The organism is Arsenicibacter sp. R0_47 (assembly GCF_057652235.1).
This window is the reverse complement of the sequence record NZ_JBYFCJ010000005.1, coordinates 302,764-409,858: the sequence shown is the minus strand read 5'-3', so window position 1 is coordinate 409,858 and position 107,095 is coordinate 302,764. Positions and strand designations below refer to the sequence as shown.

The window sequence follows — 107,095 nt, the reverse complement described above, 5'->3', positions numbered from 1 at the left end:
AAAAGCCCTGAACAGTTTGAGCAGGAGTATTATACTAAACTTGCAAGTTCAGTGTGCCGCTAAACCGGACCACCTCAATAAAAGAGTCATATAATTAAGCTAATGAACGATGGATACTTTTTCCTACCTCCCCACCGTCTCGACGCGTTCACAGCTCATCTATACAACAATTCTCTTTACGGTACTGGCAACGGCAGCGGCCTTGCCGTTTGTATATGTCGATGTGTCGGTACGGGCCGGTGGCCTGATACGGCCGGTCGCTGAGCGCTCTGAGGTAAAGGCTCAGGTAAACGGTATCGTTGCCAGTCTGTATGTCCGGGAAGGGCAACCCGTCAGGGCCGGACAACCGCTGCTGCGCCTGCAAACTGAAATGCTTGACACTAAACTATACCTGCTCGCCCTGCAACAAGCAGAAAAACAAACCTACATTCACGATTTACACCTTTTAACATCACTTTCTAATGAGTCTTTTACAGCAACTCCTGATTTGGTTCCTGCGTTACGGCTGCATTCCCCTCTTTATCGGCAACAGTTTGAGCAGTTCCGGTTTCTGAACCGCGAAAACCTGCAGACGCAGGCCAAACGCAGACGGGAGCTGGAAACAAGTCAGAAATTACTGACCGACAAAGTGATTGCCCGCACCGAACACGAAGACAAGGAATTTGCCCTGCAATCGGCGGTAGCGCAGCACCAAACTCTGGTCGAACGGCAGCGGGCTGAATGGCAGCAGGCACTTGCCCAACATCAGCTCGAACTCACCCGGTTACAGGGCGAAACGCGGCAACTCCGGCAGGAACAGGCTCTTTATACCATCAAAGCTCCCGTTGGCGGTACCATCAGCCAATTAAGCGGCCGGTATGCCGGCAGTGTTATTCAGGCCGGCGAAGTGGTCGGCCTCGTGTCTCCGGATTCTACACTGGTGGTCGAATGCTATGTTCCTCCGAAAGATATTGGTCTGGTCAGAACCGGCCAAACGGCTCGTTTTCAGGTGGAGGCTTTCGACTATAATCAATGGGGCATGGTCGTGGGTCATGTCAGTGAGGTTGCCAACGATTTCACTCTGGTCAATAAAGATCAACCGGCGTTTAAAGTGCGCTGCCGGATCGATCAACCCTATTTACAGTTAAAAAACGGCTACCATGGGTATCTCAAAAAAGGCATGACTGTTCAGGCACGTTTCACCGTAACCCGCCGGTCGCTGTTTCAATTGCTCTACGACAAAGCCGATAACTGGCTAAACCCGGCACGTTCATGAAACGCATTCAGGTTAAACAACGCGATATTACCGACTGTGGTGCAGCCTGTTTGGCGTCTGTTGCTGCGCATTACCGGTTGCTCATGCCCGTCGCTCGCATCCGGCAGCTTGCCAGTACCGATCAGAAAGGCACCAATGTGCTGGGCCTGATTGAGGCAGCCAAACAGATGGGTTTTCAGGCCAAAGGCGTAAAAGCAAACGGCAGTGCTGATCTGCTGGAGAGCCTGACCAAAATTCCCCTACCAGCCATTGCCCATGTAGTCGTTCGGGGAACCTTGCATCATTACGTGGTTATTTATAAGGTCACCCGAAAAGACATCACCTACATGGACCCCGGCGATGGCCGGATGCACCGAAAAGCAGTTAGCGAGTTTAAAAAAGAATGGACGGGTGTCCTGGTATTACTGCTACCGGACGACGGATTTCAGCAAATAAATCAGACCACGTCTGTTGCCAGACGGTTCTGGCTTCTCATTAAACCGCATAAGATCGTGTTGATACAAGCCATGGTCGGTGCCGTCGTGTATACCCTGCTTGGCTTAACGACATCGGTTTATGTCCAGAAAATCGTTGATAACGTACTTCCTGATGCGAATCAGAACCTACTGAATCTGCTCAGTATGGTGATGATTGCCGCTTTGTTGCTTCAATTGTTCATCGGAGCCGTTAAAAGCCTGTTTAACCTGAAAACCGGCCAACGGATGGATGCTGCCCTGATCCTGGGCTATTACAAACATTTGCTCCGGCTGCCGCAATCGTTTTTTGATACTATGCGGACCGGCGAAATTATTTCACGCATTAATGATGCGGTCAAAATCCGTGCTTTCATCAATGACACAGCCCTTAGTCTGATTGTCAATCTGCTGATTGTTCTGTTTTCGTTTGGCCTGATGTTTACCTATTATTGGAAACTCGCCGTCGTAATGCTGCTGGTTGTTCCCTTCTATGTTGGTCTTTATTGGCTCGCCAACCGGATCAACCGGCGTTTTCAGCGTCAGTTAATGGAGAATGCCGCCGATCTGGAAACCCAACTTGTTGAATCGCTCAACGCAATCAGCACCATCAAGCGTTTCGGATTAGAGACCCATGCCGGCGAAAAAACAGAGGATCGGTTTGTACAGTTACTAATGACGGTTTTTGCTTCGGGCAAGCGCAGTATCTATCTGGGTTCAACATCCGAACTGGTCACCCGTTTGTTTACCATCATCCTGCTATGGGTTGGTGGATATTATGTACTGGAACGGGAAATTACACCCGGCGAACTGCTATCTTTTTATGCGCTGATCGGTTACTTTACGGGCCCAGCTTCGGGCCTCATCGGAGCTAATCGCAATATCCAGGAAGCATTGATTGCCGCTGACCGGCTTTTTGAGATCATGGATCTGGCCCAGGAATCGTCTGACAACAACATTGAGCTGAAACCAGATATGACCGGCGACATCACATTTACGAATGTCGCCTTTCGTTACGGCACCCGAACCACTGTTTTTGAAAACCTGTCGTTAACCATTCCGGCCAGACAAATCACTGCGGTTGTGGGCGAAAGCGGTTCGGGCAAGTCGACGCTCCTCTCTCTGATTCAAGGGTTATACCCTTTACAGAAAGGCAGCATACACATTGGCACCTATGACACAAAATACATTAATGCAGACAGTCTGCGCAGAATAACAGGCGTTGTTCCACAAAAAATTGATTTGTTTGCCGGTAATGTCGTTGACAACATTGCCGTTGGGGATCCTCTTCCGGACATGCAGCGGATTATTGATTTATGCCGTCAGTTAGGCATACTTTCCTTTATTGAAAAGCTGCCAAACGGTTTTCATACCTACCTGGGCGAAAACGGTGCCATGCTGTCAGGTGGTCAGAAACAACGCCTTGCCATTGCCCGCGCCTTGTATCGCGAGCCCGAAATCCTGATTCTTGACGAGGCTACGTCAGCGCTGGACTCCGGATCAGAACAGTTTGTTCAGCAAACCATACAACAACTGCGGGAAGCCGGTAAGACCATCATTATCATTGCCCATCGGCTTAGCACCGTCCGTAATGCCGATAAAATCCTGGTCCTTGACAACGGGCAGCTTGTGGAAGAAGGTGTTCACAACGAGTTGATGGCTCACGGACAGGTTTACCGCCATTTCTGGCAACAGCAAACCGAAACCATTCAGGCATAAAAAATCCCCGCTTCTTCGCAGGAAGAAGCGGGGATGCGCACTGGCCGGAAACCGGCTTATTTTTCGCGGCGTAATACCTCATCGATCAGGCCATAGACTTTGGCTTCTTCGGCGCGGAACCACTTGTCGCGGTCTGAATCAATTTCGATCTGCTCTTTGGTCTGTCCGCTGTGCAGCGCCAGAATACTATACAGTTCATCGCGCAGTTTCACGATTTCACGGGCGGTGATTTCGATATCAACCGACTGGCCCTGTGCACCACCCGACGGCTGGTGAATCATCACGCGGGCGTGTGGCAGGGCAGAACGCTTACCGGCAGCCCCCCCGGCCAGCAATACGGCACCCATCGACGCGGCCAGACTTGTACAGACCGTTGCCACGTCCGGACGAACATACTGCATTGTATCATAAATCCCCAGACCGGCATACACCGAGCCGCCAGGACTGTTGATGTACATCAGGATATCTTTGCGCGGATCGGCCGACTCCAGGAACAACAGCTGCGCCACAATGATGTTGGCAATGTTGTCGTCGACACCCATGCCCATAAAGATAATCCGGTCGGCCATCAGGCGTGAGAACACGTCAACCTCACGGAAGTTCATCGGCCGCTCTTCGATTACAGAGCGTGTCATATTTTCGACGGTATGATTCATGTATCCGTCTACTGTCAACCCATTCATGCCCATGTGGTGAACGGCGTACTTGCGAAATTCTTGTCCGAAATTCATGCTTTGCTTTACTTAGTTTGTGGTTTTAGGGTATATCAGTAAAAGATTACGAACAGATTCTTGTTAATAACACAAGGGTAAACCCCGATTCCATAATCCTAAACCCCGTTTTGAATTCTTCTGTTGCAAAAATGCGTTATGCAATTGAAAAGTACTGCCAGTTTAGGTTGAGAATTTATCGTTGATACTTAAGATGAAGACAAAAATTAACGAAAATATCCGTTTACTACGCCTGCAACGGGGGTACTCGCAGGAAAATATGGCCGATTTGCTCCATTTATCGACAACGGCCTATGGCGATATCGAACGCGGCAAAACCGACATTACCCTCAGCCGGCTTGAGCAAATTGCTCAGGTATTGGGGGTAGACAGTGCCTCGCTCCTGTTGCCGCCTTCGCTCCCGGCGGTCAGTCAGCAGGCTTTTGAAGCGGTACCGGTTACGCACCAGGCTACGCCAACGCCTGATATGAGCGCTATTCAGCTGCTGCTCGAGAAACAACAGCTGGAAATTGAAAAGCTTACGCTGGAGGTTGAAAACTGGAAGCGCCGCTACGAACGTGCCGTTACCCAGGAACAGTTAACCCGTGAACTGATCAACGCACTGACGCCGCAACCGGCTCCTGCCCGCGAACGGATTGGGTTTTAGTCATAAAAAAAGGCTAGTGGGTTTTCCACTAGCCTCTCCCTGAGCGGGCTATATCTACCGGTTTTGCGCGATTTCCTTGAACTCGTCGAACGAAACCTCTTTCGGGTCTACGTTAACCTGCGTTTTCGCATAGTCAAGTACTTTATCGTCGTAGATCCGGTTGTAAAGCGTTGTGTAGTTCTGACCGTTGTTTTTGTCGTCGGCCAGGTAATTACGGGCGATGCGCTCAACCGTTTTGTTGATTTCATCATCGTCCGAGTTAGCAAAGCCAAACTGCTCACGTACCATCTGCTCGGTAGCAGCCAGTACTTCGGCAAATTCAACCTTGATATCCGTTTGCTCGGCAATTTTGTTTTTGATCAGCTGCAGTTTCACCGATTTGGCGAAATCTTCGAACTGCTCGTCAACCTGCTCCCGTGATACCTTGCCTTCGTTGTTTTCAACGAGCCAGTCTTTCAGGAATTCTTCCGGCAACAGAATCGGGATGTTTTCTAACAGAATGCGCTCGATGTCGTAACGCAGCATGCTCTTGGCTTCACGGCTGAAGTTGCCGCTGATGATCTCCGTTACTTTTTCGCGGAACGCTTCCTCCGAGTCAACCTGACCCGCTCCCAGTGACTTGTCGAACAGATCCTGATCGATGTCGGCCGGTGCATGGCGGGTTACGTCTTCAATAGTGAATTCAAAATCACCGCTCAGCTGTGCTGCTTCTTCCGGTTTCAGGCCCGTAGCATGTGCCCGTGACTTGTCATCAGGGAAAGCTGCTGCGATATCAAACGTAAAGGTTTCACCTTTTTTCTTGCCGATAAATGTCGGCAGGTAATCCGCGTCAACCTGCTTCAGCGGCAGGGCTGTTTTAGCCGAGAATGGCTCAGCGTCGCCTTCTGTTGCACCGGTCAGCTGCTTCAGTTCACCGAAAATTGTATCGCCTTCGGCAGCCTCTTCAGCGTGCTCGTGCTTATGGAACTGCTGACGGAGGTTGTCGATTGTCTCGTTAACATCCTTGTCAGAAGCCGTGATGGTATACTCTGTTACAGAAGGGAGCTGATCGAAGTGAATGTCGAATTCAGACGCCATACCCAGTGTGTAGCTGAAAACAAATTCAGTCTGGTTATCCCAATCAATTGATTCGGCTTCAGTCCGGTCAGGAATCGGGTCACCAACTACCTGTAATTTATTTTCGCGGATATAATTGCTGACCGTACGGCCCAGCAGGTTGTTGATTTCATCAACAAGAATGCTTTTGCCATACATTTTCTGAATCAAAGAAGCAGGTACGTGACCCGGGCGGAACCCTTTCATGGCCACTGTTTTACCATACTGCTTTAATTTTTTATCAACTTCCGGCTTATAGTCTTCCGGCTTCAGAGTGATTTTCAGAGAGGCTTGCGTTTCGCTTGCTTTGTCTAAGGCTATATCCACGTTTATGCTCGTTATAAATTGCGAATGAGCGATTGAGTGAATGAGCGAACAGAAAATGAATTTAAAAATTCACTCATTCACTAATTCACAAATCGCTCATTCAAAGAGTTGGTACGGGCGGAGGGACTCGAACCCCCATGCCTCGCGGCGCTTGATCCTAAGTCAAGTACGTCTACCAATTTCGCCACGCCCGCAGTTCGGTATGTTGATCCGATAAATTCGGCTGAAAGCACTGTTATTTTGTTTTCAGTCGTCGTTCATCTGAATCGGCCTGCAAAAGTAGGTATGTTTTTTCTGATTGCAAATTTTTGTCCAAACTTTTTTTTTTTGATTTCTTCACATTGACTTCATACTGATTAGTCCGTAACTTGGAACTAAGAGTACAACCAAACAGAAGGGATAGGTTACCAAAATCTACATCTTCCAGAGCCGAACTTACCGATATGAACGTAACTGCAGAGCCCTACATTGATCTGGAGCAGGAACGACGCGAAATCCTGAAACGATACCGTCGACTGCTGAGGGCGGCAAAGCCACTGTTGAAAGACAATGACGCCAAACTGATAAAAAAAGCGTTTAATACGTCTGCTGAAGCGCACAAAAACATGCGCCGCCGGTCTGGTGAGCCTTATATCTATCACCCGCTTGCCGTTGCCCAGATTGCCGTCGAAGAAGTTGGCCTCGGTACTACCTCTATTGTTGCTGCACTGCTGCATGATGTGGTCGAGGATACCGACATGACTATTCCGGATATCGACCGGCTCTTCGGCCCCAAAGTGGCTAAAATCATTGACGGACTGACCAAAATCTCCGGCTACTTCGAATACGGCACCTCACAGCAGGCCGAAAATTTCCGGAAAATGCTGCTGACGCTCTCCGATGATGTGCGGGTAATTCTGATCAAGCTTGCCGACCGCCTGCATAATATGCGGACCCTCGACTCGATGCCGCGGGATAAGCAGCTGAAAATCGCTTCCGAGACCATATATATATATGCACCGCTGGCACATCGCCTTGGTCTGTATGCTATTAAGTCGGAACTGGAAGACCTGTATCTGAAATACGTTGAGCCGGAAGCCTATAAGGACATTGCCCGCAAACTACGTGAAACCAAGGCTGCCCGCGACCGGTTTATTGCCCGGTTCATCGAACCGCTGGAGGAAGATCTCCGTGCCACAAACATCAAGTTTGTGATTAAGGGCCGGCCCAAGTCAATCTATTCGATCTGGAATAAACTGAGCAAACAGAAAAAACCATTTGAGGAAATTTATGACTTGTTTGCCGTCCGGGTTGTACTGGATGTCCCGCACGAAGAAGAAAAATCGGCCTGCTGGCGGGCTTATTCTATCGTAACGGATCATTACAAACCGAACCCCGACCGGCTGAAAGACTGGATCAGTACACCGCGTACCAACGGCTACGAATCCCTGCACACGACCGTCATGAGTAAAACCGGTCAGTGGGTGGAAGTGCAGATCCGGACTGAGCGGATGAACGAAATCGCCGAGAAAGGGTATGCCGCCCACTGGAAATATAAAGGCAGCGAAACCGGTACTGCTGCCGGGATTGACGTCTGGATCAGTCAGGTCCGGGACATGCTCGAAACCACGACCCAGGGCGAAAAAACCGGCGCAATTGAATTCCTCGATGATTTCCGGAGCAACCTCTACAGCGAAGAAGTATTTGTCTTTACGCCAAAGGGCGATCTGAAAGTCCTGCAACGCGGGGCAACGGCCCTCGACTTTGCGTTTGACATTCACACGCAGGTCGGTGCCCGCTGTATGGCCGCCAAGGTCAATAATATTCTGGTACCGCTGAGCCACGTACTCCATAACGGCGATCAGGTCGAAGTGATCACCTCCAACAAGCAGAAACCCAGTGAAGACTGGCTGCGGTTTGTAGTGACCTCAAAGGCTAAGACCAAAATCAAGGACCTGCTGAAGGAGGAAAAGAAGCGCTACATTACCGACGGCCGTGACATTGTGGCCAAAAAGCTCAAAACGCTCCGGGTTGAGGTCAACAACGAAACCCTGAACCAGCTGCGGGCCTTTTTCGGCTCAAAAACGGTCAATGACTTTTACTACCGCGTCGGCAAAGGGCACATTGAACCAAATGAACTGAAGCGGTTCAAGATTGACCGGGACGCCAAGGAAAACCGGCAGAATAAACTCAATACCGATAAGATTCAGGACGGAAAAACGTTCGAGAAGGAGCTCAAAAAAATCCATGGCGACCGTGCCGATGCAGACATGCTGCTGATCGGCGAAGACATGGATAAAATCGACTACACACTGGCGAAGTGCTGTAATCCGATTTCGGGCGACGACGTGTTTGGCTTCGTAACCATCAATGAAGGCATCAAGATTCACCGCGTTTCCTGCCCGAATGCCGTTGAGCTCATGTCGAACCATGGCAACCGGATTATTAAGGCCAAATGGACCTCGCAGCGCGATCTTGCCTTTCTGGCCGGCCTCCGCATTACGGGTACCGACCGCGTTGGTCTGGTCAACGACGTCACGCGGATTATCAGTAACGAACTGCATATTAATATGCGCTCGGTTACGATCGACTCGAAAGACGGAATTTTTGAAGGAATCATTAAGTTGTATGTACACGACACCGGACACCTGGAAACCCTCGTGCAGAAGCTCGAACGGGTGAGTGGTGTTTTTGAAGTCGTCCGCTTTGACTAACCGTGCCGGTAACCGGATTCCTGTAAAAAGTTTGCTGCAGGTGGCCGGTTACTCACGACGTCCATTAACTTTGCATCATTATGCCTGCGCCGAAACAAACAAACCTCGAAGCCGCAAAAACGATATTTACCGCGTATCTGGAGAACAAAGGGCTCCGGAAAACGCCGGAACGTTTCGCCATACTGGAAGAAATTTACAACCGCGAAGATCACTTTGATGTCGATGAGTTGTATATCTCCATGAAAAACAAGAAGTACCGTGTCAGCCGGGCAACCGTCTACAACACACTCGATGTTTTAGTGGACTGTGACCTTGTGACCAAACACCAGTTCGGCCGCAACCTGGCGCAGTACGAAAAATCCTATGGCTACAAGCAACACGATCACCTGATCTGTACTGATTGCCATAAGGTGATGGAGTTCTGCGATCCGCGCGTTCAGACGATCCAGAATATGGTAGGTGATATGCTGAAATTTAACGTTATGCACCACTCGCTGATTTTTTACGGAAGCTGTACCCGCGAAAACTGCGAAAACCGTAACGAAACCGAAACAGCGAAAAACCTACAGGTACAGCTGCACGGAGAAGACTAATATACTGTCTTACATATCATTACTCAACAAAGGTCATCGGGCTAACGATGACCTTTGTTGTTGTTTAAAACCTTGTTCTGAAAATTTGCAAGTTTTTTTTTGCAGGTCCAGAACCTTTTGCGATATTTACATGTATATACATTGAATGTAATAACATTAAGATCAAAAACACATAAAATCATGGCAACTGAAACTCCTTCAACCGCAATCTGGACTGTCGATCAATCACACTCAGAAGTTCATTTCAAAGTAAAACACCTGATGGTGTCAACTGTTACCGGCTCATTCGGTAGCTACGACGCCAACATGGAAACAACCGGCGATTCGCTGGAAGGCGCTAAAATTTCGTTCTCGGCAGACATCGACAGCATCTCTACAGGCAACGAGCAGCGTGATGGTCACCTGAAATCAGGCGATTTCTTCGATGCCGCCAGCCACCCGCAACTGACATTTGTATCAACCGGCTTTACGAAAAAAAGCGGTGATGAGTATACATTAACCGGCGACCTGACCATCCGTGGTACGACTAAACCAATTACACTCGACGTTGAATACGGCGGACAGATGGTTGACTTCTACGGCAATACGAAAGCTGGTTTTGAGATCAGCGGTAAGATCAAACGGAAAGAATTCGGCTTATCATGGGATGCGGTAACAGAAGCAGGCGGCGTTGTTGTATCAGACGACGTTAAACTGGTGCTGAACATCCAGATGGCTAAGCAGGCATAAGCTTTAGGTGTAAAATAAATATATTGCTTAACGGCATGGTTCGGTTATGAGCCATGCCGTTTTTTCTTTGTGTAAAAACGACCAGGCCCTGGTTTTCACCAACGTACACCCCTACGCCCATTACGGCGACTTTGTCCGCAAATTCCGGTCAACGGTGTATCAGGCTTTGGAATAATCCCCTGCCGCATAACAGATAGCCCTATCCTGTGGCCCGCCAGATAGGATGATTTTAAAGCCTGGCAGAAACCACCTACCTTGCCGTTCATACTCAACAACTTTTCTTTATCATGAGCGAACAGAATAAGAAATTGACGACGGCTTCAGGGCGGCCTTATGCAGAGAACGAAAATACGCAGAGTGTCGGACCACGGGGTCCCCTCTTGCTGCAGGACTATATTCTGCATGAGAAAATGGCTCACTTTAACCGCGAACGGATTCCGGAACGGGTAGTGCATGCCAAGGGCTCAGGCGCTTTCGGTACGTTTACGGTAACCCACGATATTTCGCAGTATACCAAGGCTAAGCTGTTCAGCAAAATCGGCAACCAGTGCCGGATGCTGGCCCGTTTCTCAACGGTAGGCGGCGAAAAAGGGTCTGCCGATACCGAACGCGACCCGCGCGGATTCGCGGTCAAATTCTATACTGAAGACGGTAACTGGGACCTGGTCGGCAATAATACTCCGGTATTTTTTGTGAAAGACCCGAAGAAGTTCGGTGACTTTATCCATACACAGAAGCGGGATCCCCGCACCAACTGTAAGTCGCCGACGATGATGTGGGATTTCTGGTCGCTGAATCCGGAATCGCTCCATCAGGTACTGATTCTGATGAGCGACCGGGGAACACCTTTTTCTTACCGCCACATGAATGGTTACAGCAGCCATACGTTCAGTATGATTAATGCTCATAATGAACGGGTCTGGATAAAATTCCATTTCAAAACGGCCCAGGGTATTAAAAACTTCACGAACGACGAAGCGGCCGATATGAAAGCACAGGACATGGATCACGCTCAGCGGGATCTGGTCCAGTCGATCGACCGCGGCGACTTCCCCCGCTGGAACCTCAAAATTCAGGTCATGACAGAGGAGCAGGCAACGTCTTTTGCTTTCAATCCGTTTGATTTGTCGAAGGTATGGCCGCATGCCGATTTCCCGCTGATCGATGTCGGCGTCATGGAGCTGAACGAAGTACCGGCCAATTACTTTGCCCAGGTGGAGCAGGCAGCCTTCGCTCCCGCGCACATCGTTGACGGCATCGGCTATTCGCCGGATAAAATGCTTCAGGGCCGGTTATTATCTTACCCCGACGCACACCGCTACCGCCTTGGCGTAAATTATGAGCAGATTCCGGTAAACCGCTGCCCGTATATGGGCCGTAACTACCAGCGCGACGGCCACATGCGCGTCGACGACAACGGCGGCAGCGCACCCAACTACTTCCCCAACAGTTTCGACGATATTGCGGTGGATCAGTCTTATAAAGAACCGGCCTGGTCGCTGGATTCGACCCTGGCCGATTGGTATGACCGGAATGCCCCCGGTGAGAATGATCACTATACCCAGCCAGGCTTATTCTATAAAAAGGCGCTGAACGAACAGGACCGCAAGAATCTGGTAAGCAACATTGTTGGTGCAATGAAAGGCATCGAAGGCCCTAAAAAAGACATGATTATCAACCGGCAGCTGTGCCATTTTTTCCGGGCAGATATCCAGCTCGGTATGGGTGTAGCAGCAGGTCTGGGCGTGAATGTAGCTGAGTTTATGCCAGCCATGCAGTCCTGATTCGTTCAGACAGCTGGTTTCTTATCGAATAAAGTCAGGCAGCCGGCCGGATTATCTCCGGCCGGCTGTTTTGCCTTGACAGGTAACAGACCGGAACCCTTGTTTTGTATCTGAAAAGGCACGTTTATCAAATTATTAAACTTTCTTAAATCAGTTGTGATCAGGCGGGTTTTCTGACTGCCTTGTTCGTCGTTTGGGTTGCACCTCTGAAAAAATAGGCCGTATTTTGTAGTTTAATTATGCAGAGAACGCCGCTTCACATACGACAATGGGTTAAACTGATCAGTCCGCTGGCAGTTGCGCTATGTTGTATGCTGCTGCCGGTCCGCTCTGCCGGCTCAAAGCCGCTGATTCAGAAACAGGTACATATCACCTACCTGAAGCAGGAGTCTGTCAACGCAGAATCAGACAATTACCCGACTCTACATAAACATCCGGCAGATGCGCTGGCAACTGTCAATAGTAATGTACCGCCCCATTCATCACCGGATCTGACGCCTCACCTGTTCGTTCCGTTTATTGGTACTACCGGTTTCGGCCGCCTTCAGCAACCGCACCGGTCCTATTTTTTATTCTCTTTTCTACGTTCTGTTTTCGAACACCAGATTGCGATTAATGCCCCTTAACCGGGTCATATGCTATCGTTCTCTTCATCTGCCACTCGCAGCAGGGTAGCCTTTCTATCTTATCTGTTACGCAGGCTACTGTTCATTAATTACTCACCTCATGTGGTCTAAAATAACCCGTACACTGCTTGCCTACCGGCTTTTCTGGGTAGGCGCTATGGTTCTGTTAACGGCCGTTATGGCTTTTTTGGGTACACGGATTCAGTTATCGTATCAGATCGCCCGTGTGTTGCCTTTATCAGATTCAACTCAGTATCAGTACGAACGCTTCAAACAACGGTTTGGGGCCGATGGTACCCTGATGGTCGTTGGCTGGCAGGATAACCGCTGGTTCGATCTGCCGGTTTACCAGAGCTGGTACGACATGAATGAAAAGGTTCGTAAGCTGGGCGGTGTTAAGGAAGCCATGTCGATTACGCACCTGTACACAATCGACAAACCGGACAGCGGCTGGTCGATCCGTCCGCTGATTTCGAAACGACCGCAAACGCAGGCCGAAGTGGACAGTCTGAAAAGTCAGGTGTTGTCGCTGCCGTTTTACGAAGGATTACTTTACAATCCGAAGAGCCACGCGACCCTGATGGCCATTTCGTTTGATGAAAAAAAGCTGAATTCCCGCGACCGGATTGCCATTGTCGAAACGATCCGGCAGTATGGCAAGGAATTTTCGGAGAAACATAACATTCAGATTCACTACTCAGGGCTACCTTCCATCCGGACGGAGGTCATGAAAAAGGTCTCGGGCGAAATGAAACTGTTCATGGCGCTGGCGGCCCTGGTAACCGGCCTGATGGTCTGGCTGATGTTCCGGTCATTCCGCGTCGTCTGGATTTCGCTGACCGTGGTGATTATGGGGGTTTCGGTCTGTATCGGCACCCTGGCGGCGTTCGGGTACGAAATCACCCTGCTGACCGGTATGCTGCCACCGCTGCTGATTGTGATCGGGGTACCGAACTGTATTTTCCTGGTCAACAAATACCACGAAGAACTGGCCGCGCACGGAGACAAACAACAGGCCCTGGAGGTCATGATCCGGCAAATCGGATTATCGGCCTTACTGGCTAATGTGACAACCGCCATCGGCTTCGGCGTGTTTTACTTCACTAACAGCCGGTTATTGATGGAGTTCGGTGTTGTAGCAGCCATCTGTGTATTAGCCGTTTATGTCATCTGTATGATCATGGTGCCGATCATTCTGAGTTATCTGCCGGTACCATCGGATTCGGGCGGACATACCCTCAGTGAAGGCCGCTGGCGCGGGCTCCTGAACCGGGTTGATTTTCTGGTGCATAACCGCCGGAAGCTCATTTACAGCATCATCACGGTCATTACCATCATCAGTGCCCTGGGCCTGTTTATGGTCCGGGTAGAAGGATACGTGGTCGATGACCTGCCGAAAAATGATCCGGTATACGAAGACCTCCGGTTTGTTGAACAGCAGTTCAAGGGTGCGCTGCCGCTGGAGATCATGATCGACACCGGCAAGCCGAAAGGGGCGTTTGCCGACGCTGGCCGGGCGCTGTATAAGGTTCGGGCACTGGAGCGGTTAATGGACGATTATCCGGAGTTTTCGAAGCCCAGCTCGCTGGTCGACGTAATCCGGTTCGGGTACCAGGCCTATCGTGGCGGCGATCCGAAATATTTCGTGCTGCCACCGGCTATGGAGCTCAAAAAGCTGGCCGAAGACAGTCCGCTCGGGACAGGCAACAACCAGTCATCGCTGGCGAAATCACTGATGGACAGCACACAGCAAACTATACGGGTGAGCTACCAGATGGCCGACATCGGCTCAATCCGGTTGCAGAAAACAATGAATAGTCTGCGACCGCGTATCGATTCTCTGTTTGCCGGCACGCCTTATAAAGTGAGTCTGACCGGCCACAGCCTGGTCTTTTTGAAGAGCAACGATTATTTACTGGGTAACCTGTACGAAAGTCTGGTTATCGCGATTTTATTAATTGCCTTAGTGGGCATGGTACTGTTCCGGTCGGTTCCGATCATTATTCTGTCGAAACTACCATGTCTGATTCCGCTCGTTGTAACGGCCGGCATCATGGGTTATACGGATATTGCGTTCAAGCCATCTACCATCCTGATTTTCAGCATTGCGTTCGGATTGGCGTCAGACGGTACCGTCTATTTCCTGACCAGCTATCGCCGCCAGCTTAGTCTGGGGCTCGAACCACCGGCAGCCATTACGGGTGCCATTCACGAAACCGGTATCAGTCTGATTTACACAGCGCTGGTACTGGCGGGCGGGTTTGTGGTTTTTGCTGCCTCCAGTTTCGGAGGTACGGCTGCACTTGGCATATTAGTAGCAACAACCGTTCTGATGGCCTGTTTAACGAATCTGGTGCTGTTACCGGCGCTTCTGCTCTCGCTGAAGCGCTATCGGGTGTAACACCAATTCATCAAATGAGTGCCACAACAACAACTTTTTCACAGACAAACAGGGCAGGAATCATCAAGGATTTTGCGCTCCTGCTTACGGGTGTACTAAGCGCAGGCATGGGCCTGAAAGGTTTTTTACTCCCGAATAATTTTCTCGACGGCGGGGCCATGGGTATTTCGCTGCTGCTGGAGATGGTCACCGGTGTCGAACTGGCGATTCTGGTCATTCTGGTAAACCTCCCGTTTATCTGGATCGGCTACCGGCAGGTATCGCCTGGCTTTGCCGTCCGCACCATTGTCGCCATCAGTATGCTGGCCCTTTGTTTAGTGGTTGTCCCGTATCCGATTGTGACAACCGATAAACTGCTGATTTCGGTGTTCGGCGGCTTTTTTCTGGGCACCGGCATCGGACTGGCCATCCGGGGCGGCGGGGTGCTCGACGGCACCGAAGTACTGGCCATTTATGTCAGCCGCCGGTCGGCGCTTTCCGTCGGTGACGTGATTATGGTCATCAATGTGCTGGTTTTCGGTTCGGCAGCCTTACTGACGAACATGGAAACGGCCTTGTACGCGATGCTGACCTACCTGGCCGCTTCAAAAACCGTCGATTTTCTGATTCACGGTATCGAGGAATACACTGGGGTTATCATTATTTCTGACCACCACGAACGGATCCGTCAGATGATTACCGAGAAACTGGGCAGAGGCGTAACGGTTTTTAAAGGCGAAAAAGGGTACGGTAAACGGGGTTTCCGCGAAAACGATATTAACATCATTTACGCGGTCGTTACCCGTCTGGAGCTACACCGGCTCCGGGAGCGTATCAGCGAAATCGACGCCAAGGCCTTTATCGTCAACCACAGCATTGACGATGCAAAAGGCGGTATGGTCAAAAGCAGGCCGCTGCATTAATAGCTTATCCTGTACGGGCAACCCCACGTGGTTGCCCTTTTTTTGATTTGTTGAGCATGCTGATCAGTAAAAAAAACTGTGTCACGTTTTTGACTACCATACCCTAACCAGGCACTAACCCCTTTACCACCATGCAACATACACCTCTGCTTATCATTGGGGCCGGGCCGTTCGGCGTGGCCCTGGCCGCTTACCTGCAACACCGGCAGGCAGACTACCTCATTGCCGGAAAACCCATGGAGTTCTGGCAGAAACACATGCCGGCCGGTATGTATCTGCGCTCAGGAACTGACTGGCACCTTGATCCGGACAACATCTTTACCATCGAACAATACGCAGGGAGCCGCGGCGAGTCCCCGGATTCGGTCATGCCGATCTCGCTGGACTGGTATCTGGGCTACACCAGCTGGTTTATGGATCAGGTTAAGCCCAACATGCTGGAAACGTACGTACAGCAGTTGTCGAAAGAAGGCGATCAGTTTACGGCTTTACTAACCGACGGAACAGCCATCCTGGCGGATCAGGTTGTGCTGGCAACCGGTTTCGGCTATTTCCCGCATGAACCGGAACCGGTGAAAGCCCTGCTTCCCTCCGGTCGGTACCGGCATGCCGTCGATGCGGTCGATATGGCATCTTACCGGGGCAAACGGGTGTTGCTGGTGGGTGGCCGGCAAAGTGCCTTTGAATGGGCGGCCCTGCTGGCCGAAGCCGGTGCCGGCGCGGTTCACCTGACCTACCGGCATGACACCCCGGCCTTTATTGAAGCCGACTGGTCGTGGGTGTCGCCGCTTGTTGACCGGATCGTGGATGAACCGGCCTGGTTCCGCAATGCGGCTACCGATGAACAGGAAACTCACCGCTACCGGCTTTGGGCCGAAGGACGGCTGAAGGTTGAACCCTGGCTTGCCGGCCGGTTACCCGCTGACAAAGTTTTTCTGCACCCGCAAACGCAGTTGCAGTCCGTGACGGAACAGCCGGATGGAAGTCTGGCGGTCACCCTATCATCGGGAGATACGTGTACGGTCGACACCGTCATTCTGGCGACCGGTTATCAGGTTAACATCAGCCGCCTGCCTTACCTGGCACCCGGTTTGCTGGCTCAGATTGACCAAACGAATGGCTTTCCGCAACTGAATACAGCCTTTGAGAGTAGTGTACCGGGCTTGTATTTCAGCAGCTTTCCGGCCGGAAATGACTTTGGCCCGTTTTTTGGCTTTACCATCGCCGTCCGCGCCGCCGCACAGGTCATTGGCAGAGCCACGATTGACCGGCAGCCGGCAACCACCTGATCTGTTCAGGTATTAGAAAAAAGGCTGCTCTGACCCGTTCGCCCGGACGAAAACTGTCAGAGCAGCCTTTTTTTTACCGCTTACAACTTCTTCGGGCCGTAGCGGGTCTTTGTGTTACCAGACCCTTATACTGTTATGAAAAATCATTTATCTTCTCTGATTCGGTTGCTTGTTCTTCTGACAAGCGTTATTGGATGCCAATCACGGTCAGCCATTATGCCTCAGGATCGTATTGTATGTGGCATTAAAGACCCGGTCAATAATATCAAATGGCTCAACGACCAGTTTAAACAGTTTATGGGTGGCCCCACGCTGAACGGCATCGTCGTGTACGAGTATGACGGCAAAACGGTTATTGAAGTCCAGAATTCATTAGCCAGTTCGCTCAATCAGCATCAGTATTATTGCGACGGTACAAAACTGAATCTCAACGCCCCTAACGCCTATGATGAATATACCCAAAAGCGGAAGGAAGTCATGGTACTTTATGGCACCAACATGTGGAAATAAGTTTTCCGGTACAGCGTTCCCGCTTTTTAAGGATTGTTAACACGCGAGAGAACATCTGTTGTAAACAGATGCTATAAATTGCCATCGCTTCGTGATCAGGTTGTTTATAGCATACCAATGAAACTATTTTTCCTGTTTGTACTCTGTTTATTGTTTACCGGAATTAACGCGCAGGACAAAACACCTGCTGATTTCGGCTTCCGGCACCTGACCACCACTTTCAACGGCGATCCGGTCGATCTACTCATCAAGAGCCGGAAAGGCGACGAGCAGAAACCAAAGCCGTTGTTTTTCTACGTCCAGGGCAGTCTGCCGCAGCCACTGATTAAATACGATGAGAAAGGCATGTATGGTGTGTTTACGTTTCCGACCGACAGCCTGACCCAAATCTATCACCTCGTCATTGTCAGCAAACCGTATATTCCGGTTCTGGCCGATGTTAAAACACTGGGCCGGAACTACACCTACCGCGATGCCGGTGGTATGGTTCCGATGGCCTACAACGAACGGAACAATCTGGATTATTACGTCAGCCGTAACCTGCATATTATCCGTTTTCTGCAAAAACAGCCGTGGGTCAGCCGGAAAGAGCTGGTACTGGCCGGTCATTCTGAAGGTAGTACAATCTGTGCGAAAATGGCGTCGGTCAGCCCTGAGGTGACGCAGCTTATTTACTCAGGCGGCAATCCGCTGGGTCGGATTAACTCGATTATCCAGCAGACCCGCCGGCACGAAACTGACTCAACCAGCCACCTCACCGACGAACAGTTCGATTACTGGGAACAGGTTGTTCTACACCCCGAAACGATCCACCCCGAAGGTGATTCCCATAAAGCCACGTTCAGTTTTTCCATTCCGCCAATTGATTATCTGCTCAAACTATCCATTCCGGTACTGGTCACGTTCGGTACCAAAGACGAGAGCGCTCCCTTCAACGACTACCTGCATACCGAAGTTATCCGCCGGAAGCGGCGCAATTTCACCTTTCTTGCCTATGCCGGTACCGAACACAATTTCTTTCCCGTTCGGGCCGACGGCACCATTGATTACAGTGTATACAATTGGGATAAAGTAGGCGGCGACTGGCGTAAATGGCTCCGGTCAGTCCGGAAAAAGTAACCTTTTTTTGCAGGCAGTGCCACACTTTTCAGCTTGTTGTCGTAATGTCAGAAGTACCCCTTGTAAAAACGACGACCAATATGTTTAAAAGAAGCACCCTACTACTTAGTTTGTTCATCCTCTTTGTCCTGCTTGTTCAATCCTGTAAGACCGATGACATTGCGGCCAAAACGGCCTCGGTTACGGCCCTTACCTGTGCTTCTGCTACGTTTTCGGCTTCGGCCACAAGCGGCACATCGTTTGCCGCAACGGCTGCCGTTCCTTATACCGGCGGTAACGGAGCAACCTACGCAGACGGAACCGGCGTGACCTCAACCGGCGTAACCGGTTTGACCGCCACATTAGCGGCGGGCGCCTTAACCGATGGCAGTGGTACAGCCAGCTATAAAATTACGGGGACACCTGCAACAGCCGGTACTGCCAGCTTTGTCATTGCATTAGGTGGCCAGACCTGTACGCTCGCGTTGCCCGTCGCCGCCTCAAAAGCGGCCATCTCTTCCCTGACCTGTCTGGCGGCACCGTCGTCCGGCACCAGCGGAATGGCTTATTCTGGTTCAGTGACGATGGCCTATACCGGCGGGAACGGCGGGGCCTATGCTATTTCCATGGCGGCCTCAACGGGTGTTGAAGGCCTGACCGCAACGCTCGTAGCCGGCACGCTGGCCAATGGCTCCGGCACGCTTGTTTATACCATATCCGGTACGCCTTTATCTGCCGGAACGGCCTCCTTTGTGCTGAGTATCGGTGGTCAGAGCTGTACCATCACCCTGACCGTTGCCGGCAGTGCTGTGGTTACTACGGCAAAAGATACGGTTGTGATCGCCTATGCAGGCACCACGGCCTCGGTCAGTAACCCCTACCAGAACGATGGTGTTAAAGTAGCTGTAAACGGCGCTGATGTGACGGTTACCTCAACCAACACGGCGAAGGAAATCGTTTATCTGCTGTCAGGGACGGCCTCAAAAGGCAGCTTCAAGATTTACAGTGAGTATAAATACAACATCGCCCTGAAAGGGGTTACGATCACCAACAGCAACGGACCGGCCATCAACAGCCAGTCGGGTAAAAAAGGGACCATCAACGTGGTAGCCGGCACCACCAACACGCTCACCGACGGGGCGACCTATGCCACCAGCAGTGAAGATCAGAAAGGTACGTTCTTCAGCGAAGGGCAGCTGGCCTTCACCGGTACCGGAACGCTGAACGTAACCGGCAACAATAAACACGGGATTGTAGCCGACGACTACATAACCGTCAGTCAGGCGACGATTGTGGTAAAATCGGCGGTAAAGGACGGTATCCATGCCAACGATTACTTCACGATGGATAACGGTTCGGTTACCGTAACGGCGTCCGGCGACGGCATTGTAGCGGAAGAAGGCTACGTTATCATCAGCGGCGGTGCTGTTACGGTAAACAGCGTCGACGACGGCATTACGGCTCCGTATGACGGAACCGATACGGCCATTACGCCCTACATCTCGATCAAAGGCGGAACCATTAAAGTGACCACAACCGGCGATAAGGGAAATGCCCTGAAAAGTGAAGGCTACACTACCATCAACACCGCCGATCCCGTCACACTGTCTGTTAGCGGTAAGGGGTCAAAAGGCATCAAAACGTCAGGCGATTTTACGCTGACAGCCGGTACGGTAACCATAACGACTTCGGGGGCAGCCTACTACGTTACGGCTGACACAGACATTGCGTCGCCGGCCGGCATTAACTGTGATAAAAATCTGGCGATTAAAGGCGGTACCTTAACGATTGTCAGTACGGGAGCGGGCGGTAAAGGCATCAACGTCGATGGTACGGCCACCATCAGCGGCGGCAAAATTAACATTACGGCATCGGGCGCAAAATACACCTACAGCAGCGCGCTGACCAGCGAAGCGAAAGGGTTTAAAAGTGACGGTGCCTTTGTCATGACTACCGGCGAGCTGACGATAGCGGCCACTGATGACGGCATTAAATCGGAAACGTCGATTACCATCAACGACGGTACAGTCAACATCACCAAAGCAACGGAAGGCATTGAATCAAAGATCATTACGTTTAACGGCGGCACCATTAACGTCACAGCGTCCAATGATGGCATTAATGCGTCGATGGGTACCGTTGTCGGGGGTACGGAATCGAACGATGGCAGTAGCATCAACATCAACGGCGGGATACTGATCGTTGCCGGCAGCGACGCCATCGACAGCAACGGGAACATCACCATGAAAGGCGGCACTGCCATCATCTGCGGACCGACCAGTCAGCCGGAAGAAGGCATTGATTACAATGGCAATTTCCTCATAAACGGCGGACTGCTCATTTCTGCCGGCTCAAATGCGCGCATGACAAAAGCCATGAGCACAGGGTCGTCGCAGGTGGGGTTATACATTACATCGAGTGCACAGCTGGCTGCCACATCAGTGCTGCATATCGAAGATGCAGGTGGTAAAGATCTGGTTACGTTTAAACCTAAAAATGCGGTTTACTACTTCCATTTTTCAACCCCTGATCTGGCCAAAAACGCCCAGTACAAAATTTATTTCGGCGGCACCTATTCCGGGGGCAGCTTTACCGGAAACTCGTCGGGCTGGGGGGTATACACCGGCGGCACCTACTCTAATACGGGAGCCACGCTGAAAGCCAGCCCGACAACCTCGTCGTCAGCTACGGTCAATACCATTACTTTTTAAAATTGTCTGTTGCCAGCCCGCAAACGTGGCGGAAGTTCGGAAACTTCCGCCACGTTTTTTTATTCCCTTACCAATCCCATGACACAAAAAACTGCCATCGTAACCGGCGCCGCCCGTGGTATCGGGCTGGCCACGGCAAAACTCTTTCTGGACAATCAATGGCAGGTTGCCATGATCGACCGCGACGAAGCCGAACTACATAAAGCAGCCGGTGAACTGCCCGGCACACTGCCTGTCGTCTGCGATGTCTCTGACCCTGCCAGCGTTGATGCCATGATTACCGGCGTTCTGGAACGATTCAGACGTATTGACGCGCTGGTCAACAATGCCGGTGTCGCCTACTTTAAACCGCTCGAAGAAACTGACTTTGCCTGTTGGCGGGAAACGATGAGTACTAACCTTGACGGCATTTTTCTGTGTTCAAAAGCAGTCCTTCCCGCCCTGAAAGTAAGCCAGGGGGCTATCGTGAACATTGCCTCTATTTCAGGTCTCCGCGCCAGTACATTGCGGGTTGCCTATGGCACGTCAAAAGCAGCGGTTATTCACCTGACCAAACAGTTTGCCATCGAACTCGGCGACTACGGCATCCGCGTAAACTGTGTGTCGCCCGGCCCAGTGAAGACCAAACTGGCTGCGGCCGTCCATACACCGGAGATTATCAAGGCTTATTACGACGGTATTCCGCTGAACCGCTCAGCGACTGAACAGGAAATTGCCGAAGCCATTTATTTTTTATGTTCGGAGAAAGCCGCCTTTATTACCGGCCAGATGATTGCCGTCGACGGTGGTTTTGATGCTTCTGGTATCGGTTTACCAGCACTTCGGGCTTACCGGCAGTAGATATATACTGTCTAAAAGACACCTGTTTGGAGATGAAATTGTACAGAAATAAGGTAGTTTCTGTACAATTTCATCTCCAAACAGGTGATTAAACAGACTGTTCAAACCATTACCCATCCAGTGTTTCTTTTGTGACAAACGCCCAGAAAATCCACATCAGAAAGGTGATACCCAGCGCATAAAAGGGTTCATAAAAGGCAATGCATGACGCCACAGCATATACCAGAATTGCCAGAATCTGCTGTTTTATCTGCCCTGCAAACCAGTCCAGGTCTTTTTCAGGATTAATAATCAGACCCTTACTCTTTACAATACCAACGTTAAGCAGCAACATGGATACTACAATAATACCGGTGAACCCGGTATAGAACGCAACTGCTGTATGGATGGCCGGTGTATCGATAAAGCTACCGACTACTTTGGTTGGGTAGGGAAACAAAACGACAAACAATAGCACGAGCCCGTTTAACAAAATAACCAGGTGATTTGCCCGCCAGATTCTGTTCAGCATATTGTGGTGTCCCATCCAGATAAGCAGTACGGTCGCAAATGAATTGAAATAGGTAAAATACTCCGGCCATTTGTCCAGAATTTTAGTCCATAACGAGCGGTCTGTGGGATCAGGGTAAGCGCTGACCCCTATACTGACGGCTAACAAGGTTATGGCCACCCCGAAAATACCATCACTGAATGCTTCCAGCCGTCCTGTTTTCTTTTCCATATCCGGTTATCAATAGGTTCCTGATGTACCGGTTATGCACCGGCATTATCGCATCCGGCTAATATATTAACATTATAACATTTTTTACATATTACCTTACTACTGAATCTAAAGCCTTTCTACGGAAACACCGGCAGGTACAGTATCATACAGAGGGGAGTATGTCGTTTATGAGACCTATCAAATAACCAATCATTACATTTTGTTTACATTTTTGTATTTAGATTTCATGTTTTGATAACGATTTTCGGTTGTCAAAAAAGAGGCGTTTCGCTGAATTTTGCAGCCATGAACATGACGCTTACCTAACCATACTTATTCCTGCTCCCGCTGCTGCGTTCAGGTTGAGTTACCAACGGACGCAGCAGGCCTTCCTGCCGGTAGTATATCGGCCAATCTTAATGCTGCAAATACATTACCTGTCAACAACTTACTTATCGATTACCTATTAACAACTTATGAAAAAAACAATACTCTTGCTCAGCGGAGTAGCCTGGATGACGGCGTATGTTCCGGCCACCAGGGCAGCTGGTCAGCAGACGAAGCTGGCGTATGAAAAACCAACATCAGCCCGACGACTGCCGAACACGGGCACAACCGCTATGGCTGACATCACCATTCAGGGCAGAGTTACCGACGGTGAAAAAACCAGCGGACTACCCGGCGTCAGTGTTGTACTGAAGGGAACCACAAAAGGCACGACTACCGATGCAGACGGTAATTTCAAACTGGCGGTTCCAAACGCAAATGCCGTGCTGGTCTTCAGTTTTGTCGGCTATGAATCCCGTGAGCTGACTGTGGGGAATCAGACCACCATCAACATCAGTCTGAAAGCAGACGCGCGGGCGCTGAATGAGGTGGTAGTGGTTGGTTACGGCACCCAGAAAAAGGTGAACCTGACCGGCGCAGTGGATCAGGTGACGAGCGAAGTACTCGAAAACCGCTCATTGCCAAACCTCTCGCAGGGCCTGCAAGGGGTGATTCCGAACCTGAACCTGACCATGGGCGACGGGAAACCCACGCAGTCGCCGCGCTACAACATCCGGGGGACAACCTCGATTGGTCAGGGCGGTAATGCACTGGTACTCATCGACGGTGTTGAAGGTGATCCGAGCCGCTTGAATCCCAATGACATTGCGTCTATTTCGGTACTGAAAGATGCGTCATCAGCGGCGATTTACGGCGCGCGGGGCGCGTTCGGTGTAGTGCTGATCACGACCAAAAGTCCGGTTAAGGATCGTACCAGCGTAACGTATTCGCTCAACCGTTCGATCAAGAGCCCGACAACGGTACCCGATTTCGTAACCGACGGCTACACCTTCGCCAAAATCTTTAACGAAGCATGGACAGCATGGAATGACTATTCGCAAACGCCGCAGAACGTCAACAAAACGGTGCGGTTCTCCCCTGCCTATCTGGCCGAACTAGAGCGCCGGTCGAAAGACCCGGGCCTGCCGCAGGTCGAAGTGGGCAGCAACGGCGAGTACGTTTACTACGCCAATACCGACTGGTATAAGGAGCTGTACAAAAAGAACCTGAGCGCTACCGAACATAACCTGGCGTTCTCGGGTAGCAGCGGCAAGTCAGATTTCTACGTAACCGGCCGTTATTATGGTCAGGAAGGCCTGTTTCGCTATAATTCAGACGATTACCGGATCCTGAGCGTACGGGCCAAAGGTTCGATCCAGCTGTATCCGTGGCTGAAAATCACCAACAACGCCGACTTCTCCTCGATGAAATACCATAACCCGCTGAACGTCGGTGAGGGAGGCAGTATCTGGCGGAACATCTCGGACGAAGGCCATAATATGTCGCCGATGTTCAACCCCGACGGTACGCTTTCGTACTCGGCGGCCTATACCGTCGGTGACTTCTGGTACGGTAAAAACGGGATCGACATGGATAAGCGGGTGTTCCGGAACACCGCGGACTTTGCGTCGCAGTTCTTCAACGACAAATTCCGCGTAAAAGGCAACTTTACGTTCCAGAACACGGATGACAACGAATTCCGGACACGGGTGCCGGTACCGTACAGCCGCAAACCGGGGGTTATTGAGTACGTCGGTACCAACACCAACGACCTCCAGAATATTTACCGCGAAACACTCTATACCGCGTCTAACCTCTACGCGGAGTATGAGCCGAACTTCAGCCCGAATCACTATGTGAAGGTGCTGGCGGGCTATAACTACGAACAGTCAACCTACAAGCGGCTGGAAGCGGTCCGGAACGGGTTGATTTATGAAGGTGCACAGGACATTAACCTCGCCCTCGGTCAGTCAATTACGACCAGTGGCGGCTGGGAAAAGTGGGCTGTAGTGGGTGGATTCTACCGCCTGAACTATGGGTTTAAAGACCGTTACCTCCTCGAACTGAACGGCCGCTACGACGGATCATCAAAATTCCCGTCGGGCGAACGCTATGCCTTCTTCCCGTCGGTATCGGCCGGCTGGCGCGTCTCGAATGAGCCGTTCTGGAAAGTATCACCGCGCTTTATTACCGACCTGAAACTGCGGGCGTCCTACGGTTCCCTGGGTAACGGCAGCATCGGCTCATATGCCTTCCAGGAGCAGTTTTCGATTGCCCAATCGGGCCGCATCCTGAACGGTGTCCGCCCGCAACGAACCAGTCAGCCGGGCGTATTACCGGACGGCCTGACCTGGGAAACGTCAACGACGCAGGACCTGGGCATCGACATGGGCATGTTCAACAACCGCCTCCAGCTGACCGCCGACGCCTACATCCGCAAAACTACGGATATGTTTACGGTAGGCATGACGCTGCCGGCTGTATTCGGCACCGGCGTACCAAAAGGCAACTACGCCGACATGACGACCAAGGGCTGGGAAGCGGTTCTGAGCTGGCGCGACAAATTCACGGTATCGTCGAAGCCGCTGAACTATGAACTGCGCCTGACGATGGCCGATTACCAGGCAACCATCGACCGCTACAACAACCCCGACAAAAAGCTGAGCGATTACTATGTGGGTCAGAAAGTAGGCGAAATCTGGGGCTTCGAAACCGCCGGTTTCTTTACCTCGGCCGATGATATCAAAAACTCACCGAAGCAGACACTTTACAAAGCCTCGAACACCGGCCAGTTGCTGCCGGGTGACATCAAGTTCCGTGACCTGAACGGCGACGGCGTGATCAACAACGGCGACAATACAGTCGGCAATCCCGGCGACCGCAGAATCATCGGTAACGCCACACCGCGCTATACCTACGGTATTATGGCGGGAGCTGACTGGAATAACTTCTTCTTCTCGGCCTTCTTCCAGGGCGTTGGTAAGCAGGACTGGTGGCCGGGTGCCGAAGCCGGTACCTTCTGGGGCCCGTACAACCGTCCGTATAACCGCGTACCGGCCTGGCAGCTGGACAACATGTGGTCGGAAAGCAATCCGGATGCCTACCTGCCCCGCCTGCGTGGCTATACGGCCCAGAACGGTTCCGGTGAGCTGACGCAGACCCAGACGAAATACCTGCAGAACGCGGCTTATATCCGGCTGAAAAACATCCAGATCGGCTATAACCTGCCACGGCAGATCGTAGGCCGGATCGGGATGAGCAATGCCCGGGTGTTTGTGTCGGGCGAAAACCTCTGGTCATGGTCACCGCTGTATCGCCTGACCCGCGACCTCGACATTGAAAACCTCGGCGGTTCGGATGCGGTCCTGACCTCAGGCACCAGCGGCAACGGCCATAACTACCCGATCCTGAAAAGCTTTACAATGGGGCTGTCAGCCACGTTTTAACTACTACTCAACTTGTCATTACTCATGAAAAAATATTCTTTCACCCTGTTATTTGCCGGCCTGTTGCTGGCGGGGTGTAACGACTTAAACCAGGTTCCTGAAGCAACGGCTTCCCGCGATGCGGTGTTCGGCAGCGAGAAGGGTCTGGACTTATACGCCAACTCATTTTACGATAACCTGCCGGGAGCCAGCGACATTCACCAGAGCGACGCCATGGCCGACTATGCTGCGCGGACGCAGGTGCCTGATTTCCTGCGGGAAGGCGCGTTCGGTCCGCGTCAGAGCTCGGGCTGGTCGTGGACGGCCCTGCGGAATATCAACTATTTTATCGCCAACAACACCAACCCCGCGGTACCGGTTGAGATCCGCCGCCATTACAACGGGCTGGCGCGCTTTTTCAGGGCGTATTTTTACTTCGACAAGGTAAAACGCTTCGGCGATGTGCCCTGGATCAACACCCCGATGAACGTAACGGATCCGGCCCTGTTTAACGGCCGCGACCCGCGCACTTTGGTGATGGACTCCGTATTGGCCGATCTGAACTATGCTACGCAAAACATCCGGACAACAACCGACAACAGCCGCAGTCTGATCACGAAATATGTTGCCCTGGGCTTCAAATCGCGGGTTTGTCTGTTCGAAGGCACGTTCCGCCGTTACCACAAAAGCTATAATCTGGGCAGTACGGCCGAGAAATGGCTGAACGAAGCGGTCTCGTCGGCCACGACCGTAATGACCGAAGGCGGTTTCAGCCTGAACGAAACGGGCGGTACGGATAAGTCGTACCGGCAGCTGTTTATTAACAAAACGCCGGTGACCAATGAGGTCATGCTGTCGGCGGTAGTAGATCCGGCACTGAGCGTCTACAACGATGCCAACTGGTGGTGGACCAGCGCGACCTACGGAGCCCGCGTCAGTTTCATCCGCACGTTTATCAATACCTACCTGAACATCGACGGCACGCCGTTTACCGGCAAGCCGGGCTACGAAACCATGACGTTCATGGACGAGGTTAAAAACCGCGACAAACGCCTTCAGCAGACCATCCGGATGGGCAACTATACCCGAATCAACGGGGGCGCGACCGAACCGGGACCGCCGGTGTTTTCCTACACTTACACGGGCTACATGCCGATCAAGTGGTCGCTGGACGATACGTACTATGACGGCGGTTCGCGGAACGATAACTCGATTGCGATGATGCGCTACGCCGAAATCCTGCTGAACTACGCCGAAGCAAAAGCAGAACTGGGTACCCTTACTAACGACGACTGGACAAAAACAGTCGGGACGCTGCGGAAGCGGGCAGGCATTACAGCCGGCCTGACAACAAAGCCAACCGTGGTCGATCCGTACATGAAAGCCAACTACTTCCCGGAAACAGGCGATCCATCACTGATGGAAATCCGGCGCGAACGGGGCATTGAGCTGGTCCTGGAAGGATTCCGGTTCTACGACATCGTTCGCTGGAACCGTGGCCAGCTGATGGAACAGACCTGGAACGGTTTCTACGTACCGGCCCTCGACAAACCGCTCGACCTGAACGAAGACGGCAAGAATGACGTGGTGTTCTATAAGGTAAAACCTGCTACCCAGCTGGCTGGTGTGACCTACATCAACGTCGCCGAAACGATCAATGGGGTGCCGAACCCGCAGCGCCTCAAGAACGATACCTACGGCGAACTGACGTGGCTGACCAATATTCCGCGGAAATGGGAGGAAAAACACTACCTCTACCCGATCCCCGAAACAGACCGCCTCATGAACCCGAAACTCGGCCAGAATCCGGGATGGGAGTAACACCTGTTTGAATTGCCGGTGGTTCTGATGGTTACTGATGGTTCTGAGTTGCAATACAACCAGCAACTATCAGAACCATCAGCAACCCGGAACCGCCGGAATGAAGACCCATCAATTTATACAGATTCCGATGAGTTGATTTAGGGTTGTTTTGTCTTTTCCTGGTAAACCGGCGCCATGTCCGACGTGGCGCTTTACCTTTCCTTTTATTTTTCAGTACTCTATGAAAAAATTCTTTTTAGCGCTTTGCCTCATGCTGACTCAGGTGGCATTTGCGCAGAAAAATACCCCGATCAATATCGCCAGCTATAACCTGCGGTATAATACACCGAACGACGGACCGAATGCCTGGCCAAACCGGAAAGAAAACGTTAAGGCACTGGTCCGGTACCACGAATGGGATATTTTCGGCACCCAGGAGGGCCTGCGCGGGCAGCTGAATGATCTGGCCGAAATGCCGGAATACACCTTTTTCGGGGCCGGCCGCGACGACGGGAAAGAGGCGGGTGAACACTCGGCAATTTTCTACCGCAAAGACCGGTTTAAACTCCTGAAATCAGGCAACTTCTGGCTGAGCGAAACACCCGACAAACCAGGCAAAGGCTGGGATGCGACCTGCTGTAACCGGATTTGTTCGTGGGGTAAGTTTCAGGATCTGATCACCAAAAAAGAGTTCTTCTTTTTCAGCGTGCATTTCGACCATCAAGGCGTCGAAGCGCGCCGCCAGTCGGGCCATCTGATGGTGAAAAAGATGAAAGAAATCGCCGGCAACGCCACCACGATTCTGGCCGGTGACTTTAACTCGACCCCGGAAACGGAACAGATCAAAACGATCCAGACATTGCTGAGCGACTCGAAACTGGTGTCGGTGATGCCGCCATACGGACCGGACGGTACCTTCAACAGCTTTAAGTTCGACGCGCCGATGAAAAACCGGATCGACTATATTTTTGTAAGTAAAAATGTAAAGGTGCTGAAATACGGTGTCCTCACCGACGCCAACGAACAACGATATCCATCCGATCACCAGCCGGTGGTGATCAAAGCCGTTATTGAGTAATTCCGTCAGACAGCAAAAGCGGCTGCCCCGATCCGGGAGCAGCCGCTTTTTTATGCCCTGCATTCAGGCAGGCTAGACACCCTGCTGCGCAATATAATCCGCCATATCGAGCAGTGCCTTCTTGTCGGAGCCCTCAATCCGCTTCAGTAATTTACCCTGCTGATCCACCAGAATCACGACCGGGATGGCATTGGTATAACTGAAGAGCTCATGCATATACAGTTCGGCATCAGGCGTAATGCGGAGCTGCTTCCAGGGCATCTTTTCAGCAGCGAGCGCCTGTTTCCACTTCGCCTCATCAGCATCAACCGTGACCGACACCATATCGACCTGTGGTTTTCCGGCAAAGCGCGTATTAATGGTTTTGAGCGTCGGAATCTCAGCGCGGCACGGCCCGCACCAGTAGGCCCAGAGAATCACGATGGTGTATTTGGTGTCTTTTTCGAGTACCGGTGTTTTCCTGCCGTCCAGCCCGAACAGTTCGGTGGTATGATTAAGCTTTTTTGATGAACGGGTTTCCACGAAATGCAGCAGTTCCTTACCGGTTTTGCTGTCCTGCACCTCTTTATCAAAGGCCGCAAACAACGTCTTAAACTGCGCATCCGAAAAGCCCCATATCCGTTCTTTCAGGGTGTACAGGTAGTGAAATGCATACGGATCTGCCTCAATCTGCTGCTTCAGCTTTGCGATGTTGCGGGTTTCATACAATGCTTGTTTGTCTTTATACTTTAGTAATGTTTGTTTGCCCAGGTGTATCGTAGTATCGAATTGCCATAATATCCTGCCGTCAGGCACCTTCATTTCATCTTCAGGTTTTTTATTAATGTACGTCTCGTCTTCCAGCATAAAATCGCTATAGACCCAGTTATCCTGTCCATGCGACTTCGGGGCACGGTACGCGAAATCCCTGATCTGGCCATCGGCCGCAATGTGCCGGATGGAAACGGGAATGGGTTCCGGATACGTTTCGGTGGACAGTATAAAGGCAAACTCACCGTTCCGGGAGGTAGTGGAGTCATAGTTGTTATTTTTGAACGGCTCATGCAGCAGCACTTTTCCGTCCGGCAATCCGGGAATCTTCCCTTTTACGGAAATGGTTTTTGGTTTCTGTTCGCAGCCAGCTAAGGTAATAAGGCAGAGAAAAAGGAGAAGTGGTTTGGACAGGAAGCTCATAATTAGTGTGTTTAATGGTTGAGCAGATAAGATGCAGACAGGCAGTCCATTCCACAAACCAATTGGTATGAACCCATAAAAAAAGCGGACCAGCGGCCCGCTCTGTTTTGCACTCTTCTTTGCCGTATAAGACGGAATAGCACTCCGTTTACAGATTTGTCTGCGCTACTGTACAAATTGCGCTCACCGTATCAGCTTTTCTCTACAATACCATACTCGTTCATCAATTCCCGGCCAAACTGCCGGATTGTTTCAATCACCGGAATAACCCGACGCCCCTTATCGGTAATCGTGTACTCTACATGGGGAGGCACTACCGGAAACACCGTCCGGATAACAAACCCGTGTTCTTCCAGCTCCCGAAGCTGAGTCGTCAGCATTTTATGACTGATATGTGGCAGGTACCTTTTTAATTCGCTGTAGCGCATAACCTGCTTGTTAAGGCGCCATAGAATAGGCATCTTCCAGGTCCCGCCAATGTGGTCCATCGCAAACTCTACCGGATTATAGTAGAGCTTACCATTGTGTAAAAAATCAGGCATGAGCCAATTAGCTGATTAACTGACACTCTCTAAAAGGAGAGTATCACACTTCATCGTACATATATTTACAAAGGTACACACAGGCTCTACTTTTGTCAACGTCAATAAACACTACTGACAATTAAACAACTGACAAATATGAGTCTCAAAGATCCCAACCTGGTAAACACGAAGCGGCCAAAGCGCGTGGCCATTGTCATTTCAAATCCGGCTGTTTCTACTACAACCGGCTGGCCCGTCGGCTTCTGGTGGAGCGAACTGACACACCCCCATTATGAGTTTGCCGAAAAAGGATACGAGGTGGGCATATTCAGCCCGGACGGTGGTACATGTGAACCCGACGCCATGAGCGACCCTAATGACGCCAGCGGCTATTCATCAACCGATCTTATTACACAAGGCTTCATTCATACCGAAAAACTCCGGGCACTCATTGATAACACTAAACCTGTAAACGAACTAAATGTCAGCGAGTTCGATGCGCTGGTTATTGCAGGTGGCCAGGCACCCATGTTTACCTTCGGGCACGCGACGGAGTTACAACAGAAGTTCGTCGAATTCTACGAAAGTGGTAAAGTTACCTCGGCTCTGTGCCACGGAACGGCTATTCTGCGCTATGCCCGGCTGAGCAACGGCGAATACCTGGCAAAAGGTAAAACGGTTACGGGTTTTGCGAATGTGGAAGAAGATTTTGCCGACAATGCTGTGTGGGAATATGGCTTGCTCCCGCGCGACAAACATGTAATGCCGTGGCGCATTGAGGATGAGCTGAAGCAAATCGGCGCCAACTTCGTTCAGGCAGGGTTATGGCGGGGCTTTGCCATCCGCGACGGTAATCTGATCACAGGCCAGCAAAATTTCTCGGGTGCCGAAACGGCCAAAGCCATTATCGAGGCACTTGGCGAGTAAAATCTCGTTTCAGACACCTGATACCTGCCACTTTACCATGCAGAATAGCTTTTATAATTATTTCCGGTTGCCAGACCGGCTGGCAACCGGAAACTGGCGGGTCTGCCCGGATGAAAAGACCGGCGGAGAACTGTATGCTGAAAATGCCGGTAAATATGTACGAAAGTATTGGTACGCTGTTTTCCTTTTGCTCTGTCTGATCAGGTCTTCTGCACTCGCACAGCTCAACGAAAGTGATACGGCAAAGCTTCAGCTCCGCGCATCCTTAACGGGCAATTTTCAGCAGGGTAATGTCGAAGTAACTACTCTCCGGGGTAAGCTGGACGTAGTGGTTTTCAAGGGCAGATCATGGGCGTTGAAATCACAGAACTCGAGTCTGTATCAGGCGTTTTACACAAAAAAGGCAGATAATGATCTGTTTAGCCGGAATTATCTGTATTACCGGCCCGAACGACTCGTTTATCCGTTTGGTATCGCTTATGTATCTACCAACTATCGCCGGAAAATTGACCTCAGATATTTTGTCGGGGCAGGCGCAACCCTGCAAATTACCCGTAGACCCGGACATTCACTGAAACTTGCGGGCGGAACAGTCTATGAAACGACACACTTTACGGCTTCGGTTTATAACAAAAGCCGGTATAACGGCTTGGAGAACATTACCCTCTGGCGGGCAAGTACCTGGCTGGGCGGCTGGCATTACCTGCTGAACAATCGCTTGCGGCTTTACTACGATGCCTACTTTCAGCCAGCTTTTTCAGATACAAAAAACTACCGCTGGCAATACGACATCGGGTTTGATTTTCCTCTCTGGCGTGGACTCTCGTTCAATGCGATGTATACCTGTACCCATGAAAATGTTGTGATTACTAACAATAAGCCGGGTGATAAAATCCTGACGGCGGGTCTGTCGTATGCACTACGCAGGCTTCACCGTCATCAACACTGAAACAATATGAAAGCATCTGATAACCAACTCCTTTTCCTGGCCCTTGCCTTGCTGGCGGGCGGAATGATTCCCTTCCAGAGCGCGATGAACAGCCAGCTGGGCCGTAGCTTGCAAAGTCCCTACTACTCGGCGCTGTCGGTGTTTGTGGTGGCGGCGATCGGGCTGGTTATCTACAACCTACTCTCGCAGCAATCCGTCCCGACGATACAACAGTTTGCGGAAGCTCCCCGCTGGAGTTATCTGGGCGGAGTTATGGGTGGAATCTATATTTTGCTGATAGTGATTTGTGCACCCAGATTAGGTATCGGCAATGTAACCATTATGGTTCTACTGGGGCAAGTACTGGCGGCCATGCTGATTGATCAGTTCGGGCTGCTAAACGCCACGCTTCACCCCATCAACTGGCAGCGTCTGGTTGGCGTAGGTTTACTGATTGCAGGCGTTTATATTATCCGTAAATATTAATTTCATTCGGTTAACATTCACAAATTTACCATGATCATTGCTATTATTGGTTCGGGCAACGTTGGCGGCGCACTGGCACAATGCTTCATCCGGGCCGGACATACCGTACTCGTCGGAGTGCGTTTTCCGCTGTCAGAGAAATCGGTTCAACTTGCCGCTAAAATAGGAGAAGACCGCTTTACTACCCCCGCTCAGGCCGTTGCACAGGCCGGAGTTATTGTGCTGGCAACACCTGCAATGAAAGCTATTGAGGTAACGCAGGAACTGGGCGACACCACAGGAAAAATTATTATTGATACCATGAACGTGGTACGCGGTATGGGGCCAGCCGGTTTTAGTAATACGGCCGACGCCATTCTGGCCCACACCGCTACCCCCGATGTGGTGAAGTGTTTTAATACGACCGGTTTTGAAAACCTGCTCAACCCACAGTATGGCAACCAGGCTGCTGATATGTTTGTTGCAGGGGACAGCCGGCATGGCAAGGCTATCGCGATTCAACTGGCTGCGGAAACCGGCTTTGCGGAGTGCCACGATCTGGGCGGTAACGACAAATTCAACCTCATCGAGCAGCTGGCCCTGAACTGGATCAACCTGGCGATTTTTCAGGGAAAAGGACGGGACATAGCGTTCAAGGTAGTCAAACGCTGAGGTTACATGCCTGTCTGTGCGACCGTACAGCCGCGAAAAGCGTTTACAATCCCCATATGCCCCTTACCGCCTGCCCGCTCTGCCCCCTGCACTGCCAACCACTCCGACGGGCGGGAACGGGCGATAAAAGCCAGCATACACGGTTCGTCGTGAAAGGCCGCCTGAAGGTTTTTACGGGTCAGGGTCAGGATATCGCCGTGGGGCGTACGGCTGAAATAGTAGTAATCCTTCGCGGCCTCGCCGAATTCCTGAATGGTGTACACGCAGACATCAGCCTGTTCCAGTACTTCATAAAATGACCCTTGATAAAGCCGGTACGTTTTCCCGCCCGCATGCCGGTACCCCCAGACCTGCAGGGGCGAAACCAGGGCCGCCCGCCCGCTTGTATCCACGATGCGGACCAAACCTGTGCGTTCGCGGTAGACCACCGACCGCACCGGTCCGCCGTCGCTGATAATACCGGTTTTGTGGCGGTTAATCATCGTCAGCGCCGGGGCGGCAGGGCGGCATCCCTGACCTGTCAGGAGCAGCCCCGCCCACACCAGCAGCGCCGGCGCCCATTGGTTTTGTTGTCTCACTTTTTCTTGCTGGTTATGGCCTGACCATCGCGCAGCTCTTCCGAGGCTCTTTTGACAATGGGCTCACCCGTATGCAGATCGCCGAATACCTCCACGAGGCTATCCACCACACTTCCTTTTTCGACCGGTACCCAGATGGCTTTGTCGTCCTGCACGCGGATCACAAATACCTTTTCGCTTGAGCTCACCACCGCTGTTTTCGGAACAAACATCGTTTTCACCGACCGCTCGACAGGCATCCGTACTTCGGCATACATCCCGGCTTTCAATTCCTGCGCCTGATTACTGACATCAAATTCGGCCATCATCGCCCTGTTTTCCTCGACCAGACTGCGGGCACTGCGGGACAGCTTTGCGGTAAACACCCGCTCCGGTATGGCATTGACCCCAAACGACACGGTACTGTTGGCCGGCAGCTGATTGGCATACGCCTCCGGAACGGCCACGGTCAGCCGCAGCGTCCGGCTGTCTTCCAAAATAAACAACGGCTTTCCGGCTTCGCCCGCTCCGACCAGTGCACCGGGACTGATGTTCCGCTCAATGATCACCCCGTCGAACGGCGCCACAATCGTCAGGTAACCGGCCAGCTGTGATTTGGCCTGCCAGTTGGAACGCGCCGACTGGATATTGCCGCGGACAGCCACCACCATCGCGCTGTCGGCCTGCATGCGGGCCTCCGCCTGATCCAGTTCGTTGAGCGACACGGCGCCTTCTGTTTTACTGGTCAGCTGAAGCCGGTGATACGTGGCCTTGCTGGCGCGGTACCGCGACAACTGCTCCACCAGTGACGCTTCACGGGCTTCAATTTCGGCCTTCGCCTGGCTGATTTCGGCCAGCACTTCGGGCGCTTCCAGCCGCGCCAGCACCTGGCCTTTGCGTACCCAAGTGCCCCGGTCAACGCGTATGTCGTTGATGTAGCCTTTTACTTTAGCATAGAGGTTTACACGGTTCCAGGGCTTCAGCTCGCCCGGCAGCACGACCTGTTTACGCGGCTGCAGCTCACGGACTTCGGCAATTTCGACCGCCTGTATAACCGGTTCTTTAGCTGCATCTTTTTTTTCACTGACGGCTGATGTACAGGACACTACACCGGCTATCACCGGCATAATCCCCAATAAGCCACTGAATCGTTTCATACCTGAACGTATACGGCCGCTGTTGGCCTTTGTCGATTGATAAGTTGTTAAGCGGGTCATGATTATGCCGTTAAGACGGTTTGTTCGTCGTAGTATTTACTCTCAGGATCTTCCGGATCAAGCGAAACCGACTGCACCGGGGCGTTGGCCTGGAACTGCGTGAATACACAAGGTAAAATGAGCAGCGCGGCAATCGTCGACGCCACCAGTCCGCCGATAACGGCCTGCCCGAGCGGGGCAATCTGGTCACCGCCTTCGCCGAGGCCCGACGCCATCGGCAGCATACCGGCAATCATGGCAATACTCGTCATCAGAATCGGGCGGATCCGGCTGTTGGCCGCCATCAGCACGGCACGCCGGCCGTCGCCCAGGGTGACCCGCAGGTTTTCGGCATTGGTCACCATCAGAATGGCGTTAGCCACCGAAACGCCGACCGACATAATCAGCCCCATGTACGATTGCAGGTTCAGGGAGGCCCCGCAGGCCAGCAGCATCAGCAACGCCCCGGCCACTACCGCCGGAATAGCCGACAGAATGACCAGCGCCAGCTTAAATGACTGGTAGTTAGCACTGAGCAACAGGAAGATAATCACAATAGCGACCAGTAGCCCCATCTGCAGGCTGCTCAGCGTATCGGTCAGGAGTTTGGTTTGCCCCCGCATTTCGACAAGTACGCCCCGTGGCGGATCGCCGGCCTCCCGGATTGCCTGCTGCACCGCTTTGGTAGCTGTACCCAGATCAACTTCATGGAGGTTTGCCGTAATCGTTACCAGCCGGTTCGGGCCTGAGCGGTCGTATTGCCCCGGCGTGGTTTCTTCCGAGAAAGTCGCCACATCCGACAGTACCGGCCGCATGGTGCCCGACCGCAGCGGAATGTTGCCGATGTCTTCGACCGAGGTCATTTCGTACTCCGGAATCTGCACCTGCACCTGATAGGCCAATCCTTTTGCATCGTCGAGCCACAGGTTTTTGTCGGTAAAGCGGCTGGATGAGGTAGCGGCCACCATTGACCTTGCCACCTGCGTAGAGGTTACGCCCAGCTGACCGGCCCGCTCGCGGTCCATATTGATCCGGAGAATCGGATACGACAGCGGCTGGGCAATCTGCACATCCCGCAAAAACGTGAGGGCCTTCATCCGTGCCTCAATCTGCCGTGCAAACCGGCCGGCTTCTTTCAGGTCTTTCGATGCTACGGTGATTTCAACCGGCGTCGACGCGCCCTGGCTCATGATCTTGTCTACGAGTTCAATCGGCTCGAAGGAAACCCGCGTATCCGGCATCTGTTGTGCAATCCGGGCCCGCAATGCCTCTTTGAACGCATCCATATTTACGGCGTGCTCTTCCTTCAGCGAGACCTGTAATACGGCTTCGTGCGGACCGCTGTTGAAGACGAAAATGTTCGAGGTTCCGTAACTGGAGGGAACGTTGCCGACAAACGCCGATGAAATCGCTACATTATCCGCCCCGGCTTCTGACTTGATGATGTCGAGGACTTTCAGCGTGGCTTTTTCAGTCCGTTCTACCCGCGTGCCGTCGGGTACCCGCAGCCGCATCTGAAACTGATGGCTGTTGGCATGCGGCAGAATATCGGTTCCGATCAGCTGGAAGCATACGGCAATGATGGCCAGGCTGACGACAAAATAGCCCGTTACGGCCAATGTACGGCGTTTCATCAGGCGGCGCAGCGTTGCGGTATACCGTTGTTTAAAGCGTTCGAATCCCGTGGCATGCGGAACCGGATGCAGGTCGTCGTCGATCATCATCGCTTCCTCCTCCGGATCGAGTGCCAGCGTGGCCGGTTCGTGGCCGTGATGGGTTTTCAGCAACCAGTTCGACAATACCGGAACAATGGTCTGCGACAGCAGGAACGACGCGATCATGGCAAAACCGACCGACAGCGACAGCGGCAGAAACATGGATCTCGGCACGCCCGTCATGACCATTGCCGGTGCAAATACGGCCAGAATACACAACAGAATCAGCACTTTCGGAAACGCAATTTCCTTACAGGCATCCCAGATGGCCACCGCCTTCGTTTTGTGCATACCCATGTGCTGGTGGATGTTTTCAATCGTCACCGTCGATTCATCGACCAGGATACCGATCGCCAGTGCCAGTCCAGACAAGGTCATGATGTTGATGGTCTGCCCGAAAAGGTTGAGCAGCAGCACTGCCGACAGGACCGAAATCGGAATGGTCAGCACGACAATGATCACACTCCGCCAGTCGCGCAGGAACAGCAGTACCATCAGCCCCGTCAGCACAGCTCCGAGAATACCCTCCGTTACGAGACTTTTCAGCGCATTGGTCACATAAACCGACTGGTCAAACTCATACGAAATCTTCACGTCTTCGGGTACCGCATTCTGCAACTCCGGCATGGCCTTGCGGATGTTGTTAACCACATCCAGCGTCGAGGCATCGGCCTTTTTCACCACCGGAATATACACCGCCCGCCGGCCGTTGACGAGCGCATAGCTCACGGTAATATCGGCGCCGTCTTCGACCGTACCGATGTCACGGACAAACACGGTCGGACCGGCGCCGGTCCGGATCGGAATGTTCAGAAAGTCTTCGGGACGCCGTACCAGCGAGTTTACCGGCGTCATCAGCGCCCGGTCACCAATCCGGATATTGCCCGCCGGCGAGGGCTGGTTGTTGGATACAATGGCCTTGATAACTTCTTCGGGTGTCAGTTTGTAGCTCCGGACCAGCTGCGGATCAACCTTGATGACGACCGTCCGCTGGTTTCCGCCGAACGGTGGCGGGCTGGAGACACCTTCGATGCGCGAGAACATCGGCCGCACCCGCGACGATGCAAAGTCCTGAATTTCATTGAGTGAGCGGGTCTGGCTTTCAAACACCAGCTGCCCGACCGGTACCGAACTGGCATCGAACCGGACCACCTGCGGCGGCACCGTTCCTTCGGGCATATACGCCTTGGCCCGTGACACGTTGTTGGCGACCTCCGCCGCCGCCTGGGCCATGTCGGTGCCGGGATAGAACTGAAGCCGGATCAGCGACAGCCCCTGAATAGTTTTCACCTCCACATCGCGGATACCCGACACGTAGAGAAAGTGATCCTGATACCGCGTCGCAATGAAGCCGTCCATCTGATCGGGGGCCATCCCACCGTAGGGCTGCACCACATAGATGGTCGGCAGGTTCAGGCCCGGAAAAATATCGACCGGAATGGTCCGGAGCGACATGATAGAGAAAAACAGGATACCGATAACAGCCACCAGCACCGAAATCGGCTTTCGGAGCGCAGAGCGAATGAGTTGATACATAGTCTTGCGTGATGTTGGTTATGGCCCGGAACGGCCTTAGTTTACCTGATTCATGAAAAGCGGCAGATCCCCTTCGGCGGCCGCTTTGAGCAGCAGCGCGCGCCACGCATTGCTGTTGGCCACGTACCAGTCGACTTCGGCGCGATTCAGCGTAACGAAACTCTGCACCAGCGTGGGCAGGTCGGTGAGGCCGTTGCCGTAGCGCGCACGGGCCTGTTCGTAGGCCTTGCGGGCCGCTCCCAGCTGAACGGGCGCCAGCCGCGCCTGTTCGAGCGCTACTTCATACTGGGTATCGGCTTCGCGGCTCTGTCGGTTCAGCCGCAGCTGCTGGTCGTTGTACAGCTGCCGGAAGCGTTCGACCTGAAACTGTTCGCCCCTGACATCCTGCCGGGCACGTAGCATACCCGTCAGGTTCCAGCGGGCCACCACGCCCAGCAGGTAGTTAGACACCTGATACGAAATCCCGCTGACCAGATCGGTGCGGTAGGCGTCGCCGTTGTTCGCCACGCCCGATCCGCGTGCCCAGCCCGCCCCGACCAGCGAAATAACCGGCATCCCCGACCGCTGTACGGCGAGACTACGGGCCTGGGCGGCATCCATCTGGGACTGAAAAAAACGAAGCGACGGATTGTTCAGAAAAGCATTGGCCGTATTGGCCGACAGGACCGGCAGCGCGGTGTAGAACCGCATGCTATCGACCTGCATGCTGTCCTGAACCGTCCCTGTCAGCTCCGACAGGCGCAGGCGCTGCACGCGGGCCCGTTGCCGGCTTTCGAGCAGAAGCAGTTGGGCGCGGGTCAGTTCGGCGGTAGCGAGGGCGCTGTCGACACCGGCCCGCATTCCGGAACGCACACCGGCATCAACGGTGCGTTTGAAGGTCTGCGCCCGTTCGAGGTTTGCCCGTTGTATAGCGACGAGTTTCTGCTGAATCAGCAGTAGCAGGTAGGCATCAATGGTCCGGATCCGGTGCTGGAAAAGCTCATTGTCGAGGTCGGCCTGAGAGCGGTTCACATCAGCCTGTGCAGCGTTGATCGTGGCTTTTACCCGCCCGAATGTAACCGCCCGCCACTCAATCACGGCCGAGGTAAAGCTGCCGAAAACCCCCTGATGGATGTTTTCCGGCCGTATGCCGCCCGAGGTCGAAATGTTCGTCCCCTCATTCGGGAAAAACGAACCACTCAGGCTGTTGTTCGTGGAATAGGTATACTGGTCCTGCACTATCACCACCGGCAGCAGGTCCGTTTTACTGGCCTGCAACCGGCGCTGCGCGCTGCTGACCTCCGCCTGCTTGGCTTTCAGAAACGGATACTGCTGTGTGGCCTGATCCAGTACCTGCGGTAACGCAACGGACTGCCCCGCCACGGGGGTAAACGGTGCCATACAGAACGCCGCCAGCCAGCCCACCCACAGTCTGGGCCGATGGCTGGCGGCATGTGTATTCATCAATAGTTTTTCAAAACAGAGCATAACAGGCAACAACTGCATTCAGGTTGTACCTGCAAAAAAATGGGGCAATTCTGGAAACATTTGGGAATCCTGAACCGGAATCTGTAAATCCAGATGTAATTTCCGCTTCAGCCCTATAAAATTCCGGAAACTACGCCAATTTCATAATGCTGACAGAAGGCTCCTAAAAAGAAGGGCGGGTGCGGGGAATTTGGGGGATATTCCAGATTGTTTCCAGAATTGATGCCTACTTTCGTTACTCCGTAGAGACGCAAAATCTTGCGTCTCCTCCCAAATTCGCTGTTACACTGTTATGAAAATGCTGGTTGTTGAAGATGAACGGGGGCTGGCCGAAAGCGTGTCTGCTTATCTGACGAAGGAAGGGTTTATCTGCGAAATTGCGGGCACCTATGCCGAGGCCGAAGAGAAAATTTACCTCTACCGATATGACTGCGTGGTGGTGGATCTGACTCTGCCCGGCGGTGATGGTTTTTCGCTGATCAAAAGCCTGAAGGCACTGACAGCAACCACCGGCATCATCATTATTTCGGCCCGGAATGCCCTGGAAGATAAAATCAAGGGGCTCGAAATCGGCTCCGACGACTACCTGACCAAACCGTTTCATCTTTCCGAGTTGAATGCACGGGTAAAATCACTGATCCGCCGCCGCAATTTCGGAGGTCATAATGAAATCCGCTTTCAGGAAATACAGGTGCTGCCGAACGCCAGGAAAGTGTATATTCATGACCGCGAAACACCCCTGTCGCGCAAGGAATACGACCTGCTGCTGTATTTTCTGTCGAACATTGATGTGGCCCTGACCAAAGCCTCGATTGCCGAACACCTCTGGGGCGACGACGTTGACTCGGCCGATTCGCTCGACATGGTGTATTCGCACATCAAAAACCTGCGCCGCAAACTCGTGGAAAAAGGAGCTGCCGATTACGTCAGGTCTATTTACGGGATCGGGTATAAATTCGGGCTTTCGTGAAACTACTGACCAAAACTAACCGCGTTTACCTTTCCTTTTCCGTCGGTATCTACCTGCTGACGGCGCTGGCGTTTTATGCCATTATCAAGCTGGTTATCTACGACGAAGTAGAAAGCCGGCTCCTGGTCGAAAAACGGGATTTTGAGGCCTACATTCAGGCCCACAACAGCTGGCAGGGCGGTTATTTTGTGGAGAATAAAATTTCGGTGATACCGGTTACAAACGCCTTACCCACCGAAGACTTCAAGGACACCTTAATCCTCAACCGCTACGACCATGAACTGGTCCCCTTCCGCGAACTGACCTATTACACCCGCATCAACGGACAGGCGCATCGGGTGTCGATCCGTAAGTCGCTCATTCAGTCGTACCGGCTCATCGAAGTCATTACGGTCTCGATGGTGGCATTCCTGAGCCTGTTGTTCCTCTGCTCGTTCTGGTTTCAGAGCCGCCTTTCGGGTCAGCTCTGGCAGCCGTTTTACAATACACTGGCCAAAGTCCGGAAATTTGATCTGAGCAGCAGCACGCCTCTGCACCTGCCGGCCGAAGAAATTACGGAGTTCAACGAGCTGAACGACGTATTGCAGAAAATGTCGGAAAAACTCCATCAGGATTACCAGAGCCTGAAAGAGTTTACCGAAAATGCTTCCCACGAAATTCAGACTCCCCTGGCGCTGATCAACGCCAGGGTCGAACAACTGATCCAGTCGGAGACGCTGACCGAATCCCAGTCCTACTGGCTGGATGAGATTTACCGCGCCTCGCGCCGGATGTCGAAACTTAATCAGGGGTTGTTGCTGCTTGCCAAAATCGAAAACCGCCAGTTTGCCGATGTCGATCTGGTTGACCTTTACGTACTGATCACCGAAAAGCTGTACGACATGGAGGAGATTCTCCAGCATAAGCAACTGCGGGTCTTTACCAAAGGTACGGCCACCTTTCCCCGCATGCTGCCGGTCACACTGGCCGACGTATTGCTGAGTAATCTGGTTTCCAACGCCATCAAACACAACGTCACCGGCGGTCTCATCCGCATCGAATCCACCACTGATCAGCTGTGTATCAGCAACACCGGCCCTGCCCCCACCATTGCTCCCGACCGCCTGTTCGAGCGTTTCAAAAAAGGTAGAGACGCAACATCTTGCGTCTCAGCTACACCCCATGATAAGGAGGGTATGGAAAACGACGGAGAAGGAGACGCAAAATATTGCGTCTCTACGACGACGACCAACAACACTGAAGAAAATGCCCCTAAACATTATGCCCCGACGAACTCAATCGGACTCGGGCTGGCCATCGTCAAGCAAATCGGCGACAGTTATGGGCTGACCATCTCCTATACGTACGCTGAGGGCGAACACCGCATTTGTCTGCGGTAACCCTACTCGGTAATAACCTTGATTTTGTCGCTCTTGGTGCGCATTTTCAGCCAGGCTGCAATCCGGTTCTTTTCAGAGGCGGTATGCCTGCGGCTGAATTTTGCATACACCAGCAAAACCGTATCCGGCTGAGTACGGTTTGCATTCATAATCAATGACCGTGCGGCAGTAAATGTCTGCACATCAGGCATCAGCACTTTCAATTCATCCCGTAAATCTGCTACCGGCAAGCGCGATGTCTGCGTCAGTTCAATGTATTGCCGGAGCGAATCAATGGTCCGGTCCTTACGGGCAACGGAAGCCTGACTGAACTGGATAACCTCTTCGGTGATTGTAGAGGTCAGCGTATTTACGTCAACATCCGCATCTTTGAAACTTCCCTGCCGGACAATCAATGTTGCATTCGGCATTGTATATGCCGGTAGCTTAGCCTTCAGCAGGTTAACCGAATCAGCCGGTAAGGGTTCACCAACCAGCATCAATTCGAGGATGCCTTGTCCATGCTCATATTTTGCCGTATAACTCACGACCTGCCGGTATTTGTAATTACATTCCTTAGCCACAAAACGCCGGGCGGCCTGCTCGAACAACGTCCGCTTTACGATTACATACCCGAGGTAGGTACTGGGTAACAACGCAATCAGTACCGCAATTAAAATGGTGTTTTTAACCCTCCGCTCCGTCGCCAGACTGGGGTATTCTTTCTGATGATATCCCAGGTAACGCACAATAACTACCGTCGATAAGCTGATACACACGCTGTTTATCAGAAACAGGTAGAAGGCGCCGGCAAAATAGTACCAGTTACCGTTGGCTAAGCCGAAGCCCGCCGTACATAAAGGCGGCATCAGGGCGGTTGCAATCGCAACTCCCGGTATAATGTTACTGACCTTTTCTTTCCGTGACCCGGCCACAATTCCCGCCAGTCCGCCAAACACAGCAATCAGTGTATCCCAGATCGTCGGAAACGTCCGGGCGACCAACTCCGACTGCGCCAGATCAAGCGGTGAAATAATGAAATAAACCGTTGACGTCAGCAAGCTGATAAACACAGCAATTGACAGGTTTTTCAACGACCTCAGGATCAAGTTAAGGTCATTAATACCGATGCCGAGGCCAATCCCCATGATCGGCCCCATCAGCGGAGAAATTAACATGGCCCCGATAATTACCGCCGTTGAATTAACATTCAGCCCGATTGACGCAATAAATATGGCAAAGATCAACACCCATAAATTAGTACCCCTAAACTCAATATTACGGGTGATACTCCGGATCGTTTCGGCTTCGTCGGCCTTATCGTCGTCCAGACTAAACCGTTCACGGACAATTCTTAAAAACCGGACAGGTAACGCTTCAGGATGGTTTTTCGGTACTTGGTTTAGCATAGTTTCTTTACTGGCAGGACATCCGTTTTTTCCCCTGTAATCAGTCCGGATGCCTTTTGTTTTACTATAAACGCGGTCACTCACTCGTTTCTACCGCCAACCTTAAAAAAAACAAGTTATAAAAGAAAATCATTTTCTGACGTTATGAAGACCCTGAATTTCAAAACCAATATAACGACCGACGACGCCATTGAAGCGGTAACGCTCCCGCTGAATGCCATCGAACCACTCGACGGCTGGAATATAGATCTGCAGCATCAGGATCATCTGTTAACCGTACAAACCATTGATAACCGCGTGTCGGAGCAGATAATTGCTGCCGTTGAAAAAGCCGGTTTTGAGGCTGCACTGATTCCTGAACTGTCCGACCTGTAGAGACGCAACATCTTGCGTCTCCTCACCGGCAGGCTGATTCGTGACCGTCAAAACGATACGCAACATCTTGCGTCTCCTCACCGGCAGGCTGATTCGTGACCGTCAAAACGATACGCAACATCTTGCGTCTCTACTGTTATCTTTGCGGCTATGTGGAAAAAAATCTGGATTGGGTTGGGCATTCTGCTGGTGATTGCCGGCATCTGGCAACGGGAACTGATTAGTTACGGCTGGATGCAGGGGCGCGGGCAGCTGCGGATTCTGTGGAATACGCGGCCCGTAACCGACGTAATGGCCGATTCGGCCGTACCCGATTCAACGAAGCAGAAAATAAAACTAATTCAGGAAATCAAGCGTTTTGCCATTGATTCTCTTGGACTAAACTCATCCGGCAGCTATCAGACGTATTACGATCAGGGCGGCAAACCCATTCTCTGGGTCATTACGGCGGCTGAACCTTACCGGCTGGTAGCCCGCGAATGGACCTTCCCGATTCTGGGGACGTTTTCGTACAAAGGCTTTTTTGACAAAGACCGGGCCGACCGGCAGCAGGATGAGCTGAAAAAAGAAGGGTTAGACACCCGCATCGGCGAGGTTTCGGCCTGGTCGACGCTGGGATTCCTGAATGATCCGATTCTGTCGAGCATGACCGAACGGCCGGTAGGCAGCCTGGCCGAACTCATTATTCATGAGCTGACGCACGGGACGCTGTTCATCAAAAACAGTCTGGAATACAACGAAAACCTGGCTGATTTTGTCGGCGAATATGGCGCTCTCCGGTTTATGGCGGCGAAATACGGTAGCGGTTCTGCCCAGTATAAGGAGTATCTGGCCGACAAATCATTCTTTGACCGGTACGATGAGCATGTGCTGCGCGGCACCCGTAAACTGGATAGTTTATACCATTCTTTTACACCGTCTATGTCGATTCCGGCAAAAGATACGTTAAAATGGCAACTCATCCGGCAGATTGTTGCAACCTCAGACTCACTGTATGATCAGCGGGAACAATCCATGCTCAAAAAACGTCGTTTAAACAGGAAGAACCTGCCGAACAACGCGTATTTTATTGGGTATCTGACGTACCGGAAACAACAAAACCGGTTCAGAACGGAATTTGAGCAGAAATTCGGGGGTAATTTTACACGCTATTTAACATACCTTAAACAAACCTATCCGTCACTCTGAGACGGTTCCGGACTATGAAGAAATTGCTTGGCGGGCTCTTACTGGCAGTAACGGTTGCTTTTGGATTTACAACCATTGAAAATCCATTGGCGAATGCCTATCGCCGTATTGTTAACAACAGTTTCGGACCCGGCGAGCGGATTGAATACCGTGTTCATTACGGGTTTATCAACGCGGCCGAAGCTACCGTCGATGTGGCCCCTGCGTTGTATAAAGTAAATGACCGGCCTTGTTTCAAAGTCAACGTATTTGGCCGGACCACCGGTGCCTTTGATCTGGTAACGCGGGTACGGGATACCTGGCGTTCGTATGTCGATACGGGAGCCATTCTGCCGCAGCGCTTTTACCGGAATATACAGGAAGGCAACTACCGCAAAGAAGAGAACGTGACGTTCAACCATTTCGCGAACACCGCTAAATCGGAAGAAAAAGTCGATACTGACGTCTTTAAAGTACCTGATAATGTGCACGATGTCGTCAGCGGCTATTTCTATCTGCGTACAATCGACTTCAACAAGATCGGGGTTGGTCAGGTGGTTGAAGTACCGGCCTTTTTCGATGACAAGATTTACAACATGAAGGTAAAGTATCAGGGCAAGGCCGTTCTGAAGACCAAATTCGGTAAGATCAATGTCATTAAACTCAACCCGGTTATGCCGCCTACGGGCTTCTTCAAAGACGAAGACTCTATCCGGATCTGGGTCTCCGACGATAACAATAAAGTGCCGATGAAGGTAGAGGTTGACCTCGTCATCGGCTCCCTCGATATGGATATCCGCGATTACGGCGGATTAAAGCAGGATTTCCGTTTTTTTAAATAAGGTATTTTACCACAAAGACAAAAAGGTATGAAGGGGCACGAAGGTTTTTAGACTTTGCAGCCCTTTAGTTATTCCCGCCTTTGTCGCTAAATAACCACAAAGACAAGAGGTATGAAGGGGCACGAAGGTTTTTAGACTTTGCAGCCCTTTAATTCTTCCCGCTTTTGTCGCTAAATAACCACAAAGACAAAAGGTATGAAGGGGCACGAAGGTTTTTAGTCTTCGTGCCCCTTGGGTTCTTCCTGCCTTTGTGGCTAAAACAAATAACCACAAAGACAAAAAGGTATGAAGGTTTTTATTCTTCGTGCCCCTTGGGTTCTTCCCGCCTTTGTGGCTAAAACATTCTTTATTTCGAACAGCCCGTCACCCTGTAAATCTTGCCGTCGGTTTTGGTAAAGAAATAGAGCTCCTGGTTGAGGCCCACGCCGATCCGGAAATCCGTTTTTTTAGCGTTGGTCAGCTCACGGAACGACGTCAGTTTCCCGTTTAGTTCAACGTCCAGTTCACGCACGACAGCCTGCCGGCCAATGGCCAGTTCACGGTTTTCAACGTAATAGACCCGCCCGTTTACGATATCACCAAAAACGTACTTACCGGTCAACAGGGGAATTGATTTGCCGGCATAGACAAAACCACCCGAAAAGGCATTGCCTTCGTCGTGGTCATACTGCGCAACGGGGTAGATATATCCCTTATCACTGGCAGGCAACGCATACACCTTGTCCATTTTGCCGCGGTAATTCATCACATACATGCCTTCCCGCTCCGGCCAGCCATAATCCGCCCCTGCTATCCCAAGGTTTAACTCCTCAATATTAGCGTGTCCGATATCAGAAATGAGCATTTTACCATCTGGCGCCCAACTGATCCGGTTCGGATTCCGGAAGCCCCGGCAGTACACTTCATCAGCCGTAGCCGGGCTACCGTCACCCATATACGGATTCGTCGGTGGAATGCCGTACTGCCCGTTTTTGCTGTTTGTACCCGACGGGTCAATCCGCAGCACTGAGCTCCAGACCCTGCTTTTGTCGCGGCAGATAAAGGCAAAACCATTTTCGGTACAACCGCCGTCACCAATGCCAATATAAAGCAGCCCGTAGTCAGGCGTGCCGCGCTTTGCCAGCGGATTAAAAGTCAGTTCCTGCATCCCGTGGATAACGGATACCATGTTGATGCGGAACAGTTCACGGCCGGTGCCGGCAAATACCGGGCTGGCCGGATCGGTCATTTTCCACTCGGTTACGACCCATTGCAAGGCAACCTTAATCGAATCGGCATAGGCAAAGTCGGCGGGTTTTGTCCCTGCCTTTTCGGTGTGTGACGTATACAGCAGCCCATTGCGGTAAAAATCCGGGTGAAAGGCAAAACTACCGAAGCCGGTAGCCAGTCCGGGCGCATCGATCATCTGCGGCCGCTCCTTTTTCATATCCATAAACACCTGTAACTCCGCCCCCTTCATTTCATAGAGCTTACCCCGTAAATCAACGACAAACTGCCGGTCGGGTAACCCGTTGCTCCCGGGCAGCACGGCCATTTTGGTAATGCGGGCCAGCGGCGCCTGTTTTGCCGTGGCCGGAGCCGTCGTAATCTCCGTCAGCGTTAAGTGCAATCCTGATTTCTGAATACGATCCGGTATCGGGTCAGGTACCGACGGCTTCGCATCGGCGGTTTCCGCTTTCGGTTTGGCCTGCTGGTGCAGGTAGGCCAGCAAGGCTGTCACATCCTGATCTGCCAGGTCGGGGAAGGCAGGCATATACTGGTTGTACTCCTTAAATAAGCGTTGCCCCCGTATATCCCCCCCTTTGATAACCTCGGGCGCATTCCGGATAAACGCGGTAAGCCAGGGCCCCGACATTTCCCCCGTGATGCCGGCCAGATTAGGTCCTATCCCTTTCTGCCGGAAATTGTGGCAAGCGGTACAGTTCGCCTGAAAAAGCTCCTGTCCTTTGGCAATCACCGCTTTATCGGTCGAATATCCTGTAGTTTTTGCGGCAGTTTTGCCTGTAGTTTTTCCGGTAATGTCCTGTGCAAATGCACTTGTGCTGATACTGAGAAAGGCGGCTACCAAAAAATACCACCCTGTCCGTTGATGATGACGGGTCAATTTATGCGTTTCCTGTTGATTCATGGCTACTTAGAAAGGAAACGGCCGGTAGTTTTTACTATTCCGGAACCAGTACGCGGTTTCACGCAAAAAATATATTTCTTATTGGTTTTGTTCTGCAAATCAAAAATGTGTTTCTTTGACACATTCTAAATTTTCCATCCTGCTCCCAAATTTGCTTTTAGCATGGCACACGCATACGTCATAGGCATCGACTATGGCACTGACTCGGTACGCGCGCTCGTTGTGAATGCACAAACCGGCCAATCGGTTGGCACCCATGTCCACGAATACACCCGCTGGAAACAGGGCCGCTACTGCAACCCCTCGGCGTCGCAGTTCCGCCAGCACCCGCTCGATTATCTGGAGGGATTAGAAGCCTCGGTCAAAGGCGCTTTGGCCAATCTTCCCGACGAAGTACGACAAAACATTAAAGGCATTTCGGTTGACACAACGGGTTCAACGCCCTGCGCGGTCGACGAAACCGGTACGCCGCTGGCTCTTTTGCCGGCGTTTGCCGAAAACCCCAACGGTATGTTCATCCTCTGGAAAGACCATACCGCCAACGCCGAAGCCGAAGAAATCAACCAGCTGGCGCACCACTGGGATACCGACTATACCAAATACGTCGGCGGCATTTACTCGTCGGAGTGGTTCTGGGCGAAAATCCTGCGTACCCTCCGCGCCGACGAAACCATCCGCGACAAGGCGTTTTCGTGGGTTGAACACTGCGACTGGGTTTCGGCGGTGCTGACGGGCAACACCAATCCGCTGACGATGAAGCGCAGCCGGTGTGCGGCCGGGCATAAGGCCATGTGGCATACTGAATTCAACGGGCTGCCGGCCGACGATTTTCTGACGAAACTCGACCCGCTGCTGGGCGGTTTGCGCGACCGGCTGTTTAGCGACACCTACACCGCTGACGAGGCGATGGGCACTATTTCGGCCGAATGGGCGGAAAAACTGGGCATTCCCGCCGATGTCGTGATCGGCGTCGGGGCGTTTGATGCCCACATGGGAGCGGTCGGGGCCGACATCAAGCCGTATTCGTTTGTGCGGGTGATCGGCACTTCGACCTGCGACATGCTGATCGCACCGAACGACGAAATCGGTCACCTGCTGATCCGTGGTATCTGCGGTCAGGTCGATGGCTCAATTATTCCGGGTATGCTGGGTATGGAAGCCGGTCAGTCGGCATTCGGTGATATTTATGCCTGGTTCCAGCGCGTCATCCTGAGCGGTCTGGACGGCCTGCTACCTGCCGATGAACTGGCAACTCTGGCCAAAAAGATTATTCCGTCGCTCTCGGAGAAAGCTGCCAACCTGCCGGTGTCGGAGAACGATCCGGTATCGGTTGACTGGATGAACGGCCGCCGGACACCCGACGCCAACCATACGGTAAAGGGAGCCATTACCGGTCTGAATCTGGGCAGTGATGCCGTGCAGATCTTCAAATCGCTGGTGGAAGCTACGGCCTTCGGGTCGAAAAGCATTGTACAGCGGTTCCTCGACGAGGGTGTTCCGATTAAAGAAGTCATTGCGATCGGCGGGGTTGCCAAGAAGTCGCCGTTTGTGATGCAGACCCTGGCCGATGTGCTGAACATGCCGATCAAGGTAGCGAGTTCAGACCAGGCCTGTGCACTGGGGGCGGCCATGTGTGCAGCCGTGGCGGCGGGTCTGTACCCGACCATGCAGGATGCCCAGGCATCGATGTCGTCCGGTTTCGACGCCGAGTACCATCCCCGCCCTGCGCTGGTGCCGGTCTACGAAGCGCTGTACGCCAAATACCGGAAGATCGGGCAGTTTATTGAGGGGTAATTTTTTTTGTCATCCGGCGAAGAAGAGCTATCTGGCCATTGAATGTTATCAGATCCCTCGCAGGCTCGGGATGACAAAGTTACGTAGAACATTATTCAACGATTATTAAGCAACCTGGGATATTGTAGCCTTATTTGTTGCCAATAGAACTAGTATGATCAACCTAAATCAATTTGAAGTCTGGTTTGTTACGGGCAGCCAGCATCTGTATGGCGAAGAAACGCTTCGCACGGTCGATGAGCATTCGAAAATCATTGCCGATTCATTTGACCAGTCGCATCAGATTCCGGTGCGGGTCGTGTTTAAACCCGTGGTGAAAACCCCCGACGAAATCTACGCCATCTGTCAGGATGCCAACGTGGCCCCGAACTGTATCGGGATTATCGCCTGGATGCATACCTTCTCCCCTGCCAAAATGTGGATCCGGGGCCTGAATGTGCTCAAAAAACCGCTGTTACATTTACATACTCAGTTTAACCGCGACATTCCGTGGGGCGACATCGACATGGACTTCATGAACCTGAACCAGTCGGCCCACGGCGACCGCGAGTTTGGTTTCATCATGACCCGCATGCGCCTGAACCGCAAAGTAGTGGTTGGTCACTGGCAGCAGGACGATGTGATTCAGGCCATCAATGTCTGGTCACGCGTGGCAGCAGCGCGGTATGACATGCAGGGTGCAAAATTCGTCCGCTTCGGCGACAACATGCGGCAGGTAGCCGTGACTGACGGCGATAAGGTAGCGGCCGAAATGACATTCGGGTTCGCCGTGAACACCCACGGGGTCGGCGATCTGGTAAAGGTGATCAACCAGGTATCCGATGCGTCGATTGATCAGCTCGTGATCGAATACGAACAGAAATACCGGCTGGTGGAGAGCCTGCACAAAGGCGGAGCACAGCACCAGTCCCTGCGTGAAGCGGCCCGTATCGAGCTGGGTATGCAGCATTTCCTCCAAGATGGCGGCTACAAGGGCTATACCAACACCTTCGAAGATCTCCACGGCATGGAGCAGTTGCCGGGCATTGCCTCGCAGCGGCTGATGGCTGCCGGTTACGGATACGGCGGCGAAGGCGACTGGAAGACAGCCGCGATGGTGCGGGCCCTGAAAGTGATGGCCAGCGGTATGCCGGGCGGTAATTCGTTCATGGAAGACTACACCTACCACTTTGACCCGAACAACAAACTGGTCCTCGGTGCGCACATGCTCGAAATCTGCGAGTCGATTGCCGACGGCAAAGCATCCTGCGAAATCCACCCGCTGGGTATCGGCGGGAAAGCCGATCCGGTCCGGCTCGTGTTCAATACGGCCGGTGGCCCGGCGCTGAACGTGTCGCTGATCGACATGGGTAACCGGTTCCGTCTGCTGGTCAATGAGGTCGATGCCGTAGCCGCCGAACATGAACTGCCGAAACTGCCGGTAGCGCGCGTGCTATGGAAACCGAAACCGGATATGCAGACCGCCTGTGCCGCCTGGATTTATGCCGGTGGTGCTCACCATACGGTGTACAGCCAGAACCTGACGACCGAGTACATCAACGACTTCGCCGACATGGTTGGCGTGGAACTGGTGGTTATCGACAAAGACACAAACCTCCGCCAGCTCCGCAACGAACTCCGGTGGAATGAGATGTATTACAAAAACGCGTAATTCTGGTTGCTGCTGGTTCTGCGTTGCTGATAACAACCGGCAACGCAGAACCAGCAGCAACGATGCAGAACCATCCGGAATAACGAACTCATGTATAAATCCTTAAAAGAAGCCTGTTTCGAGGCAAATATGCAGCTGCCAAAGCTGGGGCTGGTGCTCTTTACGTTTGGCAACGTCAGCGCCGTTGACCGCGACCGGGCGGTATTTGCCATCAAGCCCAGCGGCGTCCCCTATGACCTGCTGAAACCCGACGACATCGTGATTCTTGATTACGATGCAAACGTGGTGGAAGGTACGATGCGGCCCTCGTCGGATACCAAAACCCATGCGCTGCTCTACAAAACGTGGCAAGATATCGGCGGTATCTCGCACACGCACAGCACCTACGCAGTGGCATGGGCACAGGCCGGTATGGACATTCCGATTTTCGGAACGACCCACGCCGATCATACACATCAGGACATTCCCTGCGCCCCGGTACTGACCGATGCCATGATCGACGGCGATTACGAGTACGAAACCGGCAACCAGATTTTCAACTGCTTTGCCGATAAGGGCTTATCCCACAAGGAGATGGAAATGGTACTTCTGCAAAACCACGGCCCGTTTACCTGGGGAAAAACCGCTGAGAAAGCCGTTTACAACTCAGCCGTTCTGGAAGAAGTAGCCCGGATGGCGTACCTGACGCTGCAGATTAATCCGGCCACCGAACGCATCAAGGACACGCTCCGGATGAAGCATTACGAACGCAAACACGGCAAAAACGCCTATTACGGACAAGGATGTTAATTTTTGCTCCACAGGCACATGGTTACAGTAGAAAACATCCTGCGGTTAATTATGTGCCTGTGTGGCCTTTAAACCTAAACCTCAACCCATGCAGCTTGGCTTAGAAACGCTCGATTACATTATCTTTCTGGTTTATTTCGTCATTGTGGCTTCGTATGGCTTCTGGGTCTACAAGAACAAGGGTAGCCAGAATGCCGATTCCAAAGACTTTTTCCTGGCCGAAGGCTCCCTGACGTGGTGGGCCATCGGTGCATCCATCATCGCATCCAACATTTCGGCCGAACAGTTTATCGGCATGAGCGGTCAGGCCTTTCAACTGGGTCTGGCCATTTCGGTGTATGAGCTGGTCGGTGGTTTCTCACTGATTATCATCGCGGTGTACTTTCTGCCGATGTACATCAAGAACAAGATTTACACCATGCCGCAGTTCCTTGAAATGCGGTACGACGGCCGCCTGGCCACCATCATGGCCGTTTTCTGGCTGTTTCTGTACATTCTGGTTAACCTCACGTCCATTATTTACCTGGGAGCACTGAGTCTGGAAAAAATGACCGGCTTCGGTTTCATGCCCTGCGCTATTTTCCTGACCGTTTTCGCCGTGATCATCACCCTGGGCGGTATGAAGGTAATCGGCTACACCGACGTTATTCAGGTCGTGTGTCTGGTGGTTGGTGGTCTGGCAACGACGTACCTGGCGCTGGAACTGCTATCGACTAAAGTCGGTACGGGCGCCGGTGTGTTCGAAGGCCTGAGCCTGATTCGTCAGAAAGCCGATGATCACCTGCACATGATGTTTGAAAAAGGCCAGTATCAGGTTTACGACGGCAAGGGCGGCACCATTGATGCCTACAAGCAACTGCCGGGCATGATGATGTTTATCATTGGCGGTCAGTGGATTGTAAACTTCAACTACTTCGGCTGTAACCAGTATATGACGCAGCGAGCCCTCGGCGCCGACCTGACCACAGCCCGTAACGGGGTATTGTTTGCCGGTTTCCTGAAGGTACTCATGCCGTTCATCGTCGTGCTGCCGGGTCTGGCCGCCTATGTCCTATTCCAGGAACAGGCCGATCAGGCCATTGTCAACGGCATTACCGAAAACGGCATCATCAAACCTGATAATGCCTACCCTGTTCTGCTGAATATTTTGCCGGTCGGACTGAAAGGAATGGCCTTTGCGGCATTAACTGCTGCAATTGTTGCATCACTGGCGGGTAAAGCCAACAGTATTTCGACTATTTATATGTTGGACATCCATAAGAAGTTCATCAACCCGAATCTCGACGAAAAGCGTACGGTTTGGCTGGGCCGCGTTGCCATTGTGGTTTCATTTATTATCGCCCTGGCAATTAGTCCCTTTCTGAAGAACTTCGGGCAGGGTTTTGAGTACATTCAGGAGTATACGGGCTTTATTTCTCCGGGAATCCTTTCCATCTTTGTGCTGGGTTTCTTCTGGAAAAAAGCAACGGCCAACGGTGCACTGGCAGCGGCCCTGCTGAGTATTCCGCTTTCGACGCTGTTCAAGTACTATGCCCCCGATATGCCGTTCCTGAACCGCATGGGTGTGGTGTTCTGGATCTGTACGCTGGTGCACATCGTCATCAGCCTGCTGACATCGAAAGGGAAAGATAGTCCGAAAGCGTTTGATGTTCCGGCATCATCGTTCCGGACCACACCGGGATTCAAAGCCGGTGCGTTTGCCATTATTGCCGCTATTGTCCTGATTTATACAATATTTTGGTAAGAACGGGTGGCGGGCCCGACCCACGGGTTGAGCCCGCCGCTACAAACTACGTGTACTTATGTTTGAAAGCCGTTATGCTTCTTCGCCGAACGAAGTGAAGCAAATGGATACGGAAACACTCCGTAAGAATTTTCTGATTGAGAACCTATTTGCAGCAGATCAATGCTCGTGGGTTCTTTCGTTTTTTGATCGCTACATGACCGGCGGTGCGCTGCCGGTAAGCGGTCCGGTGAAGCTCGAAGCGCCCGAAAACCTGAAGGCAGCCTACTTCCTGGAACGCCGCGAATTAGGCATTATCAACGTTGGCGGCGCCGGTACGGTAACGGCTGACGGTGAAACCTACGAACTCGGCTACAAAGAGGCCCTCTACATCGGCCGTGGTACGCAGGACGTTCAGTTTAACTCAGTTGACAGCAGCGCTCCGGCGAAATTCTACCTCAACTCTACCCCTGCCCATACGACCTATCCGACCCGTAAGGTTGCCCGCGAAGACGCCGACCGTGTTGAGCTGGGCAGCATGGAAACAGCCAACCACCGCGTTATCAATAAATTACTGGTCAACAGTGTATTGCCGACCTGCCAGCTTCAGATGGGCATGACCGAACTGAAGGCGGGCAGTGTCTGGAACACCATGCCTGCACACGTCCACGACCGGCGTATGGAGGTCTACTTCTACTTTGAAATTCCGCAGGGACAGTCGGTCTGCCATTTCATGGGACAGCCGCAGGAAACGCGCCACATCTGGATGCAGAACGAACAGGCGGTTATTTCCCCGAACTGGTCGATTCACTCCGGCGCGGGTACGTCAAACTACACGTTCATCTGGGGCATGGCCGGCGAAAACCTCGACTACGGCGACATGGACTTCTGCGCGATTACTGAACTGAAATAATCCGACACCCCGGAACGCTGTTCCGGGGCTTTTTTATATAAGCCGGAATAGCCTTCCGGACGACAAACGTATGATCTCAATTTCTTTAACAGGCAAAGTTGCCTTAGTGACCGGCTGTAAGCGCGGGATTGGTAAGGCGATGGCCGAAGCACTCGCCGAAGCCGGTGCCGATATTATCGGTGTATCTGCCAACCTCGAGCTGGAAGGCAGCGCCGTATCCAAAAGTGTCGAGGCCCTCGGCCGCAAATTCTACGCTTATCAGGCCAATTTCGGTGACCGTGCGTCGCTGAACGCCTTCATCAGTCAGGTTAAGGCCGATCATCCGGTGATCGACATTCTGATCAATAACGCCGGAACGATCTTACGCAAACCCGCCGCTGAACACCCGGACGAGTATTGGGACGAAGTGATTGCCATTAACCAGACGGCGCAGTTTATCCTGACCCGTGAGATCGGCCGCGAGATGATTGCCCGTGGCAGCGGAAAAGTCATTTTCACCGCGTCGCTGCTAACGTTCCAGGGCGGCATCAACGTGCCGGGCTATGCTGCCAGCAAAGGCGCGGTAGGCAGTCTGGTGAAAGCGTTTGCCAATGAGTGGGCCGGTAAGGGCGTTAACGTGAACGCCATCGCGCCGGGCTACATCTCCACCGACAATACCGAAGCCCTCCGCAACGATCCGGAGCGCAGCAATGCCATTCTGAGCCGGATTCCGGCCGGGCGCTGGGGCGAACCGGAAGATTTCAAAGGCCCGACCGTGTTTCTGGCGTCTGACGCATCCAGTTACGTGCACGGCACCGTCCTCACCGTCGATGGCGGCTGGATGGGTCGTTAATGCTTTGTTGTAACGTTTTGGCGTTCCATAACAAGGTAAGTTTTTAAAAACCGGCCGGTTTTATGGGTAAAATGCCGCTCCGGCGGCTTTTATTCCAAAACGTTATACCATTACAACCTCTTTACAATGCCTCTTGAACAAACATGGCGATGGTACGGCCCGAAAGATCCCGTAAGTCTTTGGGACGTACGGCAGGCCGGTGCCACGGGTATCGTTTCTGCCCTGCATCATATTCCGAACGGTCAGGTCTGGACGGTCGACGAAATCCGGAAGCGCAAGGCCGAAATTGAAGCCGCCGGCTTAACGTGGTCGGTCGTGGAAAGCGTACCGGTCCACGAAGACATCAAAAAAGCGACCGGCAACTATAAGCAGTACATTCAGCATTACCAGGAGTCGCTGGTCAACCTGGCGCAGTGCGGCATCGATACGGTTTGCTATAACTTCATGCCGGTACTCGACTGGACCCGTACCGACCTGGACTACAAACTGCCCGATGGCTCCACGGCTCTCCGGTTCGATATGTCGGAGTTCTGCGCCTTTGAGGTATATATTTTGAAGCGGCCCGGCGCGGAGGCTCACTATTCCGCCGCGCAGCTGTCGGAGGCAAAAGCATGGCTCGATCAGGCTACGGACGACGATGTCCGCCGGTTGACGCGGAACATCATTGCCGGTCTGCCAGGTAGCGAAGAAAGCTTTACGGTGGAGTCATTCGCGGAGGTACTACGGACGTATGATCACGTCGGCGATCAGGAATTGCGGCAGAACCTGTACAGTTTTCTGCGCGAAATCACCCCTGTTGCCGAAAATGCCGGTATTCTGCTCGCCATTCACCCCGACGATCCGCCGTACCCGATTCTTGGTTTACCACGCGTAGTCAGTACGGAAGCTGATGCCCGGCAACTGCTCGACGCGGCCGACAGCAAATACAACGGTCTGTGTTTCTGTACCGGCAGTTACGGTGTCCGTGCCGATAATGATCTGGCAGGTATGGTCGAACGGCTCGGCAACCGCATCAATTTTGTTCACCTGCGGGCGACTAAACGCGACGAGCAGGGCAATTTCCACGAGGCCGATCACCTCGACGGCGATGTGGATATGTACGGAGTCATGAAGGCCCTTGTGCTCGAACAGCGCCGCCGCCAGGCCGAAGGCCGCGAAGATTATCGCCTGCCCTTCCGCCCCGATCACGGTCACCGCATGCTCGATGATCTCAACCCGTCGAAGAAAACCAATCCGGGCTACACGGCCATCGGTCGCCTCCGGGGCCTTGCCGAACTGCGGGGTCTGGAGCTGGGCATCGAACGGAGTTTATAACTAGTGTGCCGCCTCGGGCACAATCCCTTACCAGTTGGTTTGCAAAAATCAACTGGTTTTTTTATGCTTACCGGCGAATTGCTGATGTGTCGCTTATCTTATCGCTTTCAAACAACCATGAGATACCTTGTCCTGCTTACGCTGCTCCTGCACCGCTCGTTGTTATCCGCCCAAACGCCCGTTCATACCGAAGACATTACGAATTTCTACGCAGCGTTTGACAAGGTCCTGTCCACCACTGACCCTGAACAACAACTGACCATTATCCGGCGCGATTACATCGACAAGGGAACAACCGGCCTCCAAACATTCATCCGGCTTGGCGGGGCCAATGCTGAGCGATGGCGGTTTTACATGGTGCATAACCGTGCTTACCTGCAACGTATCCGGTATTCGCTCGAACATGTAGCCGGTCAGGTTCCGGCTATTCAGCAAAAATTAACCCGACTCAAGCAGATCGTCCCAACCTATCAGGAAGGCACCATTTACTTTATAGTCGGCGTTGGCATGGTAGGCGGCTCGCCTGACGCGGCAACGCATAGCCTGCTGTTAGGAGCCGAGACACTGGCAAAGCCCGGCAAAGAATGGGCAATCCCTACCGCTATTCACGAGTTTATTCATCTTCAGCAAAGGCAGGGAAACCATCAGTTGCTAACCCAGACGCTTTGCGAAGGGGTTGCCGAGTTTCTGTCTGAACACCTGTATGGTAAATCCCTGGCAGCAAATGGATTTGCACCCTACATCCAATGGGGCATGCAGCACGAAAAGGCGGTCTGGCAAGCATTTAAAGCGGATATGTTCTCGGTAGACCAGGGGTATCTCGGATGGCTGTACGGCATGAAAGCCATCGGGGGCAGCGAACATTCTGACCTGGGTTATTTCGTTGGCTATCAAATCTGTAAAGCCTACTTTGAGCAGGTTGCCGATAAAGCGCAGGCAATCAACACGCTCATCAGCCTTGACCTTTCATCGAACGAAGCGATACGGTCTTTTGTGCTTCGTTCAGGCTATGCTGCGGCACAGGATCAGCAGATGATTGCCAGCCAGTTGTTTGGCAAAAAACAATTGACGAATACGCCTAAAATCCTGTTCGGCTACAAAGAACACCCCGATAGTATTGAGTTTACGTACACCATTCCGGCCGATTTTCTGTTTCGTTACCACATTCCGGTTGTACGTATGTCGGTCGCCGGCGGGTTCAATGACTGGAATCCCAATGCAGCGTCATGGCAGATGAAGCCTGCCGGTAAGCATACTTTTGTGTTGCGGGTCCAGAAAGGTCAGGCACCCGCGAACAGTCCGTTTAAATTTGTCCTGAACGGTGATGTCTGGATGTCGGTGCCCGGCGATGCCGCAAACGTCAATGCAGACGGGAATCTTTATCTGGCCACAAAGTAGCGTCTATGTCCGTTCCTGTTATCAGACACATTACTGAAAAAACACTGGCCGGCCTGTCGGTCGAGATGTCGCTTGCCGCCAACCGGACCGGTGAACTCTGGCAGCGATTTATGGTCCGCCGTGCTGCGATTCAGCACCCTGTGTCTCCTGATCTGTATTCTCTGCAAAGTTATCCGTCTGATTATTTTAGCCGGTTCGATCCGGCGAGACCGTTTATGAAGCGGGCACTCATTGAGGTGTCAGCCGAAACGACTGTACCGGAAAGCTTTGAGCATTATATACTGCCAGCCGGTTTATATGCTGTTTTCCGGCACAAAGGTCTCCAGACCGATACCAGCCTGTTCACCTATATTTTCACCGAATGGCTCCCCGGATCAACTTATACTCTTGATGACCGCCCCCATTTTGAACGCCTCGGCCCCACCTATAAACAAGGCTCCGCCGAGTCGGAAGAAGACATTTACATTCCGGTGAAGCCTTTAATACATAATCAGATTTCTTAAATGAGCGGTTTACTCGACATAATCAGGGTCCTTGAAAAGAAACAGTCCTCCGATAGAGGGTTGTGGATTCAGAACTATCTAACGGCTCGGGGAATTCACTTTTCTCTTCAGGAGTATGGCTCAGGGATCAATATACTGGTCTTTCCGGCTTCTGAAAACCCTTTTATAGCCGTCAGCTCACATTATGATGTAGTACCAAACTCTCCCGGAGCCAACGATAATGCCTCTGCCATTGCCGTTTGTCTTGATCTCCTGGTCCGCTCACAGCATACTAACCAGTTGAAGAAGCCGGTCGCTTTTTTCTTCTTTGACGAGGAAGAGAATGGCCTCCGAGGCTCCAAAGCCTTTGTGAATCAATATAGTCTCTCAGGCATTCAGGCCCTCATCAACCTGGAGATGGTCGGCGCTGGTAATCAGTTTGCGTTATGGTCTCTACATAAGGATTATGAGGCGAAAGTTCTCCGTACATTTGAACAAGCCGCAACATATAAAGCCATTCAAACTACTCGTTTTGATCAGATTGTTACGAACTCAGCGGATCACATAAGTTTCAGGAAGGCAGGTCTGCAAGATTCGTTTACAATAACCTGCATTTCGGACGAGGACTTACAAACCGCAGATCATTATGCCAAAGCTCTGGAGTTTGACGTCGATAGGGAAACACTGAAAGAAATACTGTATCAGGCACCATTCTTCCGGCATTATCACCAGCCTACAGATAGAAGCGAACACCTTTCGGAATCATCGCTCCGTATGACCGCTGACACAATATGGGAAACGTTATTAGCCGTTTAATTCCTCACCGCGACTGATACGGCCCGTACACAGCCTTGATCCGCATGGATTCGTCGGCGTCGTCCAGGACCAGTACCTGATAGGATGCCCCGCCGGGTTGTACACGGATAACGATATGCCCCGTTTCGGGCTTTACTTTGGCCGCAGCCGGTCCCATGGCTGCTTTCGCTTCGGGGAAAAGCTGCGTCACAAACACATCACGCTCACCAGGGTAAATGGCTTCATCGAACAAACGCTCCGCTACGGCCGGACCCGGATGGGAAACCGCCCAGGCAGGCACCACAAACACCCTCGGCCGCAGGGCCTTCATCAGTGCCCCGTTCTGCGAATCGGCATACCCGTGGTGGTCCAGTAGCTGCACATCGACCGGTCCGGCCACCGCCGCCACCGGCGTTTCGACATCATGCCAGGCCGGTGCGCCATACGGCAAAACGCCCTGAATATCGCCCCCGGCAAAATAATCGAAGTCGCCGTAGCGCATCGTAAAGACCGCACTGCACATGTTTTCATTGGGCTGCTGATTGGCAGGTACACTGGTTAAGTCAGGAAATACATGCCGGGTGTCCTGCCCCTTTCCTGTCCAGACATCGCCATTCACGGCCAGATTCCGGATGCTGAACTGCGATTGGTATTTTTTTGCGTCATGCACCAGTCTGATCTGATCCAGCCGCCCGGCCACAAACCGTTCGGCGGGTATTTTCCGGTTTTCCAGAAAATGGACATAGTTAATCACAATCGAATCCTGCCGCAATGTCTGCGGAAAGGTATAGTCGGGCCAGCCGCGATCCAGTATCCGCCGGATGGGCAGAAACTCCGCCAGTTCGGTTACGCCGCTCAGTTTATAACCACCCGCAGCAGTACGGGAGGCATGTTTCGGCGTACCTACATGATCGTCATGAAAATGGGTAACGAGCAGATAATCAATGCCTGACGTTTGTTTAACCGGCATAACGCGCCGGATGTAGCGGGCAATCCACTCACCGGGTTGCCGCGAGTCGTCGGGTCGGACGGGGTTGTTGCGGGGCTTATTATCCCGCCAGTTGATGGGATCGATGGCACCGGCATCAATGAGCAGGGTTGTGCCGTCGGGCAGTATACAGAACGTTGCGTTGCCCCGCCCGGTATTGATCTGGTGAATATCCAGATAACCCGCTTTCCAGGGCGAAAAGATCGGGGTACCAGTCCGCTGAGCCGCCACCCCGTGACAAATCAGCAGAACAAAAAGTATTGTTTTTCCGGAAAACAGCAGAACGCGCTTCATAGCCGAAAGGTACGATCCGTTTGCTGGTTTACCATATAAAAAAAGCCGGTTAGCGTATGCTAACCGGCCTCTATACGGCACCGGCAGCTACCGGATCGCTTCGTAACAATAGGCGTTCAGGCCCGTGTGCGCATACACCCGCCCTTTGCCGCCTGCCTTGCCCGGCACCACCGCCACAAAGCCACGGAACTGCGCATTACTGTTGCGGTTTGCATCCGGCGAATCAATCTTCCACAGCAGCTTGCCACTTTGCAGATCAGTGGCGTACAGCCGCTGGTTTGCCGTATAATACACCACACCGTTCAGCTCCGTCAGGTTACTCGTCACCACGTACTCCTGCTGCCAACGGGTTTGGCCCGTATTCGCATCCAGACAATACAAGTGCCCGTCGCTGATGTAGGTCAGCAGCTTGTCCCCGGTTGCCAGCTGATAATCACACAACGAACCGAACACCCGCTCCCAGAGCTGTTTGCCCGTCAGCAGATCATGACATACTGTATAGCGCGACATCGCATCATACACCTCGCCATTATTTACCTGCAGATGCCCGTTGACCGCCAGCATGTAACCCGCTTCTTTCATCGCCAGCCCTTTATAGACAAACGTCTTCCGGACAAGGTTATACAGCGACATGCGGGAGGTATACCAATACATCGTCGGGTATGTCGAATCAAAGTAATCGAATAATAAATGTTCTTCTCCATTGATTGTGACTAAACGGATGCCGTTCACTCCACCCAAAACCTGGTTGTATCCCCCACCTGGTTGTCCAACCGAAGTGCTGTATACAAGGCTAAAAAGGGGTTTTATGTCTCCTGTCTTTAAATCCCCAACATATATATCGGGTTTGGAAATAGCCTGGTCATAATTCTGCTTTGCGTTTAATGTATTGTAGTACGTCTCCTTATTAGCAGCAGTCGGAACACCTGACCAGGTATCCTGATAGGTTGTTTTCCAGACCGTTTTTCCCGTTTGCAGGTCTATGCCATACCCCCGGTTACCACTTGAATGAAACAAGATTGAACCTTTTAGATCAGGCCAGCTCTTATAAAGATCAAAATGCTCAAAATCAGTCATAAAATCATTCCAGGTCCACAGGTCTTCTCCTGTATCCTGATCTTTAAGCACGATATACGACCGGGAGTATTGTGGCTTACCAGGTTGCATTGCTCCCTTTGGAAACAACACTCCTCTATCAGTAACGATTGCCTGTCCGATATCATTCGCTAAATACTTAGACTGCTCCGAAACAGAACTTCGCCACACAGGAGATAGCTGAACTACTACTCCCTCCGCATCTGTTTTAGTTACAATCTTGTCCGGGTTACAGGCAGTGAGCAGCAGGGCAAGCAGACTAATTGCGGGAAGGTAGCGTCGCATGGTGGATAAACAGAATTCGTTGGGTTGGATATGGTGACAGCATTGTGGCAGGCGGAACACCCGTAGCTGACAATCAGATCAAATATAGATACGGTAAGTGACTAAGTCAATACGTAAAAATACGGTTTTGCCGGAAAGAGCAGCTCCTCATCCATACGTGCCACTGGAGCCAATCAACGCCAAACATTCCAAAAGGTAACTAACCAATGAACAATCCGCCGCCTGCCGGGTTGTGTAGAAAACCTTTAAAACAACACTATGCTGAAAAGAAGAGCATCTGCCACCTGGGAAGGCAACTTTCAGGAAGGGAAAGGCACCGTATCTGCAACAAGCGGCGTCCTGAACAGCACACCGTTTTCCTTTAAAACACGGCTCGTCAGCGAAGACGGTACCGCCGGTACAAACCCGGAAGAATTACTGGCCGCCGCCCATGCCGGCTGCTTTACCATGGCCGTCAGCGTAGCACTGGGTCAGGCGGGCTTTACGGCTGACAAGCTGGAAACCAAAGCCGTTTTGACGCTCGACACCGACAAACTGGAAGTCACAGCCGTTGAACTGAACCTGACCGGCACTGTTCCGGGCATCGATGAGGCGAAGTTTCAGGAACTGGCCAGCGGCGCAAAACAAAACTGCATTATCTCGAAAGCCCTGAGTCCGGGCATCGACATTACCTTAAACGCAACACTGGCGTAAAAAAAAACAGCCGGTCAGCAGCAGTGCCGACCGGCTGTCCGGTTATATCCAGTCCCATCCTGTTCTGTATTCACGCGACAAATACGAATTGGCTTCCGCATCGTGCCTGAACTTCTCTCTCCTTGCATTCCATGCTAACGGGCGCCCCAACCGGTACGAAATCAATCCCAGATGCATCGGCAACGTCATCTCTCTGGCGTATTCCAGATTCGATTCGGGTTGCTTCCGGCTCTTCACGGCATCCACAAAATTCTGCTGATGCCCCGGCGAGCGTGGAATCGTTACGGGTATTTCCGCAATGTCCGGCACGGCCACTCCGTTGATGGTTATTTCTTTACTGCTATAATCACAAATCAGCATCCCCTTATCTCCTTCAAAATACGCCCCGATTCCCCGTTTTGCCGCACCCGGTACGTTCGGCGGTGTGCTGGTCCAGTACAGCTTCAGGTTATCGAAATCGTACTCAATGTCTATCCATTTCGGGGCATCACCAACGCCTTCGGGTACTTCTCCTTTGGCACTTACCCGCGTCAGGCCTTTAGGCTGCACCGACCACCAGACAATGTCGGCAATGTGGCTCCAGAAATCCTGAAACACCCCGCCCGAATAATCGAGAAAATAGCGGTACGTAAAATGGCACCGCTCCGGACTATACAATGATTTTGGCGCCGGTCCCTGCCAGTAATCCCAGTTCAATGTAGCCGGCGGATCCTGATATTTTGATGGCCCCAGAATGGGTGGAAATCCTGTTTTCCAGAGCCTTACCGTATGCACTTTCCCGATGGCACCGGCCTGAATCAGCTCTGCCACCCGATGGTAATTGTCACCGGCGTGAATCTGCGTACCCAACTGAAAAATCCGGTTATGCCGCTTCATCGACTTCAGCATCTGCTGCCCTTCCCGCACACTGTACGACAGGGGTTTCTCGCCGTAGACATCTTTTCCCGCCTCAAAGGCCAGTATCGCTACCTGCGCATGCCAGTGGTCCGGCGTCGCACAGGTGATAGCATCAATATCCTTGCGGTCAAGAATCCGGCGGAAGTCGTCGAACGTTTCGGCTTTCGCATCCGGCCGGATACCCTGCAACACCTTTTGGGCCGCCGCCAGATGGTCACTATCCACATCGCAAAGGCCAACGACATCGACTTCCGGCAGGTTGGCAAACCACTTCAGGTGGTTGGTACCCATACCACCCAGCCCGATGTGGGCCACCCGCAACTTATCGCTCGGGGCTGCTTTCCGGAGCAGTGCAGGCGACATGGTCAGGCCCAGCGCACCGACTCCTGATTGTTTTAAAAATTCTCTTCGGTTAATCATAAGGATAGGAAATGGAGGTCTTAGTACCTTTTTGTGTAAAAGACTGACCAACTATATCCTTACCCAAGGATTTTTTGCTTAGATTGACCCCTGAATTTACGGGTAAACGTTTATGTCAGGTTTATTAATTCAGAATCCGCCGGATCCGGATTTTCACTTCTTCCGGATGAAACGGTTTCTGGATAAAATCTTCTGCACCGTCCATCAGACAGTTGATACGAACGTCACTTTTTTCGTTACCCGACAAAATTAACACCGGAATATGACTGTGCTTCGGATCATTCTTGAGTCGATGGAGTAACTCCTGACCATCAACACCAGGCATTGACAGGTCGGTAACGATAACATCCGTGTGTACACCATGATTAATTGCAAAAAGCGCCCCTGAAGCATCCGAATATGCCTGTACATTGTACTCTGATGACAAGTAATTCTGCAACAGTACCTGGATCATTTTATTGTCGTCAATTACTACTACAGTCGGTTTCATTGTGTTAGAAATTTTATGGGTTTGTCGTATTATCGTCTACTTCCAAATACGTACCAATCAGTTAAATTTTCAACAACACACTCAATTTCAGATACATAGTAAAATATCATATTATCTATTTATCCAAAATCAGGAATTATTCTCTACTTTTGGAAAAATTCCCATTCACTGACTGATTACCTGAACATGGAAAACGGCTTTACCATTTTTGTTGTCGAAGACGATGTGTTTTACGGAACCATGCTGGAGTATCATCTCACGCTGAACCCTGATTACTCGGTCGTGCGGTTTGAGAATGGAAAAGCCCTGCTGAACAACCTGCACCGGAAACCGTCGGTGATCACGCTGGACTATTCCCTGCCCGATATGAACGGCGAAGCGGTGCTGAAACTAGTCAGGAAGCAGCTGCCCGACATTCCGGTCATTATTATTTCCGGGCAGGAAGATATTTCGACGGCGGTTACCTTGCTTAAAAACGGCGCCTATGACTACATCGTTAAAGATGACAACACCAAAGATCGTCTGTGGAGTACGCTCATCAAGGCCAGAGAAACCCAGCAGTTACGGCAAGAAGTTGACCTGCTGCGGGAACAGGTCCGTGAACAGTATGATTTCGGGAACCTGATTGTTGGCAGCAGTCCGCAGCTGAAGCGGGTTTTTGCAGTCATGGAAAAGGCCACCCGCTCCGGTATAACCGTTTCGATTTATGGAGAGACCGGAACGGGTAAAGAACTGGTTGCTAAAGCGATTCATTACAATTCTGCCCGGCAAAAAAAGCCGTTCGTCCCCGTCAACGTAGCCGCTATCCCGAAAGAACTGATGGAAAGTGAGCTGTTTGGTCATGAGAAAGGTGCGTTTACCGGAGCCGTTAACCGCCGTACCGGCCGGTTTGAAGAAGCCAACGGCGGTACATTGTTCCTGGACGAGGTGGCCGAAATGGACCTCACCATGCAGGTAAAGCTGCTGCGCGTGTTACAGGAACAGGAATTTAACCGGATCGGGAGCAACCAGCTTGTTAAAAGCGATTTCCGGCTTATTGTCGCTACCCACAAAAACCTGGCGGATGAGGTGAGGCAGGGTCGTTTCCGGGAAGATTTATACTATCGTCTGCTCGGTTTATCGGTAGAACTCCCTCCCCTGCGCGAACGCGAAAATGACATTGCCATTCTGAGCCGGTATTTCATGGATGAATACGCCAAAAAGAATAAACTTGGTAAGCTGAATTTATCGGCCGAAGCACTTAAGAAACTGCTCCCTTACCCGTTTCCCGGAAACGTCCGCGAACTGAAAGCCATTATTGAACTGGCGTGCGTGATGGCCGATAACGGCGTGATTCAGGCGGAAGATATTACCTTCCGGTCCATCCGGCCGGAGGGCGCCTTTCTCCTCCAGGAAATGACCCTCCGTGAGTATACCCGCCGGATTGTCCGGTTCTACCTTGACAAATATGATAACGATGTATTGCTGGTTGCCGAAAAACTTGACATCGGTAAATCGACAATTTATAACATGTTGAAGTCTGGCGAGTTATCCCAGTAAGCTAAATCATTTACCTGAACTGTACGTCTGACCTTTCCGGTAAAACTGAAAACATATTCTGGACACTGATTCCATAATATGGACACTCCACAAGGCATACAAAAAAGTAATCTTCCTCATTATCTGACACTTATCTCATTGGCACGTTTTGTGGTATCTATCCGGAAAATAGGCCTATATGCATTTTGCTACCTTCAACGAGGACCATTTACGCGGGAGTCGGGTGCTATTGGTAGAGGACAACTTAATGAATCAGTTCTTTGCCAGGCAACTGATGGAAGACTGGAACATAATCGTCGATATTGCACAGAACGGAGTCGAAGCAGTTGAGATGGTTATCAGACAGGTGTATGATTTGATTCTGATGGATATCCAGATGCCCCGCATGGACGGGATTCAGGCGACCCGCATGATTCGTCAGCACCATCGGTTGAATACGCCCATTATTGCGTTAACGGCTTTGTCAGCTCGTGAAGATATTGATCTGTTCCGGCAAGCAGGCATGGACGATTACCTTATTAAGCCTTTCCTGAATGAAGAATTGCGGAAAAAACTGGTAACGTTTATTCCGAAACCTAAAGTAAAAGCAACTGATTTTCAAAAAAATTCAGCTATGAGTCACGCGATTGTACCTCTTTTCAACAAGGGGCGTTTAGCAGCAATGTTAAACAACGACGAAGGCCGCATACTGCAAATGGAAAATTTGTTCATTCAGCAGGCACGGGACACCGTGATGCAAATGCAGGAATCACTTCAGCATATGGAGTGGGACCGGCTGAGCAAACTGGCACATAAAATTAAGGCATCGGTTGATCTAATGGATATTGCCTCTCTGAAGCGGCCCGTCCGTGATCTGGAAGCGAGTGCCAAATCTCCGCAAGCCGGCGCTGATTTTACGCAGCTTACCAATCAGGTTTGTCAAACACTGGAACAGGTTTGTCAGCAAATAGAAGCAAGCCGTTAATGCACCGATGGCCACACTACCTTTTGTTTCGATCATCACCGTAAACTATAACCAAACCGCAGTAACCTGCGACCTGCTCGATTCACTTACCGTATCCGTAACTTGTTATTCTCACATTGAGATTATTGTCGTTGATAACGGTTCGCAGCACTCCTGCGAACCCGTTATCAAACGGAAGTATCCTCACATCCGCGTTATTTCCAGCGAAACAAATCTTGGTATTGCCGGCGGCGTCAATCTTGGTCTGCGACTGGCACGGGGTGAGTATTTCATGCTGCTTGATAACGACACCAAAGTGGCCCCCGGCTTTCTGCTACCGCTGGTCAAAGCCATGCAGCAGCATAATGATGTCGGGATTTGTGCCGCTAAAATCCGGTCATCCGATCAACCGGATTATATCCAGTTTGCCGGTTCTACCCCGATTCATCCCCTGCGCATGGCCCCTGAACTGATCGGAAACGGTCATAAAGATGAGGGCCAGTTTGATCAGGCAGGCTACACGCACTGTGTACACGGAGCAGCCCTGCTCGTACGACGCGACGCGGTGAATAAAGCCGGTATGATGCCGGAAGAGTATTTTCTTTATTTTCAGGAACTTGACTGGTGCGAGCGGATAAAACAGGCAGGGTATCGCATTTATTTTGTACCGGAATCGGTTGTTTACCACAAGGGTTCGGTCAGTCTCAGTAAATCAAGCGCCTTTCAGGTATACTACAAAACCCGTAACCGCATTCTGCTGGCCCGCCGCTGGCGGCGTGGCATGGGCCGGTGGGTCACCCTGAGCTACTTATGCCTTGTTACCTTCCGGGATATTCTGGTATATACCTATGCCGGTAAAACCCCGCAGCGCATCGGCTGCTGGGAAGCCGTTAAATGGCATCTGGTTCATCGCTAAACCGACTCAACAGCCTTACCCAACCGGCTAAACTCCTGCTCAATCAACGGTAATTTTACCGCAATCACACGCTTCAGCGCAGCCGCCAGCTCAGGCAGTTCAGCCGCTTCCGGTGACTCTTTCAGCAATAATTCAAACTGTTTTCCGGCGTTGGCCACTTCCGTCAGTCCAACCATTACCAGCGAGGGCCTGAACTGATGCGATAACGCGGCCAGTTGTTTCCAGTCCTGCGCAGCAATCACCTCCCCCAGTTTTTCAACTTCCGGAAAGGTCGTCTCCATAAACAGCGAAAACATCATGTGGGCATACGCGTAGTCATGACCGTAGAACTGTTCCAGCTGGGCAACATCCAGTTCGCTGCTGTAGGTATACGGTTCTGCCGGTTCCGGCACCACCTCAGGAGTTTCAGGCATTGCTTCTGTCTGCGGCAAACTGGCTTCCTGCGCGGGTAAATACCGCTGTAGTAACTGCAATAACTGATCGGGGGTAAACGGCTTACTGAGACAATCGTTCATACCGGATGCAATGGCCTCGCTCTGCTCCTTGGCAAAGGCGGTGGCCGTGAGCGCAATAACCGGAATGGCAGCATTCGGGTTAGCCTTCATGCTACGGAGCCGGACCGTGGTCTCAAATCCGTTCATGACGGGCATCATCAGGTCCATCAACACCAGATCGTAGGTATGCTGTTCGACCAGACGAATGGCCTCCAAACCATTATCAGCTACATCATACTCTGCCTTCCATTTACGCAGCAAGCCCTCAACATACTTCTTGTTCAGCGGGTTATCCTCAACTATCAGAATTTTTCTGGATTCCAGACAGGCGCTGTCGATTTTACCATGTTCGTCGACAATACTGATATCGTCATCTGCGGCAATTTTCAGCGGCAGGGTAAAGGTAAAGGTTGCGCCCGCATTGAGGGCACTTTCTACCGCAATTTCACCGCCATGCAGGTTAACCAGCTGCTTAACAATAGCCAGTCCCAGGCCAGTTCCGCCGTATTTATCCTTTACATCGCGGTCAGCCTGCTTAAAACTTTCGAAAATGGTTTCCAGATGCTGGGGCGCAATGCCAATACCGGTGTCTGATACACTTACTTCCGTCATCAGAAAATCCCCGAGCTGGTCAAGGAGCGTTACCTGAACCCGGATAACTCCTTTCTCCGTAAACTTGGCCGCATTTCCGATGAGGTTCATCAGAATCTGCCGCAACATGGTTGGATCGCCCATTACCGTGCGCTGAATCCGGGTATCCACAAAGGACTCCAGCCGGATGGGTTTATCCCGCAACCGCAGCCTGAACATTTTGGTCAGCTCATTCAGCAGGTCGGGTAGGTTAAACGGCCGCTCGGTCAATTGCATTTCTCCGGCTTCAATCTTTGAAATGTCCAGCACATCGGATACCAGCGCCAGGAGCAGATCCGCCGAATGGCTGACCGCATCGAGGTATTCGCGCTGCAGCCCGGTCAGCTCAGTATCGTATAGCAGGTGCGTCATTCCGATAATGCCGTTGATCGGCGTCCGGATTTCGTGACTCATATTAGCCAGAAAACGTTTCTCGGCCTTACGGGCTTCTTCTGCTATGCGGCGGGCTTCTTCCAACGCCTCCTGAGTTCGCTTACGCTCCGAAATGTCCAGGTGAATACCAATCGACCCGACTACTTTTCCGGATGGCTCCAGAATGGGCGCTCCACTGATAATCACCCAGATAATCTGCCCGTCTTTCCGGCGCAATGGTACTTCATACACGCCGGGTTCTCCGGAAAGCCGGTGTTTGTTCTGTTCATCAACAATCCGCCGAAATGATTCATCCGGCAGGAGTATATCCTTTGCTTTTTTCCCAACCAGCTCTTCCGGGGAATAACCGACCAGTTTCGAAAAACGGGGATAGACTTTCTGGATAATATCGTTGTTATCCACCTCAATCAGTCCCAGTTCCATATTTTCGATAATGCCGCGGTACTTCTCCTCACTATAACGGATAATATCCTGCACCTTACGCTGCTCGGTAATATCTTCGTAACGCCAGAGATGGCCAAGATAACGTTCGCCGGCAACAATCGGAATGTAGTCCCGTTCCAGAATGCGCCCGTCCGCCATTTTCAGCTCCTCGCCGATGCACAGCTTTTTTTCGTTAAGTAACACTTCGACCCGCCTGACAAACGCCTCCGGCTCAGCAAAGGCTTCTTTGCTTTGTTCCGCCGATTGTGAACAGTCGGCACCAACCAGTAAATCCGGTTTAACCGGTATGCTAAATAAATCGCAGAAAATCTGATTTGTCAATACAATCCGGCGGTGTTCATTTTCCAGTAAAACCCCGGAATGCAGGTTTTGGATCAGCGACCGGTACTGCATTTCTGACAACAGTAATGAATCCGTTCGTTCTTGTATGCTCGATTCCAGAGAGACATTCAGATGCTTCAGCTCTTCGTTTGTCCGATAGAGTTCCAACGACTTTTCTTCAAGTAGTTTTTCTGCCTGTTTCCGTGCGTTTATCTCCCGCTGAATTCGGCGTCTGAGCAGTTCTGCCTCTTCTGTTCTCTCCATAGTACAGTCGCTAAGTTTGTATTAATGCTATTTTCTTATCAAAAACCGTACAGATTTACCTGTAGAATCTAACATTTCTGTTGTCACCGTAACCTGTTCCTGAAAAAAATCAGCCGTTGCCGCAATTAATCCCTGCGCTAAACTGCTCATTCTACGATCCGACTGATAAATCATCTCCAGTGTATGGTCATCCAGTCGTTTGGTGAGGAATCGCGGTAACTCTGCATCCCCATATAATTTAAGAACCTCAACGTGAATCGTATGCTCAACACTTTCCAAAAGCTGGAAAAAATCTTTATTTGCCGTAATGAGTTGAGGATAATTTTTAAGGAAAACGCTGAACAAATGCCTGCCGAACTCATTCAGAATATCATCCACTGAAAGACCTTTCTCTGTACAAAGCGACTGTAGTAATTGATGCATCTCCTGTGAAGGATACGTTCCAATTGCTGTGTACGCACCGTCATTAGGTAAATGACTTAGCTGAATGATACGGTCTACTAATAAATACCCGTATTTTGATTCAACCATTTCCAGAAATTCCGTAAAAACAAGTCCTTTCATAACGCCTGCTGTTATTGATTTATACCAAGCTACTTATGTACTATTAATTAAGCGGCAAAATATAGGATATAAATGTACCTCAACCAAATTTTATCAACATATATAAGCTATGCACTCCAACGAATGTATAGAAGTCCACATTTTGGAATAAAGGCAAGCTACACCAGCAAAACACAATCCTAATAATCAAATAGTTAGCCCTTATTAAATCTATTTGCATAGCTTTTGCGTATTATCCTGGTACATGTAGCTAACTATATTTACCATAACGTCATTTTGCAACCATGGCCTTTGAATCATCAAATCCGTCTGTAATTGGTCTCGCCAATAAGATCTGGACAATGAACGGTTTGCACGCAGCTGGTCAACTACTGAACGGGCTTGCGCATAATACAACCGTTTTATATGTTAATCCACAGCCTGCTTATTCTGATTTGATCAAAGCTACCATCGGATTAACAAATGAAACCGACATCCCCCATACGTTCTCAACAACCTCACGACTGGAAAAAATCAGTTTGTCAGAGACAACCTCGATTTATGTATTGCATCCCAGGCCTGCCCTACCGGTTAAATGGCTTGGCAGCTCTCATCCGTTTAACTGGACAGTGCAACTAAACGCCCGCCGGTTGATGGACGACGTCCAAGAGGCTATGCGTACCCTGAAAATAGATAAGCCACTGGTTATCAATATTGGCCAGCCTGCACTTGGCCTGAATACCACAAATGCACTGGATGAACAGTTATCCGTTTACTACCTGGACGGGAACCAGTCAATGGCAGCATCAGGATCGTTGGCTGAGAAAGCAGAGAACATGTTCATTGCACAAGCTGACGCCCTGATTACAAACGAGGAATACATACTGGCCAACAAAAAAGGAATGGCTAAGCACTCCTTTTTATTGCCCGACGGCGTCAACTTCGATTTTTTCAATCAGGCAGTTTCCCTGCGCAGCATCCGGCAGGCAATCCAGTTATCATGGGCCGCCCGCGCTAAAACAACTACCCGCCGTGTAGCTGGCTATATCGGAACTGTTGATGACCGTATCGATCTTGATATGCTCTTGTATAGCATCCGTCAAATGCCGAATACAGACTTCTGGTTTGTTGGTAAAATTAAAAGCAAACGCATTGATGACGCGCTCTCCGGTCTATCTAATGTCTGGCTTGCCGGCGATCATCCGTCCACTGTCTTACCAGACATGATGGCACACATGGATGTAGCGATCATTCCGTTCCATCGTAATGTACCAACCTCACAAACTGCGCTGGTTAATGAATATATGGCCGCCGGTATGCCGGTTGTTGCCACCACGTTCGGTCATATGGTTGACTATATCGATCAGATTCGTTTAGGCGTCGATAAATACATGTTCTTCGAACAACTGGACGAAGCCTTGTATGAACCATACTTTGGTATTGATCAAGGAATTAACATTGCCCACCAGCATACCTGGATCAAACGGGCTGACCAGCTTATGAGCATTATCAGTAAACTATCAAGCTACCGTACATTTGCTGGTTTCAGCTCCTTTACTAGCTTAGCGGTTTAATACCGCCCTCATGTTTAGTTACTGGGAACAACAAACGTTTTTACGCGGCATTGACATTGCCGTCATCGGCAGCGGGATTGTCGGTCTGTCGGCCGCCATCCATCTGAAAAGACAACAACCAACCGTAACTGTTGCTATTTTTGAACGGGGAATGCTACCAAGCGGCGCCAGCACCAAAAATGCCGGATTTGCCTGCTTCGGTAGCATTTCTGAATTATTGATGGACCTCGAATCCCATACCGAAGCCGACGTGATGGGATTAGTCGTCAAACGCTGGCAGGGGCTACAACGCCTGAAAGCCAACATCGGCACGGCAGGTCTGCGTTTCGAGCCCGTCGGCGGGTATGAACTCTTCGACGATACAGCGCTCTACGACCAATGCGCTGACCGGATTCCGTATTTCAATACGCTGCTTCATGATGAAATCGGCCCGGACACGTACCGGTCTGCCGGCGCTGACATTCTGCGCTTTGGTTTTAAAGGCGTTAAGCACCTCATCTTTAACCAATACGAAGGCCATATTCATACGGGTACCATGATGGCGGCCCTGCTTGAAAAAGCACAGGCGCTCGGCATCAAACGTTTCAACGGTGCTCTGATAAAGGCCATCGAAACAACCAGTCAGGGGGTAGAACTGGTTACCGGTCAGGGACTGATCCATTGCCGGAAAGCGCTCGTAGCAACCAACGCTTTTGCACGTCAGTTGCTGCCGGAGCTGGATGTAACGCCCGGCCGCGGCCAGGTACTCGTCACGAAACCGGTTCCGGGACTTACCATCAAAGGCACTTTTCACTACGACAAAGGCTATGTCTATTTCCGTGATATCGACGGTCGTGTGTTGCTCGGCGGCGGCCGGAATCTGGATGTAGCCGGGGAAACCACTACCGAAGCGGGCTTGTCTGACATTATCCAGACGCGGTTGATTTCCTTGCTTGATGAGGTCATTCTGCCCGGCCGGGCCTATGAAATTGACATGCGCTGGAGCGGTATTATGGGGTTTGGTAAACAGCAAACGCCCATTGTCCGGCAGGTAACGGAGCACGTGGTTTGTGCCGTCAAAATGCAGGGAATGGGCGTTGCACTGGGTAGTCTGACCGGTGAGGAAGCCGCTGACCTATTGCTTCGACAGTGATTGCCAGACCTCAACCGGCCGGTCAGTTGACATGATATCGGCGCCGTTTTTCACAAACTGCCGGTAGACCTGATCGCCTTTAGCAACGGCCTGTCTGTCAAGATTGCCCAGCGTCCCGAGAATGCACGGAATCCCTTTCTGATGCAGGAACTGATACAGCTCAGCATCCGGCTCTTTTACACCAACGAACGCCACCATGCGGTTATCGGGAATACCCAGATCGTGGTGCCGGTCGTATTCGGCGCGGTTCCGGATTGTGACGGAAATCATCAGCGACGAGTCCAGTTTATGGACTTTAGCGGCGTCCTGTGCGTTGTAAGTAATCACGCAGGCGTAACCGGCAGCGCCCGTTTTGTGAATCATATCCACCACTTTATCGAACGACACATTCCGCTTTACATCGAGGGTGAACGTCACTTTATTTTTACCCCACCGCAGCACCTGTTCCAGCGTCGGAATTTTAAACGCAGTCAGGTTACCGGCATTATCTTCCAGCCGGTACTGCTGAATATCAGCGTAGGTCTTGTCAATCAGTTTCCCCGTGCCGTTGGTCGTCCGGTCGAGCGTCTGATCGTGCATCATTACCAGCACACTGTCTTTGGTCAGATCAATGTCGCATTCGATAATAACCGGCAGCCGTTTGGCCAGGTAATCAAAGGATTCGATGCAGTTTTCCGGGTATCCTTTAATGTCGCCGCCACCGCGGTGAGCAGAGATCATGCCGGTACGGACGGCTTTGGGCGCCCAGAAGTCTGCCAGGCTGGCCGGTGCCTTTGTGTATGTTTTCGGTGCACAGGCCGCCAACGAGACGGCCAGTATACCGATGAGTGTTTTGGTAAGCGTCATGCCACAAAGGTAACGTAAAAACCATTTTCAGTGATTAATACCCAACCTTATCCCGTTGCCGGATGCTGTATTCATCCTTGGGAAACAGATCCGTATTAATCTCAGCCTGAACCATCGTTGGCCGGGGCAGCAATTGTGTCACCGGCCGGTATTTGCCGATCAGCTTCCAGAGATCCACGTTTGCGGTCCCGTAATGCTGCTTACTGAACGTGCTCGTGGCGCGTTGCTCAATAGCAGCCCAGTCGAGCGGAATCGGTTCGTTGCTCCCGACCAGCACCAGATGCTCTACGTACAGAACGTATGGAAATACCTGTCGGAAGGTATTCAGCACACGGCCCGTCGGACACCACGTAACCGCCAGGCCTTTTGGTTTCAGCCGGGAACGCAGCAATTCAAAGTACTCCTTAGAGTAAATATTGCCCGAAAACGCCGATGAGGGCCGCAGTGCATCGGCTTCGATCACGTCGTACAGATCCGGCCGCTGCCGGAGGGCATACCGGCCGTCGCGGAAAATCAGTTGCAGGCGTTTGTCGGACAGCACATAGTCTACAGCACGGTCATTGGCAACGGCGGCGTATTCGGCCAGCAGCTGTGCCTGATTACTCACAATCTCAAAGCAATCGATCCGGCGGGTTTCGGCCCGGCCACCGATCCCCTGCACCGTCCCGCCTGACCCCAGACCGATGACCGCCACCTTTTCCGGATTCGGGTGAATCATAACGGGCAGGCCGCCCAGCAGGGTATGCACTTCGTCAATATAAAACGGCAATCCACTCTGCCCCAGCCCGTTCACAAATACAACGCCGCTGCGCTGATTGCTATCGAGCTTAATAACCGATACACCTGATTCGTTTTCATTGAACAAAATCTGTTTCTCTGACCGCACCCCGTTCATGAGCTGCCAGAAACGGTTGTTATCCGGAATGGTCAGGATAGCCAGCAGCTGCACAATCACCAGCACAATCATGGCAAGCGGATGGATATGCTTCCGGTAGAACAGCACAAACCCGTAGACCAGACTCAGGCCTGCAATGAGCCGCAGCAGTTCAGCTGACCCGAACAGCGGAAACCCAACCCAGGTCACCCACCACGCGCCGACCGCCGACCCGACGATGTTGATAAACTGGAGCCAGCCCACTTTACGCCCTACTTCTTCGTACCGGTCCTGTATCAGCGACTGCGAAACGGCAAAGCTTAACCCCATCATGAACGTCGGAATGAACAGCAGAAAAACCGGAATCAGGCCGTAGGTGAACAACATAAACCGCGCGTTCAGCACCGGCTCGCCGCTCAGGAAATAATCCCACAGAAACCGCAGGGCCGGTACGTTACTGACACTACCGATAAAGATCACGACCGACAAGCCAGTATAGCCGTACAGCATGATCTGTGCAATCAGAAACAGGCGTTCACGGCGGGCGGGCACCTGAAAGGCGCGGCCTTTCACCAGCCGTACCCCTACCCAGGTACCAATCGCCATGGAACCCAGGTAGATGGCCAGCAAAACCGAAAACGTCAGCGACACCGACTTAATCAGCGTTTCGAGAACCCGGAACCAGATCAGTTCCAGCGACAGGGCTGCCAGCCCGGACAGAAAGTAATGGGTTGACCACAGGGTCAGCATGGGCGTAAAGGTCAGGCTGCCGATTTCCGGACCCGAAGCGGTATCCGCTCCGGTCTGCGGTTGCTGCCGGCCAAGCCCGAGCGCCCCGATGGCACAAATGCCGTTAAACGCCACGCCGACCCAGATGGATGAGGCGTAGCCCATCTGCCGTACCAGCACAAATCCGGTCACGAATGCCCCGACCGCCGCCCCGAGCGTATTAACAAAGTACAGCAGACTGATGTAACGGGCCTGTTCGGTGCCGTCGGCAAACCGGAACGCTTTAGAAAGTGCCGGTAAGGAAAACCCCATCAGAAATGTCGGGACCAGCAATACCCCGAACACCACTGCGTAGAGCACAAGGGTATTATCCCCGAAATCGGGCGCCGACTGAAACAGGTAATCGTAGAGAATGGCTTTACTGAACGCGGCAAACAGCAGGATGCCGACTTCGGCACCGACAAAATAGCGCAGGTTTATGGCCGGCGTAGCGCGGTCGGCGAGCCGCCCGCCGACGAGGTATCCTAACCCGAGACCGGTCATAAAGGCCGAAACAATGAGGCTGATACTGACGGTATCTGAACCAGTGTAAAAAACGAGCAGGCGTTGCCAGATGACCTGATAAAGCAGGGCGGCAAAGCCGGAAAGGAAAAATAAGACAAACAGGATAAGTACAGGCCGTTTGGCCGCCGGTAAAACATTGGTCATTTGGATAGGTAAGCTATGTGGGAGTAGTGAATATTAATGGCATTATTTTGCCTGCACCGCTTTCATCAGTACGGTATTATCGGGGTCGAGCACAACCAGTACCGGCTTCTGCGCCAGCGGGATGGTGAACTCCTGCTGCCGCTTGTCGAGCACCACCCTGACTGAACGCGCCAAGTCACGGTTAACGCCGTCCTGCAAACTAAATACCAGCGGTAAGGTAAACGTAGTGGCCGCGGGCTGTTGCTGCGTTACGCTAATCACCAGCGTTTTTCCGGCGGCGTCATACCGCCAGCGCCAGCTCAGGTCCGGATAGCCGGGTTGATAGAGCCACTGCCGGAAAAACGTATCCAGCGAGCGGCCGGCCGTTTTTTCCATGATCTGCTGAAAGCCGGCGGTCCGGGCATTGCTGTCGCGGTAGCGGGCATAATACGCACGGATACCCTGCCAGAATACCTCATCGCCCACTTCATGGCGGAGCATGTGTAATACCCAGCCGCCTTTCTGGTACGAATTCGGATTCAGCAGACTGATCAGATCCGTGGCTGTTGAGTCCACAATTGTTCCGTTAGGGCGCAGGCCAGCAAACCGGAATACCTGCCCTTTGTTGGTATTCAGGATGCGATTGAGCGTGTCACGCCCGTAAGCATGTTCGAGATACAGAGCCGAAAAATAGGTGGCAAACCCTTCGCTGAGCCAGACGTGCGGCCAGTCTGCCTCCGACGCCGAGTTACCAAACCACTGATGGGCAATTTCGTGGGCCAGCAGCGCCTCCATGTTTATATCCTTGCGGCCGACAATCGCTTTTTCGTTGTAAAAAATACAGCTGGCATTCTCCATGCCGCCAAACATCGTCGTCGACTCTACATTGGCCAGTTTCTCATAGGCATACGGCCCGATTTTGTCGATGAAGAACTGCAACATGGCGCGGGCAGGTTTGTAGTCGATAAATCCCTTTGTGCTATCGCGCGGATACAGCCAGCTCTGCACCGGAATGCCGGCCACGTTTCCGACCTCTTCAACCGCAAACTGCGCCGCGCCGATCACCATGACTTTGGTCGGGATCGGCGTTCCTTCGTGCCAGTGGGTGAGTTTCTGCCCGTTCGGCATGACGTGCTCAGTGACCAGTTTGCCGTTGGCAATAACGCGGTATCGGGCCGGTGCGGTCACCATAAAATCGCAGGTGGCCTTATCCGACGGATGGTCAACGACCGGCAGCCAATGACGGGCATTATTAGGCCAGTTATCACCGAAGAATGTCCGGTCGCCGAATTTATTCTTACTGATAATCAAGCCCTTCTCCGGCACCCCTTCGTAGCGGATCAGTACTTCCTGCGGAATATTGGGCTGACCGGCCAGTGTCAGGAACACGCGGTTCTGCCGGTGGCTAAAGGCCACGTCTTTCCCGTCGGCGGTCGATACTCCGGTGACCCGCATGCCGGTCGTGGTGGTCCCCGACGCCGGTCCCGCCAGGTCAAACCAGATGGGGTTCGTCTGATCCGTCCGCCGGTTGAAGCGGATACGGGTTTCGCCCCTGATCTGATCGGAGGCATCCGACAGCGTCAGCGAAAAATGATAGAACAACACATCTATGTCCGGTTGCTGGTAGGCCGACTGTCCATAGCTTTGGCCCCAGACAGCCAGCAGCAAAACGAAAAGGTATCTGTTCATAATTAGTGCCTGTATGACCCGTTCGGTCAAATGTCAGTTGAATACCTGTAGTGACCCCTGTTTGGATCATTAAATTTTCGCTAAAATAGCACACAATCAATAACCTTTGCTACGGGTGCCGGTTACCCAACTAATGCAATACCCAACAAATTGACTATTGAATGTTTTGTTTCCGGTTAATGCGGGTAGGGCTGTACACTCAATCGCTCAATCACTAACTCACTCAATGAACATATGGAGAAGAAATTAGCCGGACAAACGGCTCTGGTTACAGGAGGCAGCTCGGGCATCGGCGCGGGCGTGGCGCTCGCACTCGGGCAGGCAGGCGCTAATGTGGTGGTAAATTATAGCTCAAGTCTGAAAGGCGCACAGGAAGTTGTCGTACAGATTGAAGCCGCCGGCAGTCAGGCAATCGCCATTCAGGCCGATGTCAGCAAGGAAGACGAGGTACAGGCCATGTTCTCGCAAGCCATTGAGCACTTTGGCACCATCGACATTCTGGTGAACAATGCCGGTTTGCAGAAGGACGCCAAATTTGATGAAATGACCCTGGATCAGTGGCAGACCGTGATCAACATCAACCTGACCGGTCAGTTTCTGTGCGCCCGCGAAGCCATCCGCGAGTTTCTGCGCCGCGGTCCGCGTCCGGAAGTTTCGCTCGCTACCGGTAAAATCATCTGCATGAGTTCGGTGCACGAGGTGATTCCGTGGGCGGGCCATGTCAACTACGCGGCCTCAAAAGGCGGGGTAAAACTCCTGATGCAATCGCTGGCGCAGGAATACGGCGACCGCAAAATCCGTGTCAACAGCATTGCCCCCGGCGCGATCCAGACGCCGATCAATAAACCGGCGTGGGAAACGCCGCAGGCCCTGAACAGCCTGATGTCGCTCATCCCGTATAACCGCATCGGCCAACCGGGCGACATCGGTAAGCTGGCCGTTTTTCTGGCTTCCGACGATTCGGATTACATTACCGGCACCAGTATCCTGATTGACGGGGGCATGACCGTTTTCGAAAGCTTCGCCACCGGCGGCTGAGCTGTTCAAACGCTTACACAATGACTAACTCAGCGGAATGGGCGCGGCTCCTGGAGAACGCCAAAAAATCAGTACCCCTCGAAAAATGGGGTTCCTACCTGTCTGACCGCCAATGGGCAACGGTCCGCGAAGATTACAGCGCCGACGGCAATGCCTGGGATTTTTTCCCGCACAACCACGCCCGTTCGCGCGTGTATCGCTGGGGAGAAGACGGGCTGGGGGGTATTTCGGATCATCACCAGCACATTTGCTTTGCGCTGGCGCTCTGGAACGGCAAAGATCCGATCCTGAAAGAGCGGCTCTACGGGCTGACCAACTACGAAGGCAATCACGGTGAGGATGTTAAGGAACTGTATTACTACCTCGACAACACGCCGACGCATTCGTACATGAAGTTTCTGTACAAATACCCGCAGGCGGTATTTCCCTACGAACAGCTCCGGCAGGAGAATGCCCGCCGGACGCGTCAGGATCCGGAATTTGAACTGCTGGACACCGGCGTTTTTTCCGAAAACCGGTATTTCGACGTGGTCGTGGAGTATGCGAAGGTACATGCAGAGGACATTTGTATCCGGATTTCGGTCACGAACCGGGGTCCCGAAACCGCCCCGATTCATGTGCTGCCGACGCTCTGGTGCCGCAACCGCTGGGCCTTCGAGACGGACTATCCGAAGCCGGTCATTACCCGCCAGCCCGAAACCGGCACGGCCGGATCAGTGGTGCTGATGCACGCGAAAGCCGGTCAGTACCGGCTCTACTATCAGCCAACCGAGACGGCATTCATGACCGAAAATGAGTCGAATACCTTACGGCTCTACGGCATTCCGAACCGGTCGCCGTTTGTAAAAGACGCTTTCCATGATGCGCTGACCGGACAGAACAGCTACCTCCCTGATGCCTTGCAGCAACAGCAAACCGGGACCAAGTTTGCACCGGTCTACCCGCTGAATGTGGCGGGCGGGACCACGGTCACCCTGTCGCTCCGGCTTTGTAAGGAATCGCTTTCCAGTCCGTTTGATGCCGCTTTCAGCGAGGCTTTTTCGTTACGGAAGCAGGAGGCCGACGCCTTTTATGACCGCATGGCTCCCGTTAACGCACCCGAAGACCTGAAAAATATCCAGCGGCAGGCCCTCGCCGGGTTGCTGTGGAGCCGCCAGTATTACCACTATGACATACCCCGCTGGCTGATGGGTGATCCGGGCTTACCAAAGCCACCGTCCGAACGCATTCTGGGCCGTAATCACCATTGGACGCACCTCAACAACGAAGATGTGCTGCTGATGCCCGACAAATGGGAATACCCGTGGTACGCCGCCTGGGATCTGGCGTTTCACTGCGTGCCGATGGCGATGATCGACCCGTTGTTTGCCAAGAACCAGCTGATTCTGATGATGCGGGAGTGGTACATGAGTCCGGCGGGACAGATTCCGGCCTACGAATGGAACTTCTCGGATGTCAATCCGCCCGTACATGCCTGGGCGGCCCTTTCCGTTTACCGCATCGAACGCACCATCCACGGCCACGCCGATGTTGACTTCCTGAAACGCATCTTTCAGAAACTGCTCATCAACTTTACGTGGTGGGCCAACCGCCACGACGAAGAAGAAAACAACGTTTTTTCGGGTGGTTTCCTTGGCCTCGACAATATCGGGGTCATCGACCGCAGCCATCTGCCGCCGGGCACCCTGCTCGAACAGGCCGACGCCACAGCCTGGATGGCGCTTTATGCGTTGAATATGATGGACATCGCCCTCGAAATCACGGTTTATGACCCGACGTTTGAGGATGTTGCCACGAAGTTCTACGAGCATTTTATCCTGATTGCCGAATCGCTGAATCAGGAGCTGTGGGACGAAGAAGACGGCTTTTACTACGACGTACTCTATCCGGCCCACGGCGACGCTACCCGCCTGAAAGTGCGGTCGGTGGTGGGGCTAACGGTGCTTTTTGCCGTTTCGGTCATCAAGCGCAGCAAGTGCGGTCCCCTTTCCGATTTCCTGAAACGGATGGATTATTTTCACAAATACCACCAACGCCTCGGCAAGCCCCTGCCCAACGAACAAACCTCCGACGAAGGCGATATTATCCTGTCGCTGGTTTCGAAGGAACGACTGGTAAAACTGCTGCAAATCCTGCTCGACGAAACCGAGTTTTTGTCGGCGGGCGGTATCCGGGCCCTGTCCAAATACCACGAGCAGCACCCTTATGCGATTCAGCTCGACGGGCAGGTCTACAGTGTCCGCTACAATCCGGGCGATTCTGATTCGTCGATGTTCGGCGGCAACTCAAACTGGCGCGGACCGGTCTGGATGCCGATCAACTACCTGTTTATCAAATCCCTGAAAAAATACCATCAGTTCTACGGCGACTCGCTCAAAGTGGAATTTCCGACCCGGTCCGGCAATTTTCTGACCCTAGAACAGGTCTCCAACGAGCTGGCGAAACGGGTGGTACACATCTTTTCACAGTCGTCACTGGGGCAGCGGCTTGTCCACGGCCCATATGCTGATTTTTACCAGAGACCTGAAAATAAGGACCTGCTTTTGTTCTACGAATATTTTCACGGCGATACGGCTCATGGCATCGGCGCCTCGCACCAAACCGGCTGGACCGCCGTCGTCGCCGAGCTGATTAATGACGATGCGTGGGAATGGGAGTGATTAATGGATAATGGATAATGGATAATGGATAATGGATAATGGATAATGGATAATGGATAATGGATAATGGATAATGGATAATTTAAAAAAATGGCCGGGAAATCATTATTCATTAAAAACATTACTCATTATTCATTTAAAACTAAGTAGGGGTAAGCACGCTTGCGGCTGTCATGGGGTGGTAAACAACAACATCACCCCATGAACGCACAGCGTAGTTTCCTCTTTTTTGCCCTCCTCTTCTGCTCAAATGTTGTCTACGGACAAGCCCGGTTTACCCAGACAATCAGGGGTACGGTCGTCGATCAAAGTTTACAGACGCCGGTTCCGGGGGCAACCGTGGCACTCGTCAGCCTCTCCCCGATCAAAGGTACACTGACCGAATCTGACGGTACCTTCCGGTTAACGCAGGTGCCCGTTGGCCGTCACACGCTGAAAATTTCGTTTGTCGGTTATAAAGACGCTGTCCTGACCAGTGTAGTGGTGGATGCCGGTAAAGAACTGGTTCTGACCATCAATCTGGAAGAAACCATCAACCAGCTGACGGAGGTAACCGTAAAGCCAACCCTCGAAAAAGACAAGCCGCTGAATGAAATGGCTACGGTATCGGCCCGTACCTTTTCGGTCGAAGAAACCCAGCGGTTTGCAGCTGCCGTGAATGACCCCGCCCGCATGGCCACTGCCTACGCCGGCGTGGTCGGGGCCGACGACGGCAATAATCTGATTGTTATTCGCGGAAACGCCCCCAACGGCCTGCTCTGGCGGATGGAAGGCGTAGAGATTCCGAATCCGAACCACTTTGCCAACATCGGGTCGGCCGCCGGCGGGGTGTCGATCCTGAGCGCTCAGTTACTCGCCAACTCCGATTTTATGACCAGCGCTTTTCCCGCCGAATACGGCAACGCGCTCTCCGGTGTGTTTGACCTCAAGCTCCGCCGGGGCAATAACCAGAAGCGGGAAAGCACGGTGCAGGCCGGTGTACTGGGCATCGATGTCTCGTCGGAAGGGCCGTTTTCGAAGCACTATAAGGGGTCTTACCTGTTCAACTACCGGTATTCAACGCTGGGTATCCTGTCGATGGTCGGGGTTAACGTGACGTCGGGCGTTACCACCTTTCAAGACCTGTCGTTTAACATGTATCTGCCTACCCGTAAGGCAGGAACCTTTACGTTGTTTGGTTTCGGCGGACTAAGCAGCCAGCATATCGAAGCCAACCGCGACTCGACGGCATGGACAAGTGAATTTGACCGTCTCAGCGAGACGTACTATGCCAACACGGGGGCCGTCGGAGCCACCCATTCACTGAATATCGGCCGCAAAGCGTTTCTGAAAACGGTTGTGCTGGCATCGGGCTACCGCAACGGGCTCAAAGGTACGTACCTGACCGATGAGCTCAAACCGCAACGCCGCGAAGACGACAGCTATACCGTGCAGCGCCGGACCATTTCCAGCGTGCTGACCTACAAACTCAACGCCAAAAACACCTTCCGGACTGGTCTGATTGGTGCACAAATCCGGTACGACCTGCTGAATAATGCGTGGATTGATACCCTGCAACAAATCCGGACGATGATTTCGATTAATAACCAGACGGCTTACACCCTGCAAGCCTACGGACAGTGGAACTACCGTTTGTCGGAGCAGGTAACGCTGAATGCGGGGTTGCATTACCTCGGCTTTCTGCTCAACAGCACCCATTCGGTGGAACCGCGCGCGTCGATACGGTGGGCGTTTTTGCCGAAACATACGCTTAGCCTCGGGTATGGCCTGCACAGTCAGTTGCAGAATCCGGCCCTGTATTTTATCAAACTTCCAGCCGCCGACGGCAGCCTGAATGCTCCCAACCGGCACCTGGGCCTCAGCAAATCGCACCATGCGGTTTTGGCCTACGACTACTCCATAAACGACCATCTGCGGCTGAAGGCCGAAGCCTACTATCAGGCGCTGTTTAACCTGCCGGTCAGCGCCGGGACACGCGACGCCTTTTCGACCGTTAACCAGATGTATGGTTTTTCGGTGCGACCATTCGCCAATACCGGTAAGGGCCGCAATTACGGCGCGGAGCTGACCCTGGAGCAGTTCCTGCATCATAACCTGTATTTCCTGTGGTCAGCGTCGCTCTACCGCTCCGAATACCAGGGCTCGGACCAAATCTGGCGCAGTACCCGTTACGACGGCAACTACGCGACTAACCTCCTGGCCGGCAAAGAGTTTATCATGGGCGAAACGGGTGTGTTCAAAAACAGTGTGCTGGGGCTGAACGTCAAACTGACGTATTTCGGCGGTTACCGCGACACGCCCATCAACCTCGCCGAATCGCAGCGGCAGCAGCAGACGGTTTACGTGGATGCGTTGACGAATACGCTGAAAATTCCCGACTATTTCCGGACGGACATCCGGCTGAGCTGGAAGAAAAACAAACAGCATTCCACCCGCACGTTGTCGCTGGACATTCAGAACGTAACGAACCGGCAGAACGTCTTTGGGCAGTATTTCGAACCCCGCTCAGGCAACACTAAAACCTACTACATGACCGGCCTGTTACCCATACTGAGCTATCGGATTGTGTTTTAACAATCGTTCCAGCCGCATAAAAACGCCGGAGCTCTTTTATAAGTCCGTCGTTTTTTGTTGGTTTGGAAAAAGGGATATTTACATAGTACCATGACCGATCAAAGTAAAGCGTTTCTTTATACTTACCTGAACAATGCCTCACCGACCGGCTTTGAGGCCCCGGGGCAGCAAATCTGGCTTGACTATCTGAAGCCATACATTGACGAGTACATTGTTGACGTATACGGCACGGCCGTCGGGGTGATTAACCCGGGACAACCGTATAAAGTGGTGATCGAAGCCCACTCGGATGAGATTTCGTGGTTCGTGAACTACATCGACGACAACGGCTATATTTACGTCCGCCGCAACGGTGGGTCGGATGCCGTCATTGCACCGTCGATGCGGGTTAACCTGCACACGAAAAAAGGTGTTGTTACAGGTGTTTTCGGCTGGCCGGCTATCCACGTCCGCGACCTCGGAAAGGACACCGCTCCGAAAGTAACTGACCTGTTCATCGACGTGGGCGCCGCCAACAAGCAGGAAGTGGCCGAAATGGGCATCCATGTCGGAACCGTCTGCACGTTTGTCGATGGCCTGTTCGAGCTGAACGACCGGTACTACGTTGGTCGTGCCCTCGACAACCGCATGGGTGGTTTCATGATTGCCGAGGTAGCCCGCATGCTGAAAGAAAACAACGTTACGCTGCCGTTTACGCTCTACATCGTCAATGCCGTACAGGAAGAAATCGGGCTGCGGGGTGCCGAGATGATCGCGCGCCGCCTGCGCCCCGACCTGGCCATCTGTACCGATGTGACGCACGACACCCAGTCGCCGCGCTACGACAAAAAAGAGCAGGGTGACCTCAAAGCGGGCGGCGGTCCGGTGCTTTGCTACGGTCCGGCGGTGCAGAACAACGTACTGGACTTCATCATTGACGTAGCCGATAAAAACAGCATTACTTTCCAGCGGCAGGCCGTCAGCCGGTCGACCGGTACGGATACTGATGCGTTTGCCTACGCCACCGAAGGCATCGCCTCCGCCCTGATCTCGCTGCCCCTGAAGTACATGCACACCACCGTCGAAACCGTCCACAAAGACGACGTACAGTCGGTGATTCAGCTCATGTACCAGACACTCCTCGCGCTACAAGGCAATGAGGATTTCAGATACATAAAATAGTGGTGATTGAGCGAATGAGTGATTGAGTGGCTAGTTCACTCAATCACTCATTCGCTCAATCACCAATTCCTAGAGGTACATCTGTACCATTTTGTGCCAGTATTTGGCTTTGTGGGCGCGGCCTTGCCAGACGTAGAATTCGTGGGGAATCTGTTTTTCGTGGAAGATGTCGCGGAGGGCCATGTTGTTACCAAGGAACGGATCCTGATCGCCGATAGTAAAGGTAATCTGCATCCGGCGGATGAGGTTCAGGGTGTATTCTTCCTGTAAATTAGGCAGGAAGTGAATCGGCGTATTGAAGTAAATGTCTTCGTTATATTCATCGTCGAACAGGCCCCGGAAATCATCAACAGCCATTGACAAATCATACCGGCCACTGAACGCAACAACCCGGCCAAACAGATGCGGGTGTCGCAGGGCAATGTTCATGGCATGGAACGCACCGAGGCTGCAACCATGTGAGATCATAAACGGCTGATCATTTTTCACCCGTGTCAGCGGCAATACCTCGTCCAGAATATACTGCTCGTACTGTAAATGCCGCCTGATCCGGTCATTGGGCGGTGCATATACGTTATACACACTCTCCGCATCAATGCTGTCGACACAGAACAGCTGAATCCAGCCGTTATTAATCTTATCGGCCAATGCCTCCACCAGCCCGAAATTTTCGTATTCGTAGAACCGGCCGCAACGCGTCGGAAACACCAGCACTCGGGCACCGGCATGCCCGAAGATTAACATTTCCATCTTCCGGCCGAGGTTCGGGCTATACCATTCGTGATACTCGCGGTGCATAACAAGTTCGGTTCAACGGCCGAATTTCGGTAGTTTTCGGGTAATCGGTTGTAAAGAAATCGTTAAAAAGCAACGGCGCTCGTCAACAACACATCCCGCCACAGCGCGTACCCTTTCGGGTTCAGGTGCAGTCCATCGGCCTCGTACAGCTCCCGCCGCGGTAATCCATGATTGTTCAGCATGGGCGTGTAGAGATCAACAAACTGGCAATGAGGCAATTCCTGTATTTTTTCGGAAATAATTTTGTTGGTGTAATGGATCCGGTCTACAATGGCCCACCGCGCCGGACTTGGCTTAATGGCCAGATAAACCAGCGGGGTGCCGGGCAGGTGCTGCGCCACTTTATCGACCAGCGTGCAGAAAAACAGGTAGACTTCTTCGGGATGACGGTTATCGCCCAGGTCATTATCGCCCGCGTAGAATACGATCGACGACGGTTTGGCGGGCACCACCAGCCGTTCAAAAAACCACGTGCAGGCCGCCAGTGTGGAACCGCCAAAGCCCAGATTCAGCGTTTTTTTCTCCGGAAAATCTGCCGCCAGCGACGACCATAACCGGATCGATGAGCTGCCGTAAAATACTGTCCGGCCAACCAGGGGTGGTTTGTTCGTTACTTTTCGTTCAAGCTGCCGGACTTCTTCTTCGTACCAGAACATTCCCTCGTTACGCGCTTTGCTGTTCTTTTTTCTTTGCCTGTCCGATGCTGTTCATCCATTTCCTGATCAGTCCCGCCAACGGCTTGAACTCAATCAGGAACCCGTCATGTCCGTACAGCGAGTCAATTTCTTCATACACCGCATTCGGGATATGCCGGGCCAGAAACTGCTGCTCCGACGGCGGAAACAGAATATCCGAGCGGATACCGACCACCAGCGTATTGGCTTTAATTTGTGCCAGGGCATTCAGGATACTGCCCCGGTTACGGCCCACGTTATGGGAATCCATCACCGTTGTCAGAACCCGATAGGTAAAGGCATTAAAACGCGCGGCAATTTTCTCACCCTGATACCGCTGGTAGCTGGCAGCCTTGTAATCCGTTAGTTGCTCGTTGTTATCGAGGGCCTGTGTAAAGCCGTAGGTATCGTAGTTTCGGTACGAAATCAGAGCCATCGAGCGTGCAGCTTTCATACCATTCACGCCCGCATCGTCGCGGCGTTCGAACCAGGTCGGATCGGCTTCAATCGCCATCCGCTGCGACTCATTAAAGGCAATGCCCCAGGGCGAAAAAACCGCATTAGACGCAATCAGGATCAGGTTTTCGACCAGGCGCGGGTGCAGAATGGCCCATTCAACCGCCTGTTGCCCACCCAATGAACCGCCGATAAGCTTGTATATTTTTTCAATACCCAGTTCCTGCCGCAGCAGGTCCAGTGCGTTGACCATGTCACGGATGGTAATGGTCGGGAAATCGTGATAAAACGGTTCGCCCGTTTCCGGATTAACCGAGAGCGGGCCGGTAGACCCGTAACAGGAGCCAATGACGTTGGCACAGATGATGAAATGCTGAGCCGGGTCGTAAAACTTTCCCTGACCCACTAACCCGCTCCACCAGTCGGCCGGATCGGCATTGCCGGTAAGGGCATGGCAGATCCAGATCACATTTTTCGGATCTTCAGGCTTATACGTACCATAGGTGGTATAAGCCAGCCGAAAGCCCGGCAACGTTCCGCCCGCTTCGAGAGGGAAAGAATATTTGTAGTCGAAGTAGTTCAAAACTTAAACAGTTTCGGTCAGCCGGCTTTCGCCGGCTGACCGTAGGTAGATCTAACAATATGCCGCAGGCCTACAGCTGGGCAAAGGCCTGTTCAAAATCAGCTTTAATGTCGTCGATATGCTCCGTACCAACCGATACACGCAGCAAGCCCGGTTCTACACCGGCGGCCGCCTGCTCGTGTTCCGACAACTGCTGGTGCGTTGTCGAGGCCGGATGGATAATCAACGATTTTGAATCCCCGACGTTGGCCAGGTGACTCAGGAGTTTCAGGCTGTTTACAAAGCGGTCGGCGGCATCCTTACCCGCTTTCAGCTTAAACATAAACACCCCGCCAAATCCGCGTTTAAGGTATTTTTTTGCCCGCTCGTGGTACGGACTGCTTTCCAGTCCCGGATAGTTTACGTACTCAACCAGTTCGTGCTGTTCCAGCCACTGCGCCAGAGCGAGGGCGTTCTGCACCGTCCGGTCAACGCGGAGCGACAGTGTTTCAATGCCTTGCAACAGCATAAACGAGTTGAACGGTGAAATGGCAGGACCCCAGTCGCGGAGACCTTCCACCCGTGCCCGGATCGCAAACTGAATGTTGCCGAACGGCCCGTTTACCCCGAATACGTCAGAGAAGACCAGTCCGTGGTAGCCCGGCGACGGCTGGCTGAACTGCGGGAACTTGCCGTTACCCCAGTCGTACGTACCGCCATCGACAATTACCCCGCCGATGCTCGTTCCGTGACCGCCGATCCACTTCGTTGCCGATTCGACGACAACCGCCGCACCGTGTTCCAGGGGCCGGAACAGATAACCACCCGCCCCGAAGGTATTGTCGACAATCAGCGGAATATCGTGTTTCTTCGCCAGTGCCGACAGCCCTTCCCAATCCGGAATATTAAAGCCCGGATTGCCGATGGTTTCAACATAAATGGCTTTGGTATTGTCGTCGATCAGCTTTTCATAGCTCTCGATGCTTTCGTTTTCTGTAAAGCGAACGTCGATACCGAGGCGTTTGAATGAGACCTTAAACTGGTTGTAGGTACCGCCATAGAGGTATGCCGTCGAAATAAAGTTATCCCCCGCATTCAGGATGTTGTTCAGCGCGATGAACTGCGCCGCCTGTCCCGATGCCACGGCCAGTGCAGCCACGCCGCCTTCCAGGGCCGCTACCCGCTTTTCGAACACGTCAGTTGTCGGGTTCATAATGCGGGTGTATATGTTTCCGAACGCCTTCAGGGCAAACAGGTCAGCTCCGTGCTCCGAGCTGTTGAATACATACGACGTGGTTTGATAAATGGGTACAGCCCGTGAGTTGGTTGTTGGGTCTACCTCTTGTCCGGCGTGAAGCTGGAGGGTGTCAAAATGAAATTGATCGGCCATGATTATAGGAAAATGAAAAGAAATGATGAACTATACATGCAGCACAAGCACATGCAGGCGCCGGTCTACTGAAAACGCTCCCGATTTCAGACAGACAGTGGTACAGGTTCATAGGCCCCTGAGGGGCATACAACGTCGATAGTTGATCATGTTGTTAACGATTTATAGTCCCTAACGCCGCTTGTGCGGTTGTCTTAGGCGGGAATTAGCACCTTGCCATGCGGTAGGTTGCCAGAGGTTTACAGAGCCCGATCTCTCCCCTCTTCTGTATAAATCAATCCGTGCCGGAGTGTCAGGCACGTTCGAATTGACTTGATGCCGCAAGTATACGGCAGAAAACGCTTGAATGCAAATTTAACCGCTTCCGGAGTGCGGCGTGAAGGTTGTCAGTGGTGGTATGACAATGCTATCAGGACAATGGGAGACTATCGTGTATTAGTCGTACCAACACTAGCCAACAAAACAGCCAACACCAGCCCCTACTGCTCCAGCAACCGCTCCAGCTGCCGGAAAACCGGAATCAGCGACTGACCGCGGGCCGACAGTGTATATTCAATGTGTAAGGGCTTCTCGCTCACAATGGATTTATCCAGCAACCCCTCTTCCTCCATCTCCTTCAGCGCATTGGCAAGCGATTGCTTGTTTGCCCCCTGCAACTGCCGCAGCAAGGCGTTAAACCGCACCGGCGACTCGGCCGCCAGCTGAAATATCTGCGGTTTCCATTTTCCCGAAACAGCTCTTAATAATCCTTGTGCAGGGCATTCGTCCTTCGCTTCCATTTTCCTTTTTGCTACCTGGTCAACTTTTTCTGACTAATTGACATGGCCGGTGTATTGTTCCAACTTTGTATCAAAGTTAATACAAAACCATGCTAAAAGCCGTTTTTGCCTGCTTCATGCTACTGTGTGCACTGTCTGGCAGTTGCAACGGACAAACCAATAAGAACGTTATGGTAAGCAATAATCCCCTGCTCTGCGATCCCGAAACAGGTATCTGTGAGCTACCGGCCTCTCAGACGGCAACCACACCGGTCAACGTCCAGGTCGATAAGAAACCCCTGACAATCACCTATTTTACTGACCCTATCTGTTCGACCTGCTGGGGAATTGAGCCGCAGTTACGCAAGCTCAAACTCGAATATGGTACTGATGTACATATCGATTATCACATGGGAGGCCTGCTGCCCGACTGGAGTTATAACAGCGGTGGTATCAGCAAACCGTCGGATGTAGCCCACCACTGGGACGAAGTAAGCCGGTACTACCAGATGCCGATTGACGGCGATGTATGGCTCGAAGATCCGCTACACTCGTCTTATCCGCCTTCAATTGCCTTCAAGGCTGCGCAGCTTCAGGATGAGAAAAAGGCCCTTGTTTTTCTCCGTATTATCCGTGAAATGGTATTTCTGGAGAAAAAGAACATCACCAAATGGGAACACCTGTCGAAAGCTGCCGCAGAAGCTGGTCTGGATGCGGCGAAACTGAAACTGGACTATGAAGGTCCGGCACAAGAGCTGTTCAGAGCAGATCTGGAACTGGGCCGGAAACTGGGCGTCCGTGGCTTCCCGAGCGTTTATATCACCGACGCGGCCGGCAACCGGGAATTCATCTATGGGTTTAAACCGTATGCTACTTATGAAGCGGGCATCACCAAATTGTACCCGAAGGCGGAAAAACACCAGTACGAAACCACCTGGCAGTACCTCTTCACTACCTATCCCACCCTCACAACCCGTGAATTTGCTGAACTAAGCGGTCTCTCCGTTCAGGAGGCCGACCAACAGCTGCTCCGGCTAGTCCACCAACAGGAACTGACCAGCCTGGTCACCAAAAACGGCGTACTCTGGAAACGGACTACCCGCTAACCCCTCCGCCGGTGAGCGTCCGGCAGATTGCCGGACGCTCATTTTCCTATAATCTGCTTACGATGGGCAAGGCCCCAGTAATGCAGTTCTTCCATCACCTTTTCGAGCGACAAGCCGTGGGGTGTAACCGAATATTCAACCGTTGGCGGGAACGTATCATACACCTGCCGCCGGATCAGCTGATTGGCCTCTAAAGCTTTCAACTCCTTCGACAGCACCTTATCCGTTATCCCGCCCACTTCGGCCGAAATCTGTTTAAACCGCTTCGGCCCCGATGACAAGGCAAACAAAATCAGGAGCTTCCATTTTCCTTCCAGTGCTTCGAGCGCATCTTTGATCGACAGCATATTTTTGGGGCATCCTCCCGTAGTCAGCATAGTTTCCGCTAGTTTTCATTCGCGACGCTATCTCACCGGATAGCGCTATCCGACGGGATAGTACTATCCGGCAGAAAGTAAAGGTAGCTAGTTTTGTCCGTACACAACTACAGACTACGCATGACAAATCAATCAAAAAAAACGGACTGGCTCACCATTGCCTTATGGGTGGCACAAGTACTGCTCGCGGTCAGCTTCGGCTGGGGCGGCTTCATGAAGCTCCTGCAACCCGCCGGCCAACTGGCACAGATGTGGCCCTGGACCGGTCAGGTATCAAAAACACTGCTTACATTTACCGCGATCCTTGATCTGCTCGGCGCTCTTGGTTTGCTGTTGCCGGCGCTCTTGCGCATCAAACCCATACTGACACCGACAGCTGCGGCGGGCTGCTTTGTCCTGATGATCTGCGCCACGGTATTTCACATTCAGCGCGGAGAAGCCGGACTCATCACCCCAAATCTTGCCTTTGCCCTTATGGCTGCGTTTGTGGCGTGGAGCCGGTTTAAAAAGTTTCATGGAGCAGGATAGTTGGTTTCCAGCGCACTATAAATTCTTCCCGGCTTGCATAAGCTTTCGTATATTTACAACCGCCGCCCCCGGTATGGTCACACATCGGTGCCTGGCACTCAGTCAGTACACCCATGCATCAGAAACTACTGAATTATTTCCAGCGGATTATGCCGCTCACGCCAGAAGAAGCCGATGCCATTGCAGCGACAATTCATATTGAGCATGTCAGAAAAGGCACAATACTGCTGCGAGAAGGCGACATTTCGGCCGAAGCTTACTTTGTGCTGGAAGGCTGCATCCGGCAGTACTACCTGGTTGACGGGGTTGAGAAGACCAGTAACTTTTTTACCGATGAGCAGTGGGTCGTTTCGATCAAAAGCCTGAACGAACAGGTACCCGCTGCCCATTTTCTGGATGCCTGCGTCGATTCCTACGTAATCGTCGGGAATCGGGATAAGGAAGAAGGACTTTACCGGCAATTTCCGAAGTTTGAGACCATTTCCAGAAAAATTATGGAGCGAGTTTTTGCGGAACAACAGGAAATACTCGCCACCTACCTGACCGAAACCCCCGAACAGCGCTATCTGCGGCTTATGGCTTCCCGCCCCGATCTGTTTCAGCTGATTCCGCAGTACCAGATTGCCAGCTACATAGGCATAAAGCCCGAGTCCTTAAGCCGGATCCGGAAACGGCTTTTACAGAAGCACTAATCGATGCGAATCGCCACGTTTCCGCGTTTATGCCCCGCCTCCACATACCGGTGCGCGTCTGCCATGTCGGTTATCGGATATGTCCGGTCGAGCACGGCTGTTAATGCGCCGGTCTGAATGAGTTCGTTCAGAAAGGCAAGGTCTGCCGGAGTAGCGGTAACCATACCCATCAGCAGTTTTTTGCGGCTACCCATTGTCTGCCATATGCCCTGAAGCAGCTGGGGCAGTTGAGCCGCACTCAAAATCAGGGTCCCCTGCCCGTTCAATAAACCGGATGCAACGCTGACCGGTAATTTATTGATGGTATCCATCACTACATCATACTTCTCCGTTACGGATGCCAGATTGGTCCGGGTGTAATTAATAACAGTCTGCGCACCAAGTTGTCGGACAAGATCTGCGTTGGCCGCACTACAAACCGCGGTTACCTCAGCCCCGAAGTACCGGGCAAGCTGCACCGCCGCCGAACCCACCGCACCGGAGGCACCATAAATCAATACTTTTTGCCCCGGCTTGATGGCCGCTTTCCGGATAAAATACAGGGCTGTTGTTGCCCCGAACGGAATAACTGCCGCCTGTTCATGGGATAAAAACGCCGGTTTCAAGGCAATAGACTCTGTTTCGGCCAGGGTAATATATTCTGCATAGGCCCCGAACCGTTGATCCGTTGACCCAAAGACTGCATCGCCCACCTTAAACCGGGTCACGGCACTGCCTGTCTTCACAACTGTTCCGGAAAAAACACCACCTAAAACCGGATATTTGGGCTTAGTCAGGCCGAAGAAAAAACGAACGGCAAACGGATCTGCCTGCCGTAACCGGCAATCGGCTGTATTCACGGCCGTTGCCGTAATCTGTATCAGTACCTGATCCTTACCGGGTTCCGGGGTTGGTATTTCCTGTAAAGTCAGTACATCAGGGGTGCCGTAAGCGGGGCATACAATTGCTTTCATCTGTTGTTCACACATTGATTTTGATGGAGCAAAACTACCCTGTTCCCTTCCGCTATACATTGACTTGGGTTAAGAAATGGCTTTCCTTAACCGATAACAGCAAGGTTTGCATTACAAGATCACTGCAACTTTATGTTGCCGGAACATTCAGACCTGAAACTTTGGCGTAACAGCGGCTGTTGTGTACTTTTGTTTTAAGCAAGATTTTCTGATGAACGAAGTATATCGATTCCGCAAAGACGCAAACTCCCGCCGCTCCGATGTAACGAGCGTTAAAGATGCCATTGGTATGTTATTGAAGTCGTACCAGCTTCAGGCCCGCTTTAATGAGACATATCTGGAAGCGTTCTGGGAGAAAATGATGGGATCGGCCATTGCTTCGCGAACCGGCCGGCTTTACGTCCGCGAACGGGTTCTGTATATTGAAATCACGTCGGCCCCCCTCCGCAGTGAGCTGGTCAATGCCAAGCAGAAGATGATCAAGCTGATTAACTCCGACATGGGCACCGACGTGATCGAAGACGTCATTTTTATTTAATTACTGCTTCCGGCTCCGGTACACGACCGGTATGTCCCCTCTCCTGAAACGATTGGATTGTCCATAACTGATACTGCATCCGCAACCAGACCAGCACACACGGAACGGCCTTGATGCTGTATGGGTTCATGTACTGGTCACGTACGAATGGCGGGAATAAATCCGTCGGCGACAGGGAGGTAAAGACCACAACCAATGCCAGCAGGACCCGGTCAAGCGTATTGCGTTCGGCGGCCGTTACCCACCAGATGGCGACTCCTACCACAGCCAGCACATACGTCGGCGACTCTGCCATCTTGTTGAAAATAATTACAAACAACAGGAAATAGGCAATCATCAACTGCTGGTAAACCGGCATTTTCCATTGCTTAAACCGTAAAAACGGTAACAGAAACAGTGTAATGCCAACCGCTTCGACAATCCGCAGATTCTCATCGGTTTTGGCCATATCGAACCAGTACACCAGAATGCCCGGCACCGACACCAGCAAGCCCAGCTTACTGACAAGTACAATCTTTAGCCATGCCTGATATTCAGCTCCCAGTTCTGCAAATGTTACAACGGTAGCCGGCAACAGCGCAAAAATGACCATCCAGATGACCATTGCCAGCAGAAACTGTATCTTTTTGGGATAAAACAAAAAGAAGATAGCAGCCCCTATGCCGTAAAATTTCACGTAGAAGCAGAGCGTAAACAGCAACGCTGCCAACCAGACTTTTTCCTTACGCAGCATGTATACTCCCAGCAACATCATCCCGACAATCAGGTTGTTGCTCTGCATATTCTGAGCCGTAATTAACGCTTCCGGAAAAATAATGGCCAGTGCAATCCAGCGTTTGCAGTCAGCATGGTACTCGTCTTTCAGGAAATACCAGACCCCCAGAATCAACACCACCGGATTCAGCAAATTCCAGAGCGTAGTGCCCAGCCAGTCCGGCATGTAGTAGAAAGGCGCCATCAGCCAGGCAAACACCGGACTGTATTTATAGAGATCGCTATATAAATCCGGCCGCAGCACATACATCGACCGGTGTGTCAGCAGACAGTCGAACGGACGGGCAAACATCAGGTAGTTGTTGTAGTACCCGAGTATAAATTTCTGAATGGATGCAGCTACCAGTATAAGGACAAAAACCACCATCAGGCGGTTTAGCGGCAGCCATTTCATGGCCTTATTCATTGGCTTTTATTTTTTTACGGTGTTTGTCAGATTAGGCAGTTTAGACAGGCTGTGGAGCGCATAGTTTGCCATAGTGTCGTATTCGCCGTGCGGCTGCAGAAATCGCAGCAGTTGTTCGACCCGTTCCAGCAGCAGATCCCGCGAATGTCGCCGGACGTAGTCGGGAATCTTTACATAGTCACTCAGGTCAGTAAACTCCCACGGGTGGACATACAGATTCAGAAAGCCGAAACGGCGCAGGGTCTGCAGACAAAGCTGCCGGTAAACGCCGAACGGAAAATTTTTGAGGCTCAGCCAGAACAGCGGAATCCGCAGGGTCGGCGTTACAGAAGCCGGAATCTGTAGTACGCTTTTTTCCAGAAACGGCCGGCAGGGTTTGCCCCAGTGATTGTAGCGGCCGGGCAGGTATGTAGGATGCAGCGATGAATTGTAGACATAACCTGCATGGGCCACATCCATCACATCGACCGCCCCCATCCGGGCTTTCCGGAAACCCATTACACGCTGACCCGTCAGCTTTTCGAGCGCTTCTTTCGAGGTGGCCAGATCGGCCGGTTCGAAGGTTGTATGAAAATAGCCGTGAGAGGCAATCTCGTGTTGCTTTGAGAGCCGGACGATCAGGTCCGGCTCATGCAGGGCATAGTTTGCCGTCGTAAATAACGTAGCAGGAACAGACAATGCGTCGAGCCGGTCGGCCAGTAATGACAGACCACGGGTTGACACAGCAATTTGTTCATCCAGCGAAATGGCATGTCCGAACTCCACTGCTGTATCAAACTCTTCTACATCGACGGTAAATAATAAGAATCTGTCTTCCATTCCGGCTCCACAATTTCTTCTATATCGCTCGAATCACTTACAATAAATGACGGGCGTTTTTTTACTTCAATAAATGTTTTTCCCAGGTAGACGCCCATGATGCCGATGACGATAAACTGAATACCGCCCATAAGCACCATAAGTAATACCAGTGTTGTCCAGCCCGATACGGTCTGGTTGGTAAAGTATTTTTCGTACAGCACTTCCATTCCGAAAATACCGGCTCCGATTGACATCAGAAAGCCCAGGAATACGGACAGATAGAGCGGGCGCGTCGAAAATGAGGTTATTCCCATCAGGGCCAGCTTAACCATTTTCCGGAGCGAATACTTGGATGTACCGGCAAACCGCTCTGCCGGACGGTAAACAATCCGGGCCTGCCGGAAACCCATCCAGGAAATCATGCCCCGCACAAACAGGTCATTTTCCTTAAACTGGTTCAGCGAATCGACCACAACGCGGTCGAGCAGGCGGAAATCAGCCGCCCCGTCTTCCAGCGACAGATCGGAAACTTTCCGTAAAATCCGGTAAAACTGCTGAGAGGTTGTCCGTTTAAACCAGGACGCATTAAAATCAGGCTCCCGGACGGTATAAACAACCTCGTAGCCCTCCCGCCACTTTGCGATCAGTGTCGGAATCAGTTCAGGCGGATGCTGGAGATCAGCATCAAGGCTGATGACACACTGCCCACGGGCGTGCTCATAGCCGGCCCGTAACGCCATCTGGTGTCCGAAATTCCGCGAGAACGAAATAAACCGGACGGTGGTGTACTCCTGAGATAAACGCCGTAATACCTGCCGCGTACGGTCCGAACTGCCATCGTCAATTACCAGTATTTCGTACTGACCATATGGCGACATGACCTCCGTTAAGCGATCAACTAAGACAGGTAAATTTTCCTCCTCATTGTACGCCGGAACAATAAGGCTGATCAATCCTGTTACTGGTTTCATGATAAGATTATGGACAAGTCCGGTTTTTGAACTTTAACTACAAAGTTACATGTCTTTGCAGACTTTTCATGATTTCTGTGAATTAGATTAGTATTAGAATTCCATTAATCAACAACGCCTTTCACTAAGATTTTCCGTGAACAAACAGACAACTACTTCCGCGAACGCAGACAAGCTGAATTTAGGCGGCCGCAGCAGTGAACTGGTCGAACAGGAAGGTAACCGCCAGGACCTTGGTTTCGGCACTAAGCCGGAGGCTTCAGCCTCCCGTTTGCTCAACAAGAACGGTTCGTTTAATGTCCGGCATATCAATCAGGGATTCTGGAACCGGATGAATATCTATCCCCGGTTGATTACCATGTCGTGGCTGCATTTTCTGGTCTGGATTTTTGCTGCCTATATGGTGGCCAATACCATTTTTGCCCTGATTTATGTCTGGGTTGGCACTGAGAATATGATGGGTGCCGAAAACACACAGGTGTCCGCATTCTGGAGTTCCTTCTTCTTCAGCGCCCAGACCCTGACCACCGTCGGGTACGGCCATCTGGCACCGCGCGGATTTCTGATGAGTTCCATTGCCGCATTTGAATCCATGCTCGGACTGCTTTCCTTTGCCCTGGCAACAGGCCTGCTTTACGCCCGTTTTTCCCGACCGACACCCCACATACGTTTCTCAAACGTAGCGGTTTTTGCCCCTTATCTGGACGTTAACGGCTGGATGTTCCGGATCATCAATGAGCTTAGTAATCAGCTGATTGACGTCGAAATTGAAGTTTCATATTCCCGCATGGTTACCAGACCCGATGGGTCCAGGGCACGGCAGTACTCCAATCTTAAACTCGAGCGTAATAAGGTCGCCTTCTTCCCCAACAACTGGACCATTGTACACGCGATTACGCCCGATAGTCCGATGCACGACTGCACGCCGGAACAGATGAATGATTCTGACGCTGAATTCCTGATTTTAATGCGGGCTATTGACGATACGTTCTCCCAGATGGTACATTTGCGCTATTCTTACCGTTTTGATGAAGTGGTATGGGGCGCAAAATTCAGGCCGATGTTTAACGGTGATACCCGCAATATGGTTACCGTTGATCTCAACAAACTGGACGAATACGATCTGGTACCCTTAAATTAAGTATGATTACTCCTCCTTTTCTGGCTCCGGGCGATACCGTGGGCATTGTGGCTCCGGCCAGCCGTTTTCCGTATGAAGAACTTCAGGATGGCCTGCGTATGCTGCGGGAAGACTGGCAGCTCAGGGTAATTGAGGGCGACAGTGTACAGGCTGCCGACGGTCCGTTTGCCGGTTCGGATACGCTCCGCCGCGACGATCTGCAACGGATGCTCGACAATCCGGACATTAAAGCTGTCTTTGCCGCCCGGGGCGGTTATGGCTGCTACCGCATCGTTGACCGGCTTGACCTTACCGGCTTCCGGCAGTCGCCGAAGTGGCTGGTTGGTTTCAGTGACGTAACCGTGCTGCACAGCTGGCTGACCGGTCACGACGTAGTGAGCCTGCACGGCATCATGCCGAAACAGTTCGGAAACGAGGGTGTTGCCGGCTCGCTTGCCTCACTGAAACAGTGGCTGTTTGGTAATTTGCCCGCACAGTACGAAATTCCAGGCCATCCGCTCGAAAAGCGGGGACAAGCTGACGGTCAGCTTATTGGCGGAAATCTAACACTGTTAATCAACTCGCTCGGCACCCCGACAGATCTCGATTACCGGAATAAAATCCTGTTTATCGAAGACATCGACGAAACGTTGTTTTCACTCGACCGGATGATGTGCCAGCTGAAACGGTCGGGCCGGCTGGCAGAGCTTGCCGGTCTGGTCGTCGGGCAGTTTACCGATATGCAGATCAGTATGTCGCTGCCTTTCGGTAAAGATGCGAACCGGATTATTGCCGAAGCCGTCGCGGATTACGACTATCCTGTTTGCTACGATTTTCCGGCCGGACACGTGGCCCATAACCTGACCCTCCCGCTGGGCCGGACCGTGCGTCTCCAGGTCAGCGCTGACGAGGGGAACCGGCTAGTGTTCATCTGACAGAATGGACAGGATTTTTATGATGTGTAATTAACCTGATTGCAGGTCAGACTTTTGCTGCCGAAATAAGTTAATGTACATAAAGGATAAATTCCTTACATCATGTAATCCTGTCAAAACCATTCATTCATGTCTTTTAAGGAAAAAGTAGTCTGGATTACGGGGGCATCGTCCGGCATTGGCGAAGCCCTGGCCATTGACCTCGCCCGGCAAGGTGCGCGGCTGGTCCTGTCAGCACGTCGTGAAGAGGAACTCAGGCGGGTTGCCGGCATGACCGGCCTTGCACCGGACAATCTGTTCATTCTGCCCCTCGACATGGCAGCGTCCGACGATTTCGGCCGGTATGTGACGGCCGTGACAGCCCGCTTCGGCCGGATCGACTATGTATTTCAGAACGCCGGCATCACCCAGCGCGGCCTTGTTTCCGAGACCAGCCTGCCGGTCTTCCAGCAGCTGTTTGACGTTAACTTTTTCGGGGTAATTGCCCTGACGAAGGCCATTCTGCCGGTCATGCAGCAGCAGGGTTCGGGCCATTTTGTGGTGACCAGCAGTGTGGCAGGCAAGATCGGCACAAAAATGCGGTCGGGCTACTGCGCCACTAAACACGCTTTGCACGGCTTTTTTGACTCACTTCGCGCCGAAATTTATGAACAGGGCCTGCGGGTAACCATTGTCTGCCCCGGCTACATCCGTACACCGATTTCGCTGCACGCCCTCAACGCAGCCGGCGAAAAACACGGCCGGATGGATGACAACCAGACCAAAGGTATGGCCCCGGCGGTGTTTGCCCGGAAGCTGACCCGTGCCGTCCGGAACGGCAAAAATGAGGTGTATATCGGCGGGTACGAAATCGTGGGCATCTACCTGCAGCGATTCTTCCCCGGACTGCTTTCCTATATTCTTCGTCGGCGAAAACCGGAATAAACCCAATTTTCTTCTTCAGAATCAGGCGGTAAAATCATTTTTTTTCGTCGCCCTCCTTTTTTTTTACTTTTTTTCAGTCCAATAATTAACTGTTTACGAACAATTTGCGTATTGGGTATTTAAGAAACCTTCTGTCCGCTGTTTTTACAGTATTAACCGGTATTAGGTTACTTGTATTTTATTTATAATTTGCAAAAAACCCTCATTAACTGCACGTTGAGTATGAGAAAACAATTACTATTGAGCTTACTGGTCTGCTTTGCACTCTGGCTGCCAGCGTTTGCTCAGGATCGGGCCATTACGGGTGTCATCACCTCGTCAGACGAAGGCGCTGCGATGCCCGGCGTCAGTATTCAGATTAAAGGCACAAACAGAGGCACTACCTCCAATGCCGACGGTAAATTCACGCTTCAGAACGTACCAGCCAACGCCACCCTTCAAATTTCCTTTGTTGGTTATCAGACGCAGGAGATCCTCGTCGGTAACCGCGCTACCATTAATGTAACCCTTTCCTCAGACACTCGTTCCATCAATGAAGTAGTAGTCGTCGGCTATGGCAGCCAGTCGAAGCGGAATTTAACGGGCAACGTTGCCAGGGTTACCGGTGCAGAAATCCAGAATATCCCGGTACCGAGTGTCGAGCAGGCACTACAGGGCCGCGCGGCCGGTGTTCAGATTACCTCTCTGAACGGTAAAGTCGGTCAGGGCATTCAGATCCGCGTACGGGGCTCCTCGTCGGTAACGGCCAGTAACCAGCCGCTGTATGTGATCGATGGTATTCCTGTAACATCGCAGAACCTCTCTACCAACGGCGCACCAACCAACCCGATTGCCGATCTGAACTTCAACGACGTTGAATCAATCGAAATCCTGAAAGATGCCGCCGCAACGGCCATCTACGGTTCGCGCGCATCAAACGGGGTTGTCCTGATCACGACCAAAAAAGGAAAGCAAGGTGGTCCGACCCAGTTTGAGCTGAATGCGTTCTACGGTGCCAGCAAGCCAACACACCGCCGTGATTTCTTAGGCACTAAAGACTACATCACGCTGTTCAAAGAAGCGGTCAACAACTCTAATGCACTGGGGTTAACCCGTATTACACAGGCCCAGCTTGAAAACTTCTTCACGTTTTACGCCCTGAACAACCGCTCTGCCTGGGAACAGGCGACCGTTAATACGGACTGGCAATCGCTCGCTTTCCAGGACGCACCGATGCAGCAGTATGACCTCAGCGCCCGGGGTGGTGACGCCAAAACACGTTTTTACGTCTCAGGCTCCTATTCCGATCAGTACGGTATTCTGGTTAAAAACCGCTTTACCAGGATGAGCGGCCGCGTTAATCTCGACCACTCGGCGACCGATAAACTAACACTAGGGGTCAACCTGAACATTGCCCGGACGAATAACTACCGGCTGGCCAACGACAACTCGTTTACGACGCCGATGCAGATTGTGGCCTTACCGCCGTTTGCGCCGGCAGCCGACCCGACAACCGGTAAATTCAATGAAAATACGCCGTACTATAACCCGCTCCGGGACAAGGAATATGCGTCCTATACCACGTTTGTGAACCGCGTGATCGGTAATGTCTATGCCGATTATAAACTGTTTAAAGGCCTGTCGTTCCGTTCGGAATGGGGTGTTGACCTGTTAAACCAGAACCAGCAGCAGTACTATGGTCAGGAAACACTGCTGGGTAATCCGCAGGGGCAGGCCAGCAATGACTTTACGCAGGTTACCAACTATACGACCAACAACTTCTTCAGCTACGGCAAAACCATCAACGAGAAGCATGACATTGATGCCACCCTCGGGATGTCGTATCAGCAGTCGCAGACCAACTTTACCAATGTGGTCGGGAAAGACTTTCCGAATGATGCCTACAAGCAGATTTCTTCGGCGGCGCGTATCACCGGTGGCTCAACTACGGAATCGCTGTTTACCTTCCTGTCGTACTTTGCCCGCGTCAACTACCGGTACAACAACCGGTACATCCTTGGTCTGGTCGGCCGGATTGATGGTTCGTCCCGTTTCGGGGTAAACGAACGCTACGGGGCCTTCCCGTCGGCCTCTGTCGGCTGGATTATCTCCGAAGAATCGTTTATGAAGAATCTGCCGGTTGTCAGTAACCTGAAACTGCGGGCCAGTTATGGTCTGACGGGTAATGCCGAGGTAGGCAACTTCGGATCGCGTTCGCTGTATTCAGGAACAGCCGGTTATGCCGGAGTGCCGGGTCAGGCCCCTACGCAGATCCCGAACCCTGATCTAAGCTGGGAAAAAACCCTGCAGACCGATGTAGGCCTCGAATTCGGTCTGTTCGGCGGCCGGTTGTCAGGTGAGGTCGATTATTACATCAAAAACACCCGCGACCTGCTCCTGAACGTTAACATTCCCGCCACTACAGGATACGCAACCCAACTGCGTAATGTTGGTAAACTGGAGAACAAAGGGCTGGAGATTGTGCTGAATACCCAGAACGTGCGGGGAGCCTTTAACTGGAATACCAGCTTTAACATCTCTACCAACAAAAACAAAATCACCAACCTGAACGGCCAGGTGATTGACGGCGGGTATGTGAATCAGGCGCGTGAAGGCTACCCGATCGGTGTTTTCTACGCCATTGAATACGCCGGCGTAGACACGCAGAACGGGGATGCCCTTTACTACAAAAACACCCTGAACGGCGACGGGTCCCGCGACCGGGCCACAACCAACGACCCGAACCTGGCCCAGCAGGTGGTCATCGGTAATCCGAACCCGAAATGGATCGGCGGTATTACCAACAACCTGTCGTATAAAGGCGTTGACCTGACGTTCCTGCTCCAGGGCCAATACGGTAATGATATCTTTAACGCGGCCGGCACCTACATGTCGTCGAATGCCAGTCTGATTGATAACCAGACGCCGGATCAGCTGCGCCGCTGGCAAAAGCCGGGCGACATCACCGATGTACCGCAGGCACGGTATGGCGGCGGAAACGGCAACACGAACTCCTCACGGTATGTACAGCGTGGTGATTACCTGCGTCTGAAAACGGTTACGCTGTCGTATACCTTACCGAAAAGCCTGACCAATAAGGTGAAGCTGAACCGGGTACGGGTTTACGCTACCGCTCAGAACCTGCTGACATTAACAAAATACACAGGCTGGGATCCGGAAGTGAATACCGACGTAGCAGCCGGCAACATTGGTCTGGGTAACGATTTCTATTCGGCCCCCCAGCCTAAATCGTTTATTGGAGGCTTAAATATCAATTTCTAAGATCGTAGACGCTGACGTTGCCGGTTCGCCGGCAGTCGCTTAACACATAAACTCATGAAAACGTACAAGTTATTCATAACGGGTTCGCTACTGGTGGGCGGTCTTTTGTTTAGCAGCTGCGACAACAAACTGGATGTTCAACCACGTAACTCACTTGACTCTAAAGACGCCCTGACAACCCAGACTGACTTACAGGCTCTGCTCGTCGGTGCCTATGACGCCCTGGGCGACGGCGATCTGTATGGCGGAAATATTCAGCGGAATGCCGAACTTTTAGGCGATAACGGTGAAACTACCTGGGACGGTACATTCATTGATCCCGGCCAGATTTACCGTAAACAGATCCTGATCACCAACAGTGATGTGGCCGGCATGTGGATTTCGGCCTACAACACGATCAACATCTGTAATACGGTACTGGCAAACCTGAATCTGGCAACAGACGCCAACATAAAAACACGGATTGAAGGTGAGGCTAAGTTTATCCGGGGGGCGGTGTATTTTGAGCTGGTCCGGTATTTTGCCAAATCATGGGGCGACGGTGACGCGAACACAAACCTTGGTGTTCCACTGGTCTTAACGCCGACCACAACGGTTACGAACAGCGATTATGTGAGCCGGAGTACCGTAGCACAGGTTTATACCCAGATCATAAAGGATCTGACGGATGCCGAAGCTAAGATTCCGATCAGTAATGATTTCTATGCCTCAAGTGGTACAGCGGCGGCCATGCTGTCACGGGTGTACCTGCAGCAAAGCAACTATGCAGCCGCTGCCAATGCGGCGAACCGCGTAATCCAGTCGAACCAGTTTGCGCTGGTCAATCTGGAGGAAGTCTTTGATCTGCGCTTCTTTGTCAATGGCCGGAATACCGATGAGACAATTTTTGCCATGCAGGTAACCGATCAGGACGGTTCTAACAACCTTCACCTGTTTTATACCGACCAGACGTACGGTGGCCGCGGCGATATTTATATTGAAAACCGTCACCTAAGCCAGTATGAAGCGGCTGATAACCGTGCCCAACTGTTTTATCAGGATGATGCCGGCCTGATCCGTACGGCTAAATTTGTGAACCAGTATGGCAATATCCAGGTGATTCGTCTGGCGGAAATGTACCTGACACGTGCCGAAGCTAACTTCCAGAATGGTTCCAGCATCGGTGCCACACCGCTGGCCGACATTAACCTGATCCGGAGCCGGGCGGGTCTGGGTGCCTTGACAAGCGCCCAGTTAAACCTGAACGCAATTCTGAAGGAACGTCGTCTGGAACTGGCATTTGAAGGCACCCAGATTCACGATATCAAGCGGACGCGCCGCAGTATCGGTAACATCCGTTACAACGCAGACCGTCTGGTCTTCCCGATTCCGCAGCGCGAAATTCTGGCCAACAAAAGTCTGATTCAAAACTCAGGGTATTAACATTTTCTTTTGCGTTCTTTTTGTTCTGAGTTGCTGCTGGTTTCTGATAGTTGCTGAGTTAAAAGCGTAGGGCCGGTTGTCTATCCGACAACCGGCCCTACGCTTTTATAAATTGGTTTTATAAAGTGGTGGGACGACGCAAAATAGGGGCACAACAAATTGGGAACAGCAACCCCCAGAACAACCAACAACAAACCCA

Annotated in this window: 87 protein-coding genes, 1 tRNA gene and 1 riboswitch; of the genes, 57 read left to right on the top strand and 31 right to left on the bottom strand. The window is 52.1% G+C overall.

All coding sequences use genetic code 11. The features are described 5' to 3' along the window. Positions 1 to 109 precede the first annotated feature (109 nt). Positions 110 to 1,255: a beta-barrel domain-containing protein gene (locus AC23NW_RS13140; protein WP_487450029.1), complete on the top strand. Its 1,146-nt coding sequence runs from the start codon at positions 110 to 112 to the stop codon at positions 1,253 to 1,255. Then, positions 1,252 to 3,426: a peptidase domain-containing ABC transporter gene (locus AC23NW_RS13135; RefSeq protein ID WP_487450027.1), complete on the top strand. Its 2,175-nt coding sequence runs from the start codon at positions 1,252 to 1,254 to the stop codon at positions 3,424 to 3,426. The genes AC23NW_RS13140 and AC23NW_RS13135 overlap by 4 nt, the downstream gene beginning before the upstream one ends. 56 nt (positions 3,427 to 3,482) lie before the next feature. Here the strand turns inward: AC23NW_RS13135 and AC23NW_RS13130 are convergent, their stop codons facing one another. Then, positions 3,483 to 4,157 (bottom strand): ClpP family protease, encoded by a 675-nt coding sequence (locus AC23NW_RS13130; RefSeq protein WP_487450025.1) that lies wholly within the window; start codon positions 4,155 to 4,157, stop codon positions 3,483 to 3,485. 193 nt (positions 4,158 to 4,350) lie between these two features. On the opposite strand from AC23NW_RS13130, the gene AC23NW_RS13125 reads away from it, so the two are divergent. Further along, entirely contained in the window at positions 4,351 to 4,803 is a 453-nt protein-coding gene (locus AC23NW_RS13125; RefSeq protein ID WP_487450024.1) for a helix-turn-helix transcriptional regulator, read from the top strand. Positions 4,804 to 4,857: 54 nt separating this feature from the next. On the opposite strand, the gene tig is transcribed toward AC23NW_RS13125, so the two are convergent. Together tig and AC23NW_RS13115 are read right to left on the bottom strand one after the other, a co-directional pair. After that, complete coding sequence (gene tig / locus AC23NW_RS13120) at positions 4,858 to 6,225, bottom strand: trigger factor (RefSeq protein ID WP_487450022.1); 1,368 nt, start codon at positions 6,223 to 6,225, stop codon at positions 4,858 to 4,860. 109 nt (positions 6,226 to 6,334) lie between these two features. Then, positions 6,335 to 6,419: transfer RNA gene (locus AC23NW_RS13115), tRNA-Leu, on the bottom strand. 249 nt (positions 6,420 to 6,668) lie between these two features. Here AC23NW_RS13115 and AC23NW_RS13110 point away from each other — a divergent pair. From AC23NW_RS13110 to AC23NW_RS13050, 13 genes are all read left to right on the top strand, one after another. After that, positions 6,669 to 8,918, top strand: a complete 2,250-nt coding sequence (locus AC23NW_RS13110; protein ID WP_487450020.1) for a RelA/SpoT family protein — start codon at positions 6,669 to 6,671, stop codon at positions 8,916 to 8,918. A gap of 80 nt (positions 8,919 to 8,998) precedes the next feature. Continuing rightward, complete coding sequence (locus AC23NW_RS13105) at positions 8,999 to 9,511, top strand: Fur family transcriptional regulator (RefSeq protein ID WP_293845980.1); 513 nt, start codon at positions 8,999 to 9,001, stop codon at positions 9,509 to 9,511. Positions 9,512 to 9,691: 180 nt separating this feature from the next. Then, entirely contained in the window at positions 9,692 to 10,240 is a 549-nt protein-coding gene (locus AC23NW_RS13100; RefSeq protein ID WP_293845983.1) for a YceI family protein, read from the top strand. 46 nt (positions 10,241 to 10,286) lie between these two features. Then, positions 10,287 to 10,415: a hypothetical protein gene (locus AC23NW_RS13095; RefSeq protein WP_487450017.1), complete on the top strand. Its 129-nt coding sequence runs from the start codon at positions 10,287 to 10,289 to the stop codon at positions 10,413 to 10,415. Positions 10,416 to 10,527: 112 nt separating this feature from the next. Continuing rightward, positions 10,528 to 12,024 (top strand): catalase, encoded by a 1,497-nt coding sequence (locus tag AC23NW_RS13090; protein WP_487450016.1) that lies wholly within the window; start codon positions 10,528 to 10,530, stop codon positions 12,022 to 12,024. 239 nt (positions 12,025 to 12,263) lie between these two features. Then, on the top strand, positions 12,264 to 12,650 hold the full coding sequence (locus AC23NW_RS13085) for a hypothetical protein (RefSeq protein ID WP_293840339.1): 387 nt from the start codon (positions 12,264 to 12,266) through the stop codon (positions 12,648 to 12,650). Positions 12,651 to 12,750: 100 nt separating this feature from the next. After that, the gene (locus AC23NW_RS13080) at positions 12,751 to 15,051 is read left to right on the top strand and encodes an efflux RND transporter permease subunit (RefSeq protein WP_487450015.1); all 2,301 of its coding nucleotides are present in this window, start codon (positions 12,751 to 12,753) and stop codon (positions 15,049 to 15,051) included. A 14-nt stretch (positions 15,052 to 15,065) separates the two neighbouring features. Continuing rightward, entirely contained in the window at positions 15,066 to 15,953 is an 888-nt protein-coding gene (locus AC23NW_RS13075) for a YitT family protein (RefSeq protein WP_487450013.1), read from the top strand. A gap of 131 nt (positions 15,954 to 16,084) precedes the next feature. Then, positions 16,085 to 17,242, top strand: a complete 1,158-nt coding sequence (locus AC23NW_RS13070) for an NAD(P)-binding domain-containing protein (RefSeq protein WP_487450012.1) — start codon at positions 16,085 to 16,087, stop codon at positions 17,240 to 17,242. Between the two features lie 216 nt (positions 17,243 to 17,458). Beyond that, complete coding sequence (locus AC23NW_RS13065) at positions 17,459 to 17,752, top strand: hypothetical protein (RefSeq protein WP_487450010.1); 294 nt, start codon at positions 17,459 to 17,461, stop codon at positions 17,750 to 17,752. Between the two features lie 117 nt (positions 17,753 to 17,869). After that, the gene (locus tag AC23NW_RS13060) at positions 17,870 to 18,871 is read left to right on the top strand and encodes an acyl-CoA thioester hydrolase/BAAT C-terminal domain-containing protein (protein WP_487450009.1); all 1,002 of its coding nucleotides are present in this window, start codon (positions 17,870 to 17,872) and stop codon (positions 18,869 to 18,871) included. 80 nt (positions 18,872 to 18,951) lie between these two features. Beyond that, entirely contained in the window at positions 18,952 to 21,561 is a 2,610-nt protein-coding gene (locus tag AC23NW_RS13055; RefSeq protein WP_487450007.1) for a carbohydrate-binding domain-containing protein, read from the top strand. A 78-nt stretch (positions 21,562 to 21,639) separates the two neighbouring features. After that, positions 21,640 to 22,401, top strand: a complete 762-nt coding sequence (locus tag AC23NW_RS13050; RefSeq protein WP_487450006.1) for an SDR family NAD(P)-dependent oxidoreductase — start codon at positions 21,640 to 21,642, stop codon at positions 22,399 to 22,401. A gap of 109 nt (positions 22,402 to 22,510) precedes the next feature. Here the strand turns inward: AC23NW_RS13050 and AC23NW_RS13045 are convergent, their stop codons facing one another. After that, positions 22,511 to 23,122 (bottom strand): TMEM175 family protein, encoded by a 612-nt coding sequence (locus AC23NW_RS13045; protein WP_487450004.1) that lies wholly within the window; start codon positions 23,120 to 23,122, stop codon positions 22,511 to 22,513. A 458-nt stretch (positions 23,123 to 23,580) separates the two neighbouring features. Here AC23NW_RS13045 and AC23NW_RS13040 point away from each other — a divergent pair, with 458 nt between their 5' ends. From AC23NW_RS13040 to AC23NW_RS13030, 3 genes are all read left to right on the top strand, one after another. Next, positions 23,581 to 26,877, top strand: coding sequence for a SusC/RagA family TonB-linked outer membrane protein (locus AC23NW_RS13040; RefSeq protein ID WP_487450003.1), 3,297 nt, complete (start codon positions 23,581 to 23,583; stop codon positions 26,875 to 26,877). A gap of 24 nt (positions 26,878 to 26,901) precedes the next feature. Then, a complete protein-coding gene (locus AC23NW_RS13035; protein ID WP_487450001.1) occupies positions 26,902 to 28,677 on the top strand; it encodes a RagB/SusD family nutrient uptake outer membrane protein in 1,776 nt (591 codons plus the stop codon). Positions 28,678 to 28,900: 223 nt separating this feature from the next. Next, positions 28,901 to 29,737 carry an endonuclease/exonuclease/phosphatase family protein gene (locus tag AC23NW_RS13030; protein WP_487449999.1) on the top strand — a complete coding sequence of 279 codons (837 nt, stop codon included), beginning with the start codon at positions 28,901 to 28,903 and terminating at the stop codon, positions 29,735 to 29,737. Between the two features lie 72 nt (positions 29,738 to 29,809). Here AC23NW_RS13030 and AC23NW_RS13025 read toward each other — a convergent pair whose 3' ends face one another. Then, positions 29,810 to 30,910 (bottom strand): thioredoxin-like domain-containing protein, encoded by a 1,101-nt coding sequence (locus AC23NW_RS13025; RefSeq protein WP_487449998.1) that lies wholly within the window; start codon positions 30,908 to 30,910, stop codon positions 29,810 to 29,812. A gap of 191 nt (positions 30,911 to 31,101) precedes the next feature. After that, complete coding sequence (locus AC23NW_RS13020) at positions 31,102 to 31,452, bottom strand: winged helix-turn-helix transcriptional regulator (RefSeq protein WP_487449997.1); 351 nt, start codon at positions 31,450 to 31,452, stop codon at positions 31,102 to 31,104. Between the two features lie 138 nt (positions 31,453 to 31,590). Here AC23NW_RS13020 and AC23NW_RS13015 point away from each other — a divergent pair, with 138 nt between their 5' ends. From AC23NW_RS13015 to AC23NW_RS13000, 4 genes are read left to right on the top strand one after another with little or no spacing between them, the layout of a single operon-like run. Continuing rightward, a complete protein-coding gene (locus tag AC23NW_RS13015; protein WP_487449995.1) occupies positions 31,591 to 32,361 on the top strand; it encodes a type 1 glutamine amidotransferase domain-containing protein in 771 nt (256 codons plus the stop codon). Beyond that, entirely contained in the window at positions 32,351 to 33,310 is a 960-nt protein-coding gene (locus tag AC23NW_RS13010; RefSeq protein ID WP_487449994.1) for a DUF481 domain-containing protein, read from the top strand. Before AC23NW_RS13015 ends, AC23NW_RS13010 begins: the two co-directional genes overlap by 11 nt. Positions 33,311 to 33,316: 6 nt before the next feature. Continuing rightward, on the top strand, positions 33,317 to 33,775 hold the full coding sequence (locus AC23NW_RS13005) for a DMT family transporter (RefSeq protein ID WP_487449992.1): 459 nt from the start codon (positions 33,317 to 33,319) through the stop codon (positions 33,773 to 33,775). A gap of 15 nt (positions 33,776 to 33,790) precedes the next feature. Next, positions 33,791 to 34,426, top strand: coding sequence for an NADPH-dependent F420 reductase (locus AC23NW_RS13000; RefSeq protein WP_487450038.1), 636 nt, complete (start codon positions 33,791 to 33,793; stop codon positions 34,424 to 34,426). Positions 34,427 to 34,428: 2 nt separating this feature from the next. On the opposite strand, the gene AC23NW_RS12995 is transcribed toward AC23NW_RS13000, so the two are convergent. The 4 genes from AC23NW_RS12995 to AC23NW_RS12980 form a co-directional block, all read right to left on the bottom strand. Beyond that, entirely contained in the window at positions 34,429 to 35,004 is a 576-nt protein-coding gene (locus AC23NW_RS12995; RefSeq protein WP_487449991.1) for a hypothetical protein, read from the bottom strand. After that, complete coding sequence (locus AC23NW_RS12990) at positions 35,001 to 36,140, bottom strand: efflux RND transporter periplasmic adaptor subunit (RefSeq protein WP_487449990.1); 1,140 nt, start codon at positions 36,138 to 36,140, stop codon at positions 35,001 to 35,003. Before AC23NW_RS12990 ends, AC23NW_RS12995 begins: the two co-directional genes overlap by 4 nt. Positions 36,141 to 36,202: 62 nt before the next feature. Next, positions 36,203 to 39,430 carry an efflux RND transporter permease subunit gene (locus AC23NW_RS12985; protein ID WP_487449988.1) on the bottom strand — a complete coding sequence of 1,076 codons (3,228 nt, stop codon included), beginning with the start codon at positions 39,428 to 39,430 and terminating at the stop codon, positions 36,203 to 36,205. A gap of 36 nt (positions 39,431 to 39,466) precedes the next feature. After that, entirely contained in the window at positions 39,467 to 40,873 is a 1,407-nt protein-coding gene (locus AC23NW_RS12980; protein WP_487449987.1) for a TolC family protein, read from the bottom strand. 316 nt (positions 40,874 to 41,189) lie between these two features. Between AC23NW_RS12980 and AC23NW_RS12975 the strand changes: the two genes are divergently transcribed. Together AC23NW_RS12975 and AC23NW_RS12970 are read left to right on the top strand one after the other, a co-directional pair. Beyond that, positions 41,190 to 41,867 (top strand): response regulator transcription factor, encoded by a 678-nt coding sequence (locus AC23NW_RS12975; protein ID WP_487449986.1) that lies wholly within the window; start codon positions 41,190 to 41,192, stop codon positions 41,865 to 41,867. Further along, entirely contained in the window at positions 41,864 to 43,246 is a 1,383-nt protein-coding gene (locus AC23NW_RS12970; RefSeq protein WP_487449984.1) for a sensor histidine kinase, read from the top strand. The genes AC23NW_RS12975 and AC23NW_RS12970 overlap by 4 nt, the downstream gene beginning before the upstream one ends. A 2-nt stretch (positions 43,247 to 43,248) precedes the next feature. Here the strand turns inward: AC23NW_RS12970 and AC23NW_RS12965 are convergent, their stop codons facing one another. After that, positions 43,249 to 44,634: a TIGR00341 family protein gene (locus tag AC23NW_RS12965; protein ID WP_487449982.1), complete on the bottom strand. Its 1,386-nt coding sequence runs from the start codon at positions 44,632 to 44,634 to the stop codon at positions 43,249 to 43,251. Between the two features lie 144 nt (positions 44,635 to 44,778). Here AC23NW_RS12965 and AC23NW_RS12960 point away from each other — a divergent pair, with 144 nt between their 5' ends. From AC23NW_RS12960 to AC23NW_RS12950, 3 genes are all read left to right on the top strand, one after another. Further along, positions 44,779 to 45,009: a heavy-metal-associated domain-containing protein gene (locus AC23NW_RS12960; RefSeq protein ID WP_487449981.1), complete on the top strand. Its 231-nt coding sequence runs from the start codon at positions 44,779 to 44,781 to the stop codon at positions 45,007 to 45,009. Positions 45,010 to 45,159: 150 nt separating this feature from the next. Next, positions 45,160 to 46,197: an aminopeptidase gene (locus AC23NW_RS12955; RefSeq protein WP_487449979.1), complete on the top strand. Its 1,038-nt coding sequence runs from the start codon at positions 45,160 to 45,162 to the stop codon at positions 46,195 to 46,197. Positions 46,198 to 46,211: 14 nt separating this feature from the next. Beyond that, a complete protein-coding gene (locus tag AC23NW_RS12950; protein ID WP_487449977.1) occupies positions 46,212 to 47,018 on the top strand; it encodes a DUF3108 domain-containing protein in 807 nt (268 codons plus the stop codon). 346 nt (positions 47,019 to 47,364) lie between these two features. Here the strand turns inward: AC23NW_RS12950 and AC23NW_RS12945 are convergent, their stop codons facing one another. Further along, positions 47,365 to 49,146: a PQQ-dependent sugar dehydrogenase gene (locus AC23NW_RS12945; protein ID WP_487449975.1), complete on the bottom strand. Its 1,782-nt coding sequence runs from the start codon at positions 49,144 to 49,146 to the stop codon at positions 47,365 to 47,367. Between the two features lie 162 nt (positions 49,147 to 49,308). Here AC23NW_RS12945 and AC23NW_RS12940 point away from each other — a divergent pair, with 162 nt between their 5' ends. The 10 genes from AC23NW_RS12940 (at position 49,309) to AC23NW_RS12895 (ending at position 60,858) form a co-directional block, all read left to right on the top strand. Beyond that, complete coding sequence (locus AC23NW_RS12940; protein ID WP_487449973.1) at positions 49,309 to 50,940, top strand: ribulokinase; 1,632 nt, start codon at positions 49,309 to 49,311, stop codon at positions 50,938 to 50,940. 154 nt (positions 50,941 to 51,094) lie between these two features. Further along, the gene (araA, locus tag AC23NW_RS12935) at positions 51,095 to 52,591 is read left to right on the top strand and encodes an L-arabinose isomerase (protein ID WP_293836362.1); all 1,497 of its coding nucleotides are present in this window, start codon (positions 51,095 to 51,097) and stop codon (positions 52,589 to 52,591) included. Positions 52,592 to 52,681: 90 nt separating this feature from the next. Beyond that, on the top strand, positions 52,682 to 53,380 hold the full coding sequence (locus AC23NW_RS12930; protein ID WP_071503204.1) for an L-ribulose-5-phosphate 4-epimerase: 699 nt from the start codon (positions 52,682 to 52,684) through the stop codon (positions 53,378 to 53,380). An 88-nt stretch (positions 53,381 to 53,468) separates the two neighbouring features. Continuing rightward, entirely contained in the window at positions 53,469 to 55,124 is a 1,656-nt protein-coding gene (locus tag AC23NW_RS12925) for a sodium/sugar symporter (protein WP_293836366.1), read from the top strand. A gap of 58 nt (positions 55,125 to 55,182) precedes the next feature. Further along, positions 55,183 to 56,016 carry a 5-dehydro-4-deoxy-D-glucuronate isomerase gene (gene kduI / locus AC23NW_RS12920; RefSeq protein ID WP_487449971.1) on the top strand — a complete coding sequence of 278 codons (834 nt, stop codon included), beginning with the start codon at positions 55,183 to 55,185 and terminating at the stop codon, positions 56,014 to 56,016. Positions 56,017 to 56,086: 70 nt separating this feature from the next. Next, positions 56,087 to 56,848, top strand: a complete 762-nt coding sequence (locus AC23NW_RS12915; protein ID WP_487449970.1) for an SDR family oxidoreductase — start codon at positions 56,087 to 56,089, stop codon at positions 56,846 to 56,848. 126 nt (positions 56,849 to 56,974) lie between these two features. After that, complete coding sequence (gene uxuA / locus AC23NW_RS12910) at positions 56,975 to 58,162, top strand: mannonate dehydratase (protein WP_293836372.1); 1,188 nt, start codon at positions 56,975 to 56,977, stop codon at positions 58,160 to 58,162. A 117-nt stretch (positions 58,163 to 58,279) separates the two neighbouring features. Beyond that, positions 58,280 to 59,560 (top strand): DUF2268 domain-containing putative Zn-dependent protease, encoded by a 1,281-nt coding sequence (locus AC23NW_RS12905; RefSeq protein ID WP_487449968.1) that lies wholly within the window; start codon positions 58,280 to 58,282, stop codon positions 59,558 to 59,560. A 5-nt stretch (positions 59,561 to 59,565) separates the two neighbouring features. Beyond that, positions 59,566 to 60,063, top strand: a complete 498-nt coding sequence (locus AC23NW_RS12900) for a GyrI-like domain-containing protein (protein ID WP_487449966.1) — start codon at positions 59,566 to 59,568, stop codon at positions 60,061 to 60,063. Then, positions 60,064 to 60,858, top strand: a complete 795-nt coding sequence (locus AC23NW_RS12895) for a M28 family metallopeptidase (protein ID WP_487449965.1) — start codon at positions 60,064 to 60,066, stop codon at positions 60,856 to 60,858. It begins immediately after the preceding gene. Positions 60,859 to 60,862: 4 nt separating this feature from the next. Here AC23NW_RS12895 and AC23NW_RS12890 read toward each other — a convergent pair whose 3' ends face one another. Next, positions 60,863 to 62,119: a ComEC/Rec2 family competence protein gene (locus AC23NW_RS12890; protein ID WP_487449964.1), complete on the bottom strand. Its 1,257-nt coding sequence runs from the start codon at positions 62,117 to 62,119 to the stop codon at positions 60,863 to 60,865. A gap of 87 nt (positions 62,120 to 62,206) precedes the next feature. Then, a complete protein-coding gene (locus AC23NW_RS12885) occupies positions 62,207 to 63,499 on the bottom strand; it encodes an outer membrane protein assembly factor BamB family protein (protein WP_487449962.1) in 1,293 nt (430 codons plus the stop codon). Between the two features lie 258 nt (positions 63,500 to 63,757). Here AC23NW_RS12885 and AC23NW_RS12880 point away from each other — a divergent pair, with 258 nt between their 5' ends. After that, positions 63,758 to 64,192, top strand: a complete 435-nt coding sequence (locus AC23NW_RS12880) for an OsmC family protein (protein WP_293836380.1) — start codon at positions 63,758 to 63,760, stop codon at positions 64,190 to 64,192. A gap of 42 nt (positions 64,193 to 64,234) precedes the next feature. On the opposite strand, the gene AC23NW_RS12875 is transcribed toward AC23NW_RS12880, so the two are convergent. Next, on the bottom strand, positions 64,235 to 65,509 hold the full coding sequence (locus AC23NW_RS12875) for a Gfo/Idh/MocA family protein (protein ID WP_487449961.1): 1,275 nt from the start codon (positions 65,507 to 65,509) through the stop codon (positions 64,235 to 64,237). Positions 65,510 to 65,633: 124 nt separating this feature from the next. Next, positions 65,634 to 65,999 carry a response regulator gene (locus AC23NW_RS12870; protein WP_487449960.1) on the bottom strand — a complete coding sequence of 122 codons (366 nt, stop codon included), beginning with the start codon at positions 65,997 to 65,999 and terminating at the stop codon, positions 65,634 to 65,636. A 186-nt stretch (positions 66,000 to 66,185) separates the two neighbouring features. On the opposite strand from AC23NW_RS12870, the gene AC23NW_RS12865 reads away from it, so the two are divergent. The 3 genes from AC23NW_RS12865 to AC23NW_RS12855 all read left to right on the top strand — a co-directional run bounded on the left by AC23NW_RS12865 (position 66,186) and on the right by AC23NW_RS12855 (position 69,397). After that, the gene (locus AC23NW_RS12865) at positions 66,186 to 67,538 is read left to right on the top strand and encodes a sigma-54-dependent transcriptional regulator (protein WP_487449958.1); all 1,353 of its coding nucleotides are present in this window, start codon (positions 66,186 to 66,188) and stop codon (positions 67,536 to 67,538) included. A 178-nt stretch (positions 67,539 to 67,716) separates the two neighbouring features. Beyond that, a complete protein-coding gene (locus AC23NW_RS12860) occupies positions 67,717 to 68,502 on the top strand; it encodes a response regulator (protein WP_487449957.1) in 786 nt (261 codons plus the stop codon). Between the two features lie 7 nt (positions 68,503 to 68,509). Further along, entirely contained in the window at positions 68,510 to 69,397 is an 888-nt protein-coding gene (locus AC23NW_RS12855) for a glycosyltransferase family 2 protein (RefSeq protein ID WP_487449956.1), read from the top strand. On the opposite strand, the gene AC23NW_RS12850 is transcribed toward AC23NW_RS12855, so the two are convergent. Together AC23NW_RS12850 and AC23NW_RS12845 are read right to left on the bottom strand one after the other, a co-directional pair. After that, positions 69,394 to 71,943, bottom strand: coding sequence for a PAS domain-containing hybrid sensor histidine kinase/response regulator (locus AC23NW_RS12850; RefSeq protein WP_487449955.1), 2,550 nt, complete (start codon positions 71,941 to 71,943; stop codon positions 69,394 to 69,396). The genes AC23NW_RS12855 and AC23NW_RS12850 overlap by 4 nt on opposite strands. 27 nt (positions 71,944 to 71,970) lie before the next feature. Beyond that, entirely contained in the window at positions 71,971 to 72,507 is a 537-nt protein-coding gene (locus AC23NW_RS12845) for a heme NO-binding domain-containing protein (protein WP_487449954.1), read from the bottom strand. 341 nt (positions 72,508 to 72,848) lie between these two features. On the opposite strand from AC23NW_RS12845, the gene AC23NW_RS12840 reads away from it, so the two are divergent. Then, positions 72,849 to 74,060 (top strand): glycosyltransferase, encoded by a 1,212-nt coding sequence (locus tag AC23NW_RS12840; protein WP_487449952.1) that lies wholly within the window; start codon positions 72,849 to 72,851, stop codon positions 74,058 to 74,060. Between the two features lie 10 nt (positions 74,061 to 74,070). Then, complete coding sequence (locus AC23NW_RS12835) at positions 74,071 to 75,192, top strand: NAD(P)/FAD-dependent oxidoreductase (RefSeq protein WP_487449950.1); 1,122 nt, start codon at positions 74,071 to 74,073, stop codon at positions 75,190 to 75,192. On the opposite strand, the gene AC23NW_RS12830 is transcribed toward AC23NW_RS12835, so the two are convergent. Genes AC23NW_RS12830 through AC23NW_RS12820 form a run of 3 tightly spaced genes read right to left on the bottom strand, consistent with a single transcriptional unit; the run spans position 75,175 to position 80,017 of the window. Continuing rightward, complete coding sequence (locus AC23NW_RS12830; protein ID WP_487449948.1) at positions 75,175 to 76,038, bottom strand: glycerophosphodiester phosphodiesterase family protein; 864 nt, start codon at positions 76,036 to 76,038, stop codon at positions 75,175 to 75,177. The two genes, AC23NW_RS12835 and AC23NW_RS12830, sit on opposite strands and share 18 nt — an antisense overlap. 34 nt (positions 76,039 to 76,072) lie before the next feature. After that, positions 76,073 to 78,349, bottom strand: a complete 2,277-nt coding sequence (locus tag AC23NW_RS12825) for a fused MFS/spermidine synthase (RefSeq protein ID WP_487449947.1) — start codon at positions 78,347 to 78,349, stop codon at positions 76,073 to 76,075. Positions 78,350 to 78,391: 42 nt separating this feature from the next. Beyond that, positions 78,392 to 80,017, bottom strand: a complete 1,626-nt coding sequence (locus AC23NW_RS12820; protein WP_487449946.1) for a M1 family metallopeptidase — start codon at positions 80,015 to 80,017, stop codon at positions 78,392 to 78,394. A 234-nt stretch (positions 80,018 to 80,251) separates the two neighbouring features. On the opposite strand from AC23NW_RS12820, the gene AC23NW_RS12815 reads away from it, so the two are divergent. From AC23NW_RS12815 to AC23NW_RS12800, 4 genes are all read left to right on the top strand, one after another. Then, positions 80,252 to 81,055, top strand: a complete 804-nt coding sequence (locus AC23NW_RS12815) for an SDR family oxidoreductase (RefSeq protein WP_487449945.1) — start codon at positions 80,252 to 80,254, stop codon at positions 81,053 to 81,055. Between the two features lie 20 nt (positions 81,056 to 81,075). Next, positions 81,076 to 83,715: an MGH1-like glycoside hydrolase domain-containing protein gene (locus tag AC23NW_RS12810; protein ID WP_487449943.1), complete on the top strand. Its 2,640-nt coding sequence runs from the start codon at positions 81,076 to 81,078 to the stop codon at positions 83,713 to 83,715. Between the two features lie 201 nt (positions 83,716 to 83,916). Beyond that, the gene (locus AC23NW_RS12805) at positions 83,917 to 86,289 is read left to right on the top strand and encodes a TonB-dependent receptor (protein WP_487449942.1); all 2,373 of its coding nucleotides are present in this window, start codon (positions 83,917 to 83,919) and stop codon (positions 86,287 to 86,289) included. Between the two features lie 90 nt (positions 86,290 to 86,379). Then, positions 86,380 to 87,450, top strand: coding sequence for a M42 family metallopeptidase (locus tag AC23NW_RS12800; protein WP_487449941.1), 1,071 nt, complete (start codon positions 86,380 to 86,382; stop codon positions 87,448 to 87,450). Between the two features lie 69 nt (positions 87,451 to 87,519). On the opposite strand, the gene AC23NW_RS12795 is transcribed toward AC23NW_RS12800, so the two are convergent. The 5 genes from AC23NW_RS12795 to AC23NW_RS12775 form a co-directional block, all read right to left on the bottom strand. Continuing rightward, complete coding sequence (locus AC23NW_RS12795) at positions 87,520 to 88,248, bottom strand: esterase family protein (RefSeq protein ID WP_293842001.1); 729 nt, start codon at positions 88,246 to 88,248, stop codon at positions 87,520 to 87,522. Positions 88,249 to 88,310: 62 nt separating this feature from the next. After that, entirely contained in the window at positions 88,311 to 88,904 is a 594-nt protein-coding gene (locus AC23NW_RS12790; RefSeq protein WP_293841998.1) for an SGNH/GDSL hydrolase family protein, read from the bottom strand. 7 nt (positions 88,905 to 88,911) lie between these two features. Continuing rightward, on the bottom strand, positions 88,912 to 89,961 hold the full coding sequence (locus AC23NW_RS12785) for a homoserine O-acetyltransferase family protein (protein WP_487449939.1): 1,050 nt from the start codon (positions 89,959 to 89,961) through the stop codon (positions 88,912 to 88,914). 70 nt (positions 89,962 to 90,031) lie between these two features. Beyond that, positions 90,032 to 91,330 carry an O-acetylhomoserine aminocarboxypropyltransferase/cysteine synthase family protein gene (locus AC23NW_RS12780; RefSeq protein WP_487449938.1) on the bottom strand — a complete coding sequence of 433 codons (1,299 nt, stop codon included), beginning with the start codon at positions 91,328 to 91,330 and terminating at the stop codon, positions 90,032 to 90,034. A 159-nt stretch (positions 91,331 to 91,489) separates the two neighbouring features. Then, a riboswitch (SAM riboswitch) is annotated at positions 91,490 to 91,606 on the bottom strand. Positions 91,607 to 91,809: 203 nt separating this feature from the next. Further along, complete coding sequence (locus tag AC23NW_RS12775) at positions 91,810 to 92,109, bottom strand: winged helix-turn-helix transcriptional regulator (RefSeq protein ID WP_487449936.1); 300 nt, start codon at positions 92,107 to 92,109, stop codon at positions 91,810 to 91,812. Between the two features lie 170 nt (positions 92,110 to 92,279). On the opposite strand from AC23NW_RS12775, the gene AC23NW_RS12770 reads away from it, so the two are divergent. Beyond that, complete coding sequence (locus AC23NW_RS12770; protein WP_487449935.1) at positions 92,280 to 93,194, top strand: DsbA family protein; 915 nt, start codon at positions 92,280 to 92,282, stop codon at positions 93,192 to 93,194. Between the two features lie 38 nt (positions 93,195 to 93,232). Here the strand turns inward: AC23NW_RS12770 and AC23NW_RS12765 are convergent, their stop codons facing one another. Further along, positions 93,233 to 93,571 carry a winged helix-turn-helix transcriptional regulator gene (locus AC23NW_RS12765; protein ID WP_487449934.1) on the bottom strand — a complete coding sequence of 113 codons (339 nt, stop codon included), beginning with the start codon at positions 93,569 to 93,571 and terminating at the stop codon, positions 93,233 to 93,235. A gap of 120 nt (positions 93,572 to 93,691) precedes the next feature. On the opposite strand from AC23NW_RS12765, the gene AC23NW_RS12760 reads away from it, so the two are divergent. Then, positions 93,692 to 94,099 carry a DoxX family protein gene (locus AC23NW_RS12760; RefSeq protein WP_487449933.1) on the top strand — a complete coding sequence of 136 codons (408 nt, stop codon included), beginning with the start codon at positions 93,692 to 93,694 and terminating at the stop codon, positions 94,097 to 94,099. A 113-nt stretch (positions 94,100 to 94,212) separates the two neighbouring features. Then, the gene (locus tag AC23NW_RS12755) at positions 94,213 to 94,791 is read left to right on the top strand and encodes a Crp/Fnr family transcriptional regulator (protein WP_293841977.1); all 579 of its coding nucleotides are present in this window, start codon (positions 94,213 to 94,215) and stop codon (positions 94,789 to 94,791) included. Here AC23NW_RS12755 and AC23NW_RS12750 read toward each other — a convergent pair. Continuing rightward, positions 94,788 to 95,744: an NAD(P)-dependent alcohol dehydrogenase gene (locus AC23NW_RS12750; protein ID WP_487449931.1), complete on the bottom strand. Its 957-nt coding sequence runs from the start codon at positions 95,742 to 95,744 to the stop codon at positions 94,788 to 94,790. The two genes, AC23NW_RS12755 and AC23NW_RS12750, sit on opposite strands and share 4 nt — an antisense overlap. Positions 95,745 to 95,955: 211 nt before the next feature. On the opposite strand from AC23NW_RS12750, the gene AC23NW_RS12745 reads away from it, so the two are divergent. Then, on the top strand, positions 95,956 to 96,282 hold the full coding sequence (locus AC23NW_RS12745) for a DciA family protein (RefSeq protein ID WP_487449930.1): 327 nt from the start codon (positions 95,956 to 95,958) through the stop codon (positions 96,280 to 96,282). On the opposite strand, the gene AC23NW_RS12740 is transcribed toward AC23NW_RS12745, so the two are convergent. From AC23NW_RS12740 to AC23NW_RS12730, 3 genes are read right to left on the bottom strand one after another with little or no spacing between them, the layout of a single operon-like run. Further along, on the bottom strand, positions 96,275 to 97,462 hold the full coding sequence (locus AC23NW_RS12740) for a glycosyltransferase family 87 protein (RefSeq protein ID WP_487449928.1): 1,188 nt from the start codon (positions 97,460 to 97,462) through the stop codon (positions 96,275 to 96,277). The two genes, AC23NW_RS12745 and AC23NW_RS12740, sit on opposite strands and share 8 nt — an antisense overlap. A 6-nt stretch (positions 97,463 to 97,468) precedes the next feature. Continuing rightward, positions 97,469 to 98,281, bottom strand: coding sequence for a polysaccharide deacetylase family protein (locus AC23NW_RS12735; RefSeq protein WP_293841966.1), 813 nt, complete (start codon positions 98,279 to 98,281; stop codon positions 97,469 to 97,471). Then, positions 98,245 to 99,234, bottom strand: a complete 990-nt coding sequence (locus tag AC23NW_RS12730; RefSeq protein ID WP_293841963.1) for a glycosyltransferase family 2 protein — start codon at positions 99,232 to 99,234, stop codon at positions 98,245 to 98,247. Before AC23NW_RS12730 ends, AC23NW_RS12735 begins: the two co-directional genes overlap by 37 nt. Before the next feature lie 136 nt (positions 99,235 to 99,370). Here AC23NW_RS12730 and AC23NW_RS12725 point away from each other — a divergent pair, with 136 nt between their 5' ends. The 5 genes from AC23NW_RS12725 (at position 99,371) to AC23NW_RS12705 (ending at position 106,896) form a co-directional block, all read left to right on the top strand. Next, positions 99,371 to 100,375 (top strand): ion channel, encoded by a 1,005-nt coding sequence (locus AC23NW_RS12725; protein WP_487449926.1) that lies wholly within the window; start codon positions 99,371 to 99,373, stop codon positions 100,373 to 100,375. A 2-nt stretch (positions 100,376 to 100,377) separates the two neighbouring features. Continuing rightward, positions 100,378 to 101,289, top strand: coding sequence for a S66 peptidase family protein (locus tag AC23NW_RS12720; RefSeq protein ID WP_487449925.1), 912 nt, complete (start codon positions 100,378 to 100,380; stop codon positions 101,287 to 101,289). A gap of 129 nt (positions 101,290 to 101,418) precedes the next feature. After that, positions 101,419 to 102,213: an SDR family oxidoreductase gene (locus AC23NW_RS12715; protein WP_293835905.1), complete on the top strand. Its 795-nt coding sequence runs from the start codon at positions 101,419 to 101,421 to the stop codon at positions 102,211 to 102,213. Positions 102,214 to 102,435: 222 nt separating this feature from the next. Continuing rightward, complete coding sequence (locus AC23NW_RS12710; RefSeq protein ID WP_487449923.1) at positions 102,436 to 105,474, top strand: SusC/RagA family TonB-linked outer membrane protein; 3,039 nt, start codon at positions 102,436 to 102,438, stop codon at positions 105,472 to 105,474. A gap of 54 nt (positions 105,475 to 105,528) precedes the next feature. Next, positions 105,529 to 106,896, top strand: a complete 1,368-nt coding sequence (locus AC23NW_RS12705) for a RagB/SusD family nutrient uptake outer membrane protein (RefSeq protein ID WP_487449921.1) — start codon at positions 105,529 to 105,531, stop codon at positions 106,894 to 106,896. Positions 106,897 to 107,095 lie beyond the last annotated feature (199 nt).

What these genes read in the sequence shown, in the direction of transcription:
- AC23NW_RS13140 (WP_487450029.1), top strand. Translation starts at nt 110, where the DNA reads ATGGATACTTTTTCCTACCTCCCCACCGTCTCGACGCGTTCACAGCTC.
- AC23NW_RS13135 (WP_487450027.1), top strand. Translation starts at nt 1,252, where the DNA reads ATGAAACGCATTCAGGTTAAACAACGCGATATTACCGACTGTGGTGCA.
- AC23NW_RS13130 (WP_487450025.1), bottom strand. Translation starts at nt 4,157, where the DNA reads ATGAATTTCGGACAAGAATTTCGCAAGTACGCCGTTCACCACATGGGC.
- AC23NW_RS13125 (WP_487450024.1), top strand. Translation starts at nt 4,351, where the DNA reads ATGAAGACAAAAATTAACGAAAATATCCGTTTACTACGCCTGCAACGG.
- AC23NW_RS13110 (WP_487450020.1), top strand. Translation starts at nt 6,669, where the DNA reads ATGAACGTAACTGCAGAGCCCTACATTGATCTGGAGCAGGAACGACGC.
- AC23NW_RS13105 (WP_293845980.1), top strand. Translation starts at nt 8,999, where the DNA reads ATGCCTGCGCCGAAACAAACAAACCTCGAAGCCGCAAAAACGATATTT.
- AC23NW_RS13100 (WP_293845983.1), top strand. Translation starts at nt 9,692, where the DNA reads ATGGCAACTGAAACTCCTTCAACCGCAATCTGGACTGTCGATCAATCA.
- AC23NW_RS13095 (WP_487450017.1), top strand. Translation starts at nt 10,287, where the DNA reads ATGAGCCATGCCGTTTTTTCTTTGTGTAAAAACGACCAGGCCCTGGTT.
- AC23NW_RS13090 (WP_487450016.1), top strand. Translation starts at nt 10,528, where the DNA reads ATGAGCGAACAGAATAAGAAATTGACGACGGCTTCAGGGCGGCCTTAT.
- AC23NW_RS13085 (WP_293840339.1), top strand. Translation starts at nt 12,264, where the DNA reads ATGCAGAGAACGCCGCTTCACATACGACAATGGGTTAAACTGATCAGT.
- AC23NW_RS13080 (WP_487450015.1), top strand. Translation starts at nt 12,751, where the DNA reads ATGTGGTCTAAAATAACCCGTACACTGCTTGCCTACCGGCTTTTCTGG.
- AC23NW_RS13075 (WP_487450013.1), top strand. Translation starts at nt 15,066, where the DNA reads ATGAGTGCCACAACAACAACTTTTTCACAGACAAACAGGGCAGGAATC.
- AC23NW_RS13070 (WP_487450012.1), top strand. Translation starts at nt 16,085, where the DNA reads ATGCAACATACACCTCTGCTTATCATTGGGGCCGGGCCGTTCGGCGTG.
- AC23NW_RS13065 (WP_487450010.1), top strand. Translation starts at nt 17,459, where the DNA reads ATGCCTCAGGATCGTATTGTATGTGGCATTAAAGACCCGGTCAATAAT.
- AC23NW_RS13060 (WP_487450009.1), top strand. Translation starts at nt 17,870, where the DNA reads ATGAAACTATTTTTCCTGTTTGTACTCTGTTTATTGTTTACCGGAATT.
- AC23NW_RS13055 (WP_487450007.1), top strand. Translation starts at nt 18,952, where the DNA reads ATGTTTAAAAGAAGCACCCTACTACTTAGTTTGTTCATCCTCTTTGTC.
- AC23NW_RS13050 (WP_487450006.1), top strand. Translation starts at nt 21,640, where the DNA reads ATGACACAAAAAACTGCCATCGTAACCGGCGCCGCCCGTGGTATCGGG.
- AC23NW_RS13045 (WP_487450004.1), bottom strand. Translation starts at nt 23,122, where the DNA reads ATGGAAAAGAAAACAGGACGGCTGGAAGCATTCAGTGATGGTATTTTC.
- AC23NW_RS13040 (WP_487450003.1), top strand. Translation starts at nt 23,581, where the DNA reads ATGAAAAAAACAATACTCTTGCTCAGCGGAGTAGCCTGGATGACGGCG.
- AC23NW_RS13035 (WP_487450001.1), top strand. Translation starts at nt 26,902, where the DNA reads ATGAAAAAATATTCTTTCACCCTGTTATTTGCCGGCCTGTTGCTGGCG.
- AC23NW_RS13030 (WP_487449999.1), top strand. Translation starts at nt 28,901, where the DNA reads ATGAAAAAATTCTTTTTAGCGCTTTGCCTCATGCTGACTCAGGTGGCA.
- AC23NW_RS13025 (WP_487449998.1), bottom strand. Translation starts at nt 30,910, where the DNA reads ATGAGCTTCCTGTCCAAACCACTTCTCCTTTTTCTCTGCCTTATTACC.
- AC23NW_RS13020 (WP_487449997.1), bottom strand. Translation starts at nt 31,452, where the DNA reads ATGCCTGATTTTTTACACAATGGTAAGCTCTACTATAATCCGGTAGAG.
- AC23NW_RS13015 (WP_487449995.1), top strand. Translation starts at nt 31,591, where the DNA reads ATGAGTCTCAAAGATCCCAACCTGGTAAACACGAAGCGGCCAAAGCGC.
- AC23NW_RS13005 (WP_487449992.1), top strand. Translation starts at nt 33,317, where the DNA reads ATGAAAGCATCTGATAACCAACTCCTTTTCCTGGCCCTTGCCTTGCTG.
- AC23NW_RS12990 (WP_487449990.1), bottom strand. Translation starts at nt 36,140, where the DNA reads ATGAAACGATTCAGTGGCTTATTGGGGATTATGCCGGTGATAGCCGGT.
- AC23NW_RS12985 (WP_487449988.1), bottom strand. Translation starts at nt 39,430, where the DNA reads ATGTATCAACTCATTCGCTCTGCGCTCCGAAAGCCGATTTCGGTGCTG.
- AC23NW_RS12980 (WP_487449987.1), bottom strand. Translation starts at nt 40,873, where the DNA reads ATGAATACACATGCCGCCAGCCATCGGCCCAGACTGTGGGTGGGCTGG.
- AC23NW_RS12975 (WP_487449986.1), top strand. Translation starts at nt 41,190, where the DNA reads ATGAAAATGCTGGTTGTTGAAGATGAACGGGGGCTGGCCGAAAGCGTG.
- AC23NW_RS12965 (WP_487449982.1), bottom strand. Translation starts at nt 44,634, where the DNA reads ATGCTAAACCAAGTACCGAAAAACCATCCTGAAGCGTTACCTGTCCGG.
- AC23NW_RS12960 (WP_487449981.1), top strand. Translation starts at nt 44,779, where the DNA reads ATGAAGACCCTGAATTTCAAAACCAATATAACGACCGACGACGCCATT.
- AC23NW_RS12955 (WP_487449979.1), top strand. Translation starts at nt 45,160, where the DNA reads ATGTGGAAAAAAATCTGGATTGGGTTGGGCATTCTGCTGGTGATTGCC.
- AC23NW_RS12950 (WP_487449977.1), top strand. Translation starts at nt 46,212, where the DNA reads ATGAAGAAATTGCTTGGCGGGCTCTTACTGGCAGTAACGGTTGCTTTT.
- AC23NW_RS12945 (WP_487449975.1), bottom strand. Translation starts at nt 49,146, where the DNA reads ATGAATCAACAGGAAACGCATAAATTGACCCGTCATCATCAACGGACA.
- AC23NW_RS12940 (WP_487449973.1), top strand. Translation starts at nt 49,309, where the DNA reads ATGGCACACGCATACGTCATAGGCATCGACTATGGCACTGACTCGGTA.
- araA (WP_293836362.1), top strand. Translation starts at nt 51,095, where the DNA reads ATGATCAACCTAAATCAATTTGAAGTCTGGTTTGTTACGGGCAGCCAG.
- AC23NW_RS12930 (WP_071503204.1), top strand. Translation starts at nt 52,682, where the DNA reads ATGTATAAATCCTTAAAAGAAGCCTGTTTCGAGGCAAATATGCAGCTG.
- AC23NW_RS12925 (WP_293836366.1), top strand. Translation starts at nt 53,469, where the DNA reads ATGCAGCTTGGCTTAGAAACGCTCGATTACATTATCTTTCTGGTTTAT.
- kduI (WP_487449971.1), top strand. Translation starts at nt 55,183, where the DNA reads ATGTTTGAAAGCCGTTATGCTTCTTCGCCGAACGAAGTGAAGCAAATG.
- AC23NW_RS12915 (WP_487449970.1), top strand. Translation starts at nt 56,087, where the DNA reads ATGATCTCAATTTCTTTAACAGGCAAAGTTGCCTTAGTGACCGGCTGT.
- uxuA (WP_293836372.1), top strand. Translation starts at nt 56,975, where the DNA reads ATGCCTCTTGAACAAACATGGCGATGGTACGGCCCGAAAGATCCCGTA.
- AC23NW_RS12905 (WP_487449968.1), top strand. Translation starts at nt 58,280, where the DNA reads ATGAGATACCTTGTCCTGCTTACGCTGCTCCTGCACCGCTCGTTGTTA.
- AC23NW_RS12900 (WP_487449966.1), top strand. Translation starts at nt 59,566, where the DNA reads ATGTCCGTTCCTGTTATCAGACACATTACTGAAAAAACACTGGCCGGC.
- AC23NW_RS12895 (WP_487449965.1), top strand. Translation starts at nt 60,064, where the DNA reads ATGAGCGGTTTACTCGACATAATCAGGGTCCTTGAAAAGAAACAGTCC.
- AC23NW_RS12890 (WP_487449964.1), bottom strand. Translation starts at nt 62,119, where the DNA reads ATGAAGCGCGTTCTGCTGTTTTCCGGAAAAACAATACTTTTTGTTCTG.
- AC23NW_RS12885 (WP_487449962.1), bottom strand. Translation starts at nt 63,499, where the DNA reads ATGCGACGCTACCTTCCCGCAATTAGTCTGCTTGCCCTGCTGCTCACT.
- AC23NW_RS12880 (WP_293836380.1), top strand. Translation starts at nt 63,758, where the DNA reads ATGCTGAAAAGAAGAGCATCTGCCACCTGGGAAGGCAACTTTCAGGAA.
- AC23NW_RS12875 (WP_487449961.1), bottom strand. Translation starts at nt 65,509, where the DNA reads ATGATTAACCGAAGAGAATTTTTAAAACAATCAGGAGTCGGTGCGCTG.
- AC23NW_RS12870 (WP_487449960.1), bottom strand. Translation starts at nt 65,999, where the DNA reads ATGAAACCGACTGTAGTAGTAATTGACGACAATAAAATGATCCAGGTA.
- AC23NW_RS12865 (WP_487449958.1), top strand. Translation starts at nt 66,186, where the DNA reads ATGGAAAACGGCTTTACCATTTTTGTTGTCGAAGACGATGTGTTTTAC.
- AC23NW_RS12860 (WP_487449957.1), top strand. Translation starts at nt 67,717, where the DNA reads ATGCATTTTGCTACCTTCAACGAGGACCATTTACGCGGGAGTCGGGTG.
- AC23NW_RS12855 (WP_487449956.1), top strand. Translation starts at nt 68,510, where the DNA reads ATGGCCACACTACCTTTTGTTTCGATCATCACCGTAAACTATAACCAA.
- AC23NW_RS12850 (WP_487449955.1), bottom strand. Translation starts at nt 71,943, where the DNA reads ATGGAGAGAACAGAAGAGGCAGAACTGCTCAGACGCCGAATTCAGCGG.
- AC23NW_RS12845 (WP_487449954.1), bottom strand. Translation starts at nt 72,507, where the DNA reads ATGAAAGGACTTGTTTTTACGGAATTTCTGGAAATGGTTGAATCAAAA.
- AC23NW_RS12840 (WP_487449952.1), top strand. Translation starts at nt 72,849, where the DNA reads ATGAACGGTTTGCACGCAGCTGGTCAACTACTGAACGGGCTTGCGCAT.
- AC23NW_RS12835 (WP_487449950.1), top strand. Translation starts at nt 74,071, where the DNA reads ATGTTTAGTTACTGGGAACAACAAACGTTTTTACGCGGCATTGACATT.
- AC23NW_RS12830 (WP_487449948.1), bottom strand. Translation starts at nt 76,038, where the DNA reads ATGACGCTTACCAAAACACTCATCGGTATACTGGCCGTCTCGTTGGCG.
- AC23NW_RS12825 (WP_487449947.1), bottom strand. Translation starts at nt 78,349, where the DNA reads ATGACCAATGTTTTACCGGCGGCCAAACGGCCTGTACTTATCCTGTTT.
- AC23NW_RS12820 (WP_487449946.1), bottom strand. Translation starts at nt 80,017, where the DNA reads ATGAACAGATACCTTTTCGTTTTGCTGCTGGCTGTCTGGGGCCAAAGC.
- AC23NW_RS12815 (WP_487449945.1), top strand. Translation starts at nt 80,252, where the DNA reads ATGGAGAAGAAATTAGCCGGACAAACGGCTCTGGTTACAGGAGGCAGC.
- AC23NW_RS12810 (WP_487449943.1), top strand. Translation starts at nt 81,076, where the DNA reads ATGACTAACTCAGCGGAATGGGCGCGGCTCCTGGAGAACGCCAAAAAA.
- AC23NW_RS12805 (WP_487449942.1), top strand. Translation starts at nt 83,917, where the DNA reads ATGAACGCACAGCGTAGTTTCCTCTTTTTTGCCCTCCTCTTCTGCTCA.
- AC23NW_RS12800 (WP_487449941.1), top strand. Translation starts at nt 86,380, where the DNA reads ATGACCGATCAAAGTAAAGCGTTTCTTTATACTTACCTGAACAATGCC.
- AC23NW_RS12795 (WP_293842001.1), bottom strand. Translation starts at nt 88,248, where the DNA reads ATGCACCGCGAGTATCACGAATGGTATAGCCCGAACCTCGGCCGGAAG.
- AC23NW_RS12790 (WP_293841998.1), bottom strand. Translation starts at nt 88,904, where the DNA reads ATGTTCTGGTACGAAGAAGAAGTCCGGCAGCTTGAACGAAAAGTAACG.
- AC23NW_RS12780 (WP_487449938.1), bottom strand. Translation starts at nt 91,330, where the DNA reads ATGGCCGATCAATTTCATTTTGACACCCTCCAGCTTCACGCCGGACAA.
- AC23NW_RS12775 (WP_487449936.1), bottom strand. Translation starts at nt 92,109, where the DNA reads ATGGAAGCGAAGGACGAATGCCCTGCACAAGGATTATTAAGAGCTGTT.
- AC23NW_RS12770 (WP_487449935.1), top strand. Translation starts at nt 92,280, where the DNA reads ATGGTAAGCAATAATCCCCTGCTCTGCGATCCCGAAACAGGTATCTGT.
- AC23NW_RS12765 (WP_487449934.1), bottom strand. Translation starts at nt 93,571, where the DNA reads ATGCTGACTACGGGAGGATGCCCCAAAAATATGCTGTCGATCAAAGAT.
- AC23NW_RS12760 (WP_487449933.1), top strand. Translation starts at nt 93,692, where the DNA reads ATGACAAATCAATCAAAAAAAACGGACTGGCTCACCATTGCCTTATGG.
- AC23NW_RS12755 (WP_293841977.1), top strand. Translation starts at nt 94,213, where the DNA reads ATGCATCAGAAACTACTGAATTATTTCCAGCGGATTATGCCGCTCACG.
- AC23NW_RS12750 (WP_487449931.1), bottom strand. Translation starts at nt 95,744, where the DNA reads ATGAAAGCAATTGTATGCCCCGCTTACGGCACCCCTGATGTACTGACT.
- AC23NW_RS12745 (WP_487449930.1), top strand. Translation starts at nt 95,956, where the DNA reads ATGAACGAAGTATATCGATTCCGCAAAGACGCAAACTCCCGCCGCTCC.
- AC23NW_RS12740 (WP_487449928.1), bottom strand. Translation starts at nt 97,462, where the DNA reads ATGAATAAGGCCATGAAATGGCTGCCGCTAAACCGCCTGATGGTGGTT.
- AC23NW_RS12735 (WP_293841966.1), bottom strand. Translation starts at nt 98,281, where the DNA reads ATGGAAGACAGATTCTTATTATTTACCGTCGATGTAGAAGAGTTTGAT.
- AC23NW_RS12730 (WP_293841963.1), bottom strand. Translation starts at nt 99,234, where the DNA reads ATGAAACCAGTAACAGGATTGATCAGCCTTATTGTTCCGGCGTACAAT.
- AC23NW_RS12720 (WP_487449925.1), top strand. Translation starts at nt 100,378, where the DNA reads ATGATTACTCCTCCTTTTCTGGCTCCGGGCGATACCGTGGGCATTGTG.
- AC23NW_RS12715 (WP_293835905.1), top strand. Translation starts at nt 101,419, where the DNA reads ATGTCTTTTAAGGAAAAAGTAGTCTGGATTACGGGGGCATCGTCCGGC.
- AC23NW_RS12710 (WP_487449923.1), top strand. Translation starts at nt 102,436, where the DNA reads ATGAGAAAACAATTACTATTGAGCTTACTGGTCTGCTTTGCACTCTGG.
- AC23NW_RS12705 (WP_487449921.1), top strand. Translation starts at nt 105,529, where the DNA reads ATGAAAACGTACAAGTTATTCATAACGGGTTCGCTACTGGTGGGCGGT.